Annotated in this window: 96 protein-coding genes and 1 tRNA gene (2 of these 97 cut by a window edge); 56 read left to right on the plus strand and 41 right to left on the minus strand. The window is 63.0% G+C overall.

Annotated features, from left to right (window positions below; translation table 11 throughout):
• Positions 1 to 507, plus strand: partial view of a GNAT family N-acetyltransferase gene (locus FJ957_RS02510; protein ID WP_140828110.1) — the 3' portion only. It extends 51 nt beyond the left edge of the window; the window shows 507 of its 558 coding nt (coding positions 52-558); its start codon lies beyond the left edge, outside the window; the stop codon is at positions 505 to 507.
• Positions 508 to 510: 3 nt separating this feature from the next.
• Here the strand turns inward: FJ957_RS02510 and FJ957_RS02515 are convergent, their stop codons facing one another.
• The gene (locus tag FJ957_RS02515; protein ID WP_140828112.1) at positions 511 to 897 is read right to left on the minus strand and encodes a DUF983 domain-containing protein; all 387 of its coding nucleotides are present in this window, start codon (positions 895 to 897) and stop codon (positions 511 to 513) included.
• 113 nt (positions 898 to 1,010) lie between these two features.
• Between FJ957_RS02515 and FJ957_RS02520 the strand changes: the two genes are divergently transcribed.
• Complete coding sequence (locus FJ957_RS02520) at positions 1,011 to 2,387, plus strand: PLP-dependent aminotransferase family protein (RefSeq protein ID WP_181180473.1); 1,377 nt, start codon at positions 1,011 to 1,013, stop codon at positions 2,385 to 2,387.
• Positions 2,388 to 2,403: 16 nt separating this feature from the next.
• Here FJ957_RS02520 and FJ957_RS02525 read toward each other — a convergent pair whose 3' ends face one another.
• The 3 genes from FJ957_RS02525 to FJ957_RS02535 form a co-directional block, all read right to left on the minus strand.
• Positions 2,404 to 3,585: an MFS transporter gene (locus FJ957_RS02525; protein ID WP_140828124.1), complete on the minus strand. Its 1,182-nt coding sequence runs from the start codon at positions 3,583 to 3,585 to the stop codon at positions 2,404 to 2,406.
• Positions 3,586 to 3,711: 126 nt separating this feature from the next.
• On the minus strand, positions 3,712 to 3,921 hold the full coding sequence (locus FJ957_RS02530) for a DUF2061 domain-containing protein (RefSeq protein ID WP_140640682.1): 210 nt from the start codon (positions 3,919 to 3,921) through the stop codon (positions 3,712 to 3,714).
• 182 nt (positions 3,922 to 4,103) lie between these two features.
• On the minus strand, positions 4,104 to 5,768 hold the full coding sequence (locus FJ957_RS02535) for a Na/Pi cotransporter family protein (protein WP_140828126.1): 1,665 nt from the start codon (positions 5,766 to 5,768) through the stop codon (positions 4,104 to 4,106).
• Positions 5,769 to 6,131: 363 nt separating this feature from the next.
• Here FJ957_RS02535 and FJ957_RS02540 point away from each other — a divergent pair, with 363 nt between their 5' ends.
• From FJ957_RS02540 to FJ957_RS02565, 6 genes are all read left to right on the plus strand, one after another.
• A complete protein-coding gene (locus FJ957_RS02540) occupies positions 6,132 to 6,494 on the plus strand; it encodes an RcnB family protein (protein ID WP_140703764.1) in 363 nt (120 codons plus the stop codon).
• 136 nt (positions 6,495 to 6,630) lie between these two features.
• Positions 6,631 to 8,574 (plus strand): DNA primase, encoded by a 1,944-nt coding sequence (gene dnaG / locus FJ957_RS02545; RefSeq protein WP_140828128.1) that lies wholly within the window; start codon positions 6,631 to 6,633, stop codon positions 8,572 to 8,574.
• A 429-nt stretch (positions 8,575 to 9,003) separates the two neighbouring features.
• On the plus strand, positions 9,004 to 11,031 hold the full coding sequence (rpoD, locus tag FJ957_RS02550) for an RNA polymerase sigma factor RpoD (protein WP_140640674.1): 2,028 nt from the start codon (positions 9,004 to 9,006) through the stop codon (positions 11,029 to 11,031).
• A gap of 206 nt (positions 11,032 to 11,237) precedes the next feature.
• Positions 11,238 to 11,531 (plus strand): GYD domain-containing protein, encoded by a 294-nt coding sequence (locus FJ957_RS02555; protein ID WP_140640672.1) that lies wholly within the window; start codon positions 11,238 to 11,240, stop codon positions 11,529 to 11,531.
• Positions 11,532 to 11,591: 60 nt separating this feature from the next.
• Entirely contained in the window at positions 11,592 to 11,972 is a 381-nt protein-coding gene (locus FJ957_RS02560) for a DCC1-like thiol-disulfide oxidoreductase family protein (RefSeq protein ID WP_181180474.1), read from the plus strand.
• Between the two features lie 135 nt (positions 11,973 to 12,107).
• Entirely contained in the window at positions 12,108 to 12,761 is a 654-nt protein-coding gene (locus FJ957_RS02565; protein ID WP_140828129.1) for a PadR family transcriptional regulator, read from the plus strand.
• An 81-nt stretch (positions 12,762 to 12,842) separates the two neighbouring features.
• Here FJ957_RS02565 and FJ957_RS02570 read toward each other — a convergent pair whose 3' ends face one another.
• Positions 12,843 to 13,103, minus strand: coding sequence for a YiaA/YiaB family inner membrane protein (locus FJ957_RS02570; protein WP_140640668.1), 261 nt, complete (start codon positions 13,101 to 13,103; stop codon positions 12,843 to 12,845).
• A gap of 42 nt (positions 13,104 to 13,145) precedes the next feature.
• Positions 13,146 to 13,823 carry a PspA/IM30 family protein gene (locus tag FJ957_RS02575; RefSeq protein WP_140828131.1) on the minus strand — a complete coding sequence of 226 codons (678 nt, stop codon included), beginning with the start codon at positions 13,821 to 13,823 and terminating at the stop codon, positions 13,146 to 13,148.
• A 174-nt stretch (positions 13,824 to 13,997) separates the two neighbouring features.
• Between FJ957_RS02575 and FJ957_RS02580 the strand changes: the two genes are divergently transcribed.
• Positions 13,998 to 14,639: a TetR/AcrR family transcriptional regulator gene (locus FJ957_RS02580; RefSeq protein WP_140828133.1), complete on the plus strand. Its 642-nt coding sequence runs from the start codon at positions 13,998 to 14,000 to the stop codon at positions 14,637 to 14,639.
• 68 nt (positions 14,640 to 14,707) lie between these two features.
• A complete protein-coding gene (locus tag FJ957_RS02585; RefSeq protein WP_140640662.1) occupies positions 14,708 to 15,001 on the plus strand; it encodes an HlyU family transcriptional regulator in 294 nt (97 codons plus the stop codon).
• A gap of 14 nt (positions 15,002 to 15,015) precedes the next feature.
• On the opposite strand, the gene FJ957_RS02590 is transcribed toward FJ957_RS02585, so the two are convergent.
• The 3 genes from FJ957_RS02590 to FJ957_RS02600 are packed head-to-tail and all read right to left on the minus strand — an operon-like array spanning position 15,016 to position 17,050.
• The gene (locus FJ957_RS02590; protein ID WP_040989481.1) at positions 15,016 to 15,948 is read right to left on the minus strand and encodes a 3-keto-5-aminohexanoate cleavage protein; all 933 of its coding nucleotides are present in this window, start codon (positions 15,946 to 15,948) and stop codon (positions 15,016 to 15,018) included.
• A gap of 34 nt (positions 15,949 to 15,982) precedes the next feature.
• Entirely contained in the window at positions 15,983 to 16,396 is a 414-nt protein-coding gene (locus tag FJ957_RS32125) for a hypothetical protein (RefSeq protein ID WP_246674190.1), read from the minus strand.
• 15 nt (positions 16,397 to 16,411) lie between these two features.
• Positions 16,412 to 17,050 carry an FMN-dependent NADH-azoreductase gene (locus FJ957_RS02600; protein WP_140828134.1) on the minus strand — a complete coding sequence of 213 codons (639 nt, stop codon included), beginning with the start codon at positions 17,048 to 17,050 and terminating at the stop codon, positions 16,412 to 16,414.
• Positions 17,051 to 17,165: 115 nt separating this feature from the next.
• Between FJ957_RS02600 and FJ957_RS02605 the strand changes: the two genes are divergently transcribed.
• Entirely contained in the window at positions 17,166 to 18,113 is a 948-nt protein-coding gene (locus tag FJ957_RS02605) for a LysR family transcriptional regulator (protein ID WP_140828136.1), read from the plus strand.
• Here the strand turns inward: FJ957_RS02605 and FJ957_RS02610 are convergent.
• Entirely contained in the window at positions 18,055 to 18,681 is a 627-nt protein-coding gene (locus FJ957_RS02610) for a TetR/AcrR family transcriptional regulator (RefSeq protein ID WP_140828137.1), read from the minus strand. The genes FJ957_RS02605 and FJ957_RS02610 overlap by 59 nt on opposite strands.
• A gap of 66 nt (positions 18,682 to 18,747) precedes the next feature.
• Here FJ957_RS02610 and FJ957_RS02615 point away from each other — a divergent pair, with 66 nt between their 5' ends.
• Positions 18,748 to 19,173, plus strand: coding sequence for a VOC family protein (locus FJ957_RS02615; RefSeq protein WP_140828139.1), 426 nt, complete (start codon positions 18,748 to 18,750; stop codon positions 19,171 to 19,173).
• Positions 19,174 to 19,189: 16 nt separating this feature from the next.
• On the opposite strand, the gene FJ957_RS02620 is transcribed toward FJ957_RS02615, so the two are convergent.
• A complete protein-coding gene (locus FJ957_RS02620; RefSeq protein ID WP_140828141.1) occupies positions 19,190 to 20,137 on the minus strand; it encodes a trypsin-like peptidase domain-containing protein in 948 nt (315 codons plus the stop codon).
• Between the two features lie 160 nt (positions 20,138 to 20,297).
• Here FJ957_RS02620 and FJ957_RS02625 point away from each other — a divergent pair, with 160 nt between their 5' ends.
• From FJ957_RS02625 to FJ957_RS02635, 3 genes are all read left to right on the plus strand, one after another.
• The gene (locus FJ957_RS02625) at positions 20,298 to 21,173 is read left to right on the plus strand and encodes a S1C family serine protease (RefSeq protein ID WP_140828142.1); all 876 of its coding nucleotides are present in this window, start codon (positions 20,298 to 20,300) and stop codon (positions 21,171 to 21,173) included.
• Between the two features lie 8 nt (positions 21,174 to 21,181).
• Complete coding sequence (locus FJ957_RS02630) at positions 21,182 to 21,829, plus strand: helix-turn-helix transcriptional regulator (RefSeq protein WP_140828144.1); 648 nt, start codon at positions 21,182 to 21,184, stop codon at positions 21,827 to 21,829.
• Positions 21,830 to 22,090: 261 nt separating this feature from the next.
• Entirely contained in the window at positions 22,091 to 22,957 is an 867-nt protein-coding gene (locus tag FJ957_RS02635; RefSeq protein ID WP_140828147.1) for an NAD(P)-dependent oxidoreductase, read from the plus strand.
• Positions 22,958 to 22,970: 13 nt separating this feature from the next.
• Here FJ957_RS02635 and FJ957_RS02640 read toward each other — a convergent pair whose 3' ends face one another.
• Both FJ957_RS02640 and FJ957_RS02645 read right to left on the minus strand, forming a co-directional pair.
• Positions 22,971 to 23,489 carry a TIGR00645 family protein gene (locus tag FJ957_RS02640; RefSeq protein ID WP_140828150.1) on the minus strand — a complete coding sequence of 173 codons (519 nt, stop codon included), beginning with the start codon at positions 23,487 to 23,489 and terminating at the stop codon, positions 22,971 to 22,973.
• 302 nt (positions 23,490 to 23,791) lie between these two features.
• The gene (locus FJ957_RS02645) at positions 23,792 to 26,050 is read right to left on the minus strand and encodes an OmpA family protein (RefSeq protein ID WP_348642534.1); all 2,259 of its coding nucleotides are present in this window, start codon (positions 26,048 to 26,050) and stop codon (positions 23,792 to 23,794) included.
• Positions 26,051 to 26,293: 243 nt separating this feature from the next.
• On the opposite strand from FJ957_RS02645, the gene FJ957_RS02650 reads away from it, so the two are divergent.
• A complete protein-coding gene (locus FJ957_RS02650) occupies positions 26,294 to 26,740 on the plus strand; it encodes a YcgN family cysteine cluster protein (protein WP_140828157.1) in 447 nt (148 codons plus the stop codon).
• A 337-nt stretch (positions 26,741 to 27,077) separates the two neighbouring features.
• Positions 27,078 to 27,437: a hypothetical protein gene (locus FJ957_RS02655; protein WP_140828161.1), complete on the plus strand. Its 360-nt coding sequence runs from the start codon at positions 27,078 to 27,080 to the stop codon at positions 27,435 to 27,437.
• Between the two features lie 232 nt (positions 27,438 to 27,669).
• On the opposite strand, the gene FJ957_RS02660 is transcribed toward FJ957_RS02655, so the two are convergent.
• Positions 27,670 to 28,380 (minus strand): SIMPL domain-containing protein, encoded by a 711-nt coding sequence (locus FJ957_RS02660; RefSeq protein ID WP_140828163.1) that lies wholly within the window; start codon positions 28,378 to 28,380, stop codon positions 27,670 to 27,672.
• 222 nt (positions 28,381 to 28,602) lie between these two features.
• Between FJ957_RS02660 and FJ957_RS02665 the strand changes: the two genes are divergently transcribed.
• A tRNA-Ile gene (locus FJ957_RS02665) sits at positions 28,603 to 28,678 on the plus strand.
• Positions 28,679 to 29,158: 480 nt separating this feature from the next.
• Here the strand turns inward: FJ957_RS02665 and FJ957_RS02670 are convergent.
• Positions 29,159 to 30,034, minus strand: a complete 876-nt coding sequence (locus tag FJ957_RS02670) for an SMP-30/gluconolactonase/LRE family protein (protein WP_140828165.1) — start codon at positions 30,032 to 30,034, stop codon at positions 29,159 to 29,161.
• A 189-nt stretch (positions 30,035 to 30,223) separates the two neighbouring features.
• On the opposite strand from FJ957_RS02670, the gene FJ957_RS02675 reads away from it, so the two are divergent.
• Positions 30,224 to 30,949 (plus strand): GntR family transcriptional regulator, encoded by a 726-nt coding sequence (locus FJ957_RS02675; RefSeq protein WP_181180475.1) that lies wholly within the window; start codon positions 30,224 to 30,226, stop codon positions 30,947 to 30,949.
• A 21-nt stretch (positions 30,950 to 30,970) separates the two neighbouring features.
• On the opposite strand, the gene FJ957_RS02680 is transcribed toward FJ957_RS02675, so the two are convergent.
• From FJ957_RS02680 to FJ957_RS02690, 3 genes are all read right to left on the minus strand, one after another.
• The gene (locus FJ957_RS02680; RefSeq protein WP_140828168.1) at positions 30,971 to 31,795 is read right to left on the minus strand and encodes an SDR family oxidoreductase; all 825 of its coding nucleotides are present in this window, start codon (positions 31,793 to 31,795) and stop codon (positions 30,971 to 30,973) included.
• A 30-nt stretch (positions 31,796 to 31,825) separates the two neighbouring features.
• Positions 31,826 to 33,130: an amino acid deaminase gene (locus FJ957_RS02685; RefSeq protein WP_210243231.1), complete on the minus strand. Its 1,305-nt coding sequence runs from the start codon at positions 33,128 to 33,130 to the stop codon at positions 31,826 to 31,828.
• 162 nt (positions 33,131 to 33,292) lie between these two features.
• Positions 33,293 to 34,003, minus strand: coding sequence for a LuxR C-terminal-related transcriptional regulator (locus tag FJ957_RS02690; protein ID WP_140828170.1), 711 nt, complete (start codon positions 34,001 to 34,003; stop codon positions 33,293 to 33,295).
• A 239-nt stretch (positions 34,004 to 34,242) separates the two neighbouring features.
• On the opposite strand from FJ957_RS02690, the gene FJ957_RS02695 reads away from it, so the two are divergent.
• The 5 genes from FJ957_RS02695 (at position 34,243) to FJ957_RS02710 (ending at position 39,955) form a co-directional block, all read left to right on the plus strand.
• Complete coding sequence (locus FJ957_RS02695) at positions 34,243 to 35,325, plus strand: DUF3445 domain-containing protein (RefSeq protein WP_246685755.1); 1,083 nt, start codon at positions 34,243 to 34,245, stop codon at positions 35,323 to 35,325.
• Positions 35,322 to 35,912 carry a dimethylamine monooxygenase subunit DmmA family protein gene (locus FJ957_RS31735; protein WP_181180476.1) on the plus strand — a complete coding sequence of 197 codons (591 nt, stop codon included), beginning with the start codon at positions 35,322 to 35,324 and terminating at the stop codon, positions 35,910 to 35,912. Before FJ957_RS02695 ends, FJ957_RS31735 begins: the two co-directional genes overlap by 4 nt.
• The gene (locus tag FJ957_RS02700) at positions 35,912 to 36,922 is read left to right on the plus strand and encodes a PDR/VanB family oxidoreductase (protein ID WP_181180477.1); all 1,011 of its coding nucleotides are present in this window, start codon (positions 35,912 to 35,914) and stop codon (positions 36,920 to 36,922) included. The genes FJ957_RS31735 and FJ957_RS02700 overlap by 1 nt, the downstream gene beginning before the upstream one ends.
• A gap of 232 nt (positions 36,923 to 37,154) precedes the next feature.
• The gene (locus FJ957_RS02705; RefSeq protein ID WP_140828177.1) at positions 37,155 to 38,597 is read left to right on the plus strand and encodes an NAD-dependent succinate-semialdehyde dehydrogenase; all 1,443 of its coding nucleotides are present in this window, start codon (positions 37,155 to 37,157) and stop codon (positions 38,595 to 38,597) included.
• 89 nt (positions 38,598 to 38,686) lie between these two features.
• On the plus strand, positions 38,687 to 39,955 hold the full coding sequence (locus tag FJ957_RS02710) for a four-carbon acid sugar kinase family protein (protein WP_140828184.1): 1,269 nt from the start codon (positions 38,687 to 38,689) through the stop codon (positions 39,953 to 39,955).
• 27 nt (positions 39,956 to 39,982) lie between these two features.
• Here FJ957_RS02710 and FJ957_RS02715 read toward each other — a convergent pair whose 3' ends face one another.
• The 5 genes from FJ957_RS02715 to FJ957_RS02735 form a co-directional block, all read right to left on the minus strand.
• Complete coding sequence (locus FJ957_RS02715; protein ID WP_140828190.1) at positions 39,983 to 40,885, minus strand: DMT family transporter; 903 nt, start codon at positions 40,883 to 40,885, stop codon at positions 39,983 to 39,985.
• Between the two features lie 88 nt (positions 40,886 to 40,973).
• Complete coding sequence (locus tag FJ957_RS02720; RefSeq protein WP_140828192.1) at positions 40,974 to 42,353, minus strand: aminotransferase; 1,380 nt, start codon at positions 42,351 to 42,353, stop codon at positions 40,974 to 40,976.
• A gap of 128 nt (positions 42,354 to 42,481) precedes the next feature.
• Positions 42,482 to 43,639, minus strand: coding sequence for an acyl-CoA dehydrogenase family protein (locus FJ957_RS02725; RefSeq protein WP_140828194.1), 1,158 nt, complete (start codon positions 43,637 to 43,639; stop codon positions 42,482 to 42,484).
• Between the two features lie 73 nt (positions 43,640 to 43,712).
• A complete protein-coding gene (locus tag FJ957_RS02730) occupies positions 43,713 to 44,975 on the minus strand; it encodes an acetoin dehydrogenase dihydrolipoyllysine-residue acetyltransferase subunit (protein ID WP_140828196.1) in 1,263 nt (420 codons plus the stop codon).
• 4 nt (positions 44,976 to 44,979) lie between these two features.
• Positions 44,980 to 45,837, minus strand: a complete 858-nt coding sequence (locus FJ957_RS02735; protein WP_140828198.1) for an IclR family transcriptional regulator — start codon at positions 45,835 to 45,837, stop codon at positions 44,980 to 44,982.
• A 209-nt stretch (positions 45,838 to 46,046) separates the two neighbouring features.
• Between FJ957_RS02735 and FJ957_RS02740 the strand changes: the two genes are divergently transcribed.
• From FJ957_RS02740 to FJ957_RS02775, 8 genes are all read left to right on the plus strand, one after another.
• The gene (locus FJ957_RS02740; protein WP_140784216.1) at positions 46,047 to 47,060 is read left to right on the plus strand and encodes an ABC transporter permease; all 1,014 of its coding nucleotides are present in this window, start codon (positions 46,047 to 46,049) and stop codon (positions 47,058 to 47,060) included.
• 10 nt (positions 47,061 to 47,070) lie between these two features.
• Positions 47,071 to 47,919, plus strand: a complete 849-nt coding sequence (locus FJ957_RS02745; RefSeq protein ID WP_140707831.1) for an ABC transporter permease — start codon at positions 47,071 to 47,073, stop codon at positions 47,917 to 47,919.
• A complete protein-coding gene (locus FJ957_RS02750) occupies positions 47,916 to 48,968 on the plus strand; it encodes an ABC transporter ATP-binding protein (protein WP_140707829.1) in 1,053 nt (350 codons plus the stop codon). Before FJ957_RS02745 ends, FJ957_RS02750 begins: the two co-directional genes overlap by 4 nt.
• Positions 48,961 to 49,995 (plus strand): oligopeptide/dipeptide ABC transporter ATP-binding protein, encoded by a 1,035-nt coding sequence (locus tag FJ957_RS02755; RefSeq protein WP_140707827.1) that lies wholly within the window; start codon positions 48,961 to 48,963, stop codon positions 49,993 to 49,995. Before FJ957_RS02750 ends, FJ957_RS02755 begins: the two co-directional genes overlap by 8 nt.
• A 38-nt stretch (positions 49,996 to 50,033) precedes the next feature.
• Positions 50,034 to 51,287 carry a CaiB/BaiF CoA-transferase family protein gene (locus tag FJ957_RS02760; protein WP_140828199.1) on the plus strand — a complete coding sequence of 418 codons (1,254 nt, stop codon included), beginning with the start codon at positions 50,034 to 50,036 and terminating at the stop codon, positions 51,285 to 51,287.
• Between the two features lie 247 nt (positions 51,288 to 51,534).
• Entirely contained in the window at positions 51,535 to 52,842 is a 1,308-nt protein-coding gene (locus tag FJ957_RS02765) for an LLM class flavin-dependent oxidoreductase (RefSeq protein WP_140828201.1), read from the plus strand.
• A gap of 62 nt (positions 52,843 to 52,904) precedes the next feature.
• Positions 52,905 to 53,789, plus strand: a complete 885-nt coding sequence (locus FJ957_RS02770; RefSeq protein ID WP_140828203.1) for a transketolase — start codon at positions 52,905 to 52,907, stop codon at positions 53,787 to 53,789.
• A gap of 1 nt (position 53,790) precedes the next feature.
• Positions 53,791 to 54,768, plus strand: coding sequence for a transketolase C-terminal domain-containing protein (locus FJ957_RS02775; RefSeq protein WP_140828205.1), 978 nt, complete (start codon positions 53,791 to 53,793; stop codon positions 54,766 to 54,768).
• Between the two features lie 63 nt (positions 54,769 to 54,831).
• Here FJ957_RS02775 and FJ957_RS02780 read toward each other — a convergent pair whose 3' ends face one another.
• A complete protein-coding gene (locus FJ957_RS02780) occupies positions 54,832 to 55,488 on the minus strand; it encodes a DsbA family protein (RefSeq protein ID WP_140828207.1) in 657 nt (218 codons plus the stop codon).
• A gap of 270 nt (positions 55,489 to 55,758) precedes the next feature.
• Here FJ957_RS02780 and FJ957_RS31740 point away from each other — a divergent pair, with 270 nt between their 5' ends.
• A complete protein-coding gene (locus FJ957_RS31740; protein ID WP_181180478.1) occupies positions 55,759 to 55,902 on the plus strand; it encodes a hypothetical protein in 144 nt (47 codons plus the stop codon).
• A 174-nt stretch (positions 55,903 to 56,076) separates the two neighbouring features.
• Here FJ957_RS31740 and FJ957_RS02785 read toward each other — a convergent pair whose 3' ends face one another.
• On the minus strand, positions 56,077 to 56,589 hold the full coding sequence (locus FJ957_RS02785) for a flavin reductase family protein (RefSeq protein WP_140828209.1): 513 nt from the start codon (positions 56,587 to 56,589) through the stop codon (positions 56,077 to 56,079).
• Positions 56,590 to 56,869: 280 nt separating this feature from the next.
• Between FJ957_RS02785 and FJ957_RS02790 the strand changes: the two genes are divergently transcribed.
• Together FJ957_RS02790 and FJ957_RS02795 are read left to right on the plus strand one after the other, a co-directional pair.
• Positions 56,870 to 57,838, plus strand: a complete 969-nt coding sequence (locus tag FJ957_RS02790) for a LysR substrate-binding domain-containing protein (protein ID WP_140828211.1) — start codon at positions 56,870 to 56,872, stop codon at positions 57,836 to 57,838.
• Between the two features lie 162 nt (positions 57,839 to 58,000).
• A complete protein-coding gene (locus tag FJ957_RS02795) occupies positions 58,001 to 58,678 on the plus strand; it encodes a TetR/AcrR family transcriptional regulator (RefSeq protein WP_140828213.1) in 678 nt (225 codons plus the stop codon).
• A 109-nt stretch (positions 58,679 to 58,787) separates the two neighbouring features.
• On the opposite strand, the gene FJ957_RS02800 is transcribed toward FJ957_RS02795, so the two are convergent.
• Positions 58,788 to 60,104: an LLM class flavin-dependent oxidoreductase gene (locus FJ957_RS02800; protein ID WP_140828215.1), complete on the minus strand. Its 1,317-nt coding sequence runs from the start codon at positions 60,102 to 60,104 to the stop codon at positions 58,788 to 58,790.
• A 265-nt stretch (positions 60,105 to 60,369) separates the two neighbouring features.
• Between FJ957_RS02800 and FJ957_RS02805 the strand changes: the two genes are divergently transcribed.
• The 3 genes from FJ957_RS02805 to FJ957_RS02815 all read left to right on the plus strand — a co-directional run bounded on the left by FJ957_RS02805 (position 60,370) and on the right by FJ957_RS02815 (position 63,220).
• Complete coding sequence (locus FJ957_RS02805) at positions 60,370 to 61,170, plus strand: shikimate dehydrogenase (protein ID WP_140828217.1); 801 nt, start codon at positions 60,370 to 60,372, stop codon at positions 61,168 to 61,170.
• Positions 61,171 to 61,232: 62 nt separating this feature from the next.
• Positions 61,233 to 62,570 (plus strand): 3-oxo-tetronate kinase, encoded by a 1,338-nt coding sequence (gene otnK, locus FJ957_RS02810; RefSeq protein WP_140828219.1) that lies wholly within the window; start codon positions 61,233 to 61,235, stop codon positions 62,568 to 62,570.
• Positions 62,567 to 63,220: a class II aldolase/adducin family protein gene (locus FJ957_RS02815; RefSeq protein ID WP_181177478.1), complete on the plus strand. Its 654-nt coding sequence runs from the start codon at positions 62,567 to 62,569 to the stop codon at positions 63,218 to 63,220. The genes otnK and FJ957_RS02815 overlap by 4 nt, the downstream gene beginning before the upstream one ends.
• 42 nt (positions 63,221 to 63,262) lie before the next feature.
• Here FJ957_RS02815 and FJ957_RS02820 read toward each other — a convergent pair whose 3' ends face one another.
• The 4 genes from FJ957_RS02820 to FJ957_RS02835 form a co-directional block, all read right to left on the minus strand.
• Positions 63,263 to 64,381 (minus strand): ABC transporter ATP-binding protein, encoded by a 1,119-nt coding sequence (locus FJ957_RS02820; protein ID WP_181180479.1) that lies wholly within the window; start codon positions 64,379 to 64,381, stop codon positions 63,263 to 63,265.
• Between the two features lie 10 nt (positions 64,382 to 64,391).
• Positions 64,392 to 65,198: an ABC transporter permease gene (locus FJ957_RS02825; protein ID WP_140828225.1), complete on the minus strand. Its 807-nt coding sequence runs from the start codon at positions 65,196 to 65,198 to the stop codon at positions 64,392 to 64,394.
• Positions 65,195 to 66,034 (minus strand): ABC transporter permease, encoded by an 840-nt coding sequence (locus FJ957_RS02830; protein ID WP_140828229.1) that lies wholly within the window; start codon positions 66,032 to 66,034, stop codon positions 65,195 to 65,197. Before FJ957_RS02830 ends, FJ957_RS02825 begins: the two co-directional genes overlap by 4 nt.
• A 184-nt stretch (positions 66,035 to 66,218) precedes the next feature.
• Entirely contained in the window at positions 66,219 to 67,277 is a 1,059-nt protein-coding gene (locus FJ957_RS02835) for an ABC transporter substrate-binding protein (RefSeq protein WP_140828232.1), read from the minus strand.
• Between the two features lie 293 nt (positions 67,278 to 67,570).
• Here FJ957_RS02835 and FJ957_RS02840 point away from each other — a divergent pair, with 293 nt between their 5' ends.
• Together FJ957_RS02840 and FJ957_RS02845 are read left to right on the plus strand one after the other, a co-directional pair.
• On the plus strand, positions 67,571 to 68,854 hold the full coding sequence (locus FJ957_RS02840) for an aminotransferase class III-fold pyridoxal phosphate-dependent enzyme (protein ID WP_140828236.1): 1,284 nt from the start codon (positions 67,571 to 67,573) through the stop codon (positions 68,852 to 68,854).
• Between the two features lie 104 nt (positions 68,855 to 68,958).
• Positions 68,959 to 69,552, plus strand: a complete 594-nt coding sequence (locus tag FJ957_RS02845) for a malonic semialdehyde reductase (RefSeq protein WP_140828240.1) — start codon at positions 68,959 to 68,961, stop codon at positions 69,550 to 69,552.
• A gap of 109 nt (positions 69,553 to 69,661) precedes the next feature.
• Here FJ957_RS02845 and FJ957_RS02850 read toward each other — a convergent pair whose 3' ends face one another.
• The 6 genes from FJ957_RS02850 to FJ957_RS02875 form a co-directional block, all read right to left on the minus strand.
• Entirely contained in the window at positions 69,662 to 70,621 is a 960-nt protein-coding gene (locus FJ957_RS02850) for an aminotransferase class IV (RefSeq protein WP_140828242.1), read from the minus strand.
• A 225-nt stretch (positions 70,622 to 70,846) separates the two neighbouring features.
• Entirely contained in the window at positions 70,847 to 72,397 is a 1,551-nt protein-coding gene (locus tag FJ957_RS02855; protein ID WP_246685772.1) for an ABC transporter substrate-binding protein, read from the minus strand.
• A 75-nt stretch (positions 72,398 to 72,472) separates the two neighbouring features.
• Complete coding sequence (locus FJ957_RS02860; protein WP_140828250.1) at positions 72,473 to 74,650, minus strand: alpha-ketoacid dehydrogenase subunit alpha/beta; 2,178 nt, start codon at positions 74,648 to 74,650, stop codon at positions 72,473 to 72,475.
• Positions 74,651 to 74,670: 20 nt separating this feature from the next.
• On the minus strand, positions 74,671 to 76,209 hold the full coding sequence (locus FJ957_RS02865; protein ID WP_281407668.1) for a 3-hydroxyacyl-CoA dehydrogenase: 1,539 nt from the start codon (positions 76,207 to 76,209) through the stop codon (positions 74,671 to 74,673).
• A 1-nt stretch (position 76,210) separates the two neighbouring features.
• Positions 76,211 to 77,002, minus strand: coding sequence for an enoyl-CoA hydratase-related protein (locus FJ957_RS02870; RefSeq protein ID WP_140828259.1), 792 nt, complete (start codon positions 77,000 to 77,002; stop codon positions 76,211 to 76,213).
• Positions 77,003 to 77,448: 446 nt separating this feature from the next.
• Entirely contained in the window at positions 77,449 to 78,480 is a 1,032-nt protein-coding gene (locus FJ957_RS02875) for a GlxA family transcriptional regulator (protein ID WP_140828265.1), read from the minus strand.
• A gap of 458 nt (positions 78,481 to 78,938) precedes the next feature.
• On the opposite strand from FJ957_RS02875, the gene FJ957_RS02880 reads away from it, so the two are divergent.
• Positions 78,939 to 79,601, plus strand: a complete 663-nt coding sequence (locus FJ957_RS02880; RefSeq protein ID WP_140828268.1) for a TetR/AcrR family transcriptional regulator — start codon at positions 78,939 to 78,941, stop codon at positions 79,599 to 79,601.
• A gap of 14 nt (positions 79,602 to 79,615) precedes the next feature.
• On the opposite strand, the gene FJ957_RS02885 is transcribed toward FJ957_RS02880, so the two are convergent.
• The gene (locus tag FJ957_RS02885; RefSeq protein ID WP_181180480.1) at positions 79,616 to 80,203 is read right to left on the minus strand and encodes a TetR/AcrR family transcriptional regulator; all 588 of its coding nucleotides are present in this window, start codon (positions 80,201 to 80,203) and stop codon (positions 79,616 to 79,618) included.
• Positions 80,204 to 80,558: 355 nt separating this feature from the next.
• Here FJ957_RS02885 and FJ957_RS02890 point away from each other — a divergent pair, with 355 nt between their 5' ends.
• The 3 genes from FJ957_RS02890 to FJ957_RS02900 are packed head-to-tail and all read left to right on the plus strand — an operon-like array spanning position 80,559 to position 84,207.
• On the plus strand, positions 80,559 to 81,674 hold the full coding sequence (locus FJ957_RS02890; protein ID WP_140828276.1) for a substrate-binding domain-containing protein: 1,116 nt from the start codon (positions 80,559 to 80,561) through the stop codon (positions 81,672 to 81,674).
• Positions 81,671 to 83,191, plus strand: coding sequence for a sugar ABC transporter ATP-binding protein (locus FJ957_RS02895; protein WP_140828278.1), 1,521 nt, complete (start codon positions 81,671 to 81,673; stop codon positions 83,189 to 83,191). Before FJ957_RS02890 ends, FJ957_RS02895 begins: the two co-directional genes overlap by 4 nt.
• Positions 83,188 to 84,207 carry an ABC transporter permease gene (locus FJ957_RS02900; RefSeq protein ID WP_140828280.1) on the plus strand — a complete coding sequence of 340 codons (1,020 nt, stop codon included), beginning with the start codon at positions 83,188 to 83,190 and terminating at the stop codon, positions 84,205 to 84,207. The genes FJ957_RS02895 and FJ957_RS02900 overlap by 4 nt, the downstream gene beginning before the upstream one ends.
• Before the next feature lie 58 nt (positions 84,208 to 84,265).
• On the opposite strand, the gene FJ957_RS02905 is transcribed toward FJ957_RS02900, so the two are convergent.
• Entirely contained in the window at positions 84,266 to 85,111 is an 846-nt protein-coding gene (locus FJ957_RS02905; RefSeq protein WP_181180481.1) for a helix-turn-helix transcriptional regulator, read from the minus strand.
• A gap of 189 nt (positions 85,112 to 85,300) precedes the next feature.
• Between FJ957_RS02905 and FJ957_RS02910 the strand changes: the two genes are divergently transcribed.
• From FJ957_RS02910 to FJ957_RS02920, 3 genes are read left to right on the plus strand one after another with little or no spacing between them, the layout of a single operon-like run.
• On the plus strand, positions 85,301 to 85,708 hold the full coding sequence (locus tag FJ957_RS02910) for a nuclear transport factor 2 family protein (RefSeq protein ID WP_140828287.1): 408 nt from the start codon (positions 85,301 to 85,303) through the stop codon (positions 85,706 to 85,708).
• A 46-nt stretch (positions 85,709 to 85,754) separates the two neighbouring features.
• On the plus strand, positions 85,755 to 87,251 hold the full coding sequence (locus FJ957_RS02915) for a nuclear transport factor 2 family protein (protein WP_140828292.1): 1,497 nt from the start codon (positions 85,755 to 85,757) through the stop codon (positions 87,249 to 87,251).
• A gap of 30 nt (positions 87,252 to 87,281) precedes the next feature.
• Positions 87,282 to 88,688, plus strand: coding sequence for an aldehyde dehydrogenase family protein (locus tag FJ957_RS02920; protein ID WP_140828297.1), 1,407 nt, complete (start codon positions 87,282 to 87,284; stop codon positions 88,686 to 88,688).
• 105 nt (positions 88,689 to 88,793) lie between these two features.
• On the opposite strand, the gene FJ957_RS02925 is transcribed toward FJ957_RS02920, so the two are convergent.
• The gene (locus FJ957_RS02925; protein WP_140828301.1) at positions 88,794 to 89,711 is read right to left on the minus strand and encodes a LysR family transcriptional regulator; all 918 of its coding nucleotides are present in this window, start codon (positions 89,709 to 89,711) and stop codon (positions 88,794 to 88,796) included.
• Between the two features lie 108 nt (positions 89,712 to 89,819).
• Between FJ957_RS02925 and FJ957_RS02930 the strand changes: the two genes are divergently transcribed.
• From FJ957_RS02930 to FJ957_RS02960, 7 genes are all read left to right on the plus strand, one after another.
• Positions 89,820 to 90,890 (plus strand): aldo/keto reductase, encoded by a 1,071-nt coding sequence (locus FJ957_RS02930; RefSeq protein ID WP_140828306.1) that lies wholly within the window; start codon positions 89,820 to 89,822, stop codon positions 90,888 to 90,890.
• 317 nt (positions 90,891 to 91,207) lie between these two features.
• Positions 91,208 to 91,588 carry a cytochrome c family protein gene (locus FJ957_RS02935; protein ID WP_181180482.1) on the plus strand — a complete coding sequence of 127 codons (381 nt, stop codon included), beginning with the start codon at positions 91,208 to 91,210 and terminating at the stop codon, positions 91,586 to 91,588.
• A gap of 313 nt (positions 91,589 to 91,901) precedes the next feature.
• Complete coding sequence (locus FJ957_RS02940; RefSeq protein WP_140828308.1) at positions 91,902 to 92,363, plus strand: (2Fe-2S)-binding protein; 462 nt, start codon at positions 91,902 to 91,904, stop codon at positions 92,361 to 92,363.
• A 14-nt stretch (positions 92,364 to 92,377) separates the two neighbouring features.
• Positions 92,378 to 94,552 carry a molybdopterin cofactor-binding domain-containing protein gene (locus FJ957_RS02945; protein WP_181180483.1) on the plus strand — a complete coding sequence of 725 codons (2,175 nt, stop codon included), beginning with the start codon at positions 92,378 to 92,380 and terminating at the stop codon, positions 94,550 to 94,552.
• 975 nt (positions 94,553 to 95,527) lie between these two features.
• Positions 95,528 to 96,478 carry an AraC family transcriptional regulator gene (locus FJ957_RS02950; RefSeq protein ID WP_140828315.1) on the plus strand — a complete coding sequence of 317 codons (951 nt, stop codon included), beginning with the start codon at positions 95,528 to 95,530 and terminating at the stop codon, positions 96,476 to 96,478.
• A 234-nt stretch (positions 96,479 to 96,712) separates the two neighbouring features.
• Positions 96,713 to 108,289 carry an autotransporter-associated beta strand repeat-containing protein gene (locus FJ957_RS02955; protein ID WP_140828318.1) on the plus strand — a complete coding sequence of 3,859 codons (11,577 nt, stop codon included), beginning with the start codon at positions 96,713 to 96,715 and terminating at the stop codon, positions 108,287 to 108,289.
• A 100-nt stretch (positions 108,290 to 108,389) separates the two neighbouring features.
• Positions 108,390 to 108,935, plus strand: coding sequence for an invasion associated locus B family protein (locus FJ957_RS02960; protein ID WP_140828321.1), 546 nt, complete (start codon positions 108,390 to 108,392; stop codon positions 108,933 to 108,935).
• A 5-nt stretch (positions 108,936 to 108,940) separates the two neighbouring features.
• Here FJ957_RS02960 and FJ957_RS02965 read toward each other — a convergent pair whose 3' ends face one another.
• A complete protein-coding gene (locus tag FJ957_RS02965) occupies positions 108,941 to 109,147 on the minus strand; it encodes a hypothetical protein (protein WP_140828325.1) in 207 nt (68 codons plus the stop codon).
• Positions 109,148 to 109,579: 432 nt separating this feature from the next.
• Between FJ957_RS02965 and FJ957_RS02970 the strand changes: the two genes are divergently transcribed.
• Positions 109,580 to 112,282, plus strand: a complete 2,703-nt coding sequence (locus FJ957_RS02970) for a PAS domain S-box protein (RefSeq protein ID WP_140828330.1) — start codon at positions 109,580 to 109,582, stop codon at positions 112,280 to 112,282.
• A gap of 100 nt (positions 112,283 to 112,382) precedes the next feature.
• Complete coding sequence (locus tag FJ957_RS02975; protein ID WP_140828336.1) at positions 112,383 to 112,754, plus strand: response regulator; 372 nt, start codon at positions 112,383 to 112,385, stop codon at positions 112,752 to 112,754.
• 517 nt (positions 112,755 to 113,271) lie between these two features.
• On the opposite strand, the gene FJ957_RS02980 is transcribed toward FJ957_RS02975, so the two are convergent.
• Positions 113,272 to 115,343 carry the 3' portion of an FdhF/YdeP family oxidoreductase gene (locus FJ957_RS02980; protein ID WP_140828342.1) on the minus strand. It continues 235 nt past the right edge of the window, so 2,072 of the gene's 2,307 nt are visible here — the last part of the coding sequence; its start codon lies off the right edge, out of view — the gene reads right to left on this strand; it ends in the stop codon at positions 113,272 to 113,274.

Below are 115,343 nucleotides of genomic sequence, written 5' to 3' on the forward strand. Positions count from 1 at the left end.
GCGCTGGAGCGCGGGTGGTCGCCCGACAATGTGCGGTTGCTCGAAGCGACGCGCGAGCAGCTCGAGGCGATCGAGAAAGACCCCGTCGCCTTTCTCGCCGGCCTTGACGACCCCGAAGCGAAGGGGCCGCCCATCACCTTGCCTGACGGCACAACCGTGCCGCGCCTGCCGGGCTTCCGGCGCTGGATCTGGGATGGCGAGGCCGCCGGTTCGATCGGTTTTCGCTGGCAGAAGGGCACGTCGGCGCTGCCCTCGCATGTGCTTGGCCATATCGGCTATGCGGTTGTGCCGTGGAAGCGGAGCCGAGGCTATGCCACCGAAGCGTTGCGGCTGATGCTCGACGAGGCGAGGGCGGTCGGGCTCGACCATGTCGAGATCACCGCGAAGCCGGGCAATCCGGCTTCGCACAAGGTCATCACAGCCAATGGCGGCAAGCTCGTCGGCCGCTTCTTCGAGGACGCCGCCTATGGCGGCGCGGAGAGCCTCAAGTTCCGCATCGACCTTTGAAGGTTACTCGCCGGGCCTGGCCAGCCTTCCTTCTTCCGCCTTGTGGTAGAACTGGCTTGCGACGAGCCAGCCTTTGAGCGGCCTGAGCGGCGGGATGCAGGTCGCAAGAACGATCGGGATCGAAACGAAGGCGTGGAACCACATGGAGGGCTCGAAAGCCACCTGCGCCCAGACGGCGAACAGCACCGAAGGCACACAGGCAAAGCAGATGACGAAGAAGGCCGGGCCGTCGGCTGGATCGGCAAAGGAATAGTCGAGCCCGCAGACGTCGCATTTCGGAGCCAGTTTCAAGAATCCCTCGAACAGGTGGCCCTCGCCGCAACGCGGGCAACGACCCCGGATTCCTACCTGCCAAGGTACCAGACGTGGATAATGCGCAAGATCTTCCATGATCGCTCCAATAGACCTCGCGTGAGGGCCTGTGCGGGCCTTGAGGTCTCGGATGCATACATATATCATACTTGTATGCATACAATGCGACAAAATGTATGGATTGGCGATACGTGACGGGCGAACGCGACATCAGCTGGCTCCCGGTTCTGGAGGCAGGGCCGCGACCGGTCTATCTGAAGATCGTCGACGCCCTTGCGGGTGCCCGCTCGAACGGCCGGTTGCAGCCCGGCGACAGATTGCCGCCGCAGCGGGAACTCGCACGACTGCTGCGGGTCGATCTCACAACGGTCACGCGGGCGTTTTCCGAAGCCAGGCGCAGGAACCTTATCGACGCAAACGCGGGACGGGGCACCTTCGTCACGCCGGGCGAGCCGGAAGAGCCTGTCCTCGATCTCAGCATGAACATGCCGCCGGCGCCGGCCGGCCTCAACCTGCCGGCCTTGATCAGGACGGGCATCGAGGGGCTGCTCAAGCGCTCCAGCGCGGAAGCGCTGCTTGCCTACCATCCCGGTCCGGGCTCGCCCGTGGAGCGCGCCGTCGGCTCGTCATGGCTTGCCGAAACGGGGAACAGGCTGCCGGCCGACAGGGTCGTTGTCGGCTCGGGCGCGCAGGCGCTGCTCACGGCCATCGTGCTGTCTCAGACTCGCGAGGGCGACACGATCCTCGCCGATGCGCTGACCTACCCCGGGCTGATCGCGCTGGCCGAGGCCGCGCGCCGCAAGCTCGCCGCTGTCGCAAACGATGGTGACGGCATGCGACCGGACGATCTCGAAGAGGCGACGCGCCGGCATGGCGCGCGCATTCTCTACCTCAATCCGACGCTTCAAAATCCGACCGCATCCGTCATGCCCGAAGGCCGGCGGCGCGAACTCGCCCGCATGGCCGAAAAACTCGAGCTGACCATCATCGAGGACGATCCCTACAGAAGGTTGCTCGCCGCACCGCCACCGGCCTTTCTGAACCTGGCGCCGGAGCGGACCTTCCATGTCGCGACATTGGCGAAATGCATCTCACCTTTCCTGCGCACGGCCTTCCTGGCGGTGCCCGATCAGCAAGCCGCGGAGCGGGTCGCGGCAGCGATACGCGGCACGACGATGATGGCGCCGCCGCTGATGACGGGCCTCGCCTGCGAGTGGCTGCGCAGCGGTCTTGCCGGGGAAATCACCGCCGCCGTGCGCACCGAAGCGCAGGCCAGGCAAGAGATCGCGCGCGACATCCTGCCCAAGGGTTTTGTGGCATCGGAGTCCGGCTTGCATCTATGGTATCCGCTGGAGAGCCAACTGCGCTCGGAAGAGCTCGCCGGCACCGCTCGCCGCCGAGGGCTAGCCATCAGCCCCGCGGACGAGTTCGCCGTCGGGCAGGAGTTTCCCAACGGCTTTCGCCTGGCGCTGGGCGCCACCCCCAATCGGGAACGGTTGACGGAAGGCCTTCAAGGCCTGGCTTCCATTCTTTCGGGAACTGCGGGCCCTTCGCGGCCAAAAGTCTAAGGCAAGCGAAAGCCTGCTATTCGGCCGCCGCCGGCAGCGGCGGGGTCGCGCGGCTGCGCCACTCCCAGGCCTGCGAGGCGACAGCCACCACTACCGCCACCAACATGGCCAGGGCCCCTGCCAGCGGCAGGCTGCGATAGCCGTAGCCGGCATTGAGCATCGCCGCGCCCAGCGAGGCGGCCAGCGCGATGCCGACATTGAAGCCGGACGGGATCAGCGAGGAGGCGAGGTTGGAGGCATCGGCCGTCCAGGCGAGGATGCGCGTCTGGATCGGCGCGCCGATGGCGAAGTTGAGACCGCCCCAGATGACGATGGCCGCGATCATCGGCACCGGATAGGGGCTGACAAGGTGGATGGCGCCCAGCGCCACCGCCTGCAGGGCAAGCATGACGATGAGCGACGGCATCAGCTTCCAGTCGGCGAGCTTGCCGCCGACCAGAACGCCGATCGTGGCGCCGACGCCGTTGAGCAAAAGCACAAAGGGGATCAGGCTTTCGTCGAGGCCTGTCACTTCGAGCAGCATCGGCGTGATGTAGGTGAACAGCGCAAACTGGCCGATCATCAGCATCAGCATCAGGATCAGCGAGGTCCAGACCTGCTGGCGGCCGAGCACACGAACTTCGCGCGCCAGGCCGACTGGCCGATTGGCGGCGCCCGCCGTTCGCGGCAGCAGCGCCAGCATGGCGACGATCGCGATGATGCCCAGCACACCCATCACCCAAAAGGTCGCGCGCCAACCCCACAGGCTGCCGATCGCCGTTCCCGCCGGCACGCCGATGACATTGGAGACCGTCAGCCCGGAGAGGATGACTGCGACCGCCCGGCCGCGCTGGTCCTCGCGCACCAGGCTGACGGCGACCACCATGGCGACGCCGAAATAGCAGCCATGCGCCACGGCGGTCGCGATACGCAGCAGAAGCATCGAGGTGAAATCGGGCGCCAGCGCGCAGGCCGCCTGACCAAGGGTGAAAGCGATCGTCAGCCCGATCAGCAGCGTCTTGCGCGAGACCTTGCCGGTGGCCAAAGCCAGCAGCGGGCCGCCGATGGCAATGCCGCAGGCATAGCCGGAGACGAGATAGCCTGCGGTCGGCACCGAAACGCCGAGGCCCTGCGCCACCTCGGGCAGCACGCCGGCGATGACGAATTCGGTGGTGCCGAAGGCGAAGGCGGCAAGGAAAAGGGCAATCAGCGGCAGCATGGTTCAAAACACAGGCGAGGAATGCACGCCTCAAACCACGCTCGGGCGGGCGCGGCAATGCAAAAATTGACGATGGCGCTTTAGCTTTTCTTGACTGGACCGATCAGAACCGGCCTGTCGCCGCGACTACGCCGCCGTTTTGCGTCCATACGGGATCTTCAGCCAGGCCCGTTCGTGCAGATAGTAGAGCAGCGACTTGGTGACGACTTCGGTGAGACCGATCGTGGCTGCGAGCTTGATGCTGCCGGTGACCACCAGCGATATGATCATCGTGTCGATCGTGCCGGTGACTCGCCATGAAAGCGCCTTGGCGAAACTGCGCGAATGCGTGTCCATCGACCAATCGTCCTCCCAACAGGTCCTCGGACGATCCTTAGCCGACGGAAGCGAGAGTGGGCAAAGACTAATTTTTTCGACGGGTCCCGTTTGCGGTTGACCCGTTTCACAAAATCGGCCAACCGCCTTTTGTTTGCGCAATTCCGGACGGAAAACCGCTTAACACTTTTCCTGGAATTGCTCTAGCTCGCCTTCAGCCGCGAGCCGCCAAGCAGGCCGCGCTCCTCGAGCACCGGATAGGCGATCGAGGCAAGCAGCGAGTTGATCTGCTTCAGGTCGCGGATGGTGTCGAGGTGGATCGAACTCGTCTCGACGCTTTTGGCGGTGCCTTGGCGCAGGCGCACGAAATGGCTGGCGCTGGTTTCCTTCTCGCGCTCGCGCAACTGGTCCTTCTCGAGCACAAGCCGACATGCGGTTTCGGAATCGCGCGAGACCAGGACGTTGAAAGCCAGCCGCGCGTTGGCAAGCACCGAGGAGTGGAAGGCGCAAAGCTCCTGCCAGCCTTCCGGCGTGAATTCCAGGCCGCGCTCCAGCTTCTTCCTGACATGCACCAGCATGTTGCGCACGATGATGTCGCCGACCTGCTCCAGCTTGACGCAGGCGCCGATCAGCTCCTGGCACCGCAATGCCTCGTCCTCGGTCAGCGGATTCCTGGTGATCTTGGCGAGATACAGCTTGATCGCGGCGTGCTTCCTGTCGACGCGGTCGTCGAGCGCGGCAAGCGCCTTGATCTTGGCGGGGTCGGCATCCTCGTAGAGCTCGATGATGCGCTTCAGCATGATCTCGACCGTCTCGCAGACCCGCACCACCTCACGCGTCGCATTGGCGAGCGCCTGGCTCGGCGTATCGAGGGCGCTCTCGTTCAGTGCCGACAGCTCGACGACCTCGAGCGCGGCGGCCGGCGGGGGCTTGCTGCCCAGCGCCACGATCTTTTCGGAAGCGCGGTAGACGAGGCCGGCCAGCGGCAGTCCGGCCAGCAGGATCAGCACGTTGAACAAAATGTGGGCATTGACGATCTGATCCGGTACGGTCTTGCCGAGGAAGGCGACATCCGGCTTGAAGGTCATGATCAGGACCAGCATGATCAGCGAGCCGAGGCCGCGCATCAAAAGGTTGCCTATCGGCACGATGCGCACCTCGGGCGGCGCCGACCGCGTCAGCATCGGCGCGATCAGCGACGAGCCAAGGTTGACGCCAAGCACCAGCACCACGCCGAGCTCCGGCGTGATCAGCCCGCGACCCGCCAGCGTCGCCATCAAAAGGACCGCGGCGATGCTCGACTGGAACAGCCAGGTGACCAGCGCGGCCAGGAGATAGGTGGTGATGGCATCGCCCGAGAAATAATTGATGATCAACGGCATCAACTGGCTGTTGCGCAGCGGTTCCGACGCCTGACCGATCATCTCCAGCGACAGGATCAGCAGGCCGACGCCGATCAGGATACGGCCCAGCTGCCGCCAATCGCGCCGCTCGGTGGCCATGAACATGACCGTGCCCGCGATCAGGCAGAGCGGCACCAAAAGCGTCAGGTCGAAGGTGAGCAGCTTGACCACCAGCGCCGAACCGATCTCGGCGCCGCGCACTGCCAATTGCCCGGCGGCGCCCGAAACGATGCCGGCGCCGGCGAAGGAGCCGACCAGCAGCGTCACCGCGGTCGAGCTCTGCAGCGCGATCGCAAGCCCACAGCCGGCCAGCACCGCCATGACCGGATTGCGCATGGTGGCGCGCAGCCGGTGGCGCAGCACGTCGCCATAAACGCGCTCGACGCCTGTCTTCACCATGCGGGTGGCGAACAGCATCAGCGCCACCGCCCCGGCAAGGTGCAGGAGGACGACGGAGCCGCTCACAGCCGACCTCGGGGGGTGGCTGCGGCAATGCGTGGAGGAGGACGAATCTCAATCATTTCAATGCGTGGAAATATACCAATTAAGATTAGCCGAATAATAGATTTTTCTGATGCGATGATAGTCTCGGCTCGATGGCGCATGTCGGAAATGAATGGCGGAAACATTGGTTGCATGTGCCTGGCGGCTGCGCCTTCGCTCGGAATGAAGCGATGCCGGGACGGCACGACCGGCGCGATCCAAAGCCTTGTTGAAGCAGGCTCTGCAAGCATCGGAAACCATTACAGAATTGTAATTTTCATGTTCAGTTTCGGTTCATCCATTGGCGGCTATCCCTCTGCCTATCGACAACAAGGAGTACTGACCATGAAGCGTCTCATACTTTCCGCCGTCACCGCCTCGATGCTGGCCGCCTCGGCCTTCTCCGGCCAGGCAGCACCGCTCGCCCAGCCGAGCGCGCCGCAGTCGAACTACACGCAGGTCGACTGGCAGAAGCCCGGCAGGCATGTCGACAAGCGCGTCATCGTCAAGAAGAAGGTGGTAAAGCGCAGCCATTGGCGCAACGGCCAGAGATATTCCAACTGGAAGCGTCACCAGGCGGTCCGCGACTGGAACCGCCATGGCCTGCGCCGCCCCGGCCCTGGCCAGGAGTGGATCCGCGTCGGCAACGACTATGTGCTGGTCAGCATCCTTTCCGGCATCATCTTCGGCGCGATCGCCGCGCAGTAATCCACGGCAATCCCGAAATTCAGAAGGCGGCTTCTCGGCCGCCTTCTTTTCGTCTGTGAAAAGCGGGTACGATGGGCCAGACGGAGTCGCCGTGCCCGGGCGGCTTGATTATATGGAGGGCAAACGAGTTTCCCCGATGCGCTTTCCGCCCGCCTTCCTCGACGAGATACGCGACCGCGTGCCGATTTCGCAGGTCATCGGCACGCGCGTCGCGTGGGACAGGAAGAAGACCAACGCGTCGCGCGGCGACTACTGGGCCTGTTGCCCGTTCCACGGCGAGAAAAGCCCGTCCTTCCATTGCGAGGACAAGAAGGGCCGCTACCACTGCTTCGGCTGCTCGGTTTCGGGTGACCACTTCAAGTTCCTCACCGAGCTCGACGGCATGAGCTTTCCCGAAGCGGTCGAGAAGATCGCCGAGATGGCCGGCGTGCCGATGCCTGTGCGCGATGAACGGGAAGAGCGGCGCGAGAAGGAACGCGCCAGCCTGACCGACGTCATGGAGATGGCGACCACCTTTTTCCAGGACAGGCTGCAGGGAGCGGAAGGCGCCAAGGCGCGCGCCTATCTGCGCGACCGCGGCCTGACGCCGGCGACGCAGCAATCCTTCCGGCTGGGCTATGCGCCCGACAGCCGCAATGCGCTCAAGGAACATCTTGCTGCCAAGGGCGTGCCGAAGGCCGACATCGAGGCTTGCGGCCTGGTGCGGCATGGCGACGACATCCCGGTCTCCTATGACTGGTTCCGGGACCGCATCATGTTTCCGATCCCGGATTCGCGCGGCAAGATCATTGCCTTCGGCGGGCGGGCGCTGGCGCCCGATGCTCTGGCCAAATATATGAACTCGCCGGAGACCGAGCTCTTCCACAAGGGCAACGTGCTCTACAATTTCGCCCGCGCCCGCAAAGCTCTCGCCAAAGGCGGCACGGTGATCGCGGTCGAAGGCTATATGGACGTGATCGCGCTGGCGCAGGCCGGCTTCGAGAACGCCGTGGCGCCGCTCGGCACGGCGCTCACCGAGAACCAGCTCGAACTTCTGTGGCGCATGGCCGGCGAGCCTGTGCTTTGCTTCGACGGCGACCAGGCCGGGCTGAAAGCGGCCTGGCGCGCCGCCGACCTAGCGCTGCCGGCCGTCCAGCCCGGGCGCTCGGCGCGCTTTGCGCTGCTGCCGGAAGGCAAGGATCCGGACGACTTGGTCAAGGCCGACGGGCCGGACGCATTTCGCGCGGTGCTTGCCGATGCGCGACCACTGGTCGACCTGTTGTGGATGCGCGAGACCGCGGGCGGCGTCTTCGACACGCCGGAGCGTCGGGCGGAACTGGGAAAGAGGCTGCGTGAGCTCGCAAGTCGCATACGCGACGAAAGCACACGCTATCACTACCAACAGGAAATGCGCGAGCGGGAGCTGAGCTTCTTCGGCTCGCAGCGCGGCCCGCGGCAGGGCCGTCAGGATAGCGGCCGACCAAGCGAACGCGGCCAGGGCAAGGCCCCGGCGCCCGGCGGACAGTTCGCCAAGGGCGGAGGCGGGCGCATCGCGATCAGCGAAAGCCTCGGCAAGTCGGCGCTGGTCAAGCGGGGCGAGGGGATGTCGGTGCGCGAGGCAACGATCATCGTGGCCCTGGTCAACCATCCGGCGCTGATCGACGAGAATTTCGCGCATGTCGAATTCCTCGACCTTGCCAATTCGGATTTGCTGAAGCTCCATGCCGCCATCCTCGACGCGATGGCGCATGACGCGGCCGACGAGCGCGGCGCGGTCATCGCCACCATCGAGCGCGCCGGGTGCGGCGGCATCTGGGAGCGGGCGGTGGAACTGATCAAGCGCGCGCGGCAGTGGCCGGCGCTGGAGACCGCAGCGCTCGACGATGCCCGCGACGCCTTCAACCAGGCGATGCACTTGCAGCGCAGCGCCCGCACATTACATAGAGAGCTGAAACAGGCGCAGGCGGCGCTCGATGCAGACCCTTCGGACGAAAACTTCCGGCATCTGGTCGAGATTCAAGCGCAATTCAACGATGTGCAGGCAACGGAAGCGCTGATCGAAGGGTTCGGCGTTTTATCGGGCAGGGTTGGCCGCGTTTAGGGCCGAACACCTCCATTGGACGTGAAGTGGAAATGCGCAGCGCGTCGAATCGACGCCTCTAAGTCGGGTAATTGATTCGCTTTTTTCATGCGAATCATGCCAGAGGCGCTTGACCTTCTGGCAGATTGGCGGAATCAGGTCGATTCGAAACGTTGACCCATGCCCCGGCGTCGGCGGGAAATTCGAGCGATGTGAGGGCACTGGTGACAACTGGACAGGCAGAGTGCCCGCTCCAGATATCAGGGTTAATCTGGACTTAATGCATGTCGCCCAAAAGTGGAAACCGGTTTGGGACAGCGACATGCACAAAACAAAAGAGATGACGCGGTTGCTGGGCCGATGAAAAGCGTTCTGGCGCGAGCGCGTCCAGCATAACCGGTACGGCAGTTTACGCGGCCTGGATATTCGGCCGCTTGGAGACGACAAAGAATGGCGACAAAGGAAAAGGAAGAGGTCGAGACCGAACGCGAAGGCGCCACCGATGGCCCCCTGCTCGACCTTTCCGACGATGCTGTCAAGAAGATGATCAAGGCCGCGAAGAAACGCGGCTATGTCACGCTCGACGAGCTCAACGCGGTGCTGCCCTCGGAAGAGACGGATCCGGACCGCATCGAAGATATCAATGCGATGCTCAGCGACATGGGCATCAACGTCGTCGAGGACGACGAGGTGGGCGAGGAGACCGAAGCCGAGCCGGCCGCCGACGCCGAGGAAGACGCCAACGAGCTCGCCGAGCAGACCGGCACCGCGGTTGCCGCCACGACCACCAAGAAAGAGCCGACCGATCGCACCGACGACCCGGTGCGCATGTATCTGCGCGAGATGGGCTCGGTCGAGCTGCTGTCGCGCGAGGGCGAAATCGCGATCGCCAAGCGCATCGAGGCCGGCCGCGAAACGATGATCGCGGGTCTGTGCGAAAGCCCGCTGACCTTCCAGGCCATCATCATCTGGCGCGACGAGCTCAACGAATCGAAGATCCTGCTGCGCGAGATCATCGACCTCGAGGCGACCTATGCCGGCCCCGAGGCCAAGCAGGCGCCCGTCGTCGAACGCGTCGAGGAAGCGCCCAAGCCCGAAGAGAAGCCGCGCGGTCGCGCGGCGGCGCGCGAGGAAGAAGACGACATCACCAATGTCGGCGGCGACACGCGTGGGCTGGAGGAAGAGGAAGACGACGAGGACGAGGCGAGCCTGTCGCTGGCCGCGATGGAAGCGGAACTGCGTCCGCAGGTGATGGAGACACTCGACGTCATCGCCGACACCTACAAGAAGCTGCGCAAGTTGCAGGACCAGCAGGTCGAGAACCGCCTGGCCGCGGCCGGCACGCTGTCGCCCAGCCAGGACCGCCGCCTGAAGGAGCTGAAAGACCAGCTGATCAAGGCGGTGAAGTCGCTGTCGCTCAACGCCGCGCGTATCGAGGCGCTGGTCGAGCAGCTCTATGACATCAACAAGCGCCTGGTGCAGAACGAGGGCAAGCTTTTGCGCCTCGCCGAAAGCTATGGCGTGCGCCGTGAGGAATTCCTCAGGGAGTATCAGGGCTCGGAGCTCGATCCCAACTGGACCCGTTCGATCGCCAACCTGACCTCGCGCGGCTGGAAGGAGTTCACCAAGAACGAGAAGGATGCGATCAAGGAGCTGCGCGCCGAGATCCAGAACCTCGCCACCGAAACGGCGATCTCGATCCTGGAATTCCGCAAGATCGTGAACCAGGTGCAGAAGGGCGAGCGCGAGGCGGCGATCGCCAAGAAGGAAATGGTCGAGGCGAACCTTCGCCTGGTCATCTCCATCGCCAAGAAATACACCAACCGCGGCCTGCAGTTCCTCGACCTGATCCAGGAAGGCAATATCGGCCTGATGAAGGCGGTCGACAAGTTCGAGTACCGCCGCGGCTACAAGTTCTCGACCTACGCCACCTGGTGGATCCGGCAGGCCATCACCCGCTCGATCGCCGACCAGGCGCGCACCATCCGCATTCCGGTGCACATGATCGAGACGATCAACAAGATCGTGCGCACCTCGCGCCAGATGCTGCACGAGATCGGCCGCGAGCCGACGCCGGAGGAACTGGCCGAGAAGCTCGCCATGCCGCTGGAAAAAGTGCGCAAGGTGCTGAAGATCGCCAAGGAGCCGATCTCGCTCGAAACGCCTGTCGGCGACGAGGAGGATTCGCATCTCGGCGACTTCATCGAGGACAAGATGGCGATCCTGCCGATCGACGCGGCGATCCAGGCCAATCTGCGCGAGACGACGACGCGCGTGCTTGCCTCGCTGACGCCGCGCGAGGAGCGCGTGCTGCGCATGCGTTTCGGCATCGGCATGAACACCGATCATACGCTGGAAGAAGTCGGCCAGCAGTTCTCGGTCACCCGCGAGCGCATCCGCCAGATCGAGGCGAAGGCGCTGCGCAAGCTCAAGCATCCGAGCCGGAGCCGTAAGCTGAGAAGCTTCCTCGACAGCTGAGCGGACGCAAACATACCAAGATCCAAAGGGCGCCTCCGGCGCCCTTTTTGCGTTTCGGGCTGCCTCTCATGCCGCCTTGCCGGCTTTACCCGACAGGAGGATAATTCCGAGGTCGGATGCATTTGTGGGCGACAAGCCGGATGCCCGCCCGGCGTCGGCCATCAACGGCCAGACGCCCGCACCGTGGCGCCGGAGGGAGGTGTGCCATGACAACCTACATCGTGCTTATCAACTGGACCGAGCTGGGCGCCAAGAATGTGCGGGAGTCGCCGAAGCGGCTCGATGCCGCCAAGAAGCTGCTGGGAGAAATGGGCGGATCGTTCAAGTCGTTCTATCTGACCATGGGCGAATGCGACATGGTCGCCATCGTCGAAGCCCCGGACGATGCGGTGCTCGCCCGCTTCGCGCTGCTGTTGTCGTCGGGCGGCAATGTCAAAACGCGGACGATGAAGGCGTTCCCGGAATTCGCCTACCGCGAGATCATCAGCTCGCTCGGGTAAGGCGACTTAAGGATCGGCGCGGCTGTTGCGAAGCCGCGCCGCATTCCCGATAGTCGCGCAATGCCCAAGCCGTTGCTCACCGTCTGGTACAACACGCGCTGCCCGGTATGCGACGCCGGCATCAACCACCAGAAGCGGCGGCTCATCGAAGCGGTCAAGGCGGGCAGCGTCGAATTCCGCGACATCAATTTCGAACCTGAAGCGCTCTCCGCATTCGGCGCCTCGCTGGAGGATGTCCGCCGGCGCCTGCACGCGACCGACACCAGCGGGCGGCTGCTGGCCGGCGCCGACGTGGCGATCGCGGTCTGGCGGATCACGCCGGGCGGGGGATGGCTGGCGAGCTTGTTCGGTAACCCCATCGCGCTGCCGTTGACGCGCTTTGCCTATGACCGTTTCGCGGACGTGCTCTACGCCTGGAACCGGCGCAACGGCCATTGGTAGCGCTCTCGGCCCAGCCATACGAAGACGCACAGCGGTCTTGGCGCCGCGTAAGATACATCTTAAGATATATCTTGACTCCGTAAGCGATGAGCCTATCTTACGATGTATCGTAAGATATAACTCAAGGAGCAATTCATGCACAGACACAACCACTTCGGCGAGCGCATGTTCATGCATATGGCCGGCAAATTCGGCGGCCGCGGCGGCGGCTTTGGCCCGTTCAGCCATGGCGGCAGGGGCGGCGGACGGGGCGGCCCGGGCGACATGTTCCGCGCCGGGCGCATGCTGGCCGACGGCGATCTCAAGCTGATCACGCTGTCGCTTTTGGCCGACGCGCCGCGCCACGGCTACGACATCATCAAGGCCCTGGAAGAGCGCACCAGCGGCGTCTACAGCCCGAGCCCGGGCGTGGTCTATCCGACGCTGACCTTCCTGGAGGAGGCGGGCTACGCGGTGTCCTCGAGCGAAGGCAACAAGAAGGTGTTTTCGATCACCGAAGCCGGCAAGGCGCATCTCGAGGAGAATCGCGAGATGATCGACAGCGTGCTCGACCATCTTGAGCGTTTCGGCCGCAAGATGGCCGCGGCGCGCGAATGGTTCGGCTGGGGCGACGACAAGGACGAGGGGCGCCGCGGCCGCTCGGAAACGCGTGACCGGTTCCGCGCGCTGCGCCACCGGCTGCGCGCCGCGCTCGGCGACATCGCCGACGCGCCGGAAGACAAGCAGGCCGAGGCGATCAGCATCCTGGAAGACGCCGCCGAGGCGATCGAGGCGCTGTCGCGCCGCTAAGGCATCCTCACATAGAACCCGAAAAGCCCGGATCGCTCCGGGCTTTTCTATGTTCAGTTAAGCGATCAGCAGGAGCAGAAATCAATCCTTGCCGACATATTCGCTGATCAGCTTCTCGTTGCGCGCCTTCTCGATCTTGGCCGTGGTCTCGGCCGCGATTCGCTCGTCGGTGCGGTACTTGACCAGGTTCACCAGGCTGCCGGTGAGCAAGAGGACGCCCATCGCCCAGTAGCCTTTGGTCGACAGGTCGACCGGCGCCAGCCACAGCGACAGGGCCAGCATGAAGTAGGCGGCGCCCACCGACAAAGTGTTGAACAGGATGTAGGTCCGATTGCCGTTCATCGTGGTGTTCCTTTGGTTTGATCCGTTTTGGAAATTTCGGGCTCAGTTCAGCGATTTCAGGCGCGCCAGGACATGCTCAGCACGCACCTTGGTGGCCGGTCCGTGGCCTGCTTCGGCGAGGCGTTCACGGATCGCCTCGTGGCGCAGCTCGCCGTCGATCTCGTCGAGGATGCCGGCCTCCTCGAACGGGTCGCTGCTTTCCTTGATGCGAGCGAGCAATTCCTCCGCTTCGTTGATGCTTGCCGTGCGGCCGATCGAACGGTTGAGACGGGACTGCGCCTTGCGTTCTGCATCGATCGCACGGGCGGAAATCATGCCCTGGTTGAGATCGATGATACGGCGATGCGCCTGTTCTACGGACAGGCGCATCCGCAAGGTCTTCTCGCCCAGGCTCTTGACCGTGGCGCGGCGGACCTCGCGCTCGTTCTCGAGTTCGGCGATTGCGGAAGCGCCGCCTTCGGCAAGCGCCTGGTTGTTGGCCGAAAGCGCGCTGAGCGTGCGGGTCTCCAGATCGGCGATGCGGCGGTCGAGCTGGTCGAGGCTGGTCTGCTCGGCTCGCTGGCGTACGATCAGCGAGGCGAGCGTCTGCTTGGCGGCGGCAAGGCCCGCCTCCGCGTCGCGGATGCGCTGGGCCAGTAGGTCGATCGCAAAACGATCTTTCAGATTGTCCTCGGCCCGTGCGCTGGCGCCGTCCAGCAATGTCTTGATCAGGCTAAGCATGGTCTTCTCCCTGTTTTCGTGAACGGTGTTCACAAACTCAACATAACAGGAAATGAACATTGTTCAAGAACTATTTTGAACGCTGTTCATGAGCTGCCGGACATGGTAAACGCAAGCAAATAGAATGAATTCCGGGCTAGGCTTGCGACTTCGGACATAAGGACAGGAAAGAGCATGGCGCTGGACAAGGAAGAGATGGGCGAGAAGGTGCTCGCCATCGCCGAGGCGTTGCTCAACGAGGGCGGCGCCGAGAACCTGAAAGCGCGCACCATCGCCGAGCAGGCCGGCATTTCCGTCGGATCCGTCTATAACCTCTTTGCCGATCTTGACGAGGTGCACCGCGCCGTCAACATGCGGCTGCTCGACCGGTTGGGCGCGACAGGCTTGGCGGCCATGGCCGATCTCGAAAGGCAAGGGGTGACCGACGTCCAGCATCGCATCCTGGCGATGGCGGCTGCCTATGTGCGCTTCGTCGAGGCGCATCCCGGCAGTTGGCCGGCGGTGCTTGCCTTCAACCGCCGCCGCGCGACGCGGCCTGGCCCGGACGCCTATGACGCGCTGCTCGACGCACTCTTCGACATCGTCGCCGGCGTGCTCAAGGCAGGCGATTTCGGCCTCGACGACAAGCGCCGCGCGCTTGCGGCGCGGACCTTGTGGTCAAGCGTGCATGGCATTGTGACCAGTGGCTATGTTGCAAATTCGAACAGCAAGCAGGCCGACGAGATCTGGCATCAGATCGAGCTTCTGGTCGGCGTTTTCGTCAAGGGGCTGGAACACGGCGGCGCATTCGCGCATGCTGAGACGAAGCCTGCGTGAACAGGGGCCGGCGCGAACAGGGGATGCCGTGATTCCTCTTGCGTGGGCGTGAACGGGAGTTTTGAAAAATGTCTTTTCTGAAAAAGCTTTTTGGCGGCGGCGGTAGCGAGGCAACGGAGACCGGCACCGCCAAGCCGGCCAAGCAGGTCGAACACAAGGGATTCCTGATCAGCGCGACGCCCTACAAGGCCGAGGGCCAGTACCAGACCTGCGGCGTCGTCTCGAAGGAAGTGGACGGCGTGATGAAGGAGCACCGCTTCATCCGCGCCGATCGTTTCGCCGGGCTGGACGACGCCGTCGACATCTCGATCAAGAAGGGCATCCAACTCGTCGACGAGCAGGGCGAGCGGATGTTCGGCTAGGCGGCGCCTCCTTTTCAGAACGCGACCTTGTCGCCGCCCTTGAGCTGCAGGATCTGGCGCGCCTCGTCGGGCGTGGCGATCGAGGCGCCGAGGCCTTCGATGATCTGGCGCACCTTGGTGACCTGCTCGGCGCTGGAACGGGCGAGCTTGCCCTTGCCGATCCACAGCGAGTCCTCCAGGCCGACCCGCACATTGCCGCCCAGCGCGATCGCCTGCGTGGCGATCGGCAATTGATGGCGGCCGGCGCCCAGCACCGACCAGTGATAGTCGTTGCCGAACAGGCGGTCGGCCGTGCGTTTCATATGGGCGACGTCCTCCGGATGCGTGCCGATGCCGCCGAGGATGCCGAACACGCTCTGGACGAAGAACGGCGCCTTCACCAGGCCGCGCTCGACGAAATGCGCCAGCGTGTAGAGATGGCCGATGTCGTAGCACTCGATCTCGAAGCGCGTGCCGTTATCGGCGCAGGTGCGCAATATGTGCTCGATGTCGCCAAAGGTGTTGCGGAAGATGCGGTCGCGCGAGGATTCCAGATAAGGCCGCTCCCAGTCATGCTCGAAGGTCTTGAAGCGCTCCAGCATCGGGAACAGCGCGAAATTCATCGAGCCCATGTTGAGCGACGCGACCTCGGGCGCGAACACCTTCGCCGGCCGGACGCGCTCCTCCACGCTCATCGTTGCGGCACCCCCGGTGGTGATGTTGACCACGCAGTTGGAGCGCTGTTTGATGACTTGCAGGAAAGGCGCGAAGGCCTCGGTCGACTGGTCGGGGCGCCCGTCGACCGGATTGCGGGCGTGAAGATGGACGATCGCGGCGCCCGCTTCGGCGGCCTCGATGGCGGCGGTGGCGATCTCTTCGGCCGTCACCGGCAGATGCGGCGACATCGATGGCGTATGGATCGAGCCCGTTACCGCGCAGGTGATGATGATCTTGTTCTGGTTCGCCACTTCGTATGCCTCGATCTCTCGTTATTGACAGCGCCTATTTCACCGCCCGTTGCGTGATGCCGGAAATGAACTGCTTCGACAGCACGATACAGAGCAGCGTAATCGGCAGCGCCGCCAGTGTCAGCCCGGCGAACAGCACCCCCAGTCGGTGGTGAATTCGCCGACGAACACGGTCAGCCCTTGCGGCAGTGTCTTCAAATTGTCGGAGGTGATCAGCACCAGCGGAAAGAAAAAGTCGTTCCAGCTGTTTGCGCCGGGCCGGGCGGATCGCTGTCGGCACGCAGGAGGATATAGGGTCGCGCTCGGCGCGATGAGGCCGATCCTGAGCGAGGATCGCCAGCCGGCCGTGGTGATGCCGCCGTCGTAGCGCGGCTATTGCCAAGGCGAAGGCGATTGCCAAGGCGAAAATGCAAAAAGAGGCAGGCGCTGGCGGCGTCTGCCTCTTCATTTCAGGTATCGGCGATCAGGCCGCGACGGCGAGGTGATCGGCATTGGCGGCAGCGATCGCATCGACCTTGGCGGTGGCCTTGGCCAACGCGGTGGTGACCGCATCGGCACCCATGCCGACGCCCTCGACGCGGATGACTTCGACATCGGTCATGCCGAGGAAGCCGAGCACGCTGCGCAGGTAAGGCACGGCATGGTCCATCTGCACCGCGGCGCCTTCAGAATAGATGCCGCCGGAAGCCAGCACGATATAGACCTTCTTGCCGCTGACGAGACCTTTCGGGCCGCCCTCGCCATAGGCAAAGCTCTTGCCCGAGCGGGCGACGTGGTCGACCCAGGACTTCAACGTCGAGGAGATGCTGAAGTTGATGAAGCCGGTGGCGAGGATCACCGTGTCGGCGGCGAAGAGCTCGTCGAGCACGGCGTCGGAAACGCCGACGACTTCGGCCTGGCGAGGCGTACGGGCTTCGGCCGGCGTGTAGATGCCGGTGGCGTAGTCAGGGTCGATATGCGGCAGCGGATTAGCGACCAGATCGCGTACGACAAGCGTGTTGGACGGATCGGCGGCAAGCAGCTTCTGGGCAAGATCAGTGGCGACGCGCGTCGAGTGCGAAGCGGCGCCGCGCGGGCTGGAGGTAACGAGAAGAATAGACATGGCGTGTCCCCTTGGGGTTGGATTGAAACTTTCCACGCCAATATGGGATTGCTGCTTCATCAGGATAACTGGTATAATATGCATACAATCCATCAACAAAATGGATGGCCTGGCCATGCAACCGAATCCGACCCTGGATCAGCTCCAAATCCTGGTGGCGGTGGCCGATACCGGCAGCTTCTCGGCGGCGGGGCGCAAGCTCAATCGGGCGCAGTCGGTGGTAAGCTACGGCATCGCCAATCTCGAAGCGCAGCTCGGCTTGAAACTGTTCGAGCGCGAAGGCGTGCGCGAGCCGCAACTGACCGATGTCGGCAAGGCTATGCTGGAGGATGCGCGGCGCATGATCGGCGTCCTGCAGCGCATCCGCTCGCGCGCCGACGGCTACCGGCAAGGGCTGGAGGCGGAAGTGGCAATATCGGTCGACGTGGCGCTGCCTTCACCCGCGCTGGTGCGCGTGCTCAAAGCCTTCGAAGCTCAGTTCCCGGCGGTGATGCTGCGGCTTTATATCGGCTCGCTCGGCCTGATCGTCGACCAGGTCGTCAACGGCCAGTCGGATCTCGGCTTCGGCGGCCTGCAAGGCGATGCCGAGGTCAATCTGCTGCGCATCGGCTTCACCTCGATGGTGCCGGCGGCGGCGCCCGACCATCCGTTGGCCAAACTGCCGAAGCCGGTGGCTGTCGAGGATCTGCGCGAACATATCCAGCTCGTCGTCACCGACCAGTCGGAGCGGACTCGCGGGCGCGACTATGGCGTGTTTGCCTATCGGACGTGGCGGCTGACGGATGTGCGCACCAAGCATGCCTTGATGCGCGAAGGCCTTGGCTGGGGTGGCCTGCCGCGCTGGCTGATCGCCGACGACCTTGCCAGCGGCCGGTTGGTCGAACTCGATCTCGAGCCCTATCGCGAGGTGCGCTCGCCGCTCTATGCCATGCACCGCGCCGACCGCAGCCCCAAGCCGGCGGCGTCCTGGCTGATCGACGAGTTCAAGCGGCAGCTCGGCTGCTTCAATGAGATGGAGCCAGGCGTGTGGACGGAGGAAGGGCCGGAGACAAGCCGTCCATGAGCGCGATCAGCACCGCGCGGTAATCCGCGCCGGACGCGCCCGCCTCGATGGCCAAAGCGGCCCGATCGAAGGCGGCCGCCAGCAGGGCGGTCAGCGCCTCAACCGGCAATCTGGTCATCGCTTGCGCGCGCATCGCAGCCGCCAAACCTTCGCGCAGCGAGCGGTTGCCGTGGCGGTTGTCGATCTCGTCCATGGCCGCGCGCCCGAGCACGGCCGGCCCGTCGAGCAGCAGAAGCCGCGTGCGGCCGGGCGCGCGCATCGCCTTGAGATAGGCATCCGATCCGGCGATCAGTGCGTCCCGCGCGGATAGCGAGGGCGGGGAGGCACGGTCGATCTCGGCCGCCACGGACGCTGCCTCCTGCTCGACGACCGCCGCGAACAGCGCCTGCTTGTCGGCGAAGTGATGGTAGAGCGCGCCGCGCGTCACGCCGGCCTCAGTGACGATCTCCGGCGTGCCGGTCTCGGCATAGGATTTTTCCGTGAACAGTTTTCGCGCCGCGCGGATCAGATCGGCGCGCGTCCCTTCGGTGCGATCGCGGTTGGAGCGACGTCCGGACTCTTGTTGCATACATGCAGCCTGTATGTTATTTGAACTTACATACAGACTGTATGTTGAATGAGAAGAGAAGGAAAGATGAAGACGACCAGCTATTATCCGGTGCTGATGACGGGCGATGTCGAAGGCACCGCGGCCTTTTACGTCGAGCATTTCCGTTTCACCCCGCTCTTCGAGAGCGACTGGTATGTGCATCTGCAGTCGGTCGAGGACAGGCGCGTCAACCTCGGCATCGTCCATGGCGACCATGAGACGATCCCGCAAGAGGGACGGGGACGCACGTCCGGCCTGCTGATCAATTTCGAGGTCCGGGATCCCGACGCCGTCTATGAGCGCGTCGTCGCCGCAGGCCTGCCGATCCTGCGCAGCCTGCGCGACGAGCCCTTCGGCCAGCGCCATTTCATCACCAGGGACCCCAACGGCGTGCTGATCGACGTGATCAAGCCGATCCCGCCAAGCGAGGAGTTCCTGGCGCAATACGCCGAGGGCGCAGCCGGGGGCTGAACCGGAATCCTGGGCCTCAGTTCGTCCGCGCCACCGGCATCACCGTCACCTGGCTGACGCCGGTGCGGCGCACGACGGTGCAGAGCGTCTCGCGGCCGATGCGCTCGGCGTCGAGCATGCGCACGAGGTCGTCGACGCCGGTGACCGGCCGGCCGTCTATTGCCGCGATGATGTCGCCCTCCTTCAGGCCGGCATTGGCCGCCGGGCCGTTCTTCTCGACGCCGCGCAGGCGCACCGCCGTGTTCGTGGTCACTTGCGACAGCAGTGCCGCCCGGCGCGGCAGGTTGGTCGTGTCGGCGGAAACGCCGATGAAGGCGCGGCGCACACGGCCGAAGCGGATGATTTCCGAGATGACGAAATTGGCCGTGTTGGAGGCGACCGCGAACGCGATGCCCTGCGCGCCGTGGATCATGGCGGTGTTGACGCCGATCACCTCGCCCGCCGACGACACCAGCGGTCCGCCCGAATTGCCGGGATTGAGCGCGGCATCGGTCTGGATGACGTCGTCGATCAGCCGCCCGGTCGAGGCGCGCATCGAGCGGCCGAGCGCCGAGACGACGCCGGCGGTGACTGTCCATTCGAAACCGAGCGGATTGCCGATGGCGATGGCGATCTGGCCGCGGCGCAGGCGTTTGGAATCACCGAGCGGCGCGACGTCGGCGAAACTGCCGTCGGCGCGCACCAGCGCGATGTCGGTGTCGGGATCGCGGCCGAGCACATGGCCTTCGCGCGCGGCGCCGTCCGGCATGGTGACGCGCACGGCGCGCGCGTCGCCGACGACATGGAAGTTGGTGACGACCAGTCCGTCCTGCGCGATGACGAAGCCCGAACCGTGGCCGCCGGCGCCGATGCGCTCGATGCGGCACACGGCCGGACCGATGCGGTCGACGGCATCGGCGATGGATACCGAGTAAGCGTCGAGCAAAGTGTCATCGGATGGAAGTTTTTCGGCTGCGAAAGCCATGGGCGTGTTCCCTCGTACAATGATGCCTATATGTGCGGAGCGGCCGCAATTGCCGCGACCTGACCAGATGGCCAGTCGGGCCGGTGACTAGCCGTCAGGCGAGTACCCGCGGCTGTGCTACCGAGCGATATCTGGGTCACCGAACCCAGGAGACAGTCTTATGAGCGACTTCAATCTCAGTGCCTTTTCCGATGCGATCGCCGACGTCGCGGCCAGCGCCGCCCCCGTACTGGCGAGTTTCGTCACGCACCATCAGCGCACCGCCAGCGCCTTCCACTGGCGCGACGGTTTCTTCGTCACCGCCGAGGAAGCGGTCGAAGCCGGCGAGGAGATCGAATTGACGCTGGCTTCCGGCGAGGCCGTCAAGGCCGAGCTTGTCGGACGCGATCCTTCGACGGGCGTTGCCCTGTTGAAGCCCGCTTCCGGTGCTGCCGGTCTCCCGCAGTTGGCCCAGGCCTCTGCCGTGCGCCCAGGCAATCTGGCGATCGCCGCGGGCAGCAGCGTAGGAACCGCGCTTGCCGTGTTCGGCACGGTCGGAGAGGTCGGGCCGGCCTGGCGCTCGATGCGCGGCGGCACGATCGACCGGCGCATCAACCTCGCCATCAACACCGGCGGGCGCTTCGAGGGTGGGCCGGTGCTCGACGCCAAGGGCGGCGTGATCGGCATGCTCTTGTTCGGCCCGCGCCGGCGCGCGCTGGTGATGCCCTATGAGACGATCGAGCGCGCGGTCGCGACACTGCGCGAGAAGGGCCATGTCGCGCGCGGCTATCTCGGCGCGGGGTTGCATCCGATCCGCAATGGCGACACCAAAGGCGCCATGGTGATGAGCCTCGACGATAAAGGCCCGGCCAAGGCTGCCGGCCTGCATGTCGGCGATATCGTCATCGCCTGGAACGGCGAGGCCGTGCATGGACCGCGCGAGCTGATCCGCAAGCTCGGACCGGACAGCGCGGGCACCACCGTCACTCTAGGCGTTTCGAGCGGCGGCGCCGAGCGCGACGTCTCGATCACCATCGGCGAGAAACCGCTGAGCTGAGAGGATCGATGGCCAGCAGCGCGGTACAGACGATTACGAGACCGGAGCCGGCAACCCACCGGCTGACGGTGCTTGTCGCGCTTGCCGATGCCCAGCGCGCCGAGCAGCTTGCCGATGCGCTGGCCGCGAGCGACGATCTGGCGCCGGCATTGGCTGGAAGTGGCGTCGGGCAAGTGGCGGATGTCGCCGTCGCCGATGAGGCCGGCCTGGAAAGCCGGGTCGTCAGTTCGGCCACGCCCATCGTCCTGCTTTCGCGGCGAGCGGACAGCGAGCGGGCAGCGGACAATGTGCTGGCCGTGCTGCCTGTCTCCGCAGATGGCCTGCTGATCGCCGCCGCTGCGCGATTGGCGGCGTCAGGCTACCGCGTCGGCAAGGCGCCGCCGTCGGAGGTCGCGCATGGCGATTTCCACCATGACGAGCTTGCCGGGGAAGAGACGCCTGACGATAACCAGCCTCGCCCGGCTTTGTCGCCGCGCGAGGCTGAAGTGCTGGCGCTGCTGGCCGAAGGCGCGCCGAACAAGATCATCGCCCGGCGGCTCAACATTTCCGTCCACACGGCAAAGTTCCACGTCGCCGCCATCCTGATCAAACTCGGCGCCGCCAACCGGACAGACGCGATTGCCATCGCCATGCGGCAGGGGCTGGTGCTGGTCTAGGGGTCACTTGAGATTCAGGTGAGGCCAGCCTGCGAATGGCGGCTTCCTGCGCTTCCGGTGCTCACGTACCTCAAGTACGCTCCGCTCCGGTTCTCGGAACCCACTATTCTCGACTCGGCCTGACCTGAATCTCAGGTGACCCGCTCCGCGCCACTTTGGTTTCCTCCGCTACGTAGCGTAACCGCTTCGCCTCCTTTCGGCTCTTGCGCCGTGCCCATCAGCCGCGCAAGTTGCCTTCCGAATTGATGAGGGAGGCGAAGGATGTCGCTCAACGGAAAGACGCTGTTCATCTCGGGCGGATCGCGCGGCATCGGGCTGGCGATCGCGCTGCGCGCGGCGCGCGACGGCGCCAATGTGACGATCGCGGCCAAGACCGCCGAGCCGCATCCGAAGCTGCCGGGCACGATCTATAGCGCGGCGCAAGAAATCGAACAGGCCGGCGGCAAGGCGCTGCCGGTGCTGTGCGACATTCGCGACGAAGCGCAGGTCGGCGAGGCGGTGGCCAGGACCGTGGAGCGGTTCGGCGGCATCGACGTCTGCGTCAACAATGCCAGCGCCATCCAGCTTACCGGCACACTGGAGACCGACATGAAGCGCTACGATCTGATGCACCAGATCAATACGCGCGGCACCTTCCTGGTCTCCAAAATGTGCATTCCCCACCTTAAGTTGGCAGACAATCCTCACATCCTGAATCTGGCGCCGCCGCTCGACATGAAGGCCAAGTGGTTCAAGAACCACGTCGCCTACACGATGGCCAAGTTCGGCATGTCGATGTGCACGCTTGGCATGAGCGCGGAGTTCGCCGGAGCCGGCATCGCCGTCAATTCGCTGTGGCCGATCTCGACCATCGATACGGCCGCCGTGCGCAATCTGCTTGGCGGCGCGACGGTGGCGGCGATGAGCCGCTCGCCCGACATCATGGCCGATGCGGCGCATGCGATCTTCCTGCGCCCGTCGCGCGAGGCGACCGGCAATTTCTACATCGACGAAGAGGTTCTGCGCGCCGAAGGCGTCACGGACTTTTCGGTCTACGCGCCGGGCGCGGCCGATCAGCTCGCGGGCGACTTTTTTGTCCCCGACGAGGTGTTTGCGAACTCGCAGACGAAAGTCAGAAGGATCTACTGATGGAGCGTTCGCCTCAATCCATCTCGACCTTCTTGCCCTTGGCCAGCGCCATGACCCGGTCGATATAGGCCAGCATCAGCGCCGAAACGACGAAGGCGAGATGGATGATGGTCAGCCACATCAGCTGGTCGGTCGTGTAGGACACGGAATTCAGGAACACCTGCAAAAGGTGGATGGAGGAGATGGCGACGATGGTCGAGGCGACCTTGACCTTCAGCGAGCCGACATCGATCGTGCCCAGCCAATGGACCTCGCCGTCCTGCTCGTCGAAGCGGCTGACGAAGTTCTCGTAACCCGAGATGATCACCATCACCACCAACGAGGCGACAAGCGCGGCGTCGATCAAGCCCAACATCTTCAGGATCGTGTCGGTGTCGCCGAGCGTGAAGGCGCTCATCACGAACTCATAAAGCTTCTTGCCGAAAGAAAGCGCGTAGATCGCCAGCGCCACGCCGAGCCCCAGATAGAAGACCACCAGCAGCCAGCGCGAGGCCAGGATGACGGATTCGATGGCGAGCTCGAGACGCTTCATGAAGGCTTCCGGTCAAATTGCGATAGAGGGTATTTCGGCCAGATGAAGCCGGTTTTCAAGGCAAAAAACCCCGCCGGGGAGGGGACCCGGCGGGGCTCAGTGTGTCCCGCTGGAGTCGGGACAGGGCAGGGAACGCCCTGCACAGAATCTGGGTGTCGCAATGCGGCGATTCAATGAGCAGTCGCCAATCGGCAGGACAAATCTTCTTGAGCCGGCAAGGAAAAAGGGCCCGTCCGGACGGGACGGGCCTTCATCTTGCGCGCTGATTCCGAAAATCCGGACAGGATCTTGAAATCACACGCTCATTGCTGGTCGCTGTTGCTCGCCACCGGCGCCACAAGCGAGGTGATGCGGCGGATGGCGACACGCCGGTTCTCGCGGTTCGGTCCGGGCGTGTTCACCTTGAGATACTCCTCGCCATAACCCTGCGTGGTGAGGTTCTCGGCCGGGATGCCAAAGGCGTTGGTGAGCGCCTCGGCGACCGCCTCGGCGCGACGGTCCGACAGAGCGAGGTTTGCGTCCGGCGTGCCGACGGCGTCGGTGTGACCTTCGATCAGGAAGGTCTCGGCCGGGTTCTTCTGCAGCAGTTTTTCGATAGCGTTGGCGACGCCATCGAGCTTCTGCACCTCGGTGTCGGAAATGGTGGCCGAGCCGAAGTCGAAGTTCAGCGTGTCGAGATCGATACGCCGGGCGATGTCGCGCACGCGGGCCGACCGCTTGACCTCGTCGATCGAGTAGAGACGCTGCACCTTTTCCACCGGCGGCTGCTCGAGGAAGGTGTAGTAGTCGTCGTCGCTCTCGACATCCTCGGAATCGAGAATGTAGTCCCGCCGCGGGATGGTGAGCCGCATCGGCGGCAGGTCGTCGCCGGGATCGCGCCAGTCGCCGTCATCCTGGTACTGCCGCTCATCGACGTAGCTCAGCACATATTCACGGCCGTCCGGCATGACGCGCGATCGCTGGATGACATCGCCATAACGGTTGCGGATGGTGACGACGCGGACGCCATTGCCGCGTTCAACCGTCTCGCGGGTGCGCCCGCCCGACAGATCCTCGTAGTAGACATCCTTGGCGCCGCGGGTGATGCGGGGCGCCTCGTTGCTTTCCACGAATGTCTGGTTGTTGAATTGGAGGATGACGCGGTCGCCGAACTGCTTCACGACGTCCGTGCCCTTTGGCCGCCGGCGGTCGCGGGCAAAGTCTTCGGGCGTGCGGTCGATCCGCTTGCCCTTCTCCTCATCCACGGGGACGAGCTTCTCGGGCCTGATCGCCTGCTGCGCCGACTTGTCGTCGGTGGGCGGCGGGCCTTGATCGACGGGAGCCGGCTGCTGCGCCTGCTCGCCGCCCTGCCGCTGTCCGGCCTCATTGGTCTTCTGGCCATTGCCGACCTGGCCATTTTCGGTTTGAGCGCCACCGGTCTGGTCACCGCCGTTCTGGCCGTTATCGTTGCGACCCCGGCGCTTGCGCACGGCATCTTTCTGGCTGTCCAGGACAGGCGCCTCGTTCGGATTGGCGGTTTCGCCCTGCGCGGCGTTGCCGCCATTGGCAGGCTGGTTGTTGTTCGCCGGCTGTTCGCCGGTCACGGGTTGCTGCTCGCCGTTGGCGGGCTGGCGGCCAGTCTTTGTCTGCTCGCCGTTGGCGGGTTGCTCACCGGTAGCGGGCTGTTCACCGTTTGCCGGCTGTTCGGCAGCCGGTTTCTTGCCGAGCTTCTTCTTGTCCTGGGTCTGTTCGCCCTGGACCGGCTGCTCGCCGTTTTGCAGTGGCTCGGCCTGTGGCACGGGTTCGCCTGCTGGAGCGGTCTCGTTCTGCTGGTTCTGCCGGTGCTTCTTGCGCCCCTGGTTGCCGCCTTGCTGGTTGTCGTTGGCGGGAGCGGTCTGTTCGGTCGGCGCCATCTGTTCGCCGGCCTGACCGGCCGGCTCGCTCTGCTGCTGATCGTGCTTGCGCTTCTTGCGACCCTGGTTGCCTTGCTGCTGGTCACCGGCGGCAGGCGCGACCTGTTCCGCGGGCTGCTGGTCGGCCGGCGCTGCTTCGATCTGCTGCTGATTGCGCTTCTTCTTGCGTGGCTGCTGCTCGTCGGTCGCGGGCTGGCCGCCCTGGTCGGCGGGCGCCGCCTCGATCTGTTGCTGTTGATCGCGCTTCTTGCGCGGTTTGAATTGCTGCTCGTCGGTCGCGGGCTGGCCGCCCTGGTCGGCGGGCGCCGCCTCGATCTGCTGCTGTTGGTCGCGCTTCTTGCGCGGTTTGAATTGCTGCTCCGCCGGGGCAGCTTCCCCGGACTGGCCATTGTCCGTCTGCTGCTGCTGCTCGTGCCGCTTCTTGCGTGGCTGTTGCTCGGACTCGGCGGGTGCGGCTTGTTCAGCCGGCGCCGATTCGCTTTGCTGCTGCTGTTCGCGCTTCCTTTTCCGCGGCTGTTCCCCCTGCTGGCCTGCGCCGGCCTGGGCGCATTCCTCGGCCGACTGGCCTTCGGCGCAGGCGGCCTGCGCGAGAATGAGTGGCGCGCCGTGCAGGCTGCCAGAAGCGACACCCCCCTGCAGCGGGTACGCGCCCAACGGCGCGGATGCCATAAGCAGGCCGATTGCCGTGCCCGCCAGAATCCGTGGTTGGCGTTTCATATCAATTTTCTCCTAGTGGGGTCCCATCCCTGCCCAAACTTTCATCAACCGCAATTGGTTCCGTCAGGCATTGGCACCAGCCAAGGATGCCCAACCGGCCTTTTAAAGGCAATTTCGTGTTTTTCTAATGTTGATACCGCGTCAGCGTCACAGCAGCGCTTGACCGGAAGGCCGCGGAGGGCCAAATCCACCAAAATGACCGCGCCGTTCTGGAAAACCAAGACGCTTGAGGCGATGACCCCGGCCGAATGGGAATCGCTTTGCGACGGCTGCGGCAAATGCTGCCTGTCGAAGCTCGAAGACGAGGATACCGGCGAGATCTTCTGGACAAGCGTCGGCTGCAGGCTGTTCGACGAGCAGAACTGCCGTTGCTCCGACTATGCCAACCGCCTGGCGCGGGTGCCCGATTGCGTCGGGCTGACGCCGCAGAATGTGCGCACCATCACCTGGCTGCCAAAGACCTGCGCCTATCGGCTTATCGCCGAGGGCCATGATCTCTACTGGTGGCACAGGCTTGTTTCGGGAAGCGCCGCGACCGTGCACGATGCCGGGATTTCAATCCAGGGCCGTGTGAAGGCCAAGGAAACCGATCTGGCCGAGCCCGACGACTACTTCGATTATATATTGGATGACGAACCGTAACCGGGCCGCATCTGGATGACGACCGTAACCGGCTCGCATCTGGGTGACGACCCTGACGGTTCGCGTTTTGACGACGAACGACGAACCCTGCGGGTTCGCGTCTGGATGACGAACCGTAACCGGTCCGCAACGTATATTGATGACGAACGCTGAAGGGTCCGTGTTTATGGACGAACCGTGATGTGGTTCGCGTTTAAGCACTGCGAGCGACGACCCTTGGCGGGCTCGCGCTACATGAACCGGACATGAATGGCCGGTTCGCGGAAAGTTCAGACACAAAGAGGCATTTTCCAACCATCGGTTCTACGGGCGAAACCCACAACAAGGAGAGAAGACGATGTTCAACACGATCAAGACGGCAGCCCTTTCGGCCCTTGTCGGGCTTGGCACTTTGGCCGCCATTCCGGCGCATGCGGACAGCCTCTATCTCGGTTTCGGGGACAGGCACGATCCGCGTTTCGGCATCTATACGGGCGACGATGACGGCTATCGCCGCGACTGGCGCCGTGACCGCGACCGCGACCGGCGCGGCTGCTCGCCGGACCGCGCCCTCGACAAAGCCGAGCGCATGGGCGTGCATCGCGCGCGCATCGTCGACATGAGCCGCCGTACCGTGAAGGTGGCCGGCCGCCAGTATGGCGACCGTGTCGTGGTGGTGTTCGCCAACGAGCGCGGCTGCCCGATCATCTATCGCTGAGGCTGGAGCTGAAAGGACGATCCTCTGCGCCTCTGCGAGGATCGCCTGCAAGCATGATCCTCTGCGAGGATCAGCTGTCAGATCTTCTGCGAAGATCAATTCAGATATGATCTTCTGCGAAGATCAATCTTGAGTAGCGGAGCCCCTCAAATGAGGCGCGGCTCCAAAAAAGCCCCGGAGGATGATTCCTCCGGGCCTTTTTTTAACGGCATGCCGGCGACTGGGCCGGACGTCACTTCAGCTCGAAGGTGACCGCGACCTGGACATTGTAGGAATTCTCGCCCGCCTGCACCGGCACGGCCGAACGGGCCGCATCGAACGACTTGGCCGCCATCGGCATCGGCACCGGCGCGACATTCTGGTCGGTGATCTCGAGCACCTTGCCCAGGCTGACGCCGGCTGCTTCGGCGAGCGTCTTTGCCTTGGCCATCGCGTCGGCGACGGCCTTCTTGCGCGCCTCGGTGATCGTCGCCTTCGGATCGTCATTGGTGAAGGTGATGCCGCCACCCTGGTTGACGCCGAGCGACACCGCTTTATCGAGAATCTCGCCCGTCTTGTCGACGTTGCGCACGCGCACCGACAGCGTGTTGGTCACCTGATAGGCGACGAGTTGGGCTTCCTGGCTGCCGTCGGCCTTGTTGGTGTAGTTGTAGCGCGGGTTGATCTGGATGCCGGCGGTCTGCAGGTCGCGGTCGGCAATGCCTGCGGATTTCATCGCCGTGATCACCGCCGCCATGGCGTCGTTGTTGGCATCGAGCGCTTCGCGCGCGCTCTTGGCCTCGCGCATGACGCTGAGCGAAAGGATCGCCATGTCAGGCGCCACCGTCGCTTCGCCTTCGCCGGACACGATGATGCGGGGCGGGGGCTGGGTGTCGGCGGCGCTTGCCAGCGCCGGGAACGCGACCGCGGCAGCGAGCGCGATGGGCAAAAGATGTCTGGTCATGAAAACTCCTCGAAGTCTGCGGTCCGCCGCCCGTGCCGCATCTCACTCGACCCCGCAAAGGCGCCGATTCCCTGCAGTGCGGTGCACGGGCCTGGACCTGTTCACACGCCTTATGAGCGCAAGCCGCTCTACGCAGCGAATATGGGCTGATTTTGACGGTTCCCGCCAGAGCCTTCGAAAGCCTTGTGCGGACCAACGAAAAACACTAAGCCAGCCCGCGTGGGGCCTGTAGCTCAATGGTTAGAGCCGGCGGCTCATAACCGCTTGGTTGGGGGTTCGAGTCCCTCCGGGCCCACCATTACCGTTATTTATCAATGCTTTATAGGGCGGTTCGCCACGAAGTTTCGCCAAAGTCGATTTCAGAAGCTGATCCAGCACTCGCCCACAGCATTTATCTTCTGCCGTATGACAGCTTTCCGCCGCACATCTGCCGTAACGATCAGCATTGCCGTTTCTTGAAGGCAGACATCACCAGTGACCACTCTCGAATCATGGCCGCATTCGTCGCCAGCTACGGACAGGCGGACGTGCTGGATGCGGGCTAGAGCAATTCCAGGAAAAGTGTGAGCGGTTTTCCGTCCGAAATTGCGCAAAAACAAAGGGATAGAGCGGTTCGCCGTTTCCGTGAAACGGTCAAACGCTCTAGACGACATCCTGGCCGCTGATCGCTGCGGGTCGAGCTTGGGACCCCATCACTGACTCGCGACACAGACACAATCTCTGACGCAATGCGCTGGAGCCAGATCGCTCCGTGCGAGCGAGTTTCTGGATAAGTCTCTCAACCGAAGACGCCTGTCGGGGTGCCGGCAACATCCATCTCTACCGAGATGAGCGTTCCCATCTCATATCTGCCCGGGCGATCCGTGCGAAGCGATGTGATGAAGAGTGTCTTCAGGTCGCCGCCGCCGAAGCAGGGCATGGTCGGCGCCGACATCGGCAGCGCGAACGTATCGGCTATCCGACCGTCGGGAGCGAATTTGGTGATCCGGCCAGCCGTTACCCCGGCGACCCAATAGTTTCCATCCACGTCCATGGCGGCGCCGTCCGGCAAACCGTCGCTTTCTGTGAATGTCGCCAGCCTTCGTTCTCCAGACAAATGGCCAGTTTCCGGGTCGAAGTCATAGGCCTGCACGTAGGCTCCGCGCGAGTCGGCATGATACAAGGTATTGCCGTCGGGACTCCAGGCCAGCCCGTTGGACACCTTCAGTCCCTTCACCACTCGGGTGCATTCCCCCGTCGACGTAACCCGGTATAGCGAGCCGGTCGGCTCGCGCGGCAGGCTGTCGTGCATCGAGCCCACCCAGAAGCATCCATCCGGCCCGACCTTCCCATCGTTCAGTCGGTTCATGTCCATGTCGGGCTCCGGGTGGACCAGGAATTCCAAAGTCCGCGATACAGGATCGAAAAGGTGGATGCCGGTCCGCAGCGCGGCCACCAGGCGGCCACCGCTGGCTAGGCCGATGCTGCCGACGGCGCACGGCATCGGGTAGCTCGTCAGACCGTTTGTCTCGGGATCGAGCGCGTAGATGCACGGCGCCAGGATGTCGACGAACCAGAGCAAGTTGCGGCCGGCATCCCAGACCGGACTCTCGCCGATGGCCAGATCGAGGTCTATGTGTTGCCTTAGGGCTCCTTGAAAGTCGATCGGTCTCATTCGTTGGTTTTCTCCACCCGACATCGAAGCGCAACAGGGCCTATATTGGTTCGTTTTGATGTAGCAAAATGTACCTCGATCATATCGGTTTTACCGTTCCGAGAATTTTGAAATAGTAGATGCCAGAACCATGCGAATGAACGTACGCAACCCGCGATGATCGCCAAGCGAGCCAAACAGCAGGCCCCCATGACCATCCAGGAAGCCGACGATAGCCTGGCGCTCAATCGGGACAGCCTCTCGGAGCGAATTTACGCACGACTGCGCTTGGCGCTGATGACGGGGCAGTATGAACCTGATTCCCGGCTGAACATTCGCAAACTGGCGCTGATGTACCGGACGTCGCCGACGCCTGTGCGCGAGGCCATCGGCCAGCTTGTCCGGGAAGGCGCGCTCGAACTGAAGCCGGGCTATCAGGCCCGGGTGCCGGTCATCTCCATCCCCAGATACATCGATATCCGCGAGACGCGCGCGCCGCTCGAACGGCTCGCGGCGGAACTGAGCGCCGTCAACATCACCACGGATGACATTCGCAGGCTCAAGGACCTGCACAGGGCGTTCGTCGAGGCTGAGGCCGCCGAACATTGGAAGGCCGCCCTGTCGGCGAACCAGGAATTCCATTTCACGATCTACCGGGCCTCGAACAACGACGTCCTGGTTCGGGTCATCGAGAACCTCTGGCTGCTCGCCGGCCCCTTCGTGACGCATCAATATCCGAGCATCCGACAGGCGTCGTCGGACGTGCACCCGCATCTGCTGATCATCGATGCGCTTTCGCGCCGCTCCCCCTCGGAAGCGGGCGAACTGGTGGTGAGGGATCTGCGGGAGGGCTCCTACCGGATCCTCGAACAACCCAAGCTCACCGAGGCAGGTTCGAGGAAGAAGTCGACGCGCCGCCAAAAGCTGGACGATTGAGAACCGGGCGCACCGACAATTTCAGGCGGATGTGCCGAAGGCGCGACGGGCTTTGAGCTTTTCCGCGCCGATAGCCTCGTTGCGCTCGTACATCTTCGCCAGCGCGCGTGGTTTGACGCCAATCTCGCGTACGAATCTGCCGCGCTCGGGCGGAATGTAGACCTCGGCCGGCTTTTTCGCGACGGCCTCGAGAATGGTCCGCCCGACATGCTCGGCGGCGACCGGACTGCCGGCGAAGGCAAGCGCCATGGCGTCGTCCTGAGCTTCCTGCTCCAGCATGGGTGTTTCGGTCGCCGTCGGATAGACGATCGTGAAGCGGACCGGACTGAGGCGCTCCTCGATGGCCAGCGCGTGGTGGAAGGCCCGCAGCGCGTGCTTCGACGCGGCGTAGCTCGCTATGCCAGGGAAGGGCAGGAAGGCCACCATGCTCGCGACCGTGACCAGATGGCCTGAACCCTGCGCCTTGAAGCGCGGCAACGCGGTCAGCATGCCGATGGCCGCGCCCATGAAATTTGTGTCGAGCGTGTGCCTGTGCTTCTCGATCGGCACATCGATCGCAAAGCCGGTGTGGACGATGGCCGCGTTGTTGATCAGCACGTCCAGCCGGCCGTGCTCAGTCCAGATCTGATCGAGCACCGCGTTCCAGTTCTCTTCCGATCGGATATCGAGGTGCCTGGCGGATGCATCCCTGCCAGTCTCGGCGGCCACCGCGCGGGCGCCGGCTTCGTTGATGTCGGCAAGGACGACTTTATGGCCGGCGCTCGCGGCGAGTCTTGCCGTTGCCGCTCCGATGCCGCTCGCGGCGCCGGTAACCAGTATGATCCTCGACCCTTGTTTCCTGCTCATCGCGATGCCTTTGTTCCAACGCCGGCGTTTTCAGAAATAGGTCCGGATCGATCCGGTCACCCGGTAGGACGGATCGACGAGGTGGATGACCCGCCATTTGTCGAAGGTCAGGCATGGGTGCGAGATGCCGAAGCCGATCAGGTCGCCGACGCGCAGCGGCGAACTGGCCGGCAGCGAAAGATGACAGTGCTGATCGTTCAGCCTGGTCACGACATGCCCCGCCGGCACCGGCTGAGGCACCGTCATGCCGCCATCCGGCCGGTACCAGCTCAGCGCCACCGGCAGGTCGTCATAGGAGATATCCCGCTTGCCGAAGCCGATGATTGCCTTCTCGACTTCGGGCCGCGACTGCACGTAGGCCCACACCTCGAGCGCGGGTTCCAGGCCGCCATGCGAGTCGGCGAGCGTGCTGTTGCGCTCGCGCATCGCGTCCATGGCGCGAACGTAGAGCACTGAATCGTGCGTGATGTAGCAGCCCGAGCGCAGCAGGATCCGCGTCTCGCGTCCGAGCCTGGCCGCCGACAGCCGCGTGGCGACAACGTCGAAGAAGGACGATCCTCCCGCCGAGAGCAGCACCGTGCCTTCGGCGAACAACTGCTGCGAAGCGCATCTTTCGGCAAGCTCGACCATCGAGCCAAGCAGGCTCTCTACCTGCGCCAGCGTTTCAGCGTTCGACGGCCCTCGAATGAGACCTTCGAAGCCTTCGATGCCGGCGAGCGCCAAAGTGCCTGACGCATGCACCGCCCGCGCAACGATGATCGCCTGCTCGACCGTGCGGCATCCGGTCCGTCCGCCGACATAGCCGAGTTCGACCAGGACTTTCATGGGACGGCCAAGCTCCGCTGCCCTGGCGGCCGAAGCCAGGGCTTCGACATTCGACAGATCGTCCACCAGACAGAAGAACTCGAAGGCCGGATCATTCGCCAGTTCGCGCGTGACGTAGTCGATCGCGCTTTTGCCTATCAACTGGTTGGCGAAGAAGATCCGCGAATATCCGAAGGCGCGCGCGACCTGGAGCTGATGCCCCGTAGCGACGGTGATGGCCCAGGCGCCGTCATCGAGCTGCATGTCGAAAAGCGCCGGGCACATTGTCGTCTTGCCGTGAGGGGCAAGGGCCACACCGCTGTCTCCGAGAAAGGATTTCATCCATTCGCGGTTATGGCGCAGCGCATCCTGTTTGATGACGGCTGCCGGGAGCGGAATGTCTTCCCGCAACAGGCTCCATCGCTGATCCGCGACCGTGTCAATCGCGACGTTCGAGATCGTTCCCGGGACGCCTTTGTCGAGTGGACTGAGAGGCGGGTGGGCGGCCTTCGCCACTGCCGAAACCATCATGTCGTCGATCCGGAAGCTGATTTTGATATATCATATTGCGAAATAGCCAAACGTTGCAAGTGGCCTTGAGGGGCCCCTACAGCCTTGACCACCGGCAACAGGTCGACGCTTCCGTTGGGGGTGAGACAATCTTGACGGGCCGATGCCTGCGGCTCGCAGTGGTTATCTCGCCATTTCGGCTTTGCGCATCTCGGCGACGAGCGATGTGCGGTTCCCGACATCGAGCTTTGCGAACAGGCTCTGGAGATGGGTCTTCACCGTGGGCAGGGAAATCGCCAGCTCTTCACCGATCTCGTGGTTGGTCAGGCCCTTGCCGACCAGGTCGGCGATCTCGAGTTCCCGCTTCGACAACAGGAATTCCCTTGCGAGCCTTCTTCTGGCCCGATCGCGCATCACCCTTGGATGCAGCGCGAGACTGGCCTCGACATAGCGCTGCATGCTCTGGGCCAGCTTCCAGGCTTCCGGCGAGACGCAATCGTGGTCATCCCTAGCCACAAGTCCCAGCCCGGCAACAGCGCGGTCCTCATGCCAGAAGACCATCTCCAAGGCGTCCTTGATCCCGCTGAGCGCCATATACGGTCGGTACAAGTCGAGAGCCTGGCTTTCGGCGCATGCGCGCTGCAAGGTCTGGGTGCGCGCCTGCCGGCTGATCATCCGCACGGGACTGCACGGGTCATGCGCGTAGAAGGTGGATTGATAGATGTTGAGCCGATCGAGGTCGACTGCTTCGCAGGCCGCTATCTGCATGCGCATACCGTCGTCGATCCAGTAGAAGATCGACGACGGTATGTGCGTCGCTTCCATGGCAAACTGAAGCAGTTCGACGATCGGCCTGGCCTCCTCGCCGTCCAAAACAAATTGGGTCGCGCTCATCCTGCGCCTCGACTGCAGCCGGTTTCCAAGCCGCGAGATTGCGTTCGATCGAAGGTCAAATCAACATCTTCCGCCGCGATCGCGTGCTTGGGGAAAATCATCCTTTCGGACGATTGACCTGGCGGACCTCCCCGATGCCAAGATGGGGCATTCCGGAGCGGCGGTATGCCGTGCCCAAGACTCACCCTTCTGCCGGAGAGAACCTGCGCCGATCGAGGCCATGCGGGGAGAATTTGAATTTGTCCATCACGCCACGAAGCGGCGACCTTGCGCCCAACGTTTTTCGCGGCGACATGACGTTCCGGAACTCGGACGCCGGCATTCTGCGCTTTCCCTTTCCGTTGGACACCGACCGCTTCGAGATGAAGGGGGTGGGCGTCGAGCCGCAAGATCGAAACGGGCCGACCGCGGCCTACAGATCGCTCTTCGATGTCGATGAGCATTACCTGGACGAGGTCGCCGAACGGGCATTCGTCCTCGACTACGACCGCTCCCGCTATCACGTGATGCCGCACATGGAAGAGGCGCAATGGGAAGCTGCGGACTACATCATGCGCGCGCTGGCGCGGGACTTCCCGGCGCATTTCTCCTATCGGCGCGAGGGCCGTGACTGCCGATGGGAGAACCGTCTGCTGGAGGAGCGGCGGGATTTCGTCCTTGGCCGCGCCGAGACGCTTCCCTGCGAGGCGTTCGAATACATCACCCGCCAGGCCCAGGGCGACTTCGTGCTCATGGATCAGCGCCAGGGCACGCTCTGGCTGGACGGCGGCATGGTGACCGCCTCATACGGGTGGTCGTTCGATTTCATCCTGGGAATGAACTGGCATGACTGGCATGGAACGCTGGTGGGAGCGGCGGCCGAGAGCCGGGTCATCGACCGGGCGCTGCGGATGACGATGATGCTGTCGGCCGAGGCGCCGCAAAGGCGGGTTACGTGGGTGCACGCCGTGCGGCCGCGTCTCGACAAGTCGTTGGAGAACAAGATCGTCTGGCAGCACGACATCGACGGCGTCACGGCGGAGACGGTGCCCGACGACGTCTTCGTGCGCAGCGAATTCCAGCAGCTCTATCGCCTGCCGCGCAGCAATGCGATCATCTTTGTCCTGCGCAACTATCTGCTGTCGTTGCGCGACGTGGCGCGGGTGCCGAAGTGGGCGGCGCGCCTGCACCGGGTGCTGCGCGATCTCGATCCCGGGCTTGCGCGGTTTTCCAACATCCACTTCCGGCGCGAATGCGTCGACTGGCTAGCGCGGTTCGATGACGGGCGCCCGCTTTCGCCCGGCGCCGGCCCCGATACCGACCGGCTGGAGCCGCGCCCTTGACCATCGGCATCGAGAGTTCGTCGAAACCCGTCTATGGCAGGCTGGCCTGGCGGGCCGCGCAGCAGCACGTCCTGATGGCGGACGAAGCCGGCCTCATCGCCATCGAGCGCCTTCTGGCAACGCCATGTCCGACCGGCGCCGGATCCATGCACATCCACATTCTGGGGCGCGGGAACCGGATCGGGTCCTTGTCGAACGCGCCGGAAACAGCGCTTGAACGGCATCCCGACGAAGCGGGCTTTTCCGCCACGCTCTCGGCTTGCATGGACGCGCTTGCGGCGGCGAGCCGGCTCTATGTCGCCGGTTCCGAAGCCTTCCTCTCGCTGGTGCGCCGGCTGGCGCGGGACCGGGGTCTTGGCGACGACATCATGCTTGCCGAACTGGCTGGCGCCGGCGCCCGCCGCGCTCAATGCGTGCATTGCAAGACGGTGTACGACGACATTGCCCACCGCGCCTTCGACTGCCCCCGCTGCAAGGTGACGCTGGTCGTTCGGGACCACTACTCGCGGCGTATCGGCGCCTATCAGGCCGTCGTTCTCCATCCCTCGGATCCCAACATGTCCGCCCTGCGGCAGGAGGCTCTCTGATGGATATCGCCGACAAGGGATTCCTGAGGCTGAAGCTGGCCCGTGTCGAGGCCGTCTCCCAGAATGTGAAAAGCTTCTTCCTCGAGCATCCGCACGGGCTCGATCTACCGACCTTTTCACCCGGGTCCCATCTTGTCCTGACGGTCGATATCGGTGGACGCGTCCGCCGCAACGCCTATTCGCTGACCAGCGATCCCGATGATCGCCATCACTACGCGATCTCGGTGCTGCATCAGCCTGACGGGCGAGGCGGGTCGCGGTTCCTCCACGAAAGCCTTCGCGCCGGGGACGAATTGACGGTCCGCCGGCCGTTGAATTTCTTCCCCGTGAATCGGCTGGCAAGGCGCCATCTGCTGATTGCCGGTGGCATCGGGATCACGCCGTTTCTGAGCATGGCGCGTGAGCTGGGCCGCATGGGCGCGGCCTTCGAACTGCATTATTCGGTCCGCTCGGCGGAAGATGCCCCCTTCGTTGCCATGCTCCGCGCCCGCTATGGCCCGAACGTGCATGTACATGACAGCGGGGCAGGCACGCGCCTCGATATCTCCGCGTTGCTCCGTGACCAACAGACCGGCACCCATGTCTATGTCTGCGGATCGCCGAGGATGATGGGCGCTGCGGTCGAGGCAGCCGGCGCGGTGGGCTGGCCGTCGTCATGTTTTCACTCGGAACGGTTCAAGGCGACGGCGGGGGGCGTACCGTTTTCGGTGCTGCTGCCCGGGAAGGAAGGGCGCGTCATCGAGGTTTCCTCCGACCAGTCGATGCTCGAAGCACTGGAGGATGCAGGCGTCGAGATCGATTCCATGTGCCGCGTCGGAGCTTGCGGCAAATGCCGGCTGAAGGTGCAGGGCTGCACCGGCAGGATCGTCCACAACGACCACGTTCTGGATGCAACGGAGCGGGCTGAAGGAACCGCCATGATGCCCTGCGTCTCGAGGGTCATGGGCGGCCAGGTGGCGGTCAAGGCTGACCCATGCGACGGCAATGCCAGGTGGGGTGACGGATCGTAATGTTCACGTGCGCTGTCCGCAGCCTTTCGGCGACGTTCAAAGTGCGAAAAAAATCGACTAAAACCGCTCGGCACCGTAGCGAACCAGGGCGAGATATTCTATCAGGGGCCAGCGTTGAATATCGTCTAATGAAGGCGCCTCCGATCGCGCGCGGAACGGGCAGATCCAGCTGACCGTGACGGGCAGGGGTGATCTGCAAGTGCGCAAGGACGGATGCAAGGAGATTGATGGAATGTCGTATCCCGAACATGTGCTGCTGCATATCGACGGCGAGTGGAAGCGGGCCGCGTCGGGCAAGACCTTGCCGATCATCAATCCCGCCAACGAGACGGTGCTGGGCAAGCTCGCCCACGCCGGGATCGCGGATCTGGACGAAGCGCTTGCCGCGGCGGAAAAGGGCTTCCAGCTCTGGAGCAGGACGTCGGCCTTCGAGCGCTACAAGCTGATGCGCGCGGCTGCCGTGATCGTGCGCGAGCGCGCCGAAACGATTGCCCGGATCATGACGGCGGAGCAGGGCAAGCCGCTGGCCGAGGCGAGGATGGAAACGCTCGCCGCCGCCGACCTGATCGACTGGTTCGCCGAGGAGGGGCGCCGCACCTACGGCCGTGTCATTCCGTCCCGCGCCGGGGGCGTCAGCCAGATCGAGGTCAAGGAACCGGTCGGTCCAGTGGCGGCCTTCACGCCTTGGAATTTTCCGCTCAACCAGGTCGTCAGGAAGCTGTCGGCAGCGCTTGCCACCGGATGCTCCATCATCGTCAAGGGGCCGGAGGAAACGCCGGCTTCCCCGGCGGAGCTCGTCAGGGCATTCGTCGATGCCGGCGTGCCGTCTGGCGTCGTCAACCTCGTCTATGGCGTCCCGGCCGAGATTTCCTCTTATCTCATTCCGCATCCGGTCATTAGGAAGATCTCGTTCACCGGCTCGACCGCCGTCGGCAAGCAGTTGGCGTCGCTCGCGGGGCAGCATATGAAGCGCTCGACGATGGAGCTCGGCGGCCATTCGCCGGTGATCGTCCTGCCGGACGCCGATGTCCAGCGTGCCGCCAAGGTCATGGCGGGGTCCAAGTTCCGCAATGCCGGCCAGGTTTGCGTGTCGCCGACGCGCTTCCTTGTCGACCAGAGCGTCTACGACGAGTTCGTCGAGGTCTTCACGACGACGACCAAGGCGATCAATGTCGGCGACGGACTCGCCGAAGGCACGACGATGGGCCCGCTGGTCAGCGAGCGGCGCGTCGAGGCGGTGGGTGCTCTCGTGCAGGAGGCCGTGCAGGCCGGCGCTGAGGTGATGACCGGCGGCAAGCGCATGGGCAATGCCGGCTATTTCTTCGAGCCGACCGTTCTTTCGCGGGTTCCGAAAACCGCCCGGATCATGAACGAGGAGCCGTTCGGACCTGTCGCCTTGATGGTGCCGGTCGATGGTTTGGACGAGGCGATCGAGGAAGCCAATCGGCTCAACTACGGCTTGGCGGCCTATGCCTTCACGCGTTCGGCCGACAGCGCCGCCAGGATGAGCGGCCGCGTTCGCTCGGGCATGCTTTCGATCAACCATCTCGGCCTGGCCCTGCCGGAGGTTCCTTTCGGCGGGATCAACGATTCAGGCTACGGCACCGAAGGCGGCGCCGACGCGCTGGAGCCTTATCTCAACACCAAATTCGTCAGCCACCTGCAGGTCGAGTGACGGCATCGCGGAACTCGGCGCAGAGCCGGAGCAATTCGGCCGCGGGTGAGGCAAGTCAATGACGTGGCTCGGGAGGAGCTAGCGGTCGCATGAGTGTCAGGTTAGCCGTCATTGCCGACGATTTCACCGGCGGTCTGTTCGTTGCCAGCAACCTCGAAAAGATCGGCATTCCCGCCCTCTATGTCTGCGACCCGGATATCCTGCCGTCGATCGGCAACCAGGATGTCGTGGTGATCGCCACGCGCCTGCGCTTCATGCCGCCGGCCGAGGCGGTAGCCATGCTGGATTCGTTGACGACGGCTCTCGACGCCATCGGCACCGAGTATATTTTCTACAAATATTGCTCCACATTCGATTCCACCGACGAAGGCAATATCGGTCCCTGCGCCGACTTCCTAGTCAAGAAGTACGACCAGCCGCGCCTGATTTTCGGCCCCGGCTATCCCGACCTTCGCACCTACGTGCATGAAGGCTACATGTTCTACAAGGATCGCCTGATCTCGGAATCGATCAAGCGCTTCGATCCGATCACGCCGATGAACGACCCGGATATGCCGAGGGTGCTGCAGCGCCAGACCGCCGAGAAAGTCGGGCTGCTGCCGCATCGTGTCCTGCATCGCGGCTCGGCCTTCGCGCATGACTATGTGCGGGACCAACAGGACAAGGGCGTGCGCTACTTCCTCATGGACTGCGTCGACAATGACGATGTGGCGGTTGGGGCGACAATCTTCCGGCGCGACCGCGTCACCAGCGGCGCGGATGCCTTGGCGATCGAACTGGCTTTGCAGTGGGAAAAGGAAGGCGTCCGGCGCGCTCCGCAAGACCGGCCGAGGCCGGTCCGCGGGCAGGGCGGGGAGGCGGTTCTGGTGGGAAGTTGCAGCGAGGTCACGCTGCGGCAGCGCGATCACTTCGCGCTTTCAAACCCGGTTCTCGACATCGACATCCGGGAGGACGAGCGCGATGTCCTGACGGAGAGATCCTTGAAGTGGGCGCAGACGCAGCTCGATGCCGGACGAGCGATCGGATTTTCCGTCGCCGGCGATCCGGATGCCGTCACGCGGGCGCAGTCGATGTTCGGCGTCATGGGAGCGGCTCGCAAGGCCGAAGCGATCCTGGCCGGCATCGCCAGGGGACTGGCTGACAAGGGTGTTCGCAAATTGGTCGTGTCGGGAGGCGAATCCTCCGGTGCGATCGTCCAGGCGCTGGGCATTCAAAGCATGCAGGTACTCCCCTTCGACGAGCTCGGCGCCGGCTCCTGCATCTCGCATGACGACAGGCGTATTTCGCTGTTCCTCAAGCCCGGAAAGATCGGCGCCGAGGATGTCTTTTCCGCGGCGCTGGACAAGATGAGGACGTGAGCGAAGGCCGCTATCGACCAGCCTTCCTCAGCGTATGCCGGGCGGGTTTGCGGGCTTGATCCGGCGTATGCGCTCGCGCAGGACCGTCAGCAAGCCCGCGCTGGCGATGATCCCCACTCCGATCACCGCCAGCAGATCGGGATATTCGTGGAAGACGATGATACCGAACAGCATCGCCCAGCCAAGCTGCGAATAGGCGACCGGCGCGATCTGTGTCGCGTTGCCGTGGCGCGCCGCACTCACGAACGCCCACTGGCCGAGACCCACGCACAGGCCCGACAGCGCCATCAGCACCAGATCGTTCAAGGCAGGGGCCGTGAAACCATGAAGCACCATGCCGATGCCGTTGACCGAGACGAGGTAGAGGAACAACGTTCCCAGGATGCTTGTCTTCTTGGCGGCGGAGCCGAGGCCTCGCATGATGATGATCGACGTGCCGGTGGAAAGCCCGGCCACCACCGCGCCGAAATGTCCGAGCTGAAACGCCTGGAAGCCGGGCTTGACCGCCAGCAGGACGCCCACAAATCCGAGCAGCACGGCGAACCAGCGCCATAGCCCGACCTGTTCCTTCAGGATCAGGACGGACATGACGGTCACGAAGAATGGGGCGAGGAAGATGAGCGAGTACGCGTCGACGAGCGGAATCGTCGTGAAGGCATAGATCGCGCAAAGGCTGGACAGCACGCCGCATATGGCGCGCAAGTGGATGGGCCACGGACGGCTCATTTTCCAGAACTCGACCCAGCGCTCGTTCTCATGGCGTGTGGCCAGGAGGACTACCGAAGCGAAGGCGTTCTCGAAGAAGCCGATCTCGAAAACGCTCAAAGGCCCATGCAGGGCCTTGGTGAAAGCGTCCGACGTCGAGAAGCACGCATAGGCCGCGAAGGCGCAGACATAGACGTTGGTGAAGGGAGATTGCCGGGCTGGCATCGGCTGCGCCTGCGTTTTTCGTTGTTTGCCGGCCGTCGCTGTGACGACCGGAGTGCGGGAGCTGTCGGCGCGCCTCGCTCCCGTTTTCTCAGATCGACTTTGCCTGAATGGCCTTCTCGGTTTCCCGCAGTGCCTTCTCCATCTTGGAGCCGATCTCCTCCACGTCACGCTCGTCGATGATCAAAGGCGGGCAGAAGCCGACCGTGTCGCGCATCGCACGAACCACCAGGCCATGCTCATAGGCGCTGGCGGCAAGGCGGGCGCCAACCTGGCGCGCCGGCGCGAAAGGCGAGCCGGTTGCCGGGTCTTCGACGAGCTCGACCCCACACATGAGCCCGACGCCGCGAAGGTTTCCGACGATGGGTGAGTCCTTCGTCACATCGGCGAGCGTCTGATGGAGAAGCGCGCCCATCTTGCGGACATGGGCGACGATATCGAGTTCTTCGTAGATCGCGATCGTCTCCGCCGCGACGGCCGCGCCAACGGGATGAGCCGCATTGGTGAAGCCGTGGCCGAACGAGGTGCCGCCTTCATTGTAGCGCTCGACCGCCTCGAGGATCTTCGGCGACACGATCACGGCCGCGAGCGGGAAGTAGGAAGAGGTGATGCCCTTGGCGAGCGACATCATGTCGGGCGCCATTCCGACCGTCTCGCGCCCGAACCAGTTGCCGGTGCGGCCGAAACCGCAGACCACCTCGTCGTCGAGGCACAGGATATCGTATTTCGCCAGCATCTTCTGGACGGCCTCGAAATAACCGTTGGGCGGCGGGATGATGCCGCCGCCGGCAATGATCGGCTCGGCGATGAAGGCGGCGATCGTGTCCGGACCCTCCCGCAGGATCATGCGCTCGAGCTCGGCTGCCAGGCGGGCGACGAAATCGGCCTCGCTTTCGCCGGGCAGCTTGACTCGATAGGTGCTGGGGCAAAGCGTGTGGATGAAGCCAGGCAGCGGAAGTCCGAACTCCCGGTGCATCATCTCCAGCCCGCACATGGATCCCGCCACGATGGTCGATCCGTGGAAGGCACGGTCGCGAGCAATGACCTTGCGCTTGGTCGGCTTGCCGCGCGAGGCATGGTAGAGCCAGGCCAGCTTCACCATGGTTTCGTTGGCTTCGGAACCAGAGGTCACGAAGAAGGCCTTGCCGCCCGGCATGCCGGTCAAGTCAACCAGCTTCTTGCTCAGCGTTGCCGCCTGCGGGTTCGTGCGCCCGTAGAAGCTGTGGTAGTAGCCGAGCTCTTCATATTGTTTCGCGGCCGCACGCCCGAGGCGCTCGTTGTTGAAACCCAGCGACGCGCACCAGAGTCCCGCCATGGCGTCGATATAGCGTTTGCCGTTTTCGTCGATGACATGCGCGCCGTCGCCCTTGACGACGATATAGGCGCCCTCGCGCGACAGGGCCTGCGGATTGGTCTGGGAATGCAGATGGTAGGCGAGGTCGGTCGCGTTGATTTCGGAATGCGCTTTCACGGCGGGCTCGTCGCTTGATTGGGGAAATTATGAGTCGATGATAGTGAAAAAAATTCGATTATCAACGATCGGTTAGGTGCACAGGGCGTCATTCGTAGAAGCCAGCACAGCGGCTTTGGCCGCGCCGGCTAGGCCGCGGCAGCTTCCTTCATCATGTTCCTCGCGATCAGGATCTGCTGGATCTGGGTCGTCCCCTCGTAGATGCGGAACAGGCGGACATCGCGGTAGGCCCGTTCGATGCCATATTCTTCCATGTATCCGGCGCCGCCATGGATCTGTACCGCCCGGTCGGCGACGCGGCCGACCATTTCGCTGGCAAACATCTTGCAGCAGGCGGCCTCGGTGGAGACATTTTCGCCGCGATCCTTCGATCGCGCCGTTTCGAGCACCATGCAGCGGGCGGCATAAGCCTCGGCCCGGCTGTCCGCCAGCATCGCTTGTATCAGCTGGAACTCGGCGATCGGCTGTCCGAACTGCTTGCGCTGCATGGCATAGGTCAGGCTGTCCTGGATGAGCCGTTCGGCCATGCCGACGCAGAAGGCCGAAATATGCAGCCGCCCCCTGTCCAGAACCTTCATCGCGGTCCGGAAGCCCTGGCCCTCCTTGCCGCCCAGGACGGCTGTGGCCGGCACGCGGCAATCCTCGAAAATCACGTCGCAGGTATGCGAGCCGGCCTGTCCCATCTTCTTGTCGATCTTGCCGAACGACAGGCCGGGTACTCCTCGCTCGACCAGGAACGCGGTAACCGCGCCGCCGGGTTTTTGAGTGGTGTCAGTGCGGGCGAACACAGTGAAGAGATCCGCATATGGCGCGTTGGTAATGAAGCGTTTGGTGCCGTTGAGGACATATTCGTCCCCGTCGCGGCGGGCCGTCATGCGCAACGAGCCGGCGTCGGAGCCGGCCTCCGGCTCGGTGAGCGCGAAGGAGCTGATCAGTTCTCCCGTCGCCAATCTCGGCAGGTATGACGACTTCTGGACGTCCGTGCCGTCCATCACAAGGCCCTGGGAGCCGATGCCGTTGTTGGTGCCGAACACCGACCGGAACGCCGGAGACGTCCGTCCAAGCTCGAAGGTGATGCGGACCTCTTCCTCCATGTCGAGGCCGAGGCCGCCATACTGCTGCGGTATCGACAGCCCGAACAACCCGAGCTCGCGCATCTCCTGCTTGATCTCGGCCGGCATGCTGTCCGTGCGGGCGATGTCGGCTTCGCGCGGAACCAGGCGCTCCCTCACGAAGCGCCGCACCGTCTCGCGCAACTGGTCGAAGAGGTCTGCTTCAAGGGCCATCGGGTCGTCTCACAATTGTCGGTCCGCAGTAAGCCGGACTTCGTCTCAAGCTTCGTCTTCCCGAAGAGGCCACTCAACGGTCGGAGCGACCCAAGGCCAGCATCTCGTTGACGATCGAGAGCGTGAGCTCCGGCTGCTCCAGATACGGCATGTGACCGCATTGCTGGAAAGCATGGAGACCGACGCGGCCGGGAAGCGAATGGCAATGGGCAAACGGAATGATCCTGTCTTTCATGCCGGCGATGATGCGGACCGGGATACGCAGCCGTTCGAGGTCGGGCCGGATCGAGAAGGTCTGCGTGCCGTCGCAGAAATAGCGCTCTGCCAGGCTGGCCAACGCGCCGGACAATTCGTCGTCCTTGCGCTGATCCACCACGCTGCGCACGAAGGCCTCGGAGATCAGGCTGGGATCGAACACCAGCTCATGCAGCCAGGGCAGGATGCTGGAAGGCTGCTTGGCCGCGACGAAGCCCTTGATGAACTGATCGCGGATTTCCGGGCCGAGCCCCGCCGGCGATATCAGCAGCAGTGCGTTGACCCGGACGAACCCGCGGCTGGCGAGCTTTGCGGCCACCGCGGCGCCGAAGGAGTGGGCGACGAAGGTCGCCTCATCGACGCCTTCGGCCGCCATGCGTTGCTCGACCATGACGCAGATCGCGTCGAGATCAGCCGGAACGGTCCTCGACGATCGTCCGTGGCCAGGCAGATCGACGGCCAGCATCCGCGCCCTTGGCCGCCCGGCGGCGAGCAGCCCGCGCCAGGCATTGTGGTCGGACGCAAAGCCATGCAGGGCGACGAGCGTGCCGGGGCCGTCCTTCTGCAACCAAACGGCATTGAGGGGCGAATCGCCGGCAACCGGAGACGGTTTCGGGGCGGCCGTCGGCAGATGGATGACGTCACGCTTTTGAATGCGTCCCTTCGGTCCCGAGCCACGAACGTTGCGCAAGTCGATCTGCTGCTGCTCGGCGATGCGTCTGGCCAGCGGCGTCGCAATGATGCGCGCTGAAGAGCTTTGCTGCGCCGGCTGGCTCTTGCCGTTGGCGGCAACGGTCATCGGCGCCGCTTTGGCGACCGGCTTGGCTGCGGCCTCGGGCTGCTCGCCGCTTTGCAGGATATGCGCGACGACCTCGCCAACCTGGACGTCTTCGCCGGCATTGCGGACATATGAGATAGTTCCGGATGCCGGGGCCTCTACCTCGACCGCCGCCTTGTCGTTGTCGATCTCGAAAAGGGCCTCGCCCTGGCTTACCGTCGCGCCATCTTCCTTCAGCCAGCGCGAAATCGTGCCGGCGTCCGTCTCTAGGCTGACTTTCGGAAAGATGACGGCAGTCGCCATGAAATTATCCTTCGTTTCCGGCCCGCGTCGCCACGGCCGGTTCGCCGATTGGCGGCGGCACGGCGCCGATCAGCCGGCTCTGAAGTTCCGCGAGCAGCGATTTGAGCTTGGGGACATAAACCGAGAGGCAGGCCTCGACGGGCGCGAGGTCCTTGATGCCGCCGCACGTGATGGCGACCAGTTGGGAACCGTCGGTCGGTCTGAAAGGCACGCCCACGGCGTTTATGTAGCTGTACCAGTCGCCGAACGATGACACGAAACCATGCTCGGCGTAGCTTTCAAGCCCGCCGTCGATGGCGCGCTGGATCTTGTCCTTCGTGCCGGGGTTGGTCTCGATCAACTGTCGGATGACCCGTTCGCGCAGCGTGTCCTCCATGGCCGCCAGATAGGCCAGTCCCATCGAGGTCTGCCATATCGGCAGGCGCGAGCCGACGTTCAGCCTGAGCGTGACCGGCGTTTCCGGCCTGCAGTTGGCGACATAGACCATCTCCAGCCCGTCCCGCATGCCCATGGCCACCGCGACGCCGGTTTCGAAGGCGAGCGCCTGCATGAGCGGCTTGGCCATGTAGATCACGGCGCTGCTGCTCAAGCCTGAATAGCCGAGCGAAACGGTAGCCGGCCCGATGCTGTATCGGCCGAGCAAAGGGTCGTAGATCAGGTAGCCAAGCCCGACCAGGGTGTAGGTCAGGCGCGATATGGTGGCCTTCGGCAGGCCTGTCCGCTCGATCAGTTCCTGGTTGCCGAGCGTGACGTCCGCGGGCGTGAAGGCACGCAATATCTGCAATCCGCGCACCAGGGCCGAGGCGTGTTGACCAAGTTCTTCATCCGAGGGCGCGACGATCGGCTTGTTGCGTTTTCTCATGCTGCCTCCCAACAGCGCGAAAGGACTCTGCCGGCCCATGGGACCGTCGGAGGGCCCACTGTGTCAGGCGCGCCAGGCGCGTCCAACAAGCTGCGCATGAAATTTGGAACTTAATTTCATTTCTATTGACTGGTGTTTTCAGCCTTGTCAATATCGCGTCACATTCACTCGATGGGGCAGGTGCGGATCGCGATGCCAAGAGACGGCCGATGCTGAACTATATCCTACGACGCAGCATCGCGATGCCTTTCATTCTGCTGGGCATCGTCACGATGGCGTTCCTGTTGACGGCCATAACCAAGGGCGATCCTCTTACCGCCGTCGTCAGCGAACAGCAGATGAACAATCCTGAGATCGTGGCTGCCGCGCGGCAGCGCTGGGGGCTCGATCGTCCCTTGCCGGAGCGCTACCTGATCTATGTCGGCAATCTGCTGAAGGGCGACATGGGAACGTCCTTCGTCACGCGCCGTCCGGTGTCGGCCGATCTCGTGGCGCGGCTGCCGGCAACGTTCGAGCTCGTCATCGCCGCGATGATCATCGGGAGCGTCATAGGCATCGTGTTCGGCCTCCTCGCGGCCTACTATCGCGACACCGCTGTCGACCAGGGCGCACGCATATTCTCGCTGTTCGGTTCTTCCGTCCCGATCTTCTGGCTGGGCCTTGCACTGCTTTTCCTGCTGTCGGTCAAATATCAGATACTGCCCGGGCCGGGTCGCATAGATCCCAGGCTTTCGCCGCCGCCCGTCGTCACCGGTTTCATGACCATCGATACCCTGCTCGCCGGGGATTTTGCCGCCTTCAAGGATGCGCTCGCCCATCTTGTGCTGCCGTCGGTGGTTCTCGGCTGGACCGTGGCGGGGACGATCTCGCGCCTCGTGCGCGCCAACATGCTGGAGGTGATGGAGCGCGAGTTCATCCTCACCGCACGGGCCAAGGGAGCCGGCGAGATGCGCGTGGTGCTGCGCCATGCCTTCCGCAACATCCTGGTGCCGGTGCTGACGGTGATCAGCTACTCGTTTGCCTATCTCATCACGGGCGCGGTGCTCACGGAGGCGGTCTTTGCCTGGCCGGGAATGGGCAGCTACGCCGTGACAGCGGCACGTTCGCTTGATTTCCCGGCGATCATCGGCGTCACCATAGTCGGCGGCGTGATGTTCCTCATCACCAACCTGCTCACGGATATCGCCTATGTCCTGGCCAATCCGCGCGTGCGCCTGAACTGAGGGAAAGCCAGTGTCTTCGGTTCAAGCCTCATCATCGGCGCGCCTTCGCCTTCCCGAATGGGCTTCGCCCGCTTTTCTGGTCGGCGGTGTCGTCGTTTTCTTCTGGTTCGTGGCTACCCTGTTTCCGACATGGCTCGCGCCCTACGATCCGCTCAAGCTCGCGGGCCGGCGGTTGCAGGCGCCGAATGCGAGCTATCTGCTCGGAACAGACGCCCTTGGCCGCGACGTGCTTTCGCGCACGATCCATGGCGCGCAGCATTCGCTGCCGATAGCGCTTCTGGTCGTGGTCAGCGCCGTGGTGATCGGGTCGGCCGCAGGCGCGATTTCCGGTTACCGGGGCGGCATTATCGGCGCCGCCATCATGCGGCTCGTCGACATCACCCTTTCCTTCCCTCCGATCCTGCTGGCTATGGCCGTCGCGGCCTCGCTCGGACCGGGGCTGGGCAACGCGGCGATCGCGATGGTGGTCGTCTGGTGGCCGGTCTATGCCCGCCTGATGCGCGCCCAGGTGCTCGAGGTGCGCGAGCGCGAGCACGTCGAGGCCGCGGTCGCGGCCGGGGCGGGCCATTTCCGCATCCTCACCAAGCATATCCTGCCGCTTTGCTGGACGCCCATTCTCGTCAGCGCGACGATGGACCTCGGCCAGGTGATCCTTCTCGCGGCGTCGCTCTCCTTCATCGGCCTCGGCGCCACGCCTCCCACACCCGAATGGGGAGCGATGATCTCGGACGGAGCGACGTTCTTCTACAGCTGGTGGATCGCATTCGGGCCGGGCATGGCCATCCTGACGGTGGTGCTGGGCTTCAACTTCATAGGTGACGGCCTGCGCGACTATTTCGACCCGAGGTCGTCCAAATGAGCGCGGCCGAGATCAACCAAGATGCCGCCGGCCAACCATTGCTGCGCATCCGCGACCTCAAGGTCGGCTTCGCGTCGCGGGACCGCGTCCTGCCCGCGGTGCGCGGCCTCAGCATCGAACTGTTCAAGGGAGAGGTCCTGGGCATCGTCGGGGAATCCGGGTCGGGCAAATCGCTCGGCATGCTCGCCTCGCTCGGTCTGCAGGCGCGCAACGCGATCGTCAGCGGCTCCGTCGTCTTCAAGGGGCTGGAACTCGTGGGGCGTCCGCCCCGGGATATGCGCGCGCTGCGCGGGGCCCAGATCAGCATGATCTTCCAGGACCCGCTTTCGTCGCTCAATCCGGTGATGACCGTGGGCGGCCAGATCCGCGAGGCGCTTCTTCTCCACAACAGGGGCATGAGCAAGACGAAGGCGACCGAGCGCGTGCTCGAGCTTTTGCAGCTTGTCGCCATCCCGCAGCCGGACCGGCGGATCAATCAGTATCCGCACGAGTTCTCCGGCGGCATGCGCCAGCGTGTCATGATTGCCATGGCGGTTGCCAACAATCCCGAATTGCTGGTTGCCGACGAGCCGACGACGGCGCTCGACGTCACCGTGCAGGCCCAGATCATGCGCATGCTGCGCGAGCTCAAGGAAAAGCTCGGGCTCGCGCTGATCCTGATCACGCATGACCTCGGCGTCGTCGCCGGGCACGCGGACCGGGTCGCGGTCATCTATGCCGGACTGGTGGTCGAGGAAGCCGAGGTGCGAGAACTCTTCGCCAATCCCCGTCATCCCTACACGCGCGGCTTGATCGATTCGATCCCGAAGCTGACGGCCTCGAAGGAAAAGCTCTACTCGATCCCCGGCGCGCCGCCCATGCTTGGCGCGCTGCCTGAAGGCTGCGCCTTCCATCCGCGTTGCAGCTTTGCCCAGGATATCTGTCGCAAGACTGCTCCTCCTGTCATCGAGCTTGGCCGGCACCGAGCGGCTTGTCACTTCGCAGAGAGCCTGCCGTCTTGGAGCGATGCCGGTCGCACGGCGCCGGCGGAAGAGCGCGCAAATGTCTGAAACGTCAAGCAGCATCCAGGCCGCGTCGGACGCGGGCTTTGCCCTGTCGGTGCGCAATCTGTCCAAGACATTCCCGATTATGGGCGGCACCGTGGTCCGTCGGGAAGTCGCGCAACTGAAGGCTGTCACCGACATCTCTTTCGACCTGAAATCCGGCGAGACACTGGGTCTGGTCGGCGAATCCGGCTGCGGCAAGTCCACGCTTGGCCGATGCCTGCTGCGCCTGATCGAGCCGACGTCCGGCAGCGTGAGCGTCAACGGCGTCGACGTCATCTCGCTCGGCCCGCAACAGATGCGCAGGATGCGCCGCCATCTGCAACTGGTTTTCCAGGATCCGTACGGCTCGCTGCATCCGCGCATGCGCATCGAGGACAGCATCGCGGAGCCGCTGCGCATATCGACGATGAACCGCGCGCAAAGGCGCGAGCGCGTGCTGGAGATGCTCGACTTGGTCAGCCTCAGCGCCGCGCATGGTCGGCGTTATCCGCACCAATTGTCGGGCGGCCAGCGTCAGCGTGTCGTGATCGCCCGCGCGCTCGCGTTGAAGCCGGAAGTGCTCATCCTGGACGAGCCGGTCTCGGCGCTCGACGTGTCGGTCCAGGCGGGCGTGCTCAACCTTCTCCAGGAGATACAGGAGAAGATGCGCACGGCCTATGTCTTCATCGCCCATGACCTGTCGGTGGTGCGCCACATCTCCCACAAGGTCGCGGTGATGTATCTCGGCCGCTTCGTCGAAGTGGCGCCGGCGGAGAAGCTCTACGGCAGGCCGCTTCATCCCTATTCTCAAGCCCTGATGTCGGCGGTGCCGGTCGCCGATCCGGATATCGAGCGCAGCCGCAAGCAGATACTGCTGAGGGGCGACGTGCCCAGTCCGATCAACCCGCCATCGGGTTGCCCGTTCCGGACTCGCTGTTTCAAGGCACAGGATAAATGCGCCGAGGTGCCGCCGCCGCTCGTCGAGATCGAGCCCGGGCATCACGCGGCGTGTCATTTCCCGGGTCCGGCGGATATCGGGCTCGCCGCCTGAGCGGCGGAAATTCCAGCAGAGCAAGAAAGCGAGAACCCATGTCGGAATCCATTAGGCCCGCGGGTGAAGCCGCATCCCGTTTGCCGCTGGCAGGCATCAAGGTGCTGGACCTTTCCCGTGTGCTGGCCGGCCCCTGGGCGACGATGACGCTGGCGGATCTCGGCGCCGAGGTCTGGAAGATCGAGAACATCGACGGTGGGGACGACACGCGTGCCTGGTCGGTGCCGAGCTACAAGGGCGTCAGCACTTATTACCTGTGCGCCAATCGCGGCAAGTCCAGCATCGCGGTCGACATCAAGCATCCCAAGGGTCATGAGATCATCCATCGCCTGGCAGCGAAAGCCGACGTGGTCATAGAGAATTTCCGGGCCGGCACGGTTCAGCGGCTGAAGATCGACTACGAGACGCTGAAGGTTTTCAACCCTGGCATCATCTACTGTTCGATTTCCGGCTATGGGCAGACCGGTCCCGAATGGGACCGACCCGGCTACGATTTCGTCGTCCAGGCCGAAAGCGGCCTGATGTCGATCACCGGCCCCGTCAACGGCGAGCCCCAGCGCATCGGCGTTGCGATGACCGACATCATCGCAGGCATGGTTTCGGTGCAATCGGTGTTGGCGGCGCTTTATCAGCGTCGGGAGACCGGCCAGGGGCAGTATATCGACATATCGCTGCTGGAATGCGCGTTGAACACTTTGATCAATGTCGGCAGCGGCTACCTCAACGCCGGCGTCATTCCGCGCCGCTACGGCAATGCGCATCCGACGGTGGTGCCCTACCAGATATGCGAATGCTCGGACGGCAACTTCGCGCTGGCCGTGGGCAACGACAAGCAATTCACCGCCCTGTGCGAGAAGGTCGTCGGCCTGCCCGAGCTCGCCCGGGATCCGCTCTACAAGACGGCCGCGGCGCGTGCGCTGAACCGCGAAAGCCTGCTTGCCCAGTTGAGCCAGTCGTTTCGCGCGAACACGCGTCACCATTGGATGGAAGCCTGCCTGCGGCACGGCGTTCCCGCAGGCGAGGTCAAGTCCGTGCCGGAGGCCTTCGAAAGCCCGACGGTGAAAGCACGTGATGTCGTGCAGACCTTGCACAACCAGCATATCGGACCGGTCTCGCTGGTCAGGCCGGCTCAGGGTCTCGTCGCGCAGCGAGACGCAGATTACAAGGCGCCGCCCATGCTTGGCGAGGATACGACCGCAGTGCTGTCGGAGGCGCTCGGCTATGCTCCCGAGGAAGTCGAAAGCCTCATCAGACAGGGCGTCGTGCGCCAGTATTCACCTGCCGCCGCCTGACGGCGCAATGCGAGCGCCATCCCGGCGCCTGGCATAACGAAAGGTTATCCTGCCTAAAGGTTTTTGCCAGTGTACGGCGTAGCGGCGGAGTGCAAGAAGCAGACGTAAATCGGCGGTCTTGTCGTGGGTTCGACGAAAATATGCGCAAGGCGACGACGCGCCCCTGATGCATAAGAGTTTCTTTCGCAGCGGAGGCTCGCCGGGCACTTCCCTCGAGCCCGCGACGCGCGGATTTTGGATGAGTTCAATGGGACGTCAGCTGCACTTCGTAGGCTATTGCACGATCGGGCCGTCGTGGCACAACAACGGAAGCTGGCGTCACGACGAAAGCGACGGGACCGATTTCCTCGAGCCTGGACGTTACGAGAACATCGCCCGTATCCTGGAGGCCGGAAAATTCGACGGACTGTTCTTCGTCGACGTCCAGACGCTCTACGACACCTATGGCGGCGTCTTCGATCCCTGCATCAAGTACGGCGGGCATATGTGCATGCTCGACCCGATGCAGATGCTGACGGCGATGGCGCGAGTGACCAACCACATCGGCCTGTCGGCGACGATGTCGACGTCGCTCTACCATCCGTTCCACATTGCCCGCGCCTTTGCGTCGCTCGACCATATCAGCGGCGGCAGGGCTGCCTGGAACATCGTGACGTCGGCGACGGATCGCGAAGCGCAGAATTACGGCATGGACCGGCTGCTGGACAAGGCGCAGCGCTACGATCATGCCGACGAGGTGGTCGAGGCCTGCACGGCGCTCTGGAACAGCTGGGGGCCCGATGCACTGGTGCTTGACCGACAGGCCGGCATTTTCGGCGATCCCTCGAAGGTTCGCTACGCCAACTACGCCGGCAAATATGTGAAGACGCGCGGCCCGTTGATGACGCCGCATTCGCCGCAGGGCAGCCCCGTGCTGATGCAGGCGGGATCGTCGGCGCGGGGACGCCAGTTCGCCGCGCGCTGGGCCGAAATCGTCTTCACGCTGCAAAACAACAAGGCCGACATGCAGGCCTTCTATCGCGACATCAAGGATCGCGTCGCCAATGCCGGGCGCGACCCTTCGCACTGCGCCATCCTGCCGGCGACGGACATCGTCATCGGCGAGACGGAATCGATCGCGCGCGAGCGCGCCGACTATATCGATTCCCTCGCCAATGCCGAGCTTGGCCTTTCCGAGATGTCGAACCACATCGGCGTCGACCTTTCCGGCTTTCCGATGGACCAGCCGCTGAGCGAGATGGAGATCACGCAGGGCGCACGCGGGGTGTTCGACATCATCATGAGCGGCGGCAAGGGCAAGACGCTGCACGATGCCGGCCACCAATACGCGACGACGCAGATGTCGCCGCAACTGGTCGGCACGCCGATGATGATTGCCGATCACATCCACGAGCTGTTCGAGGCCGAAGCCTGCGACGGCTTTGTCATCTGCCCGTCCATCACGCCGGGATCGTTCTACCAGTTCGTCAAGTCGGTGGTGCCCGAGCTTCAGCGCCGCGGCATTTACCGCCGGGATTATTCAGGCAGGACGTTCCGGGAAAATCTGCGCTCCTGACGCAGTCGCGGCGGGGCTCATGGGCCGCGCCAGGGAAGCACGAATTTTGATCGAGGGATGGTATGAGCGGTTCTTCTGGAGGCACGGTACGCGGCAACAGCTTCGAGCCTACGCCGGACGTGGTGGCGATGCTGAAGGAGCGCGCCCGCTTCGTGCGGCTGGAGACGATCCGGCTGATCGAGATCGCCAAGACCGGCCACTACACGTCGGTGTTCTCGGCTGCGGAAATATTCGCCGCGCTCTATTACGACGTCATGCGGCTGCGTCATCGCGATCCGAAATGGGCCGGCCGCGACCGCTTCACCATCGGCAAGGGGCATGCGGCGGTTGGCCTGTTCCCGATCTATGCCGATCTCGGCTTCTTCCCGAAGGAGTGGCTCGATCAATATACGCGCCTCGGCAGCCCGCTTGGCGATCACCCCGACATGAGGAAGGTGCCCGGCGTCGACTTTTCGTCGGGCTCGATCGGCCATGCGCTGTCGAATGCGCTGGGCATGGTGCTGGCGCAGCGCTGGACCGGCGAGAAGGACTACCGGGTCTTCTGCATGATGGGCGATGGCGAGATGCAGGAAGGGCAGGTGTGGGAGGCCGCCATCAACGCCGCCCAGCATCGGGCCCGCAATCTCATCGCCATCGTCGACCGCAACGGCTACCAACTGGACGGCCGCGTCGACGATCTGATGAACATCGAGCCGCTCGACGAGAAGTGGCGCGCCTTCGGCTGGGAAGTCCATGAGGTCGATGGCCATGACGTGGCGAAGGTGACGGAGCTGCTGCGCCGGGTGCGGGCCGACGACGAGCGCACCAAGCCCTGTATGATCATCGCCAGGACCAGCAAGGGCAGGGGCGTTTCCTACATGGAAACCGAGCCGGGCTGGCACCTGGGTTACCTCGACCCGTCCGATGCCGAAAAGGCCATCGCCGAGATCAACGCGCTGGATGCTTGAAATGAACGGTCCGCTGTCTCCCAATTCCTGGCAATATCGCGGCCTCAATGCCGTCAACCCAGGCCTAGACCATCTGTCCAACGGACTGATCGACCTGGTGAAGGCAGGCCATAACGTCATGGCCGGATCGGCCGACCTTCAATATTCGAACGGCCTGAACCGCTTCGCCGCTGCCTACCCCGACCGCTACGTCTCCTTCGGCATATCGGAGCAGAATATGGTCAGCACCGCCGCGGGCATCGCGACCTGCGGCGTGATGCCCTTCGTGGCGACCTTTGCTTCCTTCCTTGCCCTGCTTGCCTGCGAACAGATCAGGATGGACGTCGCCTATTCCGCGCAGCCGGTCCGGCTCGTCGGCCATCACACGGGCATCTCGCTCGGCTTCTACGGCACGTCGCACCATGCCACGGAAGACATCGCCATCATGCGCTCGATCGCCGACCTCGCGGTGGTGTCGCCGGCGGACGGTCCGCAACTGGAAGCGGCGATCCGCGCCTCCGCCGATTACGACAAGCCGATCTACTTCCGCATCGGCCGCGGCCGCGATCCCGTCGTCTATCAAGGCACGCCGACATTCACGTTCGGCAAGGCGCATGAGCATTTCAAGGGCGAGGACCTGACCATCATCGCCTGCGGGATGGCCGTGCACGGCGCGCTCGAGGCCGCCAAGACGATGAATGCAGGCGGGCGCTCCGTCGGCGTGATCGACATGGCGTGTATCAAGCCTCTCGACCGGGAAGCCATTCTCGACGCGGCATCCCGCTCGAAGAAGATCATGACAGTCGAGGAGCACAATGTCATGGGCGGACTTGGCGGTGCGGTCGCCGAAGTGCTCGCCGACGAGGGAATGGGCGTAAAGCTCAGGCGTCACGGCATCTACGACGAATACAGCCTGATCGCGCCGCCCACTCATCTCTACGCTCATTACAAGCTCGATGCCGCAGGCATTCGCAGCGTCGCCGAAGCCTTCATCGCCTGAGCCAAGAGCCCGACGGAGGCCGCCGCGCCTACTGGCCGGCGGCCTCCGCGAATGGGGCGGATCCTACTTGCCGCCCGAGGCCTTCTTTCTGCGGCGTGCTTCCGCCACCGCTTCCTGCAACTGGGCGTGGCTGAGGCCGCCGAAGACGATGAAGGACTCCACCAGCCAGGAGGGTGCGCCTTGCAAGCCGATCGTATCGGCCTGCAGCGCGTTTCGGGCGAGCAACTTGTCGATGTCGGCCTTATGCGCCGCTGCGTCCCTGTTCAACCTCGACATGTCGATACCGGCCCCGGCCAAGACGGCCGTGACTTCCTTATTGTGCTGGAAGCGTTTGGGCGACGACATGAGCGCGTCGTGCGCGGCCTCGTACTTCCCCTGCCATTTGGCCGCGAGCGCCATGCGGGCCGCATATTCGGACACCGGACCGAACACCGGCCAGTCTTTGTAGACGACCCGCACCTTGCGGTCGCTCGCAAGGAGCTTCTTCAATTCCGGGTGGCTCTTGCGGCAATAGGGGCAGTTATAGTCCATGAACTCCGCGATCGTGATGTCGGCATTCTTGGCGCCGACGAGCGGCATGTCGGGATCGTTGAGGACCTGTCCAGGTGTCAGTCCTTCCTGGGCGCGAGCCGGCAGGAAACGCAGGAGCGTCGCGGCTGCAGCCAAGTTGGAGGCGCCGAGCAGGAGACGCCGGCGGCTGATGGGAATTTCGTTCAGCATGAAATGACCTTTGAGGCGGCATCGCCGCCCTTCACATGGGATGAAAGAAGCGCGCCGGCGGCACCCGCCAACGCGCACCGGATTCAGGCGGTGAAGAAAGGTCGGGGCGGTCTCGGTTCCGCCTCGCGGAAGATGGACTTCGTCGCGGGGAGACTCATCGCGGGATTGCAATGCCTGGAGGTTTGCGCCTCGCCGCCGGTCAAGTCTTGCGGCAGGCCGATCTGAAGAAAGCAGGGCACACCCGACGTTCGCACTGTGCGATAGCAGGGCTTGAAGGTCGAACGCTCCATCGTGGCTGCCGATGAAACGAGTGTGATGACGGGCCGCGACAGCGACGAGGCCAACGCCCAGGATGGCCACATGCCGGAGGCGATCACCACCAGCAGGAACCCCAACGCGATCATGGATGCATAAAGCCGCATGGCATCATCCTAGCCCAAGCCTCCCGAAGGTGGGAACCGGTTTTGGGAGACATGCTTTGGACCAGGAAAGGCTTCGGTCGTCCGGCGGGGTAAAGACCTGAGCTGGATGCGAGTCCTGCTTCGCGCCACGAATCCAGGGGAGAAGCTGACCAGGAGAGCATGTCGCTCAGGCGGGCCGCGCCTTGTGGAACGATCGCTTGAAATGGATCAGCGGCTCGCCGCCGAAATGCTCCATGTCGCGGACATCGCCGATCATGATCTCATGGTCGCCACTCGCAATGATGCTGTTCACATCGCAGTTGATGCAGGAAACCGCGCCATCGATCATCGGCAAGCCGGTGTCGGAGAGCCGATGGCCGACGGAAGCGAACTTGTCGGCGGCCTTGCTAGCGAACAGCATGCAGATGTCGCGCTGCTCACTGCTGAGAAAATTGATGCAGAAGCGCCGCTTCTCTTTCAGCACCGGCAGCGTGTTGGAGGTCTTGTCGACCGAGATCAGGAACTGCATGGGCTCCAGTGAGAGCGCGATGACGGCGCTCATGGTCAAGCCATGCAAGGTTCCGTCGCCGGCCGCCGTCGTGACGACCGCCACGCCGGATGGCCAATGGCTGGACACGGTCTTGAACAGATCGCGGCCGACCGGCACAGCGGCAGGCGGGATGACGACGGGAGCATTCATGTTCGGTGCGTCCTATGATCACGCTTTTGGTATTGCGAGCATGCCGAAGGGGGATGGTTGCGTAAACGCGCAAAATTCTTGGTGTCCCATAACAAATCCTTTTGTCAGCGATCATCGGAAGAAAGTCGTGTCGAGATCTAAGCCACTGAAATTATTGCAATGAGCCGCCGGCGCGGGTTTAGCGAGGTTATCGATCAGATCGGAAAAGATACGAGTAAAAAGGGGCAGTCTGCTTACGCGCCGACTTGCGGATGGCGTCCGATTGGCATTAAAATTCGTTATGTCATTGCTGCGCAAAAGCATCCCCTCCCTGGTGTCGCTGATCTCCTTCGAGGCAGCCGCGCGGCTGATGAGCTTCACCAAGGCCGCGGACGAATTGAACATCACGCAGGCGGCCATCAGCCGGCAGATTCGCGAGCTGGAAAACTTTCTCCAGATTCCTCTTTTCGAAAGAGGGCACCGGTCGATCGAGCTCACGCCCGCGGGCGCCATGCTCAATGCATCGCTGCCGGTGCATCTGACGGCTATAGCGTCTCTCGCGGACCGAGTGAGGGAGCTGCGCGATCCGCAGGCGATCGTCGTCGGCACGACCCATGCTTTCGGCACCTACTGGCTGGCGCCGCGGCTTGCCGAATTCAGCAGTCTCCATCCCGATGTGGATCTGCGGCTGGCAGTGAATGATGAACTCGTCGACATTTCAAAACAGCGGATCGACATGACGGTCCGTTTCGGCGGAGGCTCGTGGTCGTCGATGTCCGCCAGGTTCCTGGTCGGTTGCGAGGTGACGCCCGTCTGCCATCCTTCCTATTGGGACAAGCGCAAGCGTCCGACCCGGCCGGCCGATCTCCTGGGCGAGAAACTGCTCGACATCGAGGGACGGTCCGTGCAGGGCGGCGGATGGAGCGACTGGTTTCATGCCCATGCCATCGACGTCACGAAAGGCAAGCACCAGATCACGGTCAACAACTTCTCGGTCCTCATGCAGGCGGCGCTGAGCGGCCAGGGCATCGCGCTCGGAGGCAGCCCTCTGATCGACGATCTCTTCTCGAGCGGGGTTCTGGTGCCGGCGCTCGACATCGCCCCCTACAGGGTGCGGGGTTCCGACTATTATGTCGTGGAGCCGGCCGGACAACTGCGCAAGCAAAGTTGCGAAATGTTCTGCGCCTGGCTTTACGACAGGATGCGCCGGGATGCGGCGATGACGAACAACGAGCATCTTCTGGCTGAAATTCATCCGCCGGCTCCATGAAATCCAGTCTGTCGAGACATCTTCACTCACCGAAAACTGCTGCTTCGGCGGCCGCGCGACGAATGGCGAAGACTGGCTTGATTGCCTGAAATCTTTGGTGTCTTGACCTTCGGGCGCGTTTCTTCTTGTGTCGGACTCAAGGCTCCGCAATTCGAGGTGACGATGAGCAACGATGTCGAGGAAAAGGCCGCCGCGGACCGGCAGCCGAAGCGCATTGTCGCCCGACGCCCGCAGCGCAAACCCGGCCAGTTGCGCTTCCGCAAGCTGCTCGATGCCCTGGACGAATTGCTTGCGACCAGCAACGTGCAGGACATCGGCCTGTATCAGATCGCCGCCAAGGCGAAGGTACCGAACGCGTCGGTCTATCATTTCTTTCCGAGCACCGAGGCCGCGCTGCTTGCTCTGGCCGAGGTGCATCACAACGCGTTGCTGGAGCTGTCGAAGCTGCCGCTGGAGGTTCGGCCGGCGCGTTGGCAGGACCTGTTCCGGCTGAAGGTGACCAGCGCGGCTCAATATCACAACAACCATCCGGCCGCGTTGCGATTGTTCCTGGGCGCCAATATCAGCCTGGAAGTCAAGACCGCCGACATATCGCAGTTGCACCGCCTCGTTGACGGCCGGTCGCAGCTTCTGTCCTACTATTTTCATATGCCTTCGGTCCCGGATTGGGAGCGCCGGCTTGCTACATATTTCTCGATGATAGACGGCGTCTTTTCGCTGTCATACAGCGAGCATGGCTATATCCGCGACGACTACATCGCGGAAGCGCATCTGGCGGGCGTTGCCTATCTGCGCTGCTATCTTCCGGAAATTCTCATGCCGAGGGAACAGAGCGAATAGCGGTTGGGCCACGGGCAATTTCGGGGCTTCCCCTCCGGAGCGTGTAAAAGCGTGGCGGCCCGGCAAATTTGAAAGCCGAGCCGCCCTGATAGACGCCGGATTTCCGCGATCAGTTCTGCAGGTTTTCGCGGAACGTGGCGTACTGGTACTCCTTGCGGAACACTCCGCGACGCTGCAGTTCCGGAACCACCGTCTTGACGAACTGGACATAGGTTCCCGGGCTGATCGACGGGCAGATCATGAAACCGTCGCAGCATTCCGCTTCGAAGAAATCCTGCAGGTGGTCGGCAATCTGTTTCGGCGTGCCGATGAGCTGCGGCGTCATCTGGCTGGTCGCCCAGGCCTTGCCGGCCTGGCCCAGCGTCAGCCCATCCTTCTTGGTTCCCTGCAGCATCACGTCGAGTATGCCGCGGCAACCCTGCGTCAGCTCAAGATCCTCGAGCGGCTTGTCGAGGGGCTCCTTCGACATGTCGACGCCGAGGGCATTGGAGATCTCGGCGACGCCGAGCGTGGGGCTTGCGTATTCATTGATGGCCGCGGCGCGCTCCCTGGCGATCGATTCCGTGTCGCCGAGCACAATGTCGACGGCAGGCACGATGGCGCACTCATTCGGCTTGCGCCCGCTGGCGACGACGCGGTCCTTGATGTCGCGGTAGAAGGCCTGCATGTGCTCCTTGGAGTTCTGTAGCGTGAAGATGACCTCGGCCCAGCGGCCGGCGAACTCGCGGCCGCGAGGCGAGGAGCCGGCCTGCATGATGACTGGCTTGACCTGCGGCGAGCGTGGCACCGTCAGCGGACCGCTGGTGCGCACATACTGGCCTTCATAGTTGGCGTAGTGAACCTTGTCGGCGTCGGCGAAGATGTTGTTCTCGCGATCGCCGACGAGCGCTCCCGGCTCCCAGCTCTGCCAGAGCCTGTTACAGGCTTCCAGCACCTCATCGGCCATATCGTAGCGTTTGTTCTTGTCCATCAGCGCATCCATGCCGAAATTCTTGGCCTCGCGCTCCATCGCCGAGGTGACCACGTTCCAGCCGGACCGGCCCTTGCTGATATGGTCGAGCGAGGCGAAGGCGCGCGCGATGTGGAAGGGGTGGTAGAATGTCGTCGACATGGTCGAGGCAAGTCCGATGCGCGAGGTGACGCGGGCCATGGCGGCCAGAAGCTGCATCGGGTCCATCATGCATTGCTGACCGCCTTCCTTCAGGTTGGTGCGGTAGCCGCCGGCGTAGGAATCGAACAGCATCAGGAAGTCGACGAAGAACAGCCCGTCGAATTTGCCGTGCTCCAGGACGCGGGCGATCTCCTCATAGCGGGCAGGATCAAGCATATCCAGGCCGTCGCTTTCCGGGTGCCGCCAGGCTCCGTAATGGTGCCAGGTCGGCCCCGCCAGCACATAGCCTATCAGGTGCATTTGCCGCTTCGACATGGGTGGTAATCCTCCGCGTGGCCCGGACAGTCATGGTATGAGAGCGTTAGGATTACAGAGAAACTTATTCATTATCAACAGGCATTCCGGGCGAAATGACGATGCCGGCAATCGCGGTGGGCGACCGGTGGATTCTCACTCAAACTGCTTGAGTTTCGCGAGAAATGGGCGCAAATGCTGCCGAGGCGGATCCCGCTTCGGATTGGCAACCATAAAGTCATTAGTCGATATTTATCATGTTACTGGAAGCGAACCACGAGGGCTTATGGATACGCGCCGCATAACCGGGCAGACGAAGATCATGCTGCTGATGGCGGATCCGGTCTCGCATGTGGTCGGCACGGAAGCCATCACCGCCTTCATGCGCGCAGCCGGCCATGACTTCGTTTGCGTGCCTGTTCATGTCGGCGCGCGGGACCTGGCCACCGCGATCCAGGCGCTGCGCGGATTTCGAAACTGCGTCGGATCAGGCGTCACTATCCCGCACAAGATCCCTGTTGTGCCGTTGCTCGACGAACTCACGCCGCGCGCCCGGATGATCGGCAGCGTCAACTACGTCCGGCGCGATGCGGATGGAAAGCTGACTGGAGACAATGTCGACGGCAGCGGTTTCGTGCGCGGCGCCATGGAGGCCGGCATTCAGCCTGCAGGACTTCGTGTGCTGTTGCTCGGCGCCGGCGGTGCAGGGCGCAGCCTGGCTTTTGCGTTGGCCGAGGCGGGCGTGGCCGAACTGGTCGTTTCAAACCGCGACCATGCTAAGGCCGTTGCGCTCGTCGAAACGGTTTCCGCCGCCTATCCGGGAGCGTCGGTTCGAACGGGCGAGGCCGATGCCACCGGCTTCGACATGGTCGTCAATGCGACTTCGCTGGGGATGATCGGCAAGGATGATGGAGATCCCGTGGATTTCGCGACGCTATCCGCGGATATGATCGTTGCCGACATCGTCATGAAGCCTGAAAGGACCAGGCTCTTGCAAGCTGCCCAAGCCAAGGGTTGCCGCTTGCTGTTCGGCCGCCAGATGATGGACGGTCAATTGGCCTTGGCTCGGGCATTTTTGGGTCTTTGACATAGGGCGTATGCGACCGCCCACGGCTTCAAGCCTGGACGGGATTTCAAGGGAATGAATCGATGGCAGAACGAAAGCGTCCGCTGCTGTTCGGCGCGATTGCCGATGACTTGACCGGCGGGTCCGAACTGGCGGCCATGCTGGTGGCGCGGGGCGTGCCGACGAGTTTCGCGACCAGCGCCGAGGCGGACATCCCTTCCGCCTCGCTCGCGCATGTGATTGCGCTGAAGACGCGTGTGATCCCGGCGCAGGATGCGGTCGATCTCGTCCTGGGGGCCGCGCGGCGGTTGCTGTCGGCAGGCTGCGACCAGGTATTCTTCAAATATTGCGCGACCTTCGATTCCACGCCGGCCGGAAATATCGGCCCGTGCGCCGAGGCGCTGGCGGATCTGCTCGACGCGAAAATGGTCCTGTTTTGCCCGGCGCTCTGCGAGACCCAGCGAACGGTGTTCCAGGGCTATATGTTCGGCGGTTCGCAGATCCTGGCGGAGTCCCCCAAGCGCTTCGACCCGCTGACGCCGATGACGGATTCGAACATCGTTCGCGTCCTTGCCGCGCAAAGCCGGAGCCGCGTCGGGCTCGTCGCGCACCCGGTAGTCGATCGCGGCGCGGAGGCCATCGTCAAGCACTGTGAGAATTTGGCCGGGGAGGGCGTCCGCTTTGCGGTCACCGATACCATCTATGAGCGCGATCTGGCTTCGATCGCCGAGGCCGCGGCGCCGATGCCGCTATTGACCGGCAACGCGTCGGTGGCGGCGCATCTCCCGACGTCATGGCGGTGCGGCGGCAAGCTTGCCTGCCCCGAGGCCGCCGCGTTGCCGGGCGTCGAAGGGCCGGCCATGGTGCTTGCCGGCAGCGTGGCGCCACGCACAGCCGAACAGCTTGCGCATTTCGGCCGGCACAACGAAGTCGTCACGATCGATCTCGGCCGCGTCATGGAGGGCGAAGATCTGCTCGCCTCGGCGCTGGCGTCGGCCGATCGGGCGATCGGCGCGGGGCAGGCGATTGCCATCGCCACGATGGCGCCGCAGGACGAAGTCGAACGGCTTCAGGGCAAATACGGGCGCGATGTGGTGGCGCGGGCGGCGGAGGATTTCCTTACCGGTCTGGCGCAACGCCTGATCTTTGAGCGTGGCGTCCGTCGGCTCGTCATCGCCGGCGGCGAAACCGCCGGCGCCATCGTTCCCAAGCTGCCCATCGCCCGCTTCATCGTCGGGCCATACCAGGGCCTGGGCACCGGACGCATGGTGGCCGAAATGCCGTTTCCCGTCGCGCTGATGCTGAAGTCCGGCAAGCTCGGCGGCCTGGACGTCTTTTCGGCGGTGCTCGACGAAATGCGCCGGCCCGTAAGGATCGAACCCTATCTGGAACAATGGCCGCCACAGGCGAGAACCCAATGACCGATCAATCAGCAACGATGCGCCAGTCCCTTGTCGATGCCGTGCGCGCCATCGCGACGAAGGGCTTGAACAGCGGTACCTCGGGGAACATCAGCCAGCGGTTCGGGGCCGGCGGCATGCTGATAACGCCGACGGGCATCCCGCCCGAAAAGCTCGACCAGGCCGCGATGGTCGAGATGACGCTCGACGGCGACTGGAACGGCGAGATCCGTCCGTCGAGCGAATGGAACATGCATGCGGCGATCTACAAGGCGTTCCCTCAGGCCCAGGCCGTCGTGCATGCCCATCCGGATCACTGCGTGGCGCTGTCCTGCCTGCGGCAGGGCCTTCCGCCATTCCACTACATGATCGCATCGTTCGGCGGCGACGATGTTCCATGTTCCGACTATGCGCCCTTCGGCACCGCGCAACTGGCGGAGGTCGTGGTGCGGGCGCTGGCGGAACGAAACACCTGCCTGATCGCCAATCACGGCATGATCGCCTACGGACCCGATCTCGCCACCGCGCTCGCCCGCACCGAAAAACTGGAGACGCTGGCCAGGCAGTACATGCTTGCCTCGATGCTCGGACGGCCCGTCATGCTGACGGATGACGAACTGAGCGTGGTCAAGAACCGCTACAAGACCTACGGCCAGCAGAAGCTGAAATAGAACCAGGACAGGCCGGCCGCATGATCGTGGGATCGGTCGTGACTATTCCCGAAGGATGGTCATGTCGTCGGTCGACCAGCCTATGTCGACCGCGCTTCCGGTCTCGAAGACCTCGGTATCGCCCTGCGGCAGCACGCGCACTTTGAGCGTGGAGCCGGTGCCGTTCAGCTCGATTCGGTAGCGGATGCTGCCCGGCGTGTAGAGGCTCTCGCGCACGATGCCGGTATAGGTGTTGTCGAGGCCTCGCGCCTTCGGGCCGACGGTGACGCGTTCCGGCCGGATGCAGGCGAAGCGGCCGGGACCTGCATCCTCGTCCGTGCGGATAATTGCCTGGGTGCCATCCTCCAGGACGATCTGGCAAGGCTGGCCAGCCTGTTTTCCGGACGCCGATTTGACGGGGAAGATGGAAGCTTCGCCGAGGAACTCGGCGACGAAGCGGCTGTTGGGCTGTTCGTAGAGCGCGCGCGGGCTGCCGATCTGCGTCATGGCGCCGTCGCGCATGATGGCGATGCGGTCGGCCAGGAACGCCGCTTCCTGCTGGTCATGGGTGACGTAGATGACGGTCGCGCCCAATTCCTGCTGGAAGCGTTTGATCTCTTCCTGCATCTCGTCGCGAAGGTTCTTGTCCAGCGCGCCGAGCGGTTCGTCCATGAGCAGGATCGAAGGATGATAGATCGACGCACGCGCCAGCGCGATGCGCTGTTGCTGTCCGCCGGAGAGTTCCGAAGGCTTGCGCGACGCGAACGCTTCAAGCCGCACCATGGCGAGGCTTTCGCGAACGCGCCGTGCGATCTCGTCCTTCGCCACGCCGCGGATCTTCAGCGGATAGGCGACATTCTGGGCGACCGACAAATGCGGAAACAGCGCATAGTTCTGGAACACCATGCCGATGTTGCGCCGGTAGATCGGTTCGGGAACGATGTCGCGCCCGTCGACCATGATCTGCCCTTCGGTGGGGTCGATATAGCCCGCGATCATGCCGAGCAGCGTCGACTTGCCGGAGCCGCTCGGTCCGATGATGGCGAAGAAGTCGCCGGAATCGATCTCGACGGACGTGGGGACGACGGCCTCGAAATTGTTATAGCGCTTGCACAGATTTCGAATGGAGACCGCGGCGCCCCCTGCGGCACGGTTCTGACCTGTCGCGGATCGACTTAACATCTGCAGCATCCTAATTGTCCTTGCCGAGACGGGGCAACAAAGTTGCCGCGAGAATGAGTAGGCTGGTTACGGCGAGAATGACGCTGGCCGCGGCAGCGATTTCGGGAGTGACCTGGAAGTTGAGCTGCTCCCAAAGGAGCAAAGGCAATGTCCGCGTCGATGGGCTGCTCAGGAAGAGCGCCAGCACCAGCTCGTCGAGCGACGCTGCGAATGCGAAGATGAAACCCGCGATCACGGCCGGCCTGATCATCGGGAAGGTGATCAGCCTGAAGGTCTGGAAGGAATTGGCGCCGAGCGTCATAGAGGCGATCTCGATGCGGTTCGAATAGGAGGCCAGCGCGCCGCAGACAGTGATGAACGGGAAGGGCAGGCCGATGACGGCATGCGCCAGGATCACGGCCCATAGCGTACCTTGAAGTCCCAGCCACACGCTGATCGGGAAAAGCCCGATCGCCAGAACGATCTGAGGCAATATGGCGGGCGCGACGGAAAGCGCGCTGACGACGGTGGAGCCCGGGACGCTCGCGCGCACGACCGCCAGTGCGGTCGAAATCCCGGCGATCGTCGCCAATGCCGCGGCCGCCGCTCCGATCATCATGCTGTTCAAGATGGCGGAGCGGTAATCGTCGTTGCCGATGAACTGCTGGTACCAGCGCAGCGAAAAGTCCGTCGGCGGAAACGATAGGTACGACTTGCTCTGGAAGGATACCGCGACGACAACCAGGATGGGCACCAGGAACCCCATGAGCATGGCCCCGACGAAGCCGTTCAGGAAACGGCTCCAGGCGGTCCAAAGCTTCTTCTCGGAAAAGCTCATGCGAACACTCCCGCTTGTGCCTTGCCCTTGCGGCGCGAAGCCAGTTGGCTGAGCCGCAGCAGCGCGAAGATGATGATGGTGAGGAGCAGCACAATGATCGCCAGCGACGAGGCGAGCGGCCAATCCAGCAGCCTGTTGGCCTGTTCGCTGATCAGCATCGAAACCACCGTCAGGTCTCCGCCCAGAAGCGAAGGCGTGACGAAGAAACCTAGCGAGGTGACGAAGACGATCGTGCAACCCACCGCCACGTTGGGCATGGAAAGCGGTAGGGTGACTGCGAGGAACTGGCGCCATGGATTGGCTCCGAGCACCGCCGCCGCGCGCGGAAGGTTGGGATCTATGGCGCGCAGGCCATTGAGGATGGGCACGACGATGAACGGCACCATGATGTAGGTCATCGCGATCACCAGCCCGAGCCCGTTGTCGATGAAACGGATCGGATCCTCGATAAGGCCGATGCCGACCAGGATGGAGTTGACCGGACCCTTGCGGCCGAGAAGGATCATCCAGGCAAAGGAGCGGATCACCGTGCTGGCCCAGAACGGCAGGAAGATGAGGAATATGCCGATGGTGGCCCACCGACCCCTGAGCCGCGCCAGCACATAGGCTATCGGGTAGCCGATCAGCAGCGAAAAGATCGTCACCATCGTCGCGACATAGAAGGTGTTGTAAAGGACCGTCCTGATGCCTTGGTCGGTCACGACCTTTGCGTATTCCGCCCCGATCCCTTGCGGGCCGCTGAAGCTCTCCGTTCCGATCACCGCCATCGGCGCGAGGAAGAAGGGCGTCAGCAGCAAGGCGGCGGGAAGGTAGAGCAGGAAGCTGCGGTGCTTCATGGCGTCAGCATATCCTTACATGCGGATAGGGGCGGTTGGACGGCGCAACCATTTCACCAGATTGTCAGGCTTTCGCACAAGCGGCGCTGGCGGAGTCGAATTGGCAAATGGTCCAGTCGGAACGAAGGAAGGAACCGCGCGGACATTGAGTTACCCGCGCGGCTCCGTCTTGGAAGGTTCCCGTTTATTTCGCCACGACCCAGGTGTTGAAGCGGTCGTAGATCTTGGTGCCGTTCTCGAGCCAGTAGTCGCCGTCAATCGCGACCGCAAGCTTCCGGTTCTCCGGCGAGCTCGGCATGCGCGCGCGCTCCTCCGGCGACAGGATGTCGAACGCCTTGTCGTTCGTCGGTCCATAGGGGATCAGCTTGGAGAAGGCGGCCTGGACTTCCGGGTCCATGCAATGCGCGATGAACTTCATCGCGGTGTCACGGTTGCGGCCGCCCTTCGGCAGGCTCCAGATGCCGGGCGTGTGCAGCGAGTAGTCGAACGTATAGTCGATCGGGCCGCCCTGTTGCTCGACCGGGTCGACACGGCCGTTCCAGCACATGCCGAAATCGGCGTCGCCGTTGGCGAGAAGCTGGGCGCTCTGCGCGCCGGAGGTCCACCAGGTGATGGACGAACGGATGCCGTCGAGCATGGCAAAGGCGCGGTCGATATCCAGCGGATAGAGCTTGTCCAGGGTCTGGCCGGCGCCCAGCGCCGCCACTTCCATGGTCTGCGCGGCGTTCTTCCAGAGCGTCCTGCGCCCCTTGATCTTCGGATCGAAGAATTCCTGCCAGTTCTTCGGGCGGCCGTCCTTGGAATCGGTGTTCCAGCTCAGCACGCAGCCGGCGATGTAGCACGACGTCCAGTATTTGCTGACGGCGCCATCGATGAGCCCTTCCTTCGGAACGACGCTGTAGTCGATCTCGTCGAGGAGGCCGGCAACGGCGAGCGGAGCGGCCTCCGAGGAATCCGTATCCGTGACATCGATGTCGACAGCGCCGGCCTCGACCATCGCCTTCAGCCGCGCGCCTTCCATGTAAGGGGCGCTGATGATCTTGATGCCGGTCTTCTTTTCGAAAGTGTCGAAACATGCGGCCTTGAACGCATCGCCCAGCGCGCCGCCGCCATTGGCGACGGAGAGCGACGTCGGCGCTGTCCGGCCGATCGCCGGCATTGCAAGAAATGATGCCGCGGCGGCCGTGCCGGCGCCCAGCTTCAGCACGCTGCGTCTGCTCAGACCATTCTTGGTAGTGTTCATGGATTCCCCTTTGGATTTTTGATTTCCGGTTTCGGTGACGCCGCGTCCTTTAGGCGGCCGGCCGAGCTCGGAGCCCCCAGGCAGGGCCGGCTTCTCCGACGATCGATCCTGCCATCAGCTGTTCTCCTCGGACGCCCGGCGCGGCGAGCCGGTCGCGGTGGCGGCGAATGCGCCCGCATTGCCCGGCTCCCGGGTTTTGTAGCGGAAAAGGAGCCGGCAATCCATCTGATTCATCATTGATAGTAGATATTTTTCTTGCTATAGGCTGCAGCGCAAATAGGGAAATCACATCAATGACTTGGTCGAATCGTCGGAATTCAGAGCTGCTTGAACGCGCCCGGCGCGTCATACCTGGTGGTATGTATGGCCATGAATCTACAGCGCTTTTGCCTTCCGACTTCCCGCAGTTCTTCAGTCGCGCCAGCGGCGCGAGGCTGTGGGATGTCGATGGCAATGAATATATCGACTATCTGAGCGCTTATGGGCCTAATCTATTTGGCTATGGAAATGCCGACGTCGAAGCCGCCGCGCGCCGGCAGGCCGAGCTTGGCGACACCATGACCGGACCGTCGCACCTGATGGTGGAACTGGCCGAGGCGATGGTCTCGATGGTCTCCCATGCCGCTTGGGCGATGTTCTGCAAGAACGGCAGCGACGCCACGTCCATGGCGATGACGACCGCGCGCGCCTATTCCAAGCGCCGCAAGATCCTGGTGGCGACCGGCGCCTATCACGGCTCCCAGCCCTGGTGCACGCCGAATCGCACCGGCATCGTCGATGACGAGCGGCGCCAGATCATCGCCTATGAGTACAACAACGTCGAAAGCCTGGAGGCAGCGGTGCGGTCGGCTGACGGCGACGTCGCCGGCATTTTCGCCACGCCGTTCAAGCACGAGGTCTTTGCCGATCAGCTGATCCCCTCCGAAGCGTTCGCCAAGGCCGCGCGCAAGATTTGCGATGCCGTCGACGCGCCGCTCATCGTCGACGACGTCCGCGCCGGTTTCAGGCTGGCGCGGGACTGCTCGTGGTCAATCCTGGGAGTGGAACCCGACATCAGCTGCTGGGGCAAGGCCATCGCCAACGGCCATCCGATCTCGGCGATGATGGGGTCGCAGCGTTTCTACGCCGCCGCTCGTTCCATCTTCGCCACCGGCTCCTTCTGGTTCTCCGCCGTTCCGATGGCGGCCGGCATCGAGACGCTGCGCCTGATCCGCGAAACCAAGTATCTGGAACATACCGTGGAGTTGGGCGACAAGTTGCGTGCCGGCCTCGATGAGCAGGCCGCCGCCTTTGGCTTCTCGTTGCGCCAGACCGGTCCGTCGCAGATGCCGCAGATCCTGTTCCATGACGATCCGGACATGCGCCTCGGCTATGCCTGGGTGACGAACGCCCTCAAGCATGGCGTCTATTTCCATCCGTATCACAACATGTTCCTGAACGCGGCCATGACGGCGGCCGACATCGAGCAGACGTTGAAGGCGAGCGAGCAGGCCTTCGCGGAGCTCAAGGCCGAGCGCACGCGAATTCCCGCAAACGAGAATCCGCTCGTCCTGGCAAGGCTCAAAGTCGCTCGCTGAAGACGGACCTTGCGGCGGTCCGCCGGATACGGAGCGCCGTATCTTCGGGGGAACATCACCGAATCGTCAGGCACCCTGGTCGCATGAGACGGGGGCCTGAATTCATGCCCAAGGACGCGCGGATCGCAATGAACGACTACAGCATTTTCACGGAAGCCCGCACACATAACAAGTGGACGGACAGGCCGGTCTCCGACGATACGCTGAGGCAGCTCTACGACCTCTTGAAGATGGCGCCGACCTCGGCGAATTGCTCTCCCGGCAGGTTCGTCTTTGTCAGGTCGCCCGAAGCCAAGGAAAAACTCCGGCCGGCCCTAAGCAGCGGCAATTCTGCCAAGACCATGGCGGCGCCGGTCACCGCGATCGTTGCTTATGACGAAGCCTTCTACGACCGATTGCCGGAGCTCTTCCCGCATACGGACGCGCGCTCCTGGTTCACGTCGAGCCCCGATGTCGCGCATGAGACCGCCTTTCGCAACGGCACCCTCCAGGGCGGTTACCTTATTCTTGCTGCCCGCATGCTGGGGCTCGATGCCGGACCCATGTCCGGCTTCAAGAACCATCTCGTCGACGAGGCCTTCTTCGCGGGAACGACCTGGAAGAGCAACTTCCTGGTCAATCTGGGCTATGGCGATCCGGCAGGCCTGTTTCCGCGGTTGCCCCGGCTTGCCTTTGAAAACGCATGCCGGATCGCTTGAACAGGCAATCCTGGAAATGCGAAAGGCTGCGGCCCTCATGGTCCGCAGCCTTTTTTGTCCGAGCGGCCCGCTGTCCGCCGTTCGCGCTGAGGCGGCTGTCCGTCGGCTTTCAATAATTGATGGCGAAGCTGCGCATCGGATCGTAATGAGCTTCCCAATAAGCCTTCCAGATTGTTTTGCTGATCGGACCGACTTCTCCGCTGCCTACCGGCACCCCGTCCAATTTGGTGATCGGCATGACGCCGCCGGCCGTGGTGACGAACAACAGTTCATCGCAATTATAGGCGGCGCTCACCGGGACGTCCTCGACATGGCACTCGACGCCATGCGCCTTGGCGACTTCCAGCACGGTCTTGCGCGTCACGCCTTCCAGCACGCCACGCTTCGGTGTCCGCAGCACGCCGTCCTTGATGATGCAGACGTTGAAGCCGGAACCTTCGGTCAGATTGCCGTCCCCGTCCGTCAGGATCGGGTAGTTGGCGCCGCGATCACGCGCCTCCAGCATGCCGCGCACGAAATCGCCCCACTGCAGGTTCTTCACGGTCGGGTCGATGGCGCCTGGCGGCACGCGACGAACGTCGCGTGCGATGACGGCCGAGCCGCCGGTCTTCTGAAGTTCTTCCCCCATCACCCACAAGAAGGGCTGCACCATGAGGTAGAGGTTGTTCTCGATTTCATCGGGGCTGTACTGGCGGATGAATTTCAGGCCGCGCGTCACGATCATGCACACATAAGCGTCCCGAATGCCGCTCCTTGCCGCCATCTCCACCAGCTTTTGCCGGATGCCGTGGCGGTCGAGCGAGCTGCGCAGCCGCAACTGCTTCAGGCTGCGCTCGAAACGGTCGAGATGATCATCGAGCCGGAAGAAGCGGCCATCCCAGATCGAGGGCACATCATAGGTCAGATCGGAATGGAGGAATCCCTGGTCGAGAATAGGAATGCGGGCTTCGTGGATCGGATAAAGCTCACCCTCGACATAGGCCACCCCCTTCGCGAACGGATTGTCGCTGGCCTCGAGTTCGGCAACGCGCTTGCGGTAGGCGTCGAAAATGAAGTCGGTATATGCCACGGGCAGCCTCCACGTTAGTCGATTTTTATCGACTAACCAAAAATGCGATCAAGACATTGATTTGTCAACGAGATTCGAGCGACAATTCACTGCTATGATTGTGCCAGGATAGCAATTGCGGTGGCCAGGACAGGCGCCCCGACCACTGCGGCAATCCAGGAATCTGGTCGAATGGACTGTATCCGCGAGGGCCCCTCAAAGGCCTCGCGGATACAGGGATGTCGCTCAGTCGTCGAGCGTGATCTCGTAGAGCGGAACGTTTGAGCTCGGTGAATTGCGAACCCCGTGGACCTTGCTGCCATAGGCCAGGATCGTGTTCGGGCTGATCATCGGAATGATGACGTTCTGCGCTTTGATCTTCTCGCCGATATCGAAATAGATTTTCTCCGCCTTTTCGGGCGAGGACTTCAACGCTTCGGCCAGCATCTCTTTGGTGTCGTTGAGGACGAAGGACGGATCGGTGGCCGCGCCCGCGCGCTTGGCCCAGGTCGAGTCCGGCGCCAGGCCAAAGTAGTTCACATACTGCGAGGTTCCGTAGAAGTCGGGCGCGAAGAAGACGAAGGTGAGCGGGATGTGGTCCTTGTTCGCCGCCTCGCGCCAGTTCGGGAACTCGACCGGCTTGAGCTCCAGCTTGATGTTCACCGCCGCCAGATCCTGCTGGATCTTCTGCATGGCGAGCGTGAAGTCGACGCCGTAGACGTTCAGCTTCGGATAGGTCGCTTCAAGCGTGAAGCCGTCCGCGTGGCCTGCCTTGGACAGCAGCTCCTTGGCCTTGTCCGGGTTGTAATCCGGGATCGAATGTCCTGAGCCGCCAGGGAAATCCAGCGGGAAGGGCACGGAAATCAGTCGGCCATTGCCTTCGCCCAACGTGAAGTCGACAAGCGACTTGCGATCCACGGCGAGCGAGATTGCTTCGCGGATGTCGGCCGTCATCGGGAAGGGGTTCGCAACGGCGCCAGGGCTGATGGCGATGTAGACGAAGTTGTTGGACGGCGCCGATTCCGTTTTGACATCCGGGCCGGTCAACGTCTTGGCCGTTTCCGGGTCGATGTTCATGGCGATATCGGCCTGGCCGCTCTGCAGCAACTGGGCCTGGGCCACGGCGTCTCCGACCTGGCGGATGACGATCTCGTCGACCTTGGCCGGTTCGCGCCAGTATTTTGCGTTGCGCTTCAGACGCAGCTCGGCGCCCGGCTGGTAGGATTCGAGCACGAACGGGCCGGCGCCAGCCGAATGCGCCAGGAACCAGGGTTCGGCTGGGTCGGACTGCGCGGCGTCGGCTGCAGCCGTGGCCTTGCCTTCCGACTCCGCGACCTTGCTGTTGACGACGCCGAAATAGCTCGCGGCCAGAACGTTCAGCAGCTCGGAATCGGCCTCGGCGGTCTTCACGACGACGGTTTCAGCGTCCGGGGTTTCCACGGATGCAATCGCCGAGGCGAGGTCGGACGGGCTGCCCTTGATGTTCTTAAGCCGCTCCCACGACCACTTCACGTCCTTTGACTCGACTTTGGAACCGTCGGAGAAGACAGCCTTCGGGTTGAGCTTGAACGTGAAGACTGTCTGGTCGGCGTTGACCGTCCAGCTCTCCGCGATCACAGGCACAAGCTTGTTGTCCTTGTCCAGCGCAAGCAGGCCGTCATAGACCGCTGCGTTGTAGATCATGCAGGTGTCGCACCAGCTCTTGTGGATATCGAGAGAGTTGATGTCCATGTCGCGGGCGATGACCAGCGTCTTGGCCGCCGCCGGCATCGCCGTAGCGACAAGGCCGCCAAGCATCGTTGCCGCAATAAGGCTCTTCCAATGTTTAGAGTTCCCCAGTCTCATTACCATGCTCCTTCTGGCATTTTCGGTTCACGCACTTTCGGTAATCAACTCCATCGCCTGCCGCAGATTCTCGGTCGATCCCAGCGCGGCCTTGTTGAGAACGGCCGACACGACTGGCGCCGAAAGGCTGCCGGTAACGTGGAGTATCTCGTGGTCCAGATCGTCGAAGGCGCGCGCCTGGATCTCGGCGATCCAATGGCGGCCGAGTGAAAGGCCACTCGCGACCTGCTCGACGATGATGACCCGGTTTGTCTTGGCGATGGATGACAGCACGAGGGGCCAGTCGGTCGTGAGCTGGCCGATGCTGCGCATGTCGATGATTTCGGCGTCGATGCCGGTTTCTTCCGCAACCTTCACGGCGGCGGGCACCATGACGGATGTCGCGAGAACCGTACAGGCGGAACCGGGCCGCACGATCCTGGCCTTGCCGAACGGAATGCAGTAGTCGCGCTCGTCGCGCGGGACGAAGCTCTCGCGCTGATAGAACTCGACATGCTCAATGATCGCCACGGGATCGTTTGTCTTGAGAGCCGTGTTGAGCAATCCGACATAGTCGAACGCCGTGGTCGGCGAGACCACGTGCCAGCCGGGAAACATCCTGAACAGCGCCGCCGGGTCGCTCGAATGCTGCGAGCCGTAGCCGGTATGCGGGGAAACGCGCACCCGCATGACGAGCGGCACCGGAAACCCGTCGCCGAACATGTGTCTTACCTTGGCGATGCCGTTGGCGATCTGGTCGGCCGCCACGAAGCAGAAATCGCCGAACATGATTTCGACGATGGGCCGCAGCCCGCGCAGCGCCGCGCCGAGCGCCACGCCCGTGAAGCCGTTCTCGGCGATCGGCATGGCCAGCACGCGGCCGGGAAACTGCTCGAGGGCGGACCGGGTAAAGCCGCTCACCCCGCCGCGTAGCCGATGGACGTCTTCGCCAAGCACGATGATGGTCGGATCCGCGGCCATTGCCGCGCCCAGCGCTTCGCCGGCGGCCGTGACGAAGCGGGCTTTCACCAGCTGGTCGGGCGCGAAGTCCTCGATCTCGCGATAGTTGAGCCCCTCGGCTTCGGAGGTCGGCGCCAGGATGCCCGTGTCCACCGACTGCGCGGAGGGCCAAAGATTGTCCTGTATGCGAAGCTGGTTGCTGCCCGGCGCGGTCTCCGTCAACCGGTTGGCCGCCGACTGGACGACAGCGCTGAGCCGCTCGTCGATAAGAGCCAGTCCGGCATTGTCGAGGATCCCCAATTTGCTGAGGCGCGTCTCCGCCAGCCGCACGGGATCGCGCTTCAGCCATTCCTGCTCTTCCTCGAGGCTGCGATAACCGAAATCGCTTCCGGTCTTGCTGCCGCTCTGGTGGAAGTGGCGGTAGCATTTCGCTTCGATGACGACCGGGCCGCGTCCCGCGCGGATCGTTTCGATCGCGTCGGACATCGCGTGATGAACCGCGACCACATCCATGCCGTCGCATTCGATGCCGGTGAAGCCGAGCATCGGACCGCGCGAGGCGATCCGGGGTTCGGCCGTCACGTCGTCGATATGCGTGGAGACGGCGTAGAGGTTGTTCTCGACGAAGAAGATGACGGGCAGCTTGTAGGCGGCCGCGATGTTCATCGATTCATAGGCGGCGCCCTGCAGCGAGGCGCCGTCGCCGAAGAAAGCGACCGAAATCCCGTCCCTGCCGAGGATGTCGTCGGCGAGCGCATATCCGACGGCGTGCGGAATGTTGCCGCCGACGATGGCGCTCGTGCCGGCCACGCCGGACTCTGCATGTCGCATATGCATCGAGCCGCCGCGGCCTTCGCAGTAGCCTGGCGACAGCCCCATGATTTCGGCCATGAAACGGTAGACGGCGTCGTCCATCCGCGGCGTGAACTCCTGGCTCAATATGTCGAAGTCCGGCTCGGTCTGCGCGTTGACCAGCTTCGTCAGCACCTGGTGATGCGCGCGATGCGTGCCATTGATCTGGTCACAGGCGCGCAGCATCGAAATGGCTCCGACGGCCGCCGCCTCCTGACCGATGCTGGCATGGGCCGGACCATGGATGAGACCGGCTTTCTCCAGGTCGAGGATCTTTTCCTCGAAGCGCCGGATCAGTTTCATCTGCGCATAAAGGCGAACCAGATCCTGTGCAGGCACACTCGACCAGTCGGACTCGTCCGCTTCGATCCGGTACCACGGCGCTGAAGGCTTCAACTCATGCTTTTGGGCCAAATCCACTCCTCCCGGCCAGCTCAATCTTCCAGCGACAATCCCAACTCGGCGCGGCGGCGCAGCCACAGGCTTGCGCGATAGCGGGGATCCCGGGTGCGGTCATGGACCGTATCCAGGATGCGCAGAATGCGGGCAGGGCCGAGCCTGTTGCCCCATTCCAACGGTCCGTGCGGATAGCCGAGCCCAAGCCGCACGGCGGCGTCCACGTCTGCCGCCGATGCGATCTTCTGCTCGACGATCTCGCTGCCGATATTGACGATCATTGCGACCACGCGCTGGCAGACTGCCCCGCAACTGTCATTGACCAGCGTCGCCTTGCGGCCGGCGCCTTTGACGAGAGCGAGCGCCGCGCTGGTGGCATTCTCCGAAGTGGCCGACGAAGCGACCAGCGTCACATGACGGTCCAGGCCGAAATAGGGATCGAAGCCGACGCAGAGCGAGGGCGGCAGGCCTAGGCGGATCGCCGCGCCAGCGGCATCGCCGCCCTCCAGCCCGACGAGGATGAGGCCGGCTTGCTCCAGCGCATTATCATCCTGAGCGCCGCAGAGAGCGGCGCCGGTCGAGGCGACCAGCTTTTGCATATCACCGGCGTCGTTGTCGGCCAGAACGGCCACGCAATCGGGAAGTCCTGCGACGTCGGCCTTGGACGCCGGTTCAGGCGGAGCGACTTGGCGATTGGCTTCGTAAGCATAGAAGCCACGCCCGGTCTTGCGCCCGAGCAGGCCTGCCGCCACGCGCCGCGCGGCGATGACCGACGGACGATAGCGCGGATCGTGATAAAACTGCGTGTAGACGCTTTCCATGACTGGATGCGAGACATCGAGACCTGTCAGGTCCATCAGCTCGAACGGCCCCATCTTGAAGCCGGCGGCATCGCGCAGGATTGCGTCGATCTCACCGATCGAGGCCACGCCCTCGCGCAACATCGCCAGCGCCTCCGTGCCGAAGGCGCGGCCGGCGTGGTTGACGATGAAGCCGGGCGTGTCGGCGGCCACAACGGGATGATGGCCGAACCGGCTGGCGAGCTCGACCAGTGCGTGCTCCACCTCGGGCGCCGTATGAGCGCCGGAGATGACCTCGACCAGTTTCATCACCGGCACGGGATTGAAGAAATGGTAGCCGGCGACCCTCTGCGGACGCTTCGCGGCGGATGCGATCGCCGTCACCGAGAGCGAAGAAGTGTTCGTTGCGATGATTGCGTCCGGTCCGACGATCTTCTCCAGCGCCTCGACGAGCTGACGTTTCGGCTCGATCCGCTCGATGATGGCTTCCACGACCAGATCGACGCCTGCCAAGCGGTCGAGGGCTTCGACAGGCTCGATGCGGGCCAGCCGCTCTTCGGCCGCGTCCGCGCTGATTTTGCCCGCTGCGGCTCGCGCGCGCTGACGCGACGCGATTTGCTGGACGGCGGCGGCTGACTTTCCGGGCGCATCGTCGACGATCATGACGTGAATGCCTGCCGCGGCCAGAACCTCGGCTATGCCAGAGCCCATCACACCGGCGCCTACGACACCGGCTTTTTCGATCCGAGCTCTGGCGACTCCCCCCGTGCTTGCCAAGTCAACGCCCCTTGAACGAGGGCGTGCGCTTCTCGATGAAGGCGGCAATGCCTTCCCGTTTGTCGGCCGTATCGAAGAGCAGTTGAAAGGCCTTGCGCTCCAGCCTCAGTGCCGTTTCCAGCGGAGCGTCCTCGCCGTTCACGACCGCTTCCTTGATCTGCTCGACGGCCAGCGCGGGGAGGCGGCTGATCTTCCGGGCGATCTGCAGCGCCTGCTGCAAAGCCTGGTCTTCATCGGTGAGGATGCTGACAAGGCCGGCGCGCTCGGCATCCTCGGCCGAAAACATGTCGCCGGTGAGAACGAGCATCAGCGTCTTGTATTTGCCGATCGCCCTGAGCAGGCGTTGGGTGCCGCCGGCGCCCGGCATCAGGCCGAGCTTGACCTCGGGCTGCCCGAAAGTGGCTGTGCGTGCCGCCACGATGATGTCGGCATGCATGGCAAGTTCGCAGCCGCCGCCCAGCGCAAAGCCCTCGACCGCGGCGATGACCGGCTTCGGACATCTGGCGATCACATCCCAGTAACGATGGGTGCGTTGCAGAAGCACGTCGGCAGAGCCGAGCTTTTCGAATGCCTTTATGTCGGCGCCTCCGACGAAATTGCCGCCACGCCCGGTGATGACGATCGCGCGGATTTCCGGGTCTTCTGCTAAGCCTGCCACCGCGGCAGCGAGCTTCTCCCGCACTTCCAGGTTGATCGCGTTGCGCACTTCCGGGCGATTGATTTCTATCAGCCCCACGTTTTCGACGGGACGACTCTCGACGATGGCGAGGGATTGATCGCTCGTGGAACTCATTACTGACCGTGGAAATCAGATAGTGGAATTAAATTTCATTTCACTCGACTATAGTCAGCAGCAATGGGGGCCGCAAGGGCATTGTTCGATGCCGTCGATACGATCCGGAGCGAGCTAGGCGAGGCGGTGCGCGCCAACGACGTGGCATGCGACTGGCCCGCGATCTTGGCAATTCCGAAGCGATGAAGCCATTTGCCAAGCAGGGTCAATGCATGCGCTCCGGGTCCAAAAGCAGGATCCATGACATTCAAGCTTGCCGAGGAAGTGTTCGCAGGGTCCGACAAGACGTTCGCCGAGACCACACCGGAGGACGTCGCCAGGCTCGTGGCTTTGGGCCCGGGCCACTAGCCTCCGGAACACACAGCAGGCCGCGCTGGAAAATGAGGCGACAAAGGTCGTTTGGCCAGTGTGGCGGTGACCGACCAACTACCAAAGACACAGCCTGATCATCGCAAATCGAGTTGGCGGCCGTCGCCCGTTTCGTTTGACCTCTCCAGCGAACTGTTCCTCATGGCGAAGCGGCGGCGATACTCGCGAGGCGGAATGTTTAGCACGCGCACAAACGCGGCCCGCATCTGCTCTTCGCCCCGATATCCGCAAGTCTCGGCTATCCCTTCGATCCGATCGTCGCTTTCTTCAAGCAGGCGCCGCGCGGCATCGAGCCGTATTGCCTCCACTGCCTTTGCAGGAGTCCGCCCGCGCTTTTGGGTGTAAACGCGGGTAAAATTCCTTAAGCTCATGTGCATACGCTCCGCAAGCGCCTCGACATTAAGTGGCGTGCCCAGGTTCTCGGCGATCCAACGGTCAAGCTCAACGAAGGCGTCCGAATCCGCTTCCCCCTGGGTCGCCAGAAGCGCGCTATACTGTGACTGCCCCCCCGCGCGCTTGAGGTACACGACAAGCATACGCGCTACGCTCATCGCCGCTTCGCGACCGCAATCGTCCTCGATCAGTGCCAAGGCCAGATCAATCCCTGTGGTCACTCCGGCAGACGACCAAACACGTCCGTCGCGGACAAAAATGGCGTCGGGTTCCACGGTTATTTCGGGATACCGTTGGGCAAGCAATTTCGCGTGCATCCAATGAGTGGCGGCGCGTCGACCTTTCAACAGACCTGCCGCCGCGAGCAAGAAACTGCCGACGCAGACGGAACATACGCGGCGGCATTGCGGGCCTGTTTTTGCCACCCACTTGATGAGATCGACATCACGCGTGACGTCATCGACCAGAAACGCCCCCGGCACAATCAGCGTATCGATCGTCACACGATGGAGGGATTTGATCGATTGCGCGACAAGCGGCACTCCGTCGGCCGTGGCTACCTGGCCGCCTTGCGAGGAAACAACGGTGCATTTGTAGCGGATGCGGTGCTCGCCTCCGAACTCCGAGAACACACGGAAAGCCTCCAGCGGTCCGCCCAGATCCAACAGCGATACGCCCGGATAAACAGCAAGGACGATGTGCCGTTCCTCGGTCAAGCATGTGGCCACGGCTTGTTTCCTTGCATCTGAGGGTAATCGTATCGGCCTAGTACTTTGGCCGTGTTTGTGCGGGCAATCCGCGCCGCTCGATGTGAGCTTCACCTAGGTTTCCAGCCATACCTCTGCGAAGGCCGTTTCCATGGGATGGGTGCTGCCTTGATGGACGCTGCCTTTCTTCGGCTGTGCCGCCGCCGGGCCGCGAGACCGATCATGCCGTAGGCAACGGCTGCGAATTCAGCCCGATCGATCCGGACCACATCCGTCCAACCGGGCTTGGCGAGGTACGACACCAAAGCGCCGGCGACCCTGCCTCCGATTGCCACTGCTCGGTAGTGTGACTTCAATCCTGCCTCCCAAGATCAGGATGATCACCATTCGACATATATGTACAATGATTGGACAGCTATGTCCAGTAACTCCTTGCGCCATGTTTTGGGCTGTGTCATTCGTCAGTGATGATCAAGGTGATGCCACAGAAAGAGCCAGCCCCCGGCAACATCAAGGTGACCCGCTGGGATTGGATCAATCTGGCTCTGGAAATGCTGGTCACCGAGGGCGTGGAAAGCGTACGTGTCCTGCAGATGAGCGAGCGGCTCGGCGTGTCGCGATCGAGTTTCTATAATTATTTCGAGAGCCGCCAGGATCTGCTCAATCGCCTGCTGGAGCATTGGCGCGACACGAACACCAGGGCGATCGTCGAAAGGGCGGGAAGGCCTGCCGCGACGATCATTGGCGGTGTAATGAACGTCTTTGAGTGCTGGGCGGACGAGAGCCTGTTTGACCCGCGCTTCGATTTCGCTGTGCGCGAGTGGGCACGCCGCTCCGCCGAAGTGCGCCGGATCATTGACATGGCGGATGATGAGAGACTGGGCGCCATATGCGACCTTTATCTGCGCCATGGCTACAGTGAAGAAGATGCTCTCATTCGCGCCCGCGTGCTCTATTACATGCAAATAGGCTACTATGTGCTCGACGTGAAAGAGCCGGCGGAGACTCGCCTTGGCCATCTTGCGGCCTATCTGCGCAGCTTCACCGGGCAGGAACCAAGCGACGCCGACGTGGCCCACTTCTCCACCTTCGTCATGCAGGCGCGATCACGACAAACGGCCCTCAAGTAGCGGGCAAGATGTCCTCAGGCCTTTGCCGTTGCCACGTGCATCAAAATATCCACCAGGCAATCCTGGCCCGACCCTCGAAGCGCTTCCGGCGGACTTCGACCGTAGCCAACCGTCAGCAGCAGTCCATCCGTAGCGGCCATGATGACAGCAGCGCGTTGCAGCCCGGCGTCGAAGGAGAGTTCCGGCCTTATGCGCAGGATCAGATCGCGGAAGCGGACAAGCTGCTCGTCGCACAGCCGATCCAGGGCCTTGCTGGCGATGGGATCGCGATGCGCCAGGTTCCAGAGTTCGTAGAAGAACCCGGCGGTGTGGGCGTTCTTGTTGTCCTCGATGAGGAAATGCAGCATGCGCCGAAGCTTGGTCTCCGCATTGCCGAGAGTCTCGCTTTCGAGGCGGCCAAAGGCTTCGTTGTAGTCATGGGTGATGGAGTCGATGACGGCCTCGAAGAGTTTTGCCTTGTTGCCGAAGAAATGTTGGACGGTGGCGATCCTCACATCGCAGCCGGAGGCAACGGCCCGCAGGGTGAGGGCGCCATAGCCGTCACCGATCATGATCGCACGCGCGACGTTTACGATCTGGGCGCTGCGCTCGCCGGCCGCCATCCTCTTCTTGCCCCTGACCCGCTGATCCATCTTGCCCTCCGTTCCCTCGACTAGCAGTTCGATGCCTTCGCGTCATCGCGTTCACGAGAACGGTATAGGCGGTAGTCGGCGTATTGTTTATAGGTCAATTGACATATTGAGTGTCGTTTGTTAACACATTAACTACCGCTTGGCCGCAGCGGGGCGAGATTTTTGGGCTCACGTCGGAGGAGGACAGCAGGCTCGATACAAATTTCAATTCACAGACGGGATTGGGCGTCCGCTCATCGCCTGACGTTGGCCGCTCTTTCGCCGGGAGAGGCCAGACGAGGCAGACAACCATCATGCGGTTCACGAAACCAACAAGGGGAAGAACATGTCGCATCGTTCATGGCCATCGCTATCCGGATTTGGCGCGGCGTTGATTGGAGCCTTCTCAGGCTGCCTCATGCCGGGTCAGGCGGGCGCCTCGGATTTCCCGTCTCTTCAGGATCTCTATACGGGAAGCTATCGACTGCCGCCGTCTGAAGGCCCCAAACCCGTCACCGGCAAGAAAATCTGGTTCGTTTCCTGCAGCCAGGACGTCAGTCTCTGCGCGGCGGAGGCAGCAGGTACTCAGGAGGCGGGCCGGCTGTTGGGATGGGATACCACGATCTTCGACGGAAAATACGATCCGGCCGTCATGGCCAACGGCATCAGGCAGGCGATCGCCGGCAAGTTCGATGCGATTGTTCTCGCCGGCGCCGACTGCAACGGCGTCAAGGGACCTTTGGCTGAGGCCAGGGACTCCGGCCTGAAGATCGTCAGTATCGAGGGGGTGGACTGCAGCGTCAGCGATCCGGGCGAGCCTTCCCTGTTCGACGCTGCCGTCACCTATGTCGAGGGCGATCTCATTCCCTGGGTCAAGAAATATGGCGCCTGGCAGGCCGACTACGTCATCGCCAAGACCGGGGGTAAGGCTGAGACCATTGTGTTGGTCAGCGACGAAGTGCTCGTTTCAAAACTGACGAGCGAAGCCACGATCGAAGAGTTGAAACGCTGCCCGGGCTGCACTGTCCACGAAGTGTCGTTCAGCTACGGTTCCCAAGGCCCGCAACTGCAACAGCTTGCTGAACAGGCATTGTTGCGCTTCCCCAATGCCAACAGCCTCATCGTCCCCGCGGATTCCGTCATCCTGAGCGGAGTCGGACCGGCGATCGAAGCGTCCGGACGAGATTTGGTTGTTGTGGCCGCGGAGGGCCAGGAGGCAACGATGAATCTTGTGCGGGCCGGCAGCCGGCAGGTCAGTGCGGGCGTCGGTATTCCCAGCGCCTGGGAAGGCTATGCCGCGGTTGACGCGTTAAACAGGGTCTTCAACGGGCAACCGGCCGCCAATTCGGGGGCTGGCCTGCAAGTCTTCGACAAGGATCACAACGCTGGCACCGCTGGAGCGTTCAATGCTTCGACGGATTTCATCGCCGTCTACAAGAAAGCCTGGGGCATCACGGAATGAATGCGGCTAAATTCGCCGTCAGTTTGCACGCAATCTCGAAGGCCTATGGCGCGACCCGGGCTTTGGAGGATGTATCGTTCGATGTATCCTCGGGAAGCATCCATGCGCTGCTCGGCGGCAACGGATCGGGCAAATCGACGCTGATCAAGATCCTGGCCGGTGTCGTCAGAGCCGACGCAGGTCGGATCGACCTTGGGGGCGTCGAGTTTGCCGCGTCCACTTTTTCGACGGCAACGGCGAAGAAATGCTCGATCCACGTCGTGCATCAACATTCCTCGACATTCCCGCATTTGTCGGTGGCGGAAAATCTTTCAATAGGCAGGGGTTTCGAGACGGCCGGGTTTGGACGCATTTCCTGGTCGAGTGTCAGGCGGAGGGCCAACAAGGTGCTCGAGCGCTTCGGCATCGAGGCAGAACCGGATCAACTTCTCTCGAACTTGCGCCCGGCGGCCCAGATGATGGTGGCGATCGCCCGAGCCCTGCAGGATCAGGAGGGCGAATCGAGCGGACTGCTGGTTCTGGACGAGCCCACTTCGGCGCTGTCGGCGGCGGAAGCGGACAGGCTCGCCGCAGCACTCCGCCGCTTCTCGGCGGCCGGCCAGACCATCATCATCGTCACCCATCATCTTCAGGAGGTCATGGATCTTGCCGACCACGTCACGGTGCTGCGTGATGGAAAGGTCGCGGGGAATCTCTCCGGCGATTCAATAACCAAGGCGATGCTTGTCCGGCTCATCGCAGGCCCCAACCATACTGCTGCCACCAGGCCGGCGGGCGTGGTCCCCGGCGCGATGCTGCTGGAGACAAGAGGGCTCAAGGGCGGGCCGCTTCGCGGCGTCGATCTGTCGGTGCGAGCCGGCGAAATCATCGGTATCGCCGGACTGCTGGGCAGTGGCCGAAGCGCGCTGCTGCGTACCCTCTTCGGCATAATCAGGCCGACCGGGGGTGCAATACTGCTCGACGGACATCCGTATACCCCGGTCGATCCCAGGGCCGCGGTGCGCGCCGGCATGGCCTTCGTTCCCGAGGACCGGATGGCAGACGGAATATTTGCCAACCTGTCGGTCATGAACAATTTCAGCGTTGCAAGCCTTGATCGATACTGGTCGGGATTGCGCCTGCGCTTCGACGCTGAAAAGCGGGAGGCGCTCCGCCTTGCCGATCTGGTCGGTCTCAAACCGCGTCGCGTCGATCTCGCCGTCGACAAACTGTCCGGTGGCAATCAACAAAAGGTAGCGATCGGACGATGGCTGTCGCGCAAACCGCGCTTGCTGCTTCTCGACGAGCCGACGCAGGGTGTCGACATCGGCGCCAGGGCGGAGATACACCGACTGATCCGCGCCGCTGCGATGGAAGGCGCTACGGCCATTGTCGTCTCATCGGATTTTTCTGAACTTGTCGACCTGTGCGATCGCGCCCTGGTGCTGAACGGTGGCAGGGTCTGCGCCCATGTGTCCGGAAACGAACTCACGACACAACACCTCCATGAACTCACCCAACTGCGAGTGGCAGCATGAACGAACCAGCTCTCGTCGCAACCGGCACGAACAATGCAAAACCCGCGTCGCGGGAGTATGGCGCCCGTCGGTTCTTCCGCCTTTATGGCGAGGCCTACGCTCTTGTGGCACTCCTGGCTCTGATCGCGATTTTCTTCACGCTCTTGCCGGCGACGCGCGATACCTTCCCGACGTCGGCAAATCTGCGCATCGTGATCGCCAATCAGGCGGTCTTGGCGATCGTGGCGCTGGCAGCCTTCGTCCCGCTGATCGTCAACGAGTTCGACGTCAGCGTGGGCGCCAATCTCGGGCTTTCTTCTATTTTTGCAGCGGTCGCGATGTCGGCAGGCATGCCCTGGTTCCTGGCGCTGCTGCTTGCGGTCGCGATCGGCACATCCATCGGTGTCGTAAACGGCGTCCTGGTCACGCGCGCCGGAATCAACTCGTTGATTTCGACACTCGGCATATCGATCATTATCCATGGAATCGTGACCTGGAAGACTGGCGGCGTCAGCATCGTCAGCAACATTCCGCCGATCCTGTCCAAATTCGGATCGGGCACCCTGTTCGGGATACCGCTGCCCTTCTTCGCTCTTCTCATCGTCGCGCTGCTTCTCGGATATGTGATCATCTTCACACCGTTCGGCCGCTATCTCTATGCGATCGGCTCAAACATCTCGGCAGCCAAACTCGTCGGCATCAATACGACCCGCATGGTGATCCTCAGTTTCGTGATATCCGGTGCCCTGTCGGGCTTCGCCGGTTTCATCCAGATCGCCAGGACGGGCGGCGCAAACCCGCGTGTCGGCGAATCCTTCACCTTGCCGGCCCTCGCGGCGGCGTTTCTTAGCGCCTCCGCAATTCTGCCGGGCACCTACAACGTCGCCGGAGTTATCGTCGCCGTGTTCTTCCTGGCGACCATCAACAGCGGTCTCAACCTTGCCGGCGCCGAGGTCTACGTCAACGATCTGGTCAACGGTTTTGCCCTCATCCTCGGTGTCGGTCTTTCCAAGTTCCTGGGTCGCAACCGCGCCTGAAGTGCCGCCCTCTCAAGGGAGCTTGGTCGTCTGCGACGAGACCCCAACTCAACTTGCCTCAAACGGCGTCCTCCCGAACGTCGCTCATGATGTGGTCGAGAAAGAGCCGGAACAGTTCGCGCTCGGAGGTGATGTCCAGTTTGTCATAGACCATTCGCTTGCGATTCTTGACCACCTGATGGCTGATGCCCATGGCCTTCGCGATGGCGGCATTGTGATAGCCTCGAAGCGATAGATGCACGATCTGGAGTTCACGCGGGGCGAGGTTACCAGGACTGTAGGTTTCGACCGCGCTATCGAAAAGAAGCGAAGGCGGCGCGCCTCGCGTGGCGGACAAGGCGTCTGAGACTTGTTCAGTTTGAGCCGTCGGGTTCGCGTTGGGCGTACCGAGATGCGTCTGATGAATCGAGTTTGCCAGCGCCAGATAGGTGCGCAGCAAAAGCACCGTCCGCACGGAGAACTGCCCTTTGGCGCGATCCCAGCAGAGAACCAGCGTAGCGCCGTTCGAATCCGGAAGCATGACCACGATATCGTCGGACACGCCTTCCGATGTCAGCAGGTCGTGGTAGGTCTGAAATTCTCTCTCGGCAACGGTGTGGTCGCGAAACAGCTCAACGCCGAGTTGGGGGCCATCCAGGCACAGCCGGTAGAACGGATCGAACCGGTAGAAACCGCTCAGGTAAACATCGAACGAATGAAAATCGCCGCCTTCTCGAAACAGGCAAACTGGCGGCCCGTTGGGGCCATAGCGGAAAATATAGCGATAGTTCCAATGCAGCAGGGAGCTCAACGCTTCCAGGAGTTGGAACTGGAAGTCAGCCTCGCCCCGGTGGTCGAGTGCACGCGATAACAGTCCCAACGTGACTTCCGAGGATCGCGTCACCATTTCCCTGGCTTTCGCCAAGCGCTCCCGCCCGGATCGGCGTACACGCCCGCGTCTGAAAAGGCCTCCTTCCGCATAGGTCGTGGTTCCTCCGACAAACGGCGCATGGGTACTGGGGTCATCATGCATTTTGCCTGTCTTCTCCATAGCTTAGTCAAGACCCGAGAGCGTCGCAATTGCGCGCCGCAAGAAGATAGCGAGGAACGCTGGATGGCTGTGAAGACAGAAGCTTTGTCCAACCCGGGAGACGCGCTGCAAGCCTACGTGCGCGCCTTCGCGCGGAAGGATATTGGCGCGATCATGGAGCTGTTTTCCAAGGGCGGACTCGTCGAGATTCCCATGCTGAAGCCGAACCGGCTGTTCGGACAGACAGAACTGCGACGAGGCCATGAAGCGATTTTCGAGGCTGTCTCTTCGTCACGCTTCGAACTGTCTGAGCCTGCGGTCAACGATATCGTTGCCATTGCAAGCGGCAGGCTGAAAACGGAGCGGGGCGGCGTCCAGCACGTGCATCCCGTCGCCATTGTGGCGGAAGTCGATTCGGAGCGCCTGATGCGTCTCAGTCTCTATATGGACGGCCGCAATCAGCGCCTCTGGTCAGACAAGGCGATCCTTTAGCTCCCGCACTTTTCCCGTCGAAAACGCATCGAAAGCACCAATAGCCATGACCCCCACACAAGCGTTCCGCAGATATTGCGACCATTTCATCGCCGGCGATGCCGCGGCGATCGCTTCAATGTTCACCGATGATGGGGAGTTCATCGTACCCATGGCCGACAAACCGGCTAAAGGCCGCGCCAGCATCGAAAAGGAGATGCGGCAGGCGGCCCTCAGCCAAAAGAACATACAGGTGGAGGTCACTGCGGCCATCGACGCCGGTGCGACCGGTTTTGTTGAGGCCAACTACTCCGCAGAGGTTGTCGGGACTGGCGGCAAGCTTGATGGCACGCCGCATCGCGTCGATTTTCGCATGGTCGGCGAGATCACGCTCGTCGACGGCAAGATCATGCGGCTTACGGAGTACCTGGACCGCCGACCGATGTTCCCCGAAGAGCGTCAGCGGGTCTTCACCGTCAATCGGCTCTCGCCCTATTTCGGTAAGTCCGTGGAAGAGGGCTGCATGGAGTGGATGGTCTACAACAACATGCATTTCCCGATGGTCTACGGGCGAATGCCCTTCCAGGAATACGACACCCTGCTCAATGGCGTTACGCTGTGGGATGTCGGCCTTGAGCGGCAGACCCAGCTCAAGGGTCCCGACGCGCTGCGGTTCATGGACTATCTGTCATGCCGGGACATGTCCGCAATGAAGGTCGGCCAATGCCGTTACACATTGCTGACCGACGAGAACGGTATCTGCCTGTGCGATCCGGTCGTGCTGCGTCCATCGGAAGACACGATCTGGATCTCGCACGGAAACACCGACATCACGCTTTGGGCGCGCGGCATCGTGATGGGCTCGGACTGGAAGGTGGAAGTGTCCGAACCGGACATCGCCCCCATGCAGATTCAGGGCCCGCTCTCCATCGAGGTCATGAAGGCGATATGCGCGGACCCGGTCTGGGAGCTGAAGAACTACACATGCATGCGGACAACGGTGCTCGGCAAGGATGTGGTCGTTTCGCGCACGGGCTGGAGCAGCGGCGAAGGCTTCGAAATCTATCCGCTGTCGTCCGTGGGCGCGACCGACATCTGGGACGCGGTCAAGAAAGCGGGCGAGCCGTACGATATCATGGTCATGGGCCCCAACATCTTCCGTGCGCTCGAGCGGGGTGTGACCGACATCAGCTACTACACCAATTCGGGCATGAACGCGCTTGAGGATCTTGGCAACAAATTCGTCCATCTCGACGTCGAGGCCGATTTCATAGGCAAGGATGCGCTGAAACGGATCAGGGCCGATGGCGTCAGGCGCAAGTCGGTTGGCCTGTTCATCGAAGGACCGGTACCGCGCATGGAGTGGTTCTGGGATGCCAAGGACGCGAGAGGCAATTCCGGCGTCGTGCGATGGGCGGCGCACTCATTCGCGCTCGACCGCAGCCTCGGTATCGCGCTGGTCGATGCCTCGGTCGAAGTCGGCGATGTCATCGAAGTCAGCCACCCGCTCGGCGTCGTGAAGGCCGAGGTCACCACGGTTCCGTTCGTTGGCAAATCGTCCTGAGCGCACAGGCATCGTACCCGGGAGAGAGTGATGAACGATTTCTGTCACATCATAAACGGCGTGCAGGTCGCGGCACGCAACCATTTCAACGTGTACAACCCGTCGACGACGGCGGTCGTGGGCAGGGCTCCCGAAGCAGAGAAAACGGATATCGACAACGCAGTCTCGTCGGCGCGGGCGGCGTTCGAAGGCTGGAGCAGGACATCGAATGAAGTCCGCAGGAAGGCCGTTCATGATGCCGCCAATGCCATCGAAAAGCATCTGGAAGAGCTTGCGACACTGCTGACCCTGGAACAGGGTAAGCCGCTTGGCGGGATGGGCTCACGCTTCGAACTTGCAGGCGCCATGGCGTGGACCCGTTACACCGCGGACCTCGAACTTCCGGTGCAAATCCTTCAGGACAACAATGAAGGGCGCATCGAGCTGCACCGAAAGCCGCTCGGCGTGGTCGGCTCGATCACTCCTTGGAACTGGCCGCTGATGATTGCTTGCTGGCATATCATGCCGGCGATCCGTGCGGGCAACACCGTCGTCATCAAGCCGTCGCCCTACACGCCGCTGTCAACCATCCGTATGGTCGAGATTCTAAACGGGTGCCTGCCGGCCGGCGTGGTCAACGTCGTCACCGGCCAGGACAATGTCGGCGATTTGATTTCCGGACATCCCGGAATCAGCAAGCTTGTCTTCACGGGCTCGACATCGACCGGCAAGAAGGTGATGCGGTCGGCCTCTGATACGCTCAAGCGCCTGACTCTCGAACTTGGAGGCAACGACGCGGGCATCGTCCTTCCAGATGTCGATCCGGCCGCGATTGCCGAAGGGCTTTTTTGGGGCGCCTTCATCAACAGCGGACAGACCTGCGCTGCCATGAAACGGCTTTATGTGCACGCCGACGTTCATGACGCAGTCTGCGAGAACCTGGTTTCCTATGCCGCAAAGGTGACGATGGGCGATGGCATGGACGAGGCGAACTTGCTGGGACCAATCCAGAATAAGGTCCAATTCGACAAGGTGACGCGGCTGGTGGAAGACGCCAAGGCGCGTGGCGGGAAAGTTCTGCTCGGGGGAAGCGCCAAGGAAGGCCCAGGCCACTTCTATCCGATCACCCTTGTCTCCGGCCTCGCCAATGGCGATCCGCTGGTCGATGAGGAGCAGTTCGGCCCCGTCCTGCCGATCATCCGCTATGCCGACGTCAACGATGCGATCCGAGAGGCAAACAACAGCATTAACGGCCTTGGTGGCTCGGTATGGTGCAGAGATGTCAGGGAAGCCAAACGGATCGCATCGCAGCTCGAATGCGGCTCGGTCTGGATCAACAAGCACGGCGCCATCCAGCCGAACGCACCGTTCGGGGGCGTCAAATCTTCCGGCATCGGCGTCGAATTTGGGCAACTCGGACTTGAGGAGAACAGTTCGGTTCAAGTCATCTTTTCATAATCGCCGAAGCCGTTGGGTTGAGGCCTCGATATGGGTCAGGCAGATATATGGCCTCGCTGTGGGGCAAAGCTGGTTGGTGCTATGTTTTCAGCTTAAATTACCCCTCTACTCTTCAGGCGCGGTCACGCTATCGCGATCCAGAAGGCAGTCGATGAAGGCCCGCAACGCCGGCGTTGGCGAACGGCGGTTTGAATAGTAGAGGAAGAGGCCGGGAAAGGTCGGCGACCAATCCACCAGGACTCGTTGGAGGCGTCCTTCCTCGATTGAACGCACAATGCGATGATCATTGAAAGTGTAGAGGATGCCGAGACCCTGAAGCGCGCCATCCAGCACCACCTCCTGCATGTTCGAGGTTAACGGTCCGTCGACCGACATCTCGAACGCCTTTCCATCCTTCTCGAATTCCCAACGGTAGACTGCGCCGCTGCCGGGGTAGCGCCAGTTGATACAAGCATGGGCGTGCAGGTCCGCCGGTTTCTTCGGGATTCCTCGGGTGCTCAGATAGTCGGGCGACGCGACGGCCATCATCTCCATGTCCGGCGTCAGCCGAACGGCCACGACATCCTTTTCGAGCCGCTCGCCGGCGCGGATGCCGGCGTCGAAGCGACCGGCGACGATGTCGCTGAGGCTATCGTCGGAGACGACCTCCAGCACCACGTCCGGATAGGCTCTGTGAAAGTGCCCGAGCCTGGGCCCGATCAGCATGGTTGCGGCGTAGCCAGGCGCATTGATGCGCAGCAGGCCGGCCACACGTCCGGTCGCGTCGACCGCTTCGCTTACCGCCGACTCCAGTTCCAGCATGACTGGCACAAGCCGCTCGTAGAGTTTCTGGCCGACCGCGGTCGGCGCCACGCTTCGTGTCGTCCGATTAAGAAGCCTTGCGCCGAGACGGCTTTCGAGCAGGCGTATGGTCTGGCTGAGAGCGGACGAGGACATGCCGAGATGGCTGGCCGCGCGGGCAAAGCTCCTATGATCGACGATGGCGGCAAAGGCCTTCAACTCGGCGAAGTCGGATCCTCTCATTATGCATCGATCTCTAACTAGCTTATCAGGATTATAGCGGATTAATTTATCGGCGGCGACGGTTCATTTTACTCCAGACAACTTCACCCGTTCCTGGAGATTAATCCCATGACCCAATCACTTGACCTTGCTATCTACCGCCTGCTCGGCCGTTCCGGCCTGCGCGTTTCACCGCTTGCACTGGGAACCATGACCTTCGGCTCCGACTGGGGCTGGGGCGCGGAACAGGACGAGGCGCGGCGCATATTCGACGCCTATGTCGACCGCGGCGGCAACTTTGTCGATACCGCCAACGCCTATACCAACGGTTCCTCCGAGCGCCTTGTCGGCGAATTCGCCGAAGGCAAGCGCGACCGGCTGGTGATCTCGACCAAATACACGATGGCGACCCGCGCGGGCGATCCGAATTCGGGTGGCAATCATCGCAAGAGCATGGTTGCCTCGGTCGAGGAAAGTCTGCGCCGGCTGAAGAGCGATTACATCGACCTGCTTTATGTCCATCAGTGGGAGGGGCTGACGCCGGTCGAAGAGATCCTGCGCGGGCTCGACGACCTCGTCCGCCAGGGCAAGGTGCTCTATCTCGGCCTTTCGGACATTCCCGCCTGGCAGGCGTCTCGGATGCAGGCGATCGCCGACCTGCGCGGCTGGACGCCGTTCGTGGCGCTGCAGAGCGAATACAGCCTGGTCGAACGCACCTCCGAACGCGACCTGATCCCGATGGCCAACGAGATGGGCATGGGCTTCATGCCCTGGGCGCCACTCGCCAATGGCGTCCTGTCGGGCAAATACAGCCGCGCCGATCTCGGTGCCTCGCAGACCGGCATCGCGGGGTCGCGCAAGGCGGTCGCCGGTGCCCACGGCTCCCTGTCGGAACGCAGCCTCGCCATCGCCGATGTCGTCGGCGAGATCGCCCGGGAAACGGGTCGGTCGTCGGCGCAGGTCGCGCTGGCCTGGGTCATGGCCAATACCAGGGTAACGGCTCTGTTGCTCGGCGCGCGGACGCTGCAGCAACTGGAAAACAATCTCGGCGCGCTCGACACCAGCTTGAGCGCCGAACAGATGACGCGGCTGGATGCGGCGAGCGCCATCGAGCTCGGTTTCCCGTACAACCTGCTACACGGCCCATTCCTTCGCGCGGCGGTCAGCGGAGGGGCGCACTTCCCGGAGCGGACCTGGTAGCGAACGGGGCTTGCGAAGCCGCACTCGGCACCTCGCCTGCCGCAGGTTGCGGCGTGGCCGGGTGCCGAATGATTGTCGGTATCCAGCGCCCGGCCACGGTGCCCGATGCTTCATTTGCAACGGCGGGGTCAGCGTGGGCGTGATTGGGCGGGGCAAGGCTCGCGGATTGGCGGCAGTTTTTCTGGGATTTATGTCGTTTCGATCGTCGGATCGTCCCCTTAGGCTGCGAATGCCTCGAGCCGTCAAGGCTCGGCGTGAACCCTCGATATCACACGGAGAACCTCGATGGCGACCTGTTCAGACAGCTTGTGTGCGTCATGACCGGGAGGGCAAGAATCCGTCCGCGGACGATCGCCGTCGTCGTCGCCATGATGGCAGCCGCTTCACCGTCTCTTGCGGAAGGGAACGCCGATCGCGGCAAGACGATCTTCAATCGATGCGCTGCCTGCCACTCCGTGACGGGTCAGGACAAGGTTGGCCCGCATCTCAACGGAATTGTAGGCCGCAAAGCCGGCTCGGTCGCCGGCGCCCGCTATTCCAAGGCCTTGGTGAACGCGGCCATCACCTGGGACGAAGGCTCTCTGGATGCTTTCCTCGTCGCTCCGGCGAAATCCGTGCCAGGCACTTCCATGACTGTCGCAGTGCCGAACAAAACGGATCGCGCCGATCTCATCGCATACTTGAAATCGCTGCCGTGACCGATTGTTCTGCAGAGTAGCTTAATGGCGGGCGGGCGTGACGACGGCCGGTTAGCCGTGCGGTCGCCCAGCCTCCGTCCCACACCGCCTCCATCAAAACATTGACGCGCTCCGGCGAAGTGCAAAGCCGTGCCACGGTAGCGGCTGCGCGTGTGGCGTGTGTAATCGGCCGAGCCGTCGAACAGCGACCCGCCAATGGCGGTTTTTCTGGGATTTATGTCATTTCGATCGTCAGCGTCGCGCCATAGGCTGCGACATGCCTCGGGCCACCAGGTTCGGCGCCAACCTCGACGTCATACGACGGAGAACCTCGATGGCGACATACAAGATCACGGTGAATGGGAAGCGCCGGGACGTAACCGTTGATCCGTCGACCCCTTTGCTTTGGGTTCTGCGCGAAGAGCTGAAGCTGACTGGTACCAAATACGGTTGCGGCATCGGCCTGTGCGGCGCCTGCACCGTGCACCTTGCGGGCGAAGCGACCCGCTCCTGTGGCTTGCCGGTCTCGGAAGTCGGCGATCAGGAGGTGGTGACGATCGAAGGCATCGGCGGCGATCGTGTCGGTCGAGCCGTGCAAGAGGCCTGGGTGGAGAAGGATGTCGTGCAGTGCGGCTATTGCCAGAGCGGCCAGATCATGGCCGCCGTGGCGCTGCTCAAGGCGACGCCCCGACCATCGGAAGCCGACGTCGAGGGAACGATGACGAATCTATGCCGCTGCGCCACCTATGTGCGCATCCCCGCAGCCATCCAGGACGCCTCGACACGGTTGATCTAGCAAGGAGACGGGCCATGCGGTTCGCACGCCAGCCTGACAAGGATCATTTAAGCCGCCGCACTTTCCTGCGTGCATCGGCAGTTGCCGCTGGCGGACTGTTGGTTTCGCTGCACTTCGATCTTCCGGCACTCGCTCAGAGCGCCGACGCGCCGCCAGCCCCGCCCGACGCATATGTTCACATCAAGCCCGACGGGCGGATCGTAATCGCTGTGAGGCACATCGAGATGGGGCAGGGCGTGCTCACATCACTGCCGATGATCGTCGCGGAAGAGCTCGATGCGGACTGGTCCCAAGTGAGCGCCGAGCTTGCCCCGGCGGGAGATGCCTACAAGGCGCCACCGCTCGGGATACAGAGCACGAGCGGTTCGTGGTCCGTGCGCTATGGCTATCAGCAGCATCGCGAGTTCGGCGCCCGCATCCGCGCAATGCTCGTGGGCGCCGCCGCCGATCTATGGAACGTGCGTCCGGACGAGTGTCGGACGGATGCGGGCGTGGTCCGTGGTCCCGGCGGCCAATCGGCAGGCTATGGCGAACTCGCGGACGATGCTTCGCGCAGGCCCATGCCGGAGCAAGTTGTCTTGAAGAATCCTGGCGACTTCCGGATTATCGGGAAGCCGACGCGCCGCATGGACAGCCGCGCGAAGACGAACGGGTCGCAAAAATTCGCGCTCGACATCGACCTACCGGGCATGATGATCGCCCTCATTGCACGGCCACCGGTATTCGGGGCGAAGGTCAAGGCGTTCGACGCGCAAGCGGCCCGCTCGATGGACGGTGTGCGGGACGTGTTCGAAATTCCTCTTGTCAAGGGAAGCGCCGTGGTCGTGGTTGCTGACCGGTTCTGGACCGCAAAACAGGCGCGGGACCAGATCAAGGTCGACTGGGATTTCTCAGGGGTGGAGCGCGCCGACAGCCAGGAATTGCGCGCCAGGTTTCAGGCTCTCGCCAAAACGCCGGGAAAAATCGCGCTCAGCCGAGGCGACAAGACAGCGCTTTCCCGGACAGAGCCTTCCCAGCGCCTTGTCGCGGACTACGAACTTCCATATCTGGCCGCCGCTGCGCTCGAGTGCCTTAACATGACGCTTCGCTATGACGGCGGCCGTGCGGAAGCATGGATTCCGTCTCAATTTGCCACGCTTGATCAAGGCGTGCTCGCCCAGGCGCTCGGATTGGATCCCAGCCAAGTCACACTGCATGTGGTCTTTGCCGGCGGTGGATTTGGCCGGCGCAGCCCGCTCGACGGCAATGTGCCCTTCGAGGCCGCGGCCATTGCCAAGCGCGTGCGCGGCACGCCGATCAAGCTCATCTACACGCGCGAAGACGACATGCGGAGCGGTTACTACCGGCCAATGACGACCCATCGCGTCGAAATCGGAATCGGGGCCGATGGGATGCCATGGGCCTGGCAACATGTGGCCGTTGGCCAGTCGTTCATCATCGGAACGGCGATGGAGAAGACTTTTATCAAGGATGGCGTTGATCCGCTCGTCATCGAGGGAGCGGTGAACAACAAATACCGCATCCCGAACTTTGAGATATCGGTACACCATCCGGCGGTGAGCGTGCCGGTCTACACCCTGCGCTCCGTCGGGCACTCACAGAACACTTTTGTCATGGAAACCCTGATCGATGAGCTGGCCGTTCGCGCCAGCGCCGATCCCATCGCCTATCGGCTGAAGCTTCTCGACCCCGAGGCCACAAAGGTCCGCGATGCGTTGACCTTGCTCGAGGAGAAGAGCCGGTGGCGAAACGGCCTTGCCCCCGGCCACGCCGCAGGCATCGCGTGCGCGGACTATTGGGACACCGGTATCGCCTGCGCGGCCGAGGTTTCGGTGGTGGACAATCGCCCGCGGATCCACCGCGTCACTGTTGCCATCGCCTGCGGGCTACCGGTGAATCCGCTTTCCATCGAAGCTCAGTGCCAAGGCGCGATCGGCTTCGGTCTCACTCAGCTCATGTCGGCCATCACACTCAAGGACGGCGGCGTTGAGCAGTCGAACTTCGATGGATTTCGGCCGCCCTACATGTCCGACGCGCCGGCGGCGATCGATGTGCATATCGTGCCAAGCGATGACGCCCCGCTGGGTGTTGGCGAACCCGCCACCCCAGTCATTTCGCCGGCGGTGGTAAACGCCTTGGCCAGCCTCACGGGAAAGCGATACCGTATCCTCCCGATCGATACTGTCTGAGGCGCCAGTTTTCGGCGTTCCGTGCCGAGCCAGAAAGTCGGGGCCGGCATAAAGTCGTAGGATATGGCGCCCAGTGTTCGACGCATCAAGGCCGAGTTTGGAGACTCGCCAACATAGATCATGCAGTCGAAATCGAAATCCCCAACGATAAGCTTGTCGTTTGGGATGATCTTTACGTCTATGTCGTTGTCGGGGTTATCGCGCAGGAGGAAGTGCGTCGCCGCGCCGATGATCGCCGTCCCGAATTCGGAACTGGCCAGAACGCGAACGCTTCCGCTGATGGAGGAGTGCGCGCGCTGCGCAGCGCTGGCCGCGTTCTCGCAACTGTCGAAGATGGCCACGCAATTGTCGAGGTACTCCCTCCCAGCGTCGGTAAGTTCCAGTCCCCTGTGCTTGCGTACGAACAGCTCCACCTCCAAGCGCGTTCCCCAATCTCTGCAAGTGGTGGCTGAGCGTCGACTTGGGAACGTTATTGGGTGTCCGCGGCTCTCGATATCCCGGCGCGAGCGATCTGAACAAAGCAGCTTGTGTCCTTCAGCTCATAAGATGGGTTCGTTTCCATGTTTAAAATTCCGAACGGAGGGTTCGATGATGCGCTCTTTTGTGGATCAAGAACTCAGCTTATTGTCCTCGACGCCGGGAGTCGGGGATTTGGCGGCGGGAGGCTGATGCAGCGATGATCGTTTGGCAAGACTCGGCAGACCGGGAATTTTTGACCGGCTGACGTGCATCTATCGTGGATAGAGCATTGAAGAACAGTTCGGCCTGCTCTTCCGAATATCGCCCGTTCCAAATCGAAAATTCGCCACTCGACCGGCAGCTGGCTGACTTGTCGCACAGCTTGCTTCGGGCTGCCACAGATGTGCCTTGGGGTGGGAACGGGCGCGTCTAACTAACGTTGAGTTTGGGGTCCAATATGGCCCAATACACTTCAGATGAAGCAAAACGATAACCTGTGTTAAGGGCCGAAATGGCATGACTTCTCCGGAATGCGATTTAGATGATAATTCTCATTCAGCTGATGCTGATCCGGCAGCCGATGCTGATCCGGCAGCCGATGCTGATCTGGCAGCCGATGCTGATCTGGAATCCGTTCTTTCGGTGGCCGATGGCCTGGCGATAGCGACAAGGCGGGGAACAGCCGCATATTCACTATTGCCTCCCGGATCATACACGTTTCCGGCAAGTCACCATGTCATATATGTCGGCCTCGACCCCGCGCCGGACACATGCGCAAGACTAGGTGATGGCAAGGCCAAGCGCTATGACGCGCCGGCAGGGGGCATCATCGTGAAGCCGGCGCATCTCGAAGCTCGCCTGCATCTGTCGGAGGCGCGGGAAAGTTCGATTGTCGTCTACCCGGACAGCAGCCTGAAGGAGCTTGCGAGACAACAGTTCGGCACTGAGCAGGTCGAGTTGAAGCCTCCGCCCCTTGGCACGCTCGATCATACCGCCCTGCGTATTGGGCAATTGCTCAAAGCCGAACTTACCAAGCAGCAGGGCGCCGCCGAATTTTATGTCGAGCACCTCATCGCCATCCTCGGAGTTCATATCCTTCAGGCCTACACATCGCGGGACAAGGGACCTCAGCAGCTCAAAGGCGGGCTGACGCGAAAAGCGGCGCGCACTCTGGAGGACTTCCTGAGGGCTAACCTCACCCGGAAAATCTCCGTCGGCGAGTTGGCGACGCTTGCCAACCTTTCGCCCAAGCATTTCACGCAGGCCTTCGGCCGAACCTTTGGGAAGTCGCCGCATCGCTATCTTTTGGACCTGCGGCTGGATCACTCAACGCGGCTGCTTTCCGAGGGAGACGCGACCATTACGGATGTCGCCTATCTCAGCGGGTTTTCCAGTCAGAGCCATTTGACAGCTGCGATGAAGAAGCACCGGGGCACGACACCGACCCGCTTCCGCTCCTCCATCTGAATCGTCGAAACCGCGGCTCACTCGTTAAAGGTATATTAGTCTTACGAAATAATGACTTGTGCTATACCATTAACATCTTTGTCCAAGTTTCCGCTTCAGGCGTTGATTGACCGTACGTTTTTACAAAACTCCGCACTTTTTTGAAATACGCAACGTACAGATCATGCCTTTCTCTTGAGTCGGGCCCTGATTCCGTCGGGGAACATTATGATATGCTAATGCAGGGGGGGGTAGATGGCTGGGTTGGCCTGCGGCGAACCGATCCACGACCACGTGGGAGCCGGCGATGGCGCCGGCGGGCGAAGATTGAAAGCCGACGGCCGACACCCCGGACGCGCATCCTCCCAAAGGCGTCCGGGCCGCCCGGGGCAGACGGAGACGCGCGTCGCCATCTTCTCGCGCCTGCTGCGCGGCGGCCGCATGACCAAATGGAAAGGCCAGGCGGCAAGCTATGCGCCGAATCTTGCCCACCTGGCTTCGGCGGCAGCTCCGGTCTTGCGTGGTGCGTTTGTGTCGGGCGCGCTGTTGGCCGGACTTGGCGCCGTCCCTGCAGGGGCGGCCGATCTCTATTGGGACGTCAACGGCACCGCTGTGGGCCTCGGCGGTACCGGAGCCTGGAACACCTCGTCGCTGTTTTGGAATCCGAGCAGTGATGGTGTCACCGGGCCGATGGCCAGCTGGAACAATGCCGCCGTCGGCGGCGACAATGCCTTCTTCAACGGCACCGCCGGGACGGTGACGCTCGCGGGGCCGATGACGGCCCACAATCTGGCCTTCGGTGTCGCGGGCTATACAATCGCTGGCAGCACGCTGACGCTCACCGGCACCACGCCGACGATTTCCATTGCCGGAACCACCACAATCAGTTCGGTGATCGCCGGATCAGGCTTCACCAAAGTCGGCGCCGGCGGGCTGACGCTCACCGGCGCGAACACCTTCACGGGTGACATCACCGTCTCGGCCGGAGCACTCGGGCTCGCCAGCGATGCCTCGCTCGGCGCGGCCGGCAATGGCGTCTCGCTTGCGAATGGTACCTCTATCGGCTCGACCAGCGCACTTGCCGCCAGCCGGGTTGTTACGATCGTCAGCGGACGTGCGGTCGCAGGTAGTGGGGCGCTCACAGCGCGCTTCACCGGGGCCGGCGGGCTGCAGGTTTTGGGCACAATCAGCAATGACGCCAACGACTATACAGGTCAGACGGTTTTCGGCCAGGGCACCAACGGCTTCACCTCGGTAGCAGACCTTGGGGTGGCAAGCTCGCTCGGCGCGCCTACGGATGCGGCGTCGGGTACCATCACGGTAAGCGCCGGTGGCGGAGTGGGCGGCAATCTGGTCTATTCCGGTGACGGCGACAGCTCCAATCGCAACTGGCGTTTCAACAACACCTCCAGCGGAGGCAACTATCTCCAGAACCTGGGCACCGGGACGCTGACGCTGACCGGCGGTATTCTTGCCGGCGGTGCCTACGGACTTACCATGAATTTCTCCGCGGCGTCCGGCGACATGGACCTGCTGGGCGTCATCAGTTCCTCGGTCGCCCGGGCTATCGCCTTTACGGGAAATGCTGGCCGGATCATCACCCTCGGGGGCGCCAACACCTACGCCGGGCCGACCACGATCAACACTATCACCGTCAAGGCCGCGACCCTGGCGAACAGCGGTGCCAACAGCTCGTTCGGCACCGGCAACACTATCAATTTCGGCGGCGGCACGCTGAGCTATACCGGAACGGGCGCGGCGACCGACCGCACGCTGACGATCTCGGGCTCCAGCACCATCAGCAATGACGGCGCCGGCGCGCTCTCCTTCAGCGGACCGACGAGCTTTGTCGCGGGCGGCGTCGCCGATACGCTGACGCTCGGCGGCAGCTTCGCGGGGGCGAACACATTCTCGGGCGTGATCTCGGGCGCCGGCAACCTCACCATGAACGGCGCCGGCACCTGGGTGGTGAGCGGCAGCAACACTTTCACCGGCACCACCACGGTCCAGAGCGGAACGCTCACCGCCGGCAGTTCTGCTGCATTCGGGCCTTCCAATCCGCTTGTCGTCAATGGCGGCACGCTTGACCTGGGTGGCTTCGACATAACCGCTCGCTCCTTGGCGGGCACCGGCGGGACCGTGGACCTCGGCAGCAACAACCTGACGGTGAACGGCACGTCGGGCAGCGCCACCTATGCCGGCGTCATTACCGGCACCGGCGGCCTCACCAAGCTAGGTGCCAGCACGCAGACGCTGACGGGCGCCAACACCTATTCCGGCGCGACCAGCATCGGCGGCGGCACGCTGGCGCTGGATTTCACAGCGCCCGGCGCGCCGACGAACAATATCGTTTCCATATCCTCGGCGCTCAATATGAGCGGCGGCACGCTCACCGTGAAAGGTGGCACCGGGATGAACAGCCAAAGCTTCAATGGCCTGAACGTCACGGCGGGCAACAACCGGATCAACGCGACCGCTGGCGTGGGCGGCGTGCTGACGGTCAATCTCGGCGCCGTCAGCCGTACCGGCGGTCTCGTCGATTTCGGCATCGGCACGGGAACGTCGATGGCCACCAGCAACGCCAACGGCGCGCTTGGCGGCTGGGCAACCGTCAACGGCACCGACTATGCGCAAGTGTCGAGCGGCTTCATCACCGCATTCACCGCCTATGTTGATGAGGACAATGCGGCCCTGTGGGCGACTGGCAATATCCTTAGCGACGAAGCCGGCAACGCCAATACGCCCTATTCCGGCACGGTGAACGGCAATGTCGCGCTCGGCGGCCTCAAATACACGGCGGCGGCCAATTCCATCGTCACTGTCGGCGCCGGCAATACGCTCGGCGTGGATGGCACTATCATCGTCTCGCCATCGGTCGGAACCGCTAACCAGACCATCCAGGGCGGCTCCTTGACCGGCGGCGCCGGCGGCAGCGCGCTTGGCGTGCAGCAGAACAGCGGCGGCACCTTCACCGTCGCCTCGAACATTATCAACAACGGTGGCCCGACCTCCTTCACGGTGGGCGGCACGGGAGGCTCGACCGGCACCGGTGTCGTCGCGCTGACGGGCAGCAACAGTTACACCGGTGCGACGACGGTGAGCGGTGCCACGCTCGCCTTCAACAGTGTCGCCAATGGCGGCGCGGCGAGCGGCATCGGCGCCTCATCCAGCGCGTCGTCGAACCTGGTGATCGAGAACGGCACGTTGCGCTACACCGGCGCGACGGCCTCGACCGATCGCGGCTTCACCCTCGTCAACGGCGGTCCATCGCGCACCTTCGAGGTCACCAACGCCGCCACCAACCTGACGTTCTCCGGCCAAGTGACCAGCCCGGACGATGCCGGCTTCATCAAGACCGGCGCCGGCACGCTGACGCTGACCAACGCGAGCAACGACTATGTCGGCGCCACCACCATTGCCGGCGGCACTCTGGCCGTAAGCGCGCTTGCCAATGGCGGGCAGGGAAGCGGTATCGGCGCGGCGAGCAATGCTTCATCCAATCTTGTGCTGCAGAACGGTGGGAAGCTCAGCTATATCGGCGGAACCACCAGCAGCGACCGTGGCTTCACGCTCGGCACCGGCGGCGGAGCTATCGACGTAATCGGCGGCACCACGCTGACGATGAGCGGGGTTGGCACCGGGACAGGCGGTCTCAACAAGGGCGGCGCCGGTGTCTTGGTGCTGTCGGGCACGAACAATTATACCGGCGGCAGCACGGTAAGCGCTGGCATTCTGCGTGCAGGGTCTGCCGGTGCGTTCGGCACAGGGGCGATGACAGTGGCCACGGGAGCGACTCTCGATCTGGCCAACAACAACAACACCGTGGGCGGGCTCGGCGGCGGGGGCAGCGTGCTGCTGGGCGCGGCGACCCTGACGACGAACGGCAACGGCAGCTTCTCAGGCACGATTAGCGGCACGGGTGGTCTGACGGTCGCAGGCGGCACCGAGACGGTAAGCGGTTGCACCAATAGCTATTCCGGCGCGACCATCATAAACGCCACGTTGAGCGTCAGCTGCTTGCGCAATGGCGGACAGGCGAGCGACATCGGCGCATCGAGCAACGCGCCGACGAATCTGCAGGTCAACGGGACTTTGATCTACACGGGCGCCAGCGTAAAGACCGACCGCGGCTTTGCGCTAAGCTCCGGCCAGATCAATGTGTCGAACGCGGGAACCACGCTGGAATTCAGCGGGGTTGCGACGGGAACCCAACTCGAAAAGGCCGGACCGGGCACCTTGGTCTTATCCGGCGCCAATACCTACAATGGCGCTACTTTCGTCAACGGCGGCATCCTCCGCGCGGGGTCGACCAGCGCATTCGGCTCGAGCGGCCTGCGAATGGACACGACCGGGGCAACCCTGGATCTGAACGGTTTCAGCAATACGGTCGGTTATATCAGCCAAGGCAATCTGGGCATTACTGGCGGCAACATCACGCTTGGCAGCGCCACGTTGACGATAAGCGGTATCGGAAGCGCCAATTACAACGGTGCCATCAGCGGCAGCGGCGGGCTTGTGAAGAACGGGGGCAGCATACAAACGCTCTCCGGTGCGGCCAGCAGCTATACGGGCGCGACCACGATTAACGGCGGTATTCTCGCTGCGGCGAACCTGACGAATGGGCTTTCCAACAGCTCGATCGGCGCCTCGGGCTCCGCGCCGAGCAATCTTGTCCTCAACGGCGGCACGCTGCAGTATATCGGGTCCGGGGGCAGCACCGATCGTCAATTTACACTTGGTGCGAGTGGCGGCGGTCTTGGCGCATCCGGTACCGGCGCGATCGATTTTACCAGCACGGTGCCGATTATGCTGTCTGGCAGCGGCAACCGTACCCTGACGCTCACCGGCACGAGTACGGCCAACAACTCGCTTTCGGCGCGCATTGACAATCCCGCAAGCAGCACGACTTCGCTCACGAAGACCGGCACCGGCACTTGGGTGCTCAAGAACCAGACCAGCACCTATACCGGCGCCACGACGATCAGCGGCGGCGTGCTTGCCGTCGACAAGCTCGCCGATGGCGGCCAGGCGAGTTCAATTGGGAAGTCGTCGAACCTGGCATCCAGCCTCGTGATCGGCAGCGGTTCGACGCTGCGCTATACCGGCACGGGCGACACCACCGACCGGCTATTCACGCTGCAGACAGGTGTCAGCTTCATCGAATCGTCCGGCACCGGGGCGATCCAGTTCACCAATACCGGGTCCGCATTATACAGTGGGGCCGGAGCGCGCACGCTGGCGCTGGGCGGCACGAACACCGGTCTCAACATAATGGGCGGAACGATCGTCGACCAGAATGCCACGACCGCGAAAACGACGCTGGCCAAGAATGATAGCGGCACCTGGGTGCTGACGGGCAACAACAGCTATTCCGGCAACACCGTCATCAATGATGGCAACCTGGTCGTCGGCAACGGCGGCACGTCGGGCAACGCCGGCACAGGCAACGTCGTTGTCGTCAACTCGACCTCGACGCTGTCGTTCAATCGCAGCGACACGTTCAACTTTGCCGGCAACCTGAGCGGCGCGGGCAACATCGCCCAGATCGGCGCCGGGACGACCAGGCTGACATCGGCGATCGACAGCAGCATCGGCGGCGCGACGCGGGTCGATGCCGGCATGCTGGAACTGGCGACCAACCTGACCAGCAGCGGCGGCACGACTGTAAATGCCGGCACGCTGCAGGTCGACGCGGGCAAGGTGCTGACCACGCCGACGCTCGCCATGAATGGCGGCTCGACCTTAAACGTCAACGGCACCGTGCAGGGGGCCGGCGCGACGCCGGTGACGATCAGCGGCGACGCCGGGGCAAGCACTATCAACGTCGCCAATGGCGGCACGCTGCGCGGCAATGGCGACCTTGGCGGCGGCAGCGATAACGTCAACCTGACCGGGACATTGAACACCGGAGTGGGAGCGCTCAACCTAGGCGCTGGCAACGACACGCTGACGCTCAACGACGGCGCCGTTCTCACCGGAACAGTCAACGCCGGTACCGGTGGCGAGACAGGCGCGGGCGACACGCTTCGGGTAATCAACACGGTAAATCGCACAGTCCAGGGCGCGGGCATCAGCGGGTTCGAGAGCCTGGACAAGCAGGGCACCGGAACGTTGACGCTTGTTGGTGACCACAGTTACAGCGGTGGTACGACGATCCAGGGCGGGACGCTCCAGGTGGGCAGCGGCGCGACAGCGGGTACCTTGGCGACACCGAGCGTAGCCAACAACGGGACGCTCGCCTTCAACCTCAACAACAACTACAGCTTCGGGGGCGCCATCTCCGGCACCGGCGCGGTCAACAAGCTCGGCACCGGCATCACCACGCTGACCGGCAACAACAGCTATAGCGGCGCCACCAACGTCAATGCCGGGACGCTGCTGATCAACGGCAACCAGTCGGGTGCTACCGGCCCGACATCGGTCGCGAGCGGCGCGACCCTCGGCGGCACCGGCACCATCGGCGGCAGCGTCACCGTGGCCGACGGCGGCACGCTCGCCCCCGGCGGCGCGGGCAATATCCCCGGCACGTTGACCATCAACGGCAACCTCGCGCTGGGCAACTCCAACCTCAACGTGGACTTCGGCCAGGCAAACGTGCCCGGCGGCCCGCTCAACGATCTCATCAATGTCGGTGGCAACCTGACGCTCGACGGCACGCTCAATGTCACGCAGAGCCCGGGAGGAACCCTAGGTCCCGGCGTCTATCGCATCATCAACTACAACGGCACTCTGGCGGATAACGGCCTAACCGCCTCGGACCCCGATTATTTCGTGCAGACCTCGGTGGCCAACCAGGTCAACCTTGTCAACTCGGCCGGGCTGACGCTCAGCTATTGGGACGGCAACGCCGGCCCCGCCTCCAATGGCGCGGTGAATGGCGGCAGCGGTACCTGGCTGGCCGCAGGCGACCAGAACTGGACGGATATCACCGGAACGTTCGCCGCGCCATTCGCAAACGGCGGCTTTGCTATCTTCCAGGGAGCCGCTGGCACGGTGACGGTGGATGGCACGAACGGCCCCGTTTTGGCCGCCGGCATGCAATTCGCGACCGACGGCTACCTGGTCCAGGGCGCGGACATCGGCCTGGTCGGCCCGCAATCGATCATCCGCGTCGGTGATGGAACGGCGGCGGGTGCGGCCTATGGCGCCACGATCGCGTCCAACCTGACGGGCGCCACCCAATTGGTAAAGACCGATCTGGGCACGCTGGTGCTCGGGGGCACCAACACCTACACGGGTGGCACCGCCATCAATGGCGGCACGGTCCAGGTCGCGTCCGACGACAATCTCGGCGACGCGTCCGGCGGGCTTTCGCTCGATGGCGGCACGCTGCACACGACCGCCAACGTGAACTCGTCGCGTGCGGTGACGCTCAATACGGGCGGCGGCACCTTCGACACCGACAGTGCCACCAGCTTGGTGCTTACCAACACGGTGAGCGGTTCCGGGAGCTTGAGCAAGGAGGGCGGCGGCACGCTGGTGCTCAGCGGCGCCAACAGCTATCAAGGTGGCACCGTCATCGATGGCGGCACGGTCCAGATCACCGCCGATGCCAATCTCGGCGATGTGGCCGGCGACGTCACCTTCGATGGCGGCACGTTGCATGTGACCGGGCCAGGCCTGACGTCCGCTCGAGACGCCACGCTCAACGCCGGTGGCGGTACGATCGCCGTCGACAACTTCGTGGAATGGTCTGGTACCATAGGCGGGACCGGTGCGCTCACGGCGGGCGGTCCCGGCTTCCTCGCCCTCAGCGGCGACAACACCTATACCGGAGGCACGACCATTGCGAGCGGGGTTCTGCAACTCGGCAACGGCGGCGCCTCGGGCTCGATCCTGGGTGATGTCGTCGACAACGGCAATCTGGGCTTCGATCGCTCCGACACCTATAGCTTCGACGGCCTGATCTCGGGCACTGGCGAGGTCACACAGGTGGGCACCGGCACTACGGTGCTCACAGCCGACAACACCTATGCCGGCACGACGTCGGTATTTGGCGGCTCTCTCTACATCGACGGCGATCAGAGCGCCGCGACAGGCCTGACGTCCGTCAACGCCGGCACGCTGGGCGGCAATGGCATAATCGGCGGCGACGTAAGCTTGGGGCCAGGCGCTACACTGGCCCCAGGCAGTGTCGGCGTTACCCCCGGCACACTCACCATCAATGGCAGTCTTCAGCAGGCTGGCGCTACCCTGGACTATACCTTCGGCCAGGCTGGCGTCGTCGGCGGCGCCTATAACGATCTCACGATCGTGCATGGCAATCTGACGCTCGACGGCACGATCAATGTCACCGAGGCACCCGGCGGCAATTTCGGGCCGGGCATCTATCGCGTGATCAGCTATGACGGCGCTTTCGTCGACAACGGGCTGACCAGCAACTCGCCCAACCGCGTCGTGCAGACCTCGGTCGCGGGCCAGGTGAACCTGGTCGATATCAGCGCGATGACCCTCAACTTCTGGGACGGCGATGCCGGACCAAAGGCCAATGATGGTGTGGACGGGGGCAACGGCACCTGGCGGGCGGCAGGCGGCGACAATTGGACAGGGCCGGACGGCGACATAAACGCCGCCTTCTCGAATGGCAGCTTCGCAATCTTCGCAGGTAGCGCTGGTACGGTGACGGTCGACAACACCAACGGCCAGGTGCAGGCGGCGGGCATGCAGTTCGCCACCGACGGTTATATCGTCCAGGGACAGGACATCGAGCTGGTTGGGTCAGCGGCGACGATCCGGGTCGGCGACGGCACCCTGCCTGGTGCAGGCTACACGGCAACGATCGCCTCGAACCTCACCGGCGCCAGCCAGTTGGTCAAGACCGATCTCGGCACGCTGGTGCTCGGCGGAACCAACAGCTATAGCGGCGGCACTTCAATAGAGGGCGGCAGACTGCAGGTTTCGGCCGACGCCAATCTCGGCGATGCGGCGGGCGCATTGTCGTTCGACAATGGCGCGACGCTGCAAAACACCGCCGCGTTCGGCTCGGCGCGCGACGTCACGCTCAATGCCGGCGGCGGCATGTTCCAGACCGATGCCGACCTTACGCTCTCCGGCTTGATCGGCGGCGCGGGCGGATACACCAAGACGGGCGCCGCGGCGCTGACACTGACCGGGACCAATTCCTATGCCGGGCCGACCACGGTGGCGGCAGGCGGGCTCTATGTCGACGGCGACAACAGCCTGGCCACGGGGCTTACCTCGGTTGGGATCGGCGCCACGCTTGGCGGCAAGGGCACGATCGGCGGCAACGTCACGGTGGCCGACGGCGCGACGCTCTCGCCCGGATCGGCCGACGGCACGCCGGGCACGCTGGCGATCGCCGGAGATCTGACGCTCTCCGGCGGCTCGATCCTCAACTACAGTTTTGGCCAGGCGAATGTCGCCGGCGGGGCGCTCAACGACCTCACCACCGTCGGCGGCAATCTGACGCTCGCCGGCACGCTCAATGTCACTGTCTCGCCGGGCGGAACCTTCGGCCCCGGCATCTACCGCGTGTTCGATTACAGCGGGAGCTTGACCAACAACGGCCTGTCCGTCGGCTCCATCCCGTCCTCGAACTACTTTGTGCAGACGTCCGTCGACCATCAGGTCAACCTCGTCAACACGCAAGGGCTGAACCTCAACTATTGGGACGGCGACGCCGGCCCGAAGTTCGACGGCACGATCAATGGCGGCAACGGCACCTGGCAGAGCTCTTCGGGCAACGACAACTGGACCGAAGACACCGGGTCGATCAACGCAGCCTATTCCGACGGCGCCTTCGCCATCTTCGCCGGCCAGGCCGGTACGGTGACGGTGGACATCGGGCTCGGCCAGGTGACGGCCGCCGGCATGCAGTTCTCCACCGACGGCTATGTCATCCAGGGCGGCGATATCGGCCTGGTCGGCCCGCAGTCGACGATCCGGGTCGGCGACGGCACCAGCGCGGGGGCAGGCTACACGGCAACGATCGCCTCCGCGCTCACCGGCAATGCCGAGCTCATCAAGACGGATGCCGGAACGCTGGTGCTGACCGGCGCCAACAGCTATAGCGGCGGCACCGCCATCAATGGCGGCACGCTCAGGGTCTCGGCCGATGCAAACCTCGGCGATGCGGCGGGCGGGCTCTCCTTCAACGGCGGCACGCTCAACACCACCGCTAGCTTCGCCAGTGACCGTGCCGTCGACATTCTCGGCCAGGGCACGATCTCGACCGACGCCGCTACCACCTTGACCCTGCAGGGGGCACTGGCCGGGTCGGGCGCGTTCAACAAAGCAGGAGATGGAACGCTTGTCCTGACGGCCGCTGGCTCGGCCTTCTCGGGCCCCACCTCTGTCCAGCAGGGCACGCTCGCGGCGGGCGCGGCAGACGCGTTCAGCTCGGGTTCGGCCTTCAGCGTCGCCTCCGGCGGCACGCTCGACCTTGCCGGCTTCGACCAGACGGTGGCCTCGCTCGACAACAGCGGCGCGGCGCGGCTTGGTGCTGCGGCGCCCGGCACGGTGCTGACGGTGACCGGGGACTATGTCGGCAATGGCGGCAAGGTCCTCATCAATGCCGCGCTGGACGGCGATGCCTCCACGACCGACAGGCTGGTGGTGCATGGCAGCACCTCCGGCACCGGCATCCTGGCGGTCACCAATGTTGGCGGCGCGGGCGCGCAAACCAGCGAAGGCATCAAGATCGTCGACATCGACGGCAGCTCGGCCGGCACCTTCACGCTTGCTGGCGACTATGTCTTCGAAGGCGACCAGGCCGTGGTCGGCGGTGCTTACGCTTATCGGCTCTACAAGAACGGCGTCAGCACGCCGGCCGACGGCGACTGGTATCTGCGCTCCACCCTGATCAACGACACCGGCCCGCTCTATGCACCGAGCACGCCGCTCTACGAGGCCTATGCCGGCGTGCTGCAGAGCTTCAACGAACTGGGCACGCTGCAGCAGCGCATCGGCAACCGGACATGGGGCGAGGGCGCGACGCCACAGGGCGCGGACGTGCCCGGCCAGGGACCGGTCGACGGCAACGCCATCTGGGCCCGCATCGATGCCGCCCATGGCAAGTTCGAGCCCAAGACCTCGACCACCGGCACCGACTACGACGTGACCACCTGGAAGCTCAACGCCGGCGTCGACGGCCTGCTGCATGAGAGCGAGGCCGGTACCCTTTTGGGCGGCATCACCGTCCACTACGGCACCGTTTCATCGGATGTCTCGTCGACTTTCGGCACCGGCTCGATCTCTGCCACCGGCTACGGCCTCGGCGGCACGCTGACCTGGCTCGGCAACAGCGGCTTCTACGTCGACACCCAGGCCCAGGTGACCTGGTATGACAGCGAAATCAACTCGGCCGTGCTGGGCAAGCTTGCCGACAGCAACAACGGTTTCGGCTATGCGCTCAGCGTCGAGAGCGGGCAGAAGATCGCGCTGCGCTCCAACTGGTCGTTGACCCCGCAGGCGCAGCTTTCCTACTCGGCGGTCGATTTCGACAAGTTCACCGATCCGTTCGGCACGATCGTGTCGGCCGGCAGCGGCGACAGCCTGATCGGCCGCCTCGGCATCTCCGCCGACTACGAGGACCAGTGGGCCGACAGCGCCGGCCAGGTGAGCCGGGCGCATGTCTACGGCATTGCCAACCTCTACTACGACTTCCTCGACGGAACGGATGTCGATGTCTCCGGCGTGAAGCTTTCCAGCCAGAACCAGAAGTTCTGGGGCGGTGTCGGCCTCGGCGGGTCGCTGGACTTTGGCGACGGGAAGTACTCGGTCTATGGCGAAGCGCTGGCCAAGACCAGCCTGGCCAGCTTCGGCGACAGCAATGTCATCAGCGGCAAGCTTGGCTTCAGCGTGCGCTGGTAGCGGCGGCGACGAGGCATCGGGCATAGCCTGGCTGAACAATCAGAATGCGCCCGGATGTACGAACTCTCTGCGGGCCGACTTTTTGAAAGATGGAAACGGGATGAAACGAAACAGACGAATTGGATATGCCACGCTGATAGCCACAAACCTGCTCTCCTTTGCTGCCGCATTCGCGCAAGAGGCCTCCGGTCTCCCCGGCGGGGCGACCTCGCTCAGGGAAGGGCATGGCGACTGGACCGTTTCTTGCAATCTCGCCATCCAGAACGGCGCCGGTGTGAAGGTCTGCGCACTGTCGCAGGAGCAGACGGACAGCCAGTCGCGCCAGCGCGTGCTGGCGATGGAACTGCGCCCGGCCGGCGAGGCCGTCCAGGGAACGCTGGTGCTGCCGTTCGGGCTGGCGCTGGACCAGGGTGTGACGCTGCAGGTCGATGACGGGCCAGCCCTGCAGCCGCTCCGCTTCCGCACCTGCCTGCCCGGCGGCTGCATCGTCGACCTGAACTTCGACGCCCAGACATTGGCGACCTTGCGCGACGGCAAAAGCCTCAAGGTCAAGGTGGTGGCGGACGGCGGCAAGGAGACGGTCCTTTCCCTGTCGTTGAACGGCTTTCCCAGCGCTGTCGACCGGACGGCGGCGCTGTTGAAGTAGACGTTCTATTTCCCGTATCGCTGCTCCAGCGCTTCGGCAATGTGTTCGCAAAGCAACTCCCCGGTGACGATGGTGACGTGGAGACGGATGCGTGCGCCCTGCGGATCGACCATCGTGACCACCGCGCCGCGGTCGGAGTATTCGAACATATCCAGAACCTTGTGAATGACGAAGTCAGCTACGTTGGGCACCGAGCCGGCGTGATCTTCCACGGCCTTCCTCCATCCCGAAATCAGCGGATCATCCCTTTGGTCGGCAGTCGTGTGTCTAGAAAGTCTCCGACAGCTGTCCGATCGTTAAATATGTAGCGGCTTGTATTAGCGTCCAGAAGAATATTACCGCTCCGCAGCATCCATTGCGCATGTCCTTGGAGCGGGCGGCCTCTCGGCAGCCAAGCCGGGAATCGGATCTTTGACTGGCTGCTTTCCGCATAGGTCTGGATAAGCGTCAGGTCGCGGTGCCGTGCAAGCGTGCGGCGAACGGCTCGAAATAGCGGCATCATCGATTCGCCGGATTTGCTGGCCCGGCGCCGGCGAACGCCTTCAGCATAACACCTGCCGTTAATGGCCGGATGAATTGTGCAGCCCGTTGGAACCTCTTGCGAAATCGGGTGTTAAGCTGCGTTTAGGGGAATTCAACCTTTCATGGAACAACGAGCTTTGCCCTCCAGCATTTCTGGCGCGAAATCCTTCGCCGATGAAAGGGACGTCGAACGGCACCGAGCGGTCCTGCTCCCCGGCAGCGAACTGGAAGATTTCTTCGAGAATGCAGCCGTTGCTCTCCACCTGGTGGCGAATGATGGAACCATTTTGCGCGCCAATCGAGCCGAACTGGACTTATTCGGCTATGCCGCGGAGGAATACATCGGCCGCAACATCCGGGAATTTCACGCCGATCCCGCCGCAATCGACGACATTTTGAACCGTCTCTCTCGGCATGAGCACCTTCAACATTATCGCGCGAGGTTGCGCGCCAGAGACGGCTCCATTCGTTGGGTGGAGATAACATCGAACGTGCGTTCGGTTGGTGGTCAGTTCCTCAACACGCGCTGCATCACCATCGACGTGACTGAAAAGGTCGAAGCGGAAGAGTTGTTGCGCGAACAGGAGCAGAGACTTGCCCTGACCTATCACAGCGCTGGTGTGGGAATCGTGGAAGCTGACGCCGAAGGCCGGCTGCTGCGGGTGAACGGACATTTGTGCCGTCTTTTGGGCTATACGCAGGAGGAGCTTGTTGGTCGATCGATTTTCGATCGGACCTTTCCTTCCGACGTCGAGGCGGATCGCACGAAATATCGCCAACAGGTCGCCGGCGAGATCAAAAGCTACACAATCGAGAAGCGGTTCGTGCGCAAGGACGGGTCGCTTTTCTGGGCTGTCGTGACGTCTTCCAGCGTCTACGACCGCAGCGGGCGGTTTCACTACGCGGTACGGGTGCAGCACGATATCACCGAGCGGAAAGAGATTGAGGCGACGCTCGCCCGAAGGGCCGAGGAGCAGGCTGCGCTGCATCAATTGACCGAAATGCTGCAGCACGCCCATACCCGCGAAGACGTCTACGAGGCTGCGCTCGATGCGATCCAGCGCGGGCTAAGATGTCAGCGCGCTTCTATTCTGCTTTTGCAAGGCGGGATCATGAAGTTCGCCGCCTGGCGCGGCTTGTCGGACGCGTATCGAAGCGCCGTGGAAGGCCATTCGCCCTGGTCCGCAGCAGACCACGATCCGCAGCCCATTTGCATGCGCGATGTGGAACAGGCAGAGCTCCCCGGCAACTTGAGACACGCAATCCGAACAGAAGGCATCGGCGCGGTCTGTTTCATTCCGATAATCGAAGGCGGGCGTCTGCTGGGCAAGTTCATGGCCTATTTCGACGAGCCGCACGATTGCTCGGCAGAAGAGATTGAAGTCGCCCGGACAATCGCGCGGCAGCTCGGGTTCGGCATTGAGCGCGTCAAGGCACAGAATGCAGTCCAGCGACTGGCAGCAATCGTGGAGTCGTCCCATGACGCCATCGTGAGCAAAGATCTCAGAGGCATCGTCTCGAGCTGGAACCGCGGCGCCGAGCGCTTATTCGGCTATACGGCCGCCGAGATGGTAGGCAAGCCCATCACCACTATCATTCCCGAGGATCGGCTGGATGAAGAGCCGCTGATATTGGGTCGCATCCGCAACGGCGAACTCGTGGATCATTTCGAAACGGTTCGCCGCCGCAAAGACGGAACGCCGGTGGATATCTCTCTCACAATATCGCCGGTGCGGGATGCGTCAGGCCGTACCGTTGGAGCTTCCAAAATCGCCCGAGACATAACTGACAAAAAGGTAGCGGAAGCGAAGATACGAGACAGCGAGCGCCACCTTCAAGACCTGCTCGCCGCCATTCCTGCCGCGATCTACACCACCGATCGCGACGGGAAGATCACCTACTTCAATGAAGCGGCGGTGCAACTCGCCGGACGAACGCCCGTGATTGGCACCGACGAATGGTGTGTGACATGGAAGCTCTACTGGCCGGATGGAACGCCGCTTCCCCACGATCAATGTCCAATGGCCATTTCGCTGCGCGAAGGGCGGCCCATCCGGGGATATGAAGCGGTGGCCGAGCGGCCGGACGGTACCCGGGTTCCATTCATTCCCTATCCCACACCGATGCGCGATGCGGCTGGAAACATCACCGGCGCCATAAACATGCTGGTCGATGTGAGCGAGCGTAAGCAGGCCGAAAGCCAGCAACGGATCTTGCTCGACGAGCTCAATCATCGCGTGAAGAACAACATGATGATGCTGAAGTCCCTGCTTTCGGTGGCGTCGAGGACCAGCAAGAGTTCGGAGGCTCGGACCGTTCTGGATGAGGCCAGCAAGCGGGTGGCCGCCATGGCTGCCGCTCAGCGGGTCCTCTATGACACGCCCGATGCCATCAACTTCAGTGCTGAACCTTTCCTGGAAGCTGTTTGCGAGACGGCAAAACAGATGTTCCCCCCAGCCGTCCAATTGCTCTGCGAGGCGGATCCGATCCAACTGCCAAATGACATTGCCATGCCGCTGGCGCTCACGATCAACGAGCTTTTGATCAATGCCGTGAAGTATGGCTTGCCCGGAAATGGGCATGGAACCGTTCGCGTTTCCATCAGACAGAACGGCCCAAGCATTAAGCTGGTGGTCGAGGATGAGGGCCCGGGATTCGAACTGACTTCGGTGCGCTCGTCGTCGTCCGGCCTGCGACTTGTCGAAGGCCTAGTGCGACAGATCGGCGGGAGGTTCGAAGTCAGCCGGCACCCGTCCAGATGCACAGTGTTTTTTTCTCAGATGCCTCAGGAGATTGGCCTTGCGACCAAAAGCAGCGATATCTGAGCTAAACCGTGCGGGGGACGTCAATCGATCCTTCAAACCGCAAGTGGTTTTCTCCCGGGATGATATGAGCGGCGGACAGGCCGAGACCACTCGGAGCCACATGATCTTGGTCGTCGAAGACGATTATCTGATCGCGCTGGACATAGAGGCTGGACTGCTGGCCGAAGGCTTTTCGCTGGCGGGCCTCGCGACCAGCGCCGATGAGGCAATAAATTTGGCGCTATCGACCAAGCCGGCGCTTGCGCTGATGGATATCCGCTTGCTTGGCAAGCGGGACGGAATCGAGGCCGCCCTGGAATTGTACCGCGATCTTGGCATACGGTGCATCTTTACGACGGCGCATAGCGATCGCGACGTGAAGCTTCGAGCTGAAGCGGCCAGACCGCTGGGATGGGTGCAGAAGCCTTATTCGATAGCGACGCTAGTCGCAGCCATTCGAAATGCTTTTCAGGAGCTCGAGGAGGAGAGCTGAACGCGCGGAGAGGGTCATTTAAGCAGTTGGACGCGCCGAGCGCCACGTCAGTGCTTGATCTTGGGTGTGATTTGAACCTTTGGACCAGGTCTTGAGACCGAGGCGATGGAGACTTTCGGTAGATGCGTAGCTGGTTGCTCGCGGAAGCATACGGAACGGTACGGGAAGCTTCGTGATTTTTCCCACAAAAATGCAATGAAATCAATGTCCTAGCCACGTCCTCCGGGCCCGCCATTCAGGCCGCCAGTTTTGGCGTGTCTTCAGCCGTCTCAGAATAGGGTCGACATTTCCGTAGGTTAGCGGCGCCCTCGCGGCAACGCTTGGCGGTGACGCCGCCTTTCGCGTTTCTGATATTCAGTCCGGTCTAGCGTCGCAAACGGCAGCTTTGCGCTGCTTATCGGATGTTCGAGATGGCATTCCATGGAAGCGGCCATTCGTTCATCTTCGATCGACATCGGCACTTGACCGCCCAAGCGCCCATTTAGGACGACAACCAATGGCCGTCAGGCCACGCGCCTCACTCAGGCCTGATGATCCGCACCGGCACCGATTTTGCCGCCGGCACATGCGCCTTCTCCGCGCGATGCCAAAGCGGGATCAGTGGATTAAGCTCGGGATAATAGCCAGCGCAATTGCCGCGCGGGATTGAGTAGGGTGTTACCCTCAATCCTCGAACGCAACGCTCGATCCCGTCATCGGCAGCCGAAATCACGTCGATCTCCTGTCCTTCGCGGAGGCCGATGGCGCGGATGTCATCATCGTTCATCAGCAGCACCATGCGCGTTCCGTAGATGCCACGCAGTCGATCGTTGTAGCCATATACGGTGGTGTTGAACTGATCGTTCGAGCGAATGGTGATCAGTGTCAACACACCCGGCCGCGCAGTATCTACGTCCGGATCGGTCTCCAGTGCGGTCGGCGGCTTGAAGTTCGCCTTTTTGTTCGGCGTCTCCCACACTCGGTTCGATGCCTTGATATCGCGATGAAATCCACCAGGCGTCAGAAACCGCTTGTTGAAGTCCTTGAAGTGCTGCGGATAGCAGCGTTCGATCTCGTCTCGAATGCGCGCATAGTCGTCAATCCATTCGTCCCAGGGGATCGAGCTCTTGGCAGCCACCGTGGCCTTGGCGAGTTCCGCGACTATTTTTGGCTCGGAAAGCAGTTTAGGACTGGCGGGCGGCCGATAGCCGAAGGAGCCATGGATGCAGGCCGTCGAATCTTCCATCGACACGTGTTGCTCGCCGGTTGCCTGCCGGTCTTTCTCGATGCGAGACAGGCAGGGCAAAAGATAGGTGACAGCGCCCGGGATCAGATGGCTGCGGTTGAGCTTGGTAGCTATCTGGACGTGCAGTCTCAGATGTCGCCACGACGCCTCTACCAAGCCGGTCTCCGGCACGGCGCGAACGAAATTGCCTCCCAGTCCGATGAAGGCCTTCACGGACCCGTCGATCACGCCCTCACAGGTCTCGACGGTGTCACGGCCCTTTTCTCGCTGCGGCTCGAACCGATAGAACTCGGCGAATTTGTCGAGCGGCACGAGCTCCGGCTTCTCCGATATGCCGACCGTGCGCTGCCCTTGAACGTTGGAGTGGCCGCGCAGCGGCGAAATGCCGGCGCCCCTCTTGCCGACGTTACCGCGCATCATCAGCAGGTTGCAGAGCATGTGAACGTTTTCAGTCCCGTGCCGATGCTGCGTCAGCCCCATTCCATAGTTGCCGATCACCGCCGAGGCGCGGCTGTAGACGTACGCGACATGTTCGAGGTCGGCCTGCTTTAGGCCCGAACGCGCCTCGATGTGCTTCCACGAGGTCCCGCGCACATAGGCTTCGAAGGCATCGAAGCCGTGCGTATGCTCTTCGATAAACGCGGTGTCGAGAACACAAGGCGCTCCTGTTTGCTTAGCCGCGTCATCAAGCGCCAGCACGGCTTTCGCGATGCCCGTCATCGCTGCAATATCTCCGCCGCCACGAAGCTGAAGGAAGTCGCTCGACATCTTCGTTCCGGGACCCGGCGAGAGCATCTCGCGCGGGTCCTGCGGGTTCTTGAAACGCTTCAGGCCGCGCTCGGGGAGGGGATTGAATGTTATGACCGGGACGCCGCGCCGACGCGCCTCTTCGACGGGGTGAAGCAGACGCGGTGCGTTGACGCCCGTGTTGTGGCCGAAGAAGAACATCATGTCGCAATGCGCGAAATCCTCGAGCTGCACTGTGCCGACCGGCGAACCGATACATTCCGGCAGCCCCACGGAGGTAGACTCGTGACACATGTTCGAGGAGTCCGGCAGGTTGCTTGACCCGTAGATGCGAGCGAAGAGCTGGTACATGAACGACGCTTCGAGCGAGGCGCGGCCGGAGGTGTAGAAAACAACCGATTTCGGATCGAGCTTGTTCAACTCCTCTCCGATGCTGCGGAACGCCTCTTCCCACGACACCGGCTCGTACTTATCCGTGACCTCGTTGTATCGCATCGGCTCGAGAAGCCGGCCTTGCTTTTCAAGATCGTGATCCGGCCAGTCGAGCAACTCATTGACCGAATGCGAGGCAAAGAAATCTGGCCCGCATCGACGCTTCGTCTGATCCCACATCGTGG

This window comes from Mesorhizobium sp. B2-4-6 (assembly GCF_006442775.1).
Taxonomy (GTDB): domain Bacteria; phylum Pseudomonadota; class Alphaproteobacteria; order Rhizobiales; family Rhizobiaceae; genus Mesorhizobium.

Excerpts from the sequence above, each read along its gene's own strand:
- FJ957_RS02900 (WP_140828280.1), top strand. The coding sequence starts at position 83,188 with ATGAACGAACCAGCTCTCGTCGCAACCGGCACGAACAATGCAAAACCC.
- FJ957_RS02760 (WP_140828199.1), top strand. The coding sequence starts at position 50,034 with ATGTCGGAATCCATTAGGCCCGCGGGTGAAGCCGCATCCCGTTTGCCG.
- FJ957_RS02835 (WP_140828232.1), bottom strand. The coding sequence starts at position 67,277 with ATGAACACTACCAAGAATGGTCTGAGCAGACGCAGCGTGCTGAAGCTG.
- FJ957_RS02825 (WP_140828225.1), bottom strand. The coding sequence starts at position 65,198 with ATGAGCTTTTCCGAGAAGAAGCTTTGGACCGCCTGGAGCCGTTTCCTG.
- FJ957_RS02775 (WP_140828205.1), top strand. The coding sequence starts at position 53,791 with ATGAACGGTCCGCTGTCTCCCAATTCCTGGCAATATCGCGGCCTCAAT.
- FJ957_RS02800 (WP_140828215.1), bottom strand. The coding sequence starts at position 60,104 with ATGTCGAAGCGGCAAATGCACCTGATAGGCTATGTGCTGGCGGGGCCG.
- FJ957_RS02830 (WP_140828229.1), bottom strand. The coding sequence starts at position 66,034 with ATGAAGCACCGCAGCTTCCTGCTCTACCTTCCCGCCGCCTTGCTGCTG.
- FJ957_RS02920 (WP_140828297.1), top strand. The coding sequence starts at position 87,282 with ATGAACGATTTCTGTCACATCATAAACGGCGTGCAGGTCGCGGCACGC.
- FJ957_RS02655 (WP_140828161.1), top strand. The coding sequence starts at position 27,078 with ATGTTCAACACGATCAAGACGGCAGCCCTTTCGGCCCTTGTCGGGCTT.
- FJ957_RS02680 (WP_140828168.1), bottom strand. The coding sequence starts at position 31,795 with ATGAGCAGGAAACAAGGGTCGAGGATCATACTGGTTACCGGCGCCGCG.
- FJ957_RS02605 (WP_140828136.1), top strand. The coding sequence starts at position 17,166 with ATGCAACCGAATCCGACCCTGGATCAGCTCCAAATCCTGGTGGCGGTG.
- FJ957_RS02685 (WP_210243231.1), bottom strand. The coding sequence starts at position 33,130 with ATGATGGTTTCGGCAGTGGCGAAGGCCGCCCACCCGCCTCTCAGTCCA.
- FJ957_RS02950 (WP_140828315.1), top strand. The coding sequence starts at position 95,528 with ATGACTTCTCCGGAATGCGATTTAGATGATAATTCTCATTCAGCTGAT.
- FJ957_RS02945 (WP_181180483.1), top strand. The coding sequence starts at position 92,378 with ATGCGGTTCGCACGCCAGCCTGACAAGGATCATTTAAGCCGCCGCACT.
- FJ957_RS02650 (WP_140828157.1), top strand. The coding sequence starts at position 26,294 with ATGACCGCGCCGTTCTGGAAAACCAAGACGCTTGAGGCGATGACCCCG.
- FJ957_RS02890 (WP_140828276.1), top strand. The coding sequence starts at position 80,559 with ATGTCGCATCGTTCATGGCCATCGCTATCCGGATTTGGCGCGGCGTTG.
- FJ957_RS02805 (WP_140828217.1), top strand. The coding sequence starts at position 60,370 with ATGGATACGCGCCGCATAACCGGGCAGACGAAGATCATGCTGCTGATG.
- FJ957_RS02675 (WP_181180475.1), top strand. The coding sequence starts at position 30,224 with ATGACCATCCAGGAAGCCGACGATAGCCTGGCGCTCAATCGGGACAGC.
- FJ957_RS02735 (WP_140828198.1), bottom strand. The coding sequence starts at position 45,837 with ATGAGAAAACGCAACAAGCCGATCGTCGCGCCCTCGGATGAAGAACTT.
- FJ957_RS02635 (WP_140828147.1), top strand. The coding sequence starts at position 22,091 with ATGTCGCTCAACGGAAAGACGCTGTTCATCTCGGGCGGATCGCGCGGC.
- FJ957_RS02700 (WP_181180477.1), top strand. The coding sequence starts at position 35,912 with ATGGATATCGCCGACAAGGGATTCCTGAGGCTGAAGCTGGCCCGTGTC.
- FJ957_RS02940 (WP_140828308.1), top strand. The coding sequence starts at position 91,902 with ATGGCGACATACAAGATCACGGTGAATGGGAAGCGCCGGGACGTAACC.
- FJ957_RS02820 (WP_181180479.1), bottom strand. The coding sequence starts at position 64,381 with ATGTTAAGTCGATCCGCGACAGGTCAGAACCGTGCCGCAGGGGGCGCC.
- FJ957_RS02740 (WP_140784216.1), top strand. The coding sequence starts at position 46,047 with ATGCTGAACTATATCCTACGACGCAGCATCGCGATGCCTTTCATTCTG.
- FJ957_RS02725 (WP_140828194.1), bottom strand. The coding sequence starts at position 43,639 with ATGGCCCTTGAAGCAGACCTCTTCGACCAGTTGCGCGAGACGGTGCGG.
- FJ957_RS02625 (WP_140828142.1), top strand. The coding sequence starts at position 20,298 with ATGAGCGACTTCAATCTCAGTGCCTTTTCCGATGCGATCGCCGACGTC.
- FJ957_RS02930 (WP_140828306.1), top strand. The coding sequence starts at position 89,820 with ATGACCCAATCACTTGACCTTGCTATCTACCGCCTGCTCGGCCGTTCC.
- rpoD (WP_140640674.1), top strand. The coding sequence starts at position 9,004 with ATGGCGACAAAGGAAAAGGAAGAGGTCGAGACCGAACGCGAAGGCGCC.
- FJ957_RS02840 (WP_140828236.1), top strand. The coding sequence starts at position 67,571 with ATGACTTGGTCGAATCGTCGGAATTCAGAGCTGCTTGAACGCGCCCGG.
- FJ957_RS02710 (WP_140828184.1), top strand. The coding sequence starts at position 38,687 with ATGAGTGTCAGGTTAGCCGTCATTGCCGACGATTTCACCGGCGGTCTG.
- FJ957_RS02915 (WP_140828292.1), top strand. The coding sequence starts at position 85,755 with ATGACCCCCACACAAGCGTTCCGCAGATATTGCGACCATTTCATCGCC.
- FJ957_RS02770 (WP_140828203.1), top strand. The coding sequence starts at position 52,905 with ATGAGCGGTTCTTCTGGAGGCACGGTACGCGGCAACAGCTTCGAGCCT.
- FJ957_RS02780 (WP_140828207.1), bottom strand. The coding sequence starts at position 55,488 with ATGCTGAACGAAATTCCCATCAGCCGCCGGCGTCTCCTGCTCGGCGCC.
- FJ957_RS02955 (WP_140828318.1), top strand. The coding sequence starts at position 96,713 with ATGGCTGGGTTGGCCTGCGGCGAACCGATCCACGACCACGTGGGAGCC.
- FJ957_RS02845 (WP_140828240.1), top strand. The coding sequence starts at position 68,959 with ATGCCCAAGGACGCGCGGATCGCAATGAACGACTACAGCATTTTCACG.
- FJ957_RS02935 (WP_181180482.1), top strand. The coding sequence starts at position 91,208 with ATGACCGGGAGGGCAAGAATCCGTCCGCGGACGATCGCCGTCGTCGTC.
- FJ957_RS02610 (WP_140828137.1), bottom strand. The coding sequence starts at position 18,681 with ATGCAACAAGAGTCCGGACGTCGCTCCAACCGCGATCGCACCGAAGGG.
- otnK (WP_140828219.1), top strand. The coding sequence starts at position 61,233 with ATGGCAGAACGAAAGCGTCCGCTGCTGTTCGGCGCGATTGCCGATGAC.
- FJ957_RS02560 (WP_181180474.1), top strand. The coding sequence starts at position 11,592 with ATGCCCAAGCCGTTGCTCACCGTCTGGTACAACACGCGCTGCCCGGTA.
- FJ957_RS02790 (WP_140828211.1), top strand. The coding sequence starts at position 56,870 with ATGTCATTGCTGCGCAAAAGCATCCCCTCCCTGGTGTCGCTGATCTCC.
- FJ957_RS02855 (WP_246685772.1), bottom strand. The coding sequence starts at position 72,397 with ATGCTTGGCGGCCTTGTCGCTACGGCGATGCCGGCGGCGGCCAAGACG.
- FJ957_RS02925 (WP_140828301.1), bottom strand. The coding sequence starts at position 89,711 with ATGAGAGGATCCGACTTCGCCGAGTTGAAGGCCTTTGCCGCCATCGTC.
- FJ957_RS02885 (WP_181180480.1), bottom strand. The coding sequence starts at position 80,203 with ATGGCGGCCGGCGAGCGCAGCGCCCAGATCGTAAACGTCGCGCGTGCG.
- FJ957_RS02795 (WP_140828213.1), top strand. The coding sequence starts at position 58,001 with ATGAGCAACGATGTCGAGGAAAAGGCCGCCGCGGACCGGCAGCCGAAG.
- FJ957_RS02575 (WP_140828131.1), bottom strand. The coding sequence starts at position 13,823 with ATGCTTAGCCTGATCAAGACATTGCTGGACGGCGCCAGCGCACGGGCC.
- FJ957_RS02525 (WP_140828124.1), bottom strand. The coding sequence starts at position 3,585 with ATGCTGCCGCTGATTGCCCTTTTCCTTGCCGCCTTCGCCTTCGGCACC.
- FJ957_RS02585 (WP_140640662.1), top strand. The coding sequence starts at position 14,708 with ATGTCTTTTCTGAAAAAGCTTTTTGGCGGCGGCGGTAGCGAGGCAACG.
- FJ957_RS02620 (WP_140828141.1), bottom strand. The coding sequence starts at position 20,137 with ATGGCTTTCGCAGCCGAAAAACTTCCATCCGATGACACTTTGCTCGAC.
- FJ957_RS02755 (WP_140707827.1), top strand. The coding sequence starts at position 48,961 with ATGTCTGAAACGTCAAGCAGCATCCAGGCCGCGTCGGACGCGGGCTTT.
- FJ957_RS02660 (WP_140828163.1), bottom strand. The coding sequence starts at position 28,380 with ATGACCAGACATCTTTTGCCCATCGCGCTCGCTGCCGCGGTCGCGTTC.
- FJ957_RS02765 (WP_140828201.1), top strand. The coding sequence starts at position 51,535 with ATGGGACGTCAGCTGCACTTCGTAGGCTATTGCACGATCGGGCCGTCG.
- FJ957_RS02815 (WP_181177478.1), top strand. The coding sequence starts at position 62,567 with ATGACCGATCAATCAGCAACGATGCGCCAGTCCCTTGTCGATGCCGTG.
- FJ957_RS02960 (WP_140828321.1), top strand. The coding sequence starts at position 108,390 with ATGAAACGAAACAGACGAATTGGATATGCCACGCTGATAGCCACAAAC.
- FJ957_RS02515 (WP_140828112.1), bottom strand. The coding sequence starts at position 897 with ATGGAAGATCTTGCGCATTATCCACGTCTGGTACCTTGGCAGGTAGGA.
- FJ957_RS02640 (WP_140828150.1), bottom strand. The coding sequence starts at position 23,489 with ATGAAGCGTCTCGAGCTCGCCATCGAATCCGTCATCCTGGCCTCGCGC.
- FJ957_RS02555 (WP_140640672.1), top strand. The coding sequence starts at position 11,238 with ATGACAACCTACATCGTGCTTATCAACTGGACCGAGCTGGGCGCCAAG.
- FJ957_RS02645 (WP_348642534.1), bottom strand. The coding sequence starts at position 26,050 with ATGGCATCCGCGCCGTTGGGCGCGTACCCGCTGCAGGGGGGTGTCGCT.
- FJ957_RS02580 (WP_140828133.1), top strand. The coding sequence starts at position 13,998 with ATGGCGCTGGACAAGGAAGAGATGGGCGAGAAGGTGCTCGCCATCGCC.
- FJ957_RS02690 (WP_140828170.1), bottom strand. The coding sequence starts at position 34,003 with ATGAGCGCGACCCAATTTGTTTTGGACGGCGAGGAGGCCAGGCCGATC.
- FJ957_RS02785 (WP_140828209.1), bottom strand. The coding sequence starts at position 56,589 with ATGAATGCTCCCGTCGTCATCCCGCCTGCCGCTGTGCCGGTCGGCCGC.
- FJ957_RS02570 (WP_140640668.1), bottom strand. The coding sequence starts at position 13,103 with ATGAACGGCAATCGGACCTACATCCTGTTCAACACTTTGTCGGTGGGC.
- FJ957_RS02670 (WP_140828165.1), bottom strand. The coding sequence starts at position 30,034 with ATGAGACCGATCGACTTTCAAGGAGCCCTAAGGCAACACATAGACCTC.
- FJ957_RS02540 (WP_140703764.1), top strand. The coding sequence starts at position 6,132 with ATGAAGCGTCTCATACTTTCCGCCGTCACCGCCTCGATGCTGGCCGCC.
- FJ957_RS02565 (WP_140828129.1), top strand. The coding sequence starts at position 12,108 with ATGCACAGACACAACCACTTCGGCGAGCGCATGTTCATGCATATGGCC.
- FJ957_RS02975 (WP_140828336.1), top strand. The coding sequence starts at position 112,383 with ATGATCTTGGTCGTCGAAGACGATTATCTGATCGCGCTGGACATAGAG.
- FJ957_RS02715 (WP_140828190.1), bottom strand. The coding sequence starts at position 40,885 with ATGCCAGCCCGGCAATCTCCCTTCACCAACGTCTATGTCTGCGCCTTC.
- FJ957_RS02630 (WP_140828144.1), top strand. The coding sequence starts at position 21,182 with ATGGCCAGCAGCGCGGTACAGACGATTACGAGACCGGAGCCGGCAACC.
- FJ957_RS02910 (WP_140828287.1), top strand. The coding sequence starts at position 85,301 with ATGGCTGTGAAGACAGAAGCTTTGTCCAACCCGGGAGACGCGCTGCAA.
- FJ957_RS02705 (WP_140828177.1), top strand. The coding sequence starts at position 37,155 with ATGTCGTATCCCGAACATGTGCTGCTGCATATCGACGGCGAGTGGAAG.
- FJ957_RS02970 (WP_140828330.1), top strand. The coding sequence starts at position 109,580 with ATGGAACAACGAGCTTTGCCCTCCAGCATTTCTGGCGCGAAATCCTTC.
- FJ957_RS02880 (WP_140828268.1), top strand. The coding sequence starts at position 78,939 with ATGATCAAGGTGATGCCACAGAAAGAGCCAGCCCCCGGCAACATCAAG.
- FJ957_RS02600 (WP_140828134.1), bottom strand. The coding sequence starts at position 17,050 with ATGTCTATTCTTCTCGTTACCTCCAGCCCGCGCGGCGCCGCTTCGCAC.
- FJ957_RS32125 (WP_246674190.1), bottom strand. The coding sequence starts at position 16,396 with ATGAAGAGGCAGACGCCGCCAGCGCCTGCCTCTTTTTGCATTTTCGCC.
- FJ957_RS02730 (WP_140828196.1), bottom strand. The coding sequence starts at position 44,975 with ATGGCGACTGCCGTCATCTTTCCGAAAGTCAGCCTAGAGACGGACGCC.
- FJ957_RS02750 (WP_140707829.1), top strand. The coding sequence starts at position 47,916 with ATGAGCGCGGCCGAGATCAACCAAGATGCCGCCGGCCAACCATTGCTG.
- FJ957_RS02530 (WP_140640682.1), bottom strand. The coding sequence starts at position 3,921 with ATGGACACGCATTCGCGCAGTTTCGCCAAGGCGCTTTCATGGCGAGTC.
- FJ957_RS02870 (WP_140828259.1), bottom strand. The coding sequence starts at position 77,002 with ATGAGTTCCACGAGCGATCAATCCCTCGCCATCGTCGAGAGTCGTCCC.
- FJ957_RS02615 (WP_140828139.1), top strand. The coding sequence starts at position 18,748 with ATGAAGACGACCAGCTATTATCCGGTGCTGATGACGGGCGATGTCGAA.
- dnaG (WP_140828128.1), top strand. The coding sequence starts at position 6,631 with ATGCGCTTTCCGCCCGCCTTCCTCGACGAGATACGCGACCGCGTGCCG.
- FJ957_RS02895 (WP_140828278.1), top strand. The coding sequence starts at position 81,671 with ATGAATGCGGCTAAATTCGCCGTCAGTTTGCACGCAATCTCGAAGGCC.